Raw genomic sequence first — 112,768 nt, 5'->3', positions numbered from 1 at the left:
TCCGCGACCCGCGGGCGACGCTGCAGTGGATGCTCGTCACCGCCAAGCGCGCGGCGTGGCGTGCGGTGCGCCGCACGCGGGAGGACCTGGTGCGGCACGAGCAGGACGAGCACGTGACGGACTGGCTGTCGGCGCCCGCGGAGGACCGTCCGGACACGGTCGCGGTGCGCTCGGAGCGCGACCGGGTGCTCTGGGAGCACGTGGGAACGCTGCCGGACCGCTGCCGCCGGCTCCTGGGCCTGGTCGCGCTGGTCGACCGGCCGGACTACACGGTGGTGTCCCGGGCGCTCGGGATGCCGGTCGGGAGCATCGGCCCGACCCGCGGCCGCTGTCTCGCGAAGCTCCGCCTCGCCCTCTCCAACGACCCCGCCTGGAGCATGTCATGAGCACCGACGAGAGCACCCTCGCCCTGGTCGCCGCGGGTTCGCTGGACGTGGCGGACGTGGAGATCCTCCAGCAGCTCGCGTCGCTGGTCGGCGCGTCGGACCCGGTCCCCGACGGGCTGGTCGACCGCATCGGCATGGCGCTGACGATCGAGGCGCTGCACGCCGAGCTCGCGGAGCTGCACCTGGTCGGTGAGCCGGCGCTCGCGGTCCGTGCGGACGAGACGAGCATCGAGGCCGGCACGATCACGTTCACGACGGACGTGCTCACGGTGATGATCTCGGTGCACCCGGAGGCGGACCGCGTGCGGGTCGACGGCTGGGCCGCACCGGCGAGCGAGCTGTCGGTCGAGCTGCACCAGTCCGGCGACGTGACGACGGTGACGTCGGACGCGGACGGCCGCTTCTCGTTCTCCGACGTCGAGCGGGGACCGGCGCGGCTCGTCCTGCGGCGACCGGAGGAGCCGCAGGTGCCCATCGTGACCCCGCAGATCGAGCTCTAAGTCACCGATGTCGGACCCGGGCGGCCCGGCGGCCGCCGGGCCGCTCACCGTCGACGTGCTCGCCGAGGCGCTGGTGCGCGCCGAGACCGAGAACGCCGAGGGTCGTCCGACGCGTGCCCGCCGACGCCTGCGCCCGCTGCTGCGCGACCTGGAGTCCCTGCCGGGGACGCCGGACGTCGTGCGGCTGCGGGCGCGCGCGCTGGTCGAGCTCGCGAAGGCGGACTTCGAGACGCGTGGCGCCCCGGGTCCGGCGCTCGACGAGCTCGACGCGATGCTCGTCGAGCACGAGCGTGACCCGTCGCGCGGCTGGGCGGGGCTGGTCCCGGCGGTCGCGGGTCTGCGGGGGCTGCTCGCGCTGCGGGCGGGCCGTCAGCACGAGGCGCTGCACTGGCTCGACGAGGCGGTCGCGTCGATCGACGACGCCGACCCGATCGACGCGTGCCGCGTGCTGCTCAACCGCGGGGTCCTGCACTCGGACATGCACCACGTGTCGCTGTCGCGCGCGGACTACGCGGAGTGCGCGCGCCGCTCGCGGCGGGCGGGCTTCGAGCTGCTGACGTTCAAGGCCGAGCACAACCTCGGGTACCTGGACTTCGTCGCCGGGAACCTCCCGGACGCGCTCGCGCGCATGGAGGCGGCGGCGCGGATCCTGCCGGGTCCGCCGCGGCCGACGGCCCTGCTCGACCGGGCGCGCGTGCTGCTGGAGGCGGGCCTGGTCGGCGTCGCGGACCAGACGCTCGCGGAGGCGGCGGCGTCGTTCGAGCAGCACCGTCGGGTCCGTGACGTCGCGGAGTGCGAGCTGGGCCGCGCGGAGTGCGCGCTGCTGCGGGGCGACGTCGCGGCGGCCCGCCGGTTCGCGGCGTCGGCGGAGCGCCGGTTCCGTCGTCGTCGTGAGGACGCGTGGGTCGTGCGGGCGGCGCTGCTCGGGCTGCAGGTGGACGCGGTCGCGTACGCGCAGGCACCGCCCGACGCGGCGACGCGGACCCTGTGGGCGGGGTTGTCGCGCCGCGCGGGCCGGCTCGAGGCGATGTGCCGGGCGTCGGGACGCACGGCGTGGGAGGTCGGGGCGGCGTACGTGCGGATCGAGGCGGACCTGGCGCGCGGCGCCCTCGACGACCCGGAGGCGCTGCTCGAGCAGCTCGGCACGGTCCGGGGGAGCGACCCGATCGCGGTGCGGCTGCACGGGCGCTGGATCCGCGCGAAGCTCGCGCAGGCGGCGGGGGACCGCGCCCGGGCGGCGCGGTTCGTGCACGCGGGCCAGCGCGACCTCGCGCTGCACCGTTCGCGGTTCGGCTCGCTGGACCTGCGCACGGCGGGCGCGGTGCACGGCAGGGCGCTCGCGTCGCTCGACGTCGAGCTCGCGCTGTCGACGGGCCGCGCGACGGCGCTGCTGGACGCGGCGGAGCGGATCCGCGCGGTGATCGGCGGGACGCCGCGCGTCAACCCGCCGAGCGACCCCGAGTCGGCCGCGCTGCTGTCGCAGCTCCGGCGGCTCATCGACGACAGCCGCGGCATCGTCGGCCGCGCGAGCGCCGACCCGCAGCGCACTCGTGCGTTCCGCGAGGCGCAGCGCCTCAAGCACGAGATCCTCGCGCGCTCGTGGCACGAGCGGGGCGAGGCGGGCGACGAGCGCCCGGGGCGCGCGTCGGAGGTGCGGCGGCTGCTCGCGGACCGTCCGGGCAGCGCGCTCGTGGACATCGGCGTGCACCGGGGCGAGCTGCTCGCCGTCGCGGTGACGGCGCACCGCACCGAGCTCCACCGGCTCGGCCCCGCGGCCGACCTGTCGGAGCTGGTGCGCCGCGTGCACGCCGACCTGGAGGTCACGGCGAACCCCCTGGTGCCGGCGGAGCTGCGGGAGGTCGCGCAGCGCGCCCTGCGGCACGGGCTGGCGGCGATCGAGGCACGGCTCGCGCCGCTCCTGGGGGCTCCCGACGAGCTCGTGGTGGTCGCGACGGGCTGGCTCGGCGCACTGCCGTGGTCGATGCTCGCGGCGCGCTCGGGCCGCCCGACGGTCGTCGCGCCGTCGGTGCACCACTGGATCCGCTACACCGGGACGGTCGGCGCGATGCCGGGCCGGGTCACGGCCGCCGCGGGGCCGGGCCTTCGCCACGCCGACGACGAGGTGCGCGAGGTCGCGGCGCTGTGGCCCGACGGCGAGGCCGTGGTCGGGGCCGACGCCACGGTGGCGCGCATGATCGCGCTGCTCGGCTCGCCTGGCGTGGTGCACCTCGCCGCGCACGGCCGGCACGAGCCCGACAACCCGCTGTTCTCGTCGGTCCGGCTGGCCGACGGTCCGCTGTTCGCGCACGAGCTCGACGCCGGTGCGCAGACGCCGGACCTGGTCGTCCTGTCGAGCTGCGAGGTCGGCCGGGCCTCGGTGCGCGCGGGTGGGGAGGCCCTCGGCATGGCGAGCGTCCTGCTGCGGCGCGGGGTCGGATGCGTGGTGGCGGCGATCGCGCCCCTGCCCGACGAGACGGCTCGGCGCGTGATGACCCGGACGCACGTGCTGCTGCGCGAGGGCGCCCCGGTCGCGCGCGCGGTGGCGACCGCGATGGCCGAGGACGCCGAGCGGACGGGCACCGTCGCACCGCTCATGTGCTTCGGCGCGCCGGTCTGACACACGCACCGCGGCGCGCCGTTCCGACGCGCGGACCGGGCCGCACCGCGACGGCCGGGAGGGGTGCGGCGACGCGATTTGGGCGACGCGGCGCGCGTGCCGTACGCTTGTCGGGCCCAAGACCGCCGGTCGTCGGCGTCACGTTCCGTGACCTCGACCGAAGTCCCGCAGCAGCGGAGGCCAGCGCAGGTGAGAGTTCCCCGACGGACCGGCCAACGCTGCGTCCTGACGCCGAGCCCCGCGCCTGCGCGGGGCTCTTTTGTTTGTCGGGGCGCAGACCGGTGGCACCACCATCGGAAGGATTGCCATGGCGAGGCCGGACAAGGCAGCCGCTGTCGCAGAGCTCACGGACCGGTTCCGTGAGTCCAACGCGGCCGTGCTGACCGAGTACCGCGGGCTCACCGTCGCGCAGCTCAAGCGGCTGCGCAAGGCGCTCGGCGGTAACGCAACCTACGCCGTGGTGAAGAACACGCTGACCGCGATCGCGGCCAAGGAAGCCGGTCTGACTGGCCTCGACGACGCGCTCGCGGGCCCGTCGGCGATCGCCTTCGTCACCGGTGACCCGGTCGAGGCCGCGAAGGGTCTGCGTGACTTCGCCAAGGCGAACCCCGCGCTGGTCATCAAGGGCGGTGTCCTCGACGGACGCGCCCTGACCGCCGCGGAGGTCACCAAGCTCGCGGACCTCGAGTCCCGCGAGGTGCTCCTGGCCAAGGCGGCCGGTGCGATGAAGGCCAAGCTCTACCAGGCTGCCTACGTCTTCACCGCGAACACCGCCCAGGCCGCCCGTGTCATCGATGCCCTGCGCCAGAAGCAGGAGTCGGAAGGCGCTGCCGCCTGACCGTCCCGGTCCTCCGGGCGGCGACGCGTCGCGCACACCCCCACATCTGCTTCGGCAGCCGCAGCGGCTGACCGGGCACCAGACGAAAGGAACGCCATCATGGCGAAGCTCAGCACCGAGGAGCTCATCGAGCAGTTCAAGGGCCTCACCCTGATCGAGCTCTCCGAGTTCGTGAAGGCCTTCGAGGAGGTCTTCGAGGTCACCGCCGCCGCTCCCGTCGCCGTCGCCGCGGCCCCCGCCGCCGGTGGCGCGGGCGCCGAGGCCGAGGCCGAGGAGGAGAAGGACTCGTTCGACGTCGTCCTCGAGGCGGCCGGCGACAAGAAGATCCAGGTCATCAAGGAGGTGCGCGCCCTCACGTCGCTCGGCCTCAAGGAGGCCAAGGACCTGGTGGACGAGGCCCCCAAGGCCGTCCTCGAGGGTGTCAACAAGGAGACCGCCGAGAAGGCGAAGGCGCAGCTCGAGGGCGCCGGCGCCACGGTCACCCTCAAGTGATCTGACTCCGGCCCGGTCCTGCGACCGGCACCCGGAGGCGCACTGCACGACAAAGGCCGCACCCCGTCAGGGGGTGCGGCCTTCGTCTTCCCGCGGCGCGGTGCGACGCGGGTGCGGCGTCAGGGGTGACCCGCGTGCCCGCCGAGGCCCGGGAGGCCGGGGAGCCCGTGCGAGCCGTGCGGCTGCGCGTGGGCACCGGCGTCGGTCGCGGCGAGCGCCGGGACCGTCACCACCGCGACGAGCCCCGCGCCCACGACGAGCGCGACGAGCTGCGCCAGCGGACCCGCAGGGGCCCGGCGCCCCGCGCCGTCGTCGCGTCCGAGTCGCAGCCCGCCCGCGACGAGGAGGGCGGCCGCGACCTGGAGGCCGGCGACGGCGACGTCGGCGTGCCCGAGCGGCTCGCCCGTCGCCGGCTGGACGACGAGCCAGCCCGCCCCGCCGACGAGCAGCACCGCGAGCGCCGCACGCGGCAGCGGCACCGGGCCGCGCAGGGCCGCGCACGCCCAGACGAGCTCCGCCACGCCGAGCGCGACGGCGGCGACCGCGACGACGGGCGCGTGGCGCAGGTGCTCGGCCCCGAGCGCGACCAGCACGAGCCCCACGCCGAGCGTCGCGTCGGCGGCGCCGACGCGCAGCGCGACCGCGGCGGGGGACCTTGCGACCGTCCGGTCCGAGGTCGGCGCGCCCGCGACGGGCTCCCGTCGCCCGGCGGCGGGCCGGACGACGGGAGCAGCGGACGCGGTGGTCACGCGGTCGCCCGCGCCGAGGCGGTGCGGTCGGCGCCGAGCCCGACGCCGAGCAGCAGGACCGCGCTCGCGAAGTGCAGGACGTTGTCGGCGCCGTTGAGCGCGAGGATGTTCGCGCCGCTGCCCACGAGGAACAGGCCGAGGACGCCGACGAGCAGGTAGACGGCGCCGACGCCGGTGTTCGCGGCGCGCGACGCGGCGACCGAGGACCGTGCGGCGAGGAACAGCGCCGCGCCGATGAGCAGGTGGACGACGTTGTGGAGGGGGTTGACCTCGAAGAGGATCAGCGGCTCGCCCTCGGTCGACGCGAAGCCGACGCCCGACGTCACGAAGAAGCCGGCGAGGCCGACGAGCAGGTAGACGGCTCCGAAGACCGTGCCGACGATGCGGTTGGGGGACTGCGACATGGCTGCCTCGTTCCCGGGGCGCGTGGCCCCGCCCGGGCGGTCCGCAGGGACCGCGTGCGTGTGGTGCGACGAGGGTTCGCAGCCGGGCGGCGGGCGGATGGGTCGAGACCCGGGCCGGTGGGGGAGGAGGGCGGCGCGTCGCGGCGGCGCGCGGGTCGGAGGGACCCTCTCACCTGCTCCGCTTTCGCGGTCAGGGTGACGTGTGCCACCATGTGCCGCGACGACAGCGTGGTCGTCGGCGCGGGCGAGTCGCCCGCGTGAGCGTGGAGCCGGACGGCGTCGACGAGGACGCGGTGACCGGCCGACGCCGGGTGGACTTTCCCATGCCGGTTGAGTATGCTAGCGCTTTGCGCTGGCCTGTGCCCGCGATCCCGTATAACCCGAGCAGTGGACGTCGTACGTGCGCGACGGTTCCGCAGCTCGCACGGCCGGGGGATCGCGCTCCGCCTGACCTGCGCAGCGTGCACACGATCCGCAGGGAAGGACCCCTCTTGGCTGCCTCGCGCACCCCTTCTGCACCGACCGCTGACGCCATCGCGAACCGCACCGCATCCCGTCGTATCTCCTTCGCCAAGATCCACGAGCCGCTCGAGGTCCCCGACCTGCTCGGCCTGCAGACCGAGAGCTTCGACTGGCTGCTGGGCAACGAGCGCTGGCAGGCCCGCGTGGCCGCCGCCCTCGAGGCCGGCCGCCAGGACGTCCCCGAGACCGCCGGTCTCGAGGAGATCTTCGAGGAGATCTCGCCGATCGAGGACTTCGGCGGCTCCATGTCGCTCTCCTTCCGCGAGCACCGCTTCGAGCCGCCGAAGTACACGGCCGAGGAGTGCAAGGAGAAGGACTTCACGTACGCCGCGCCTCTGTTCGTCACCGCGGAGTTCGTCAACTACACGACCGGTGAGATCAAGAGCCAGACGGTCTTCATGGGCGACTTCCCGCTCATGACCGAGCGCGGCACGTTCATCATCAACGGCACCGAGCGCGTCGTCGTCTCGCAGCTCGTCCGCTCGCCGGGCGTCTACTTCGAGCGCCAGGCGGACAAGACGTCCGACAAGGACATCCTCACCGCCAAGGTCATCCCGAGCCGCGGCGCGTGGCTCGAGTTCGAGATCGACAAGCGCGACAACGTCGGCGTCCGCGTCGACCGCAAGCGCAAGCAGAACGCGACCGTCCTGCTCAAGGCGCTCGGCATGACCGAGGCGGAGATCCGCGAGGAGTTCGCCGCGTACCCGGCCGTCATCGAGACGCTCGAGAAGGACCACGTCCAGACGCAGGACGAGGCGCTGCTCGACCTCTACCGCAAGATCCGCCCGGGCGAGCCGCCGACCGTCGAGGCCGGCCGCGCGCTCATCGAGAACTTCTACTTCAACCCGAAGCGCTACGACCTCGCGAAGGTCGGCCGCTACAAGCTGAACAAGAAGCTCGGCCAGGACGCGCCCCTCGCGGACTCGGTCCTCTCGCTCGCGGACGTCGTCGCGACGATCAAGTACCTCGCGTCGCTGCACATCGACCTGCAGACGCTGCCCGGCACGCGGGCGGGCGAGGCGATCGAGGTGCGCGTCGAGACCGACGACATCGACCACTTCGGCAACCGTCGCATCCGTGCGGTCGGCGAGCTCATCCAGAACCAGGTCCGCACGGGCCTGTCCCGGATGGAGCGCGTCGTGCGCGAGCGCATGACGACGCAGGACGTCGAGGCGATCACGCCGCAGACGCTCATCAACATCCGTCCTGTCGTGGCCTCCATCAAGGAGTTCTTCGGGACGAGCCAGCTGTCGCAGTTCATGGACCAGAACAACCCGCTCGCGGGCCTGACGCACAAGCGTCGTCTGTCGGCCCTCGGCCCGGGTGGTCTGTCGCGCGACCGCGCCGGCATGGAGGTCCGTGACGTCCACCCGTCGCACTACGGCCGCATGTGCCCGATCGAGACCCCTGAGGGTCCGAACATCGGTCTGATCGGCTCGCTCGCGTCGTTCGGGCGGATCAACCCGTTCGGCTTCGTCGAGACGCCGTACCGCAAGGTCGTCGACGGCCGCGTCACGGACGAGGTGCACTACCTCACCGCCGACGACGAGGACCGCCACGTCATCGCGCAGGCCAACGCGCCGCTCGAGGCCGACGGCTCGTTCGAGGAGGACCGCGTCCTCGTCCGCGTCAAGGGCGGCGAGATCGAGTACGTCACGGGCGAGAACATCGACTACATGGACGTCTCGCCGCGCCAGATGGTGTCGGTCGCGACGGCCCTCATCCCGTTCCTCGAGCACGACGACGCGAACCGCGCCCTCATGGGTGCGAACATGCAGCGCCAGGCCGTGCCGCTGGTCCGCTCCGAGGCGCCGCTCGTCGGCACCGGCATGGAGCGTCGTGCGGCGGTCGACGCGGGCGACGTCATCGTCGCGACGAAGCCGGGTGTCGTCACCGAGGTGTCGGCGGACCTGATCGTCGTCGCCAACGACGACGCGACCACGTCGACCTACCGCGTGGCGAAGTTCCGCCGCTCGAACCAGGGCACGTCCTACAACCAGCGCGTGCTGGTCGAGCAGGGCGCGCGCGTCGAGGTCAACTCGGTGCTCGCCGACGGCCCGGCGACGGACGAGGGCGAGCTCGCGCTCGGCCGCAACCTGCTCGTCGCGTTCATGTCGTGGGAGGGCCACAACTACGAGGACGCGATCATCCTGTCGCAGCGCCTCGTGCAGGACGACGTCCTGTCCTCGATCCACATCGAGGAGCACGAGGTCGACGCCCGCGACACGAAGCTCGGCCCCGAGGAGATCACGCGGGACATCCCGAACGTCTCCGAGGAGGTCCTCGCGGACCTCGACGAGCGCGGCATCATCCGCATCGGTGCCGAGGTCGCGGCGGGCGACATCCTCGTCGGCAAGGTCACCCCGAAGGGCGAGACCGAGCTGACCCCCGAGGAGCGCCTGCTCCGCGCGATCTTCGGCGAGAAGGCGCGCGAGGTCCGCGACACGTCGCTCAAGGTGCCCCACGGCGAGTCCGGCACGGTCATCGAGGTGCGCACGTTCAGCCGTGAGGACGGCGACGAGCTGCCCGCCGGCGTGAACGAGCTGGTCCGCGTGTACATCGCGCAGCGCCGCAAGATCACGGACGGCGACAAGCTCGCCGGCCGTCACGGCAACAAGGGCGTCATCTCGAAGATCCTCCCCGTCGAGGACATGCCGTTCCTCGCGGACGGCACGCCGGTCGACGTCGTGCTCAACCCGCTGGGTGTGCCCGGTCGCATGAACGTCGGGCAGGTCCTCGAGACGCACCTCGGGTGGGTCGCGAAGCAGGGCTGGGACATCGAGCTCGCCGAGGGCGACGTGCAGTGGAAGGAGGGCGTGCCCGCGGTCGCGGCCTCGTCCCCGGCCGGCAACCCGGTCGCCACGCCCGTCTTCGACGGCGTGCCGGAGGAGACCCTCACGGGTCTGCTCGGGTCGACGCTGCCCAACCGTGACGGCGACCGGATGGTCCAGCCCGACGGCAAGGCCCGGCTCTTCGACGGCCGCTCCGGCGAGCCGTTCCCGGACCCGGTCGCGGTCGGCTACATGTACATCCTCAAGCTGCACCACCTGGTCGACGACAAGATCCACGCGCGCTCGACCGGTCCGTACTCGATGATCACGCAGCAGCCGCTGGGTGGTAAGGCGCAGTTCGGTGGTCAGCGGTTCGGCGAGATGGAGGTGTGGGCCCTCGAGGCGTACGGCGCTGCCTACACGCTGCAGGAGCTCCTCACCATCAAGTCGGACGACGTGCCCGGCCGCGTCAAGGTGTACGAGGCGATCGTCAAGGGCGAGAACATCCCCGACTCGGGCATCCCGGAGTCCTTCAAGGTCCTCCTCAAGGAGATGCAGTCGCTCTGCCTGAACGTCGAGGTGCTGTCGTCCGACGGCGTCTCGATCGACATGAAGGAGAACGACGACGAGGTCTACCGCGCCGCGGAGGAGCTCGGCATCGACCTGTCGCGCCGCCCCAACGCCAGCAGCATCGAAGAGATCTGACGCCGAGCCTGTCGTGGGCGGCCCCGCCGCCCGCGACAGCGCCCGCACCCCCTTGCACCATTCCGTCCGCCGGGCCTCCTGAAGGACCCGGCAAGCGAAGGAAGTAGGACCCCTTGCTCGACGTCAACGTCTTCGACGAGCTGCGTATCGGCCTGGCCACGGCCGACGACATCCGTGCGTGGTCGCACGGCGAGGTGAAGAAGCCCGAGACCATCAACTACCGGACCCTGAAGCCGGAGAAGGATGGCCTGTTCTGCGAGAAGATCTTCGGTCCCACCCGGGACTGGGAGTGCTACTGCGGCAAGTACAAGCGCGTCCGCTTCAAGGGCATCATCTGCGAGCGCTGCGGTGTCGAGGTCACGCGCTCCAAGGTGCGCCGTGAGCGCATGGGTCACATCGAGCTCGCCGCCCCGGTGACGCACATCTGGTTCTTCAAGGGTGTGCCGTCGCGTCTGGGCTACCTGCTCGACCTGGCGCCCAAGGACCTCGAGAAGGTCATCTACTTCGCGGCCTACATGATCACGTGGGTCGACGAGGAGGGCCGTCACGAGGACCTCCCGAACCTCCAGAACGAGATCGACCTGGAGAAGAAGGAGATCGCGGACCGCCGCGACAACGACATCAACGCCCGCGCGCTCAAGCTCGAGCAGGACCTCGCCGAGCTCGAGGCCGAGGGCGGCAAGGCCGACGCGCGCCGCAAGGTCCGCGACTCGGCCGAGCGTGAGATGGCCCAGATCCGCAAGCGCGCGGACGCGGACCTCGAGCGCCTCGAGAACGTGTGGGACCGGTTCAAGAACCTCAAGGTCGCCGACCTGGAGGGCGACGAGCTGCTCTACCGCCAGCTGCAGGACCGCTACGGCAACTACTTCGAGGGCTCGATGGGCGCCGCGGCGATCCAGAAGCGTCTCGAGGCGTTCGACCTGGAGGCGGAGTCCGACAACCTGCGCGAGATCATCAAGACGGGCAAGGGCCAGCGCAAGACGCGTGCCCTCAAGCGTCTGAAGGTCGTCAACGCGTTCCTCACGACGAACAACTCGCCGACGGGCATGGTCCTCGACGCGGTCCCGGTCATCCCGCCGGACCTGCGCCCGATGGTCCAGCTCGACGGTGGCCGCTTCGCCACGTCTGACCTGAACGACCTGTACCGCCGCGTCATCAACCGGAACAACCGCCTCAAGCGGCTCCTGGACCTGGGCGCGCCGGAGATCATCGTCAACAACGAGAAGCGGATGCTCCAGGAGGCCGTGGACTCGCTGTTCGACAACGGCCGTCGTGGTCGCCCGGTCACGGGCCCCGGCAACCGTCCGCTGAAGTCGATCTCCGACATGCTCAAGGGCAAGCAGGGCCGGTTCCGCCAGAACCTGCTCGGCAAGCGCGTCGACTACTCGGGCCGTTCGGTCATCGTCGTCGGCCCGCAGCTCAAGCTGCACCAGTGCGGCCTGCCCAAGCAGATGGCGCTCGAGCTCTTCAAGCCGTTCGTCATGAAGCGGCTCGTGGACCTCAACCACGCGCAGAACATCAAGTCGGCCAAGCGCATGGTCGAGCGCGCCCGCCCGGTCGTGTGGGACGTGCTCGAGGAGGTCATCACCGAGCACCCGGTGCTGCTAAACCGTGCGCCCACGCTGCACCGTCTGGGCATCCAGGCGTTCGAGCCGCAGCTCGTCGAGGGCAAGGCGATCCACCTGCACCCGCTCGTGTGCGCCGCGTTCAACGCGGACTTCGACGGTGACCAGATGGCCGTCCACCTGCCCCTGAGCGCGGAGGCGCAGGCCGAGGCCCGCATCCTCATGCTCTCGAGCAACAACATCCTGAAGCCGTCGGACGGTCGCCCCGTGACCATGCCGTCGCAGGACATGATCATCGGCCTCTTCCACCTGACCTCCGACAAGGAGGACGCGGAGGGTGCCGGCCGGGCGTTCAGCTCGGTGTCCGAGGCGATCATGGCGTTCGACCAGGGGACGCTCGACCTCAACGCGGTCGTGAAGATCCGGTTCGACGACCTGGTGCTGTCCGAGGAGGACGCCCCCGAGGGCTGGTCCGAGGGCGACACGCTGCTGTTCGAGACGACGCTCGGCCGTGCGCTCTTCAACGAGCTGCTGCCGGTCGACTACCCGTACGAGAACGGCGTCGTCGACAAGAAGCGCCTCTCGGCGATCGTCAACGACCTCGCCGAGCGCTACCCGAAGGTCGCCGTCGCGGCGTCCCTCGACGCGCTCAAGGAGGCCGGCTTCCGCTGGGCGACGCGCTCCGGCGTGACGATCTCGATCTCCGACGTCGCGACCCCGGCCGCGAAGAAGGACATCCTCGAGGAGCACGAGGCGCGGGCCGCCAAGGTCCAGGGCCAGTACGACAAGGGTCTGATCACCGACGACGAGCGCCGTCAGGAGCTCATCGAGATCTGGACCCAGGCCACGGACAAGGTCGCCAAGGCGATGCAGGAGAACTTCCCTGCGCGCAACACGGTGTACCGCATGGTCGGCTCGGGCGCGCGAGGCAACTGGATGCAGGTCCGGCAGATCGCCGGCATGCGTGGTCTGGTGGCCAACCCGAAGGGCGAGATCATCCCGCGCCCGATCAAGGCGAACTACCGCGAGGGCCTGTCCGTCCTCGAGTACTTCATCGCGACGCACGGTGCCCGCAAGGGTCTGGCGGACACCGCGCTGCGGACCGCCGACTCGGGCTACCTGACGCGTCGTCTGGTGGACGTCTCGCAGGACGTCATCGTCCGCGAGGAGGACTGCGGCACCGAGCGCGGCCTGACGATGCCGATCGGCGTCCCGGGCACCGAGGGGCTGCGTCGTCACGACAAGGTCGAGACCTCCGTCTACTCGCGCACGCTGGCGACGGACATCGAGGTCGACGGCGAGCTCATCGGCCACGCCGGTGACGACGTCGGTGACGTGCTCCTGGACCGCCTGCTCGAGTCGGGCGTCGACACGCTCAAGGTGCGCTCCGTGCTCACCTGCGAGTCGCGTGTCGGCACGTGCGCGAAGTGCTACGGCCGTTCGCTCGCGACCGGCAAGCTCGTCGACATCGGCGAGGCCGTCGGCATCATCGCGGCCCAGTCGATCGGTGAGCCCGGCACCCAGCTGACGATGCGGACGTTCCACACCGGTGGTGTGGCCTCGGCCGACGACATCACGCAGGGTCTGCCGCGTGTCCAGGAGCTCTTCGAGGCCCGCACCCCCAAGGGTGAGGCGCCCATCGCGGAGTTCTCGGGCCGCATCGCGATCGAGGAGGGTGACCGCTCGCGGCGCATCGTCCTCACGCCGGACGACGGCTCGGAGGAGATCGCCTACCCGATCACGAAGCGCTCGCGCCTGCTGGTGAACGACGGCGACCACGTCGCGGTCGGCACCCAGCTGGTCCAGGGCGCCGTCGACCCCAAGAAGGTGCTGCGCATCCTCGGCCCGCGTGCCACGCAGAAGCACCTGGTCGACGAGGTGCAGGAGGTCTACCGCTCGCAGGGCGTGGACATCCACGACAAGCACATCGAGGTCATCGTGCGGCAGATGCTGCGGCGCGTGACGGTCCTCGACTCCGGCACCACGGACCTGCTGCCCGGCGAGCTCGCCGAGCGTGCGCGGTTCGAGGACGCGAACCGCAAGGCCGTGTCCGAGGGTGGCCAGCCGGCGTCGGGTCGTCCCGAGCTCATGGGCATCACGAAGGCGTCGCTCGCGACGGACTCGTGGCTGTCCGCGGCCTCCTTCCAGGAGACGACGCGCGTCCTCACCGAGGCCGCGATGTCGGGTCGGTCCGACCCGCTCCTGGGCCTCAAGGAGAACGTCATCCTCGGCAAGCTCATCCCCGCCGGCACGGGCCTGCCCCGCTACCGGAACATCACGGTGGAGCCGACCGAGGAGGCGAAGGCCGAGCTGTACCCGACCTTCGGCTACGACGAGATCGACTTCCCCGCCCTGGGCCTCGGCTCGGGCGAGGCGATCCCGCTCGAGGACATCGACTTCGGCGACTTCCGCTGAGGTCACTGCCTCTCCGACCCGAGGGGGTCCGCCGTCCGCGGCGGGCCCCCTCGGGCGTCCTCGGCCCCGGCCGCCGTCGTGCGGCGGGAGAGCGCTCGGGATGAGCGTGCGCCGGTCCACGGGTAGCGTGGGCAGGTGAGCGCCGTCTCTTTGACGCTCCCGTGGGGGCCCAGGTAACGTAGGACACCGTGCCCGCGCCGTCGGGCCCTCATGCGTGCACTCGGACGTGCCCCCGCTGACGCGGGGGAGCGGGTCGGGAGCACCGGGTGGTTCCCCCTCCACCGCGTCACCTCCGTCACGGAACACCGGACGGGAAGCGCCGCGGAAGGCCGGGGCGACACGCCCGGGCGCGGGGGTCGGTGCGGGACTCGAGACCAGGGACGTAGTCGCGCGACGGGCGACGACCCCCGCACTTGCCGGCCGTCCAGGGTGACGGGTCCGGTCGACCAGAGCTCATCCAACAGACGGAGACGTAGTGCCTACGATCCAGCAGCTGGTCCGCAAGGGCCGGCAGGCGAAGACGAACAAGTCGAAGACGCCCGCCCTCAAGGGCTCCCCCCAGCGACGCGGTGTGTGCACCCGCGTCTACACCACGACCCCGAAGAAGCCGAACTCGGCCCTCCGCAAGGTGGCCCGTGTCCGTCTCTCGAGCCAGGTCGAGGTCACCGCGTACATCCCCGGCGTCGGCCACAACCTGCAGGAGCACTCGATCGTGCTCGTCCGCGGCGGCCGTGTGAAGGACCTCCCGGGTGTCCGGTACAAGATCGTCCGTGGTGCCCTCGACACGCAGGGCGTCAAGAACCGCAAGCAGGCGCGTAGCCGCTACGGCGCGAAGAAGGTGGGCTGATGCCTCGTAAGGGTCCGGCCCCGAAGCGGCCGCTGATCTCCGACCCGGTCTACGGGTCGCCGGTCGTCACGCAGCTGATCAACAAGGTCCTCCTCGACGGCAAGAAGTCCGTCGCGGAGTCGATCGTCTACGGCGCCCTCGAGGGCGTGCGCGAGAAGACGCAGGGCGACCCGGTCGTCGTGCTCAAGCGCGCGCTCGACAACGTGCGTCCCTCGCTCGAGGTCCGCTCGCGCCGCGTCGGCGGTGCCACGTACCAGGTCCCGGTCGAGGTGCGCCCCGTGCGCCAGACGACCCTGGCCCTGCGCTGGCTCACCGACTACTCGCGCGCCCGCCGCGAGAAGACGATGACCGAGCGCCTCATGAACGAGATCCTCGACGCCTCGAACGGCCTCGGTGCCGCGGTCAAGCGCCGCGAGGACATGCACAAGATGGCCGAGTCGAACAAGGCCTTCGCGCACTACCGCTGGTAATCCCAGCCGGTCGCCGCGCCCCGTCCGTGCTGCTCAGCATGCGCGGGCGGGGCGGCGGCACCACCACAAGCCAACCGACAAGGGGCAACTCACGTGGCACTGGACGTGCTCACGGACCTGACGAAGGTCCGCAACATCGGCATCATGGCGCACATCGATGCCGGCAAGACCACCACCACCGAGCGGATCCTGTTCTACACCGGGGTCAACTACAAGATCGGTGAGACGCACGACGGTGCGTCGACGATGGACTGGATGGAGCAGGAGCAGGAGCGCGGCATCACGATCACGTCGGCCGCGACGACCTGCTACTGGAAGAACAACCAGATCAACATCATCGACACGCCCGGCCACGTGGACTTCACGGTCGAGGTCGAGCGCTCGCTGCGCGTCCTCGACGGTGCGGTCGCCGTGTTCGACGGCAAGGAGGGCGTCGAGCCCCAGTCGGAGACGGTCTGGCGCCAGGCGGACAAGTACGACGTCCCCCGCATCTGCTTCGTCAACAAGATGGACAAGCTGGGCGCGGACTTCTACTTCACGGTCAAGACGATCGTCGACCGCCTCAAGGCGAAGCCGCTCGTCATCCAGCTGCCCATCGGCTCCGAGAACGACTTCATCGGCGTCGTGGACCTCGTCGAGCAGCGCGCCCTGGTGTGGCGCGGCGAGACGGCCCTCGGCGAGAAGTACGAGATCGAGGAGATCCCGGCCGACCTCGTCGAGAAGGCGGAGCAGTACCGCGCCGAGCTCATCGAGGCCGTCGCGGAGACCGACGAGGAGCTGCTCGAGAAGTACCTCGGCGGCGAGGAGCTGACGGTCGCCGAGATCAAGGCGGGCATCCGCAAGCTCACGGTCGCCTCCGAGGCGTACCCGGTGCTGTGCGGCTCGGCGTTCAAGAACAAGGGCGTGCAGCCCATGCTCGACGCCGTCATCGACTACCTGCCGACGCCGCTCGACGTGCCGGCCGTCCAGGGCCACGACGCCAAGGACGCCGAGCTCGTCATCGAGCGTCACCCCGACGCCACGGAGCCGTTCTCGGCCCTCGCGTTCAAGGTCGCCGCGCACCCGTTCTTCGGCAAGCTGACCTACGTCCGCGTGTACTCCGGCAAGGTCGAGCAGGGCGCCCAGGTGCTCAACTCGACCAAGGGCAAGAAGGAGCGCATCGGGAAGCTCTTCCAGATGCACTCCAACAAGGAGAACCCGGTCCAGGAGGCGACGGCCGGCCACATCTACGCGTTCATCGGCCTGAAGGACGTCACCACCGGTGACACCCTGACGGACCCGTCGGCGCCGGTGGTCCTCGAGTCGATGACCTTCCCGGAGCCCGTCATCGACGTGGCCATCGAGCCGAAGACGAAGGGCGACCAGGAGAAGCTCTCCGTCGCGATCCAGAAGCTCGCCGAGGAGGACCCGACGTTCCGGGTCAAGCTCGACGAGGAGACCGGCCAGACCGTCATCGGCGGCATGGGCGAGCTCCACCTCGACATCCTGGTCGACCGCATGCGTCGCGAGTTCAAGGTCGAGGCGAACGTCGGCAAGCCGCAGGTCGCGTACCGCGAGACGATCCGTCGTGCCGTCGAGAAGATGGACTACACGCACAAGAAGCAGACCGGTGGCTCGGGCCAGTACGCGAAGGTCCAGATGACCTTCGAGCCGCTGGACCCCGCCGAGGGCGAGCTGTACGAGTTCGAGAACAAGGTCACCGGTGGCCGCATCCCGCGCGAGTACATCCCGTCGGTCGACGCCGGTATCCAGAGCGCGATGCAGCTCGGTGTCCTCGCGGGCTTCCCGCTCGTGGGCGTCAAGGCGATCCTGCTCGACGGTGCGTCGCACGACGTCGACTCCTCGGAGATGGCGTTCAAGATCGCCGGTTCGATGATCCTCAAGGAGGCGGTCCGCAAGGCCGACCCGGCTCTCCTCGAGCCGATCATGGCCGTCGAGGTCCGCACCCCCGAGGACTACATGGGTGACGTCATCGGCGACCTCAACAGCCGCCGCGGCATGATCCAGTCCATGGAGGACGCGACGGGCGTGAAGGTGATCCGCGCCCAGGTTCCTCTCTCCGAGATGTTCGGGTACGTCGGTGACCTGCGGTCGAAGACCCAGGGTCGCGCGGTGTACTCGATGCAGTTCGACAGCTACGCCGAGGTTCCTCGGAACGTTGCCGACGAGATCATCAAGAAGACCCGGGGCGAGTAGTCCCACAGGTCGACACCTGTAGTTCCATCACACAAACCGACCCGTAGGACCGCACGCCTCGCGTCTACCCTCCCGGTAGCCGCAGACGGGCACTCTCTACCAAGTCCTGAGGAGGACACCCAGTGGGCAAGGCGAAGTTCGAGCGGACCAAGCCGCACGTCAACATCGGGACCATCGGTCACGTCGACCACGGCAAGACGACGCTGACCGCCGCGATCTCGAAGGTGCTGCACGACAAGTACCCGGACCTGAACCCCTTCACGCCGTTCGACGAGATCGACAAGGCGCCGGAGGAGAAGCAGCGCGGTATCACGATCAACATCGCGCACGTCGAGTACCAGACGGAGAAGCGCCACTACGCGCACGTCGACGCTCCGGGTCACGCCGACTACATCAAGAACATGATCACGGGTGCGGCGCAGATGGACGGCGCCATCCTCGTGGTCGCCGCGACGGACGGCCCGATGGCCCAGACGCGTGAGCACGTCCTGCTCGCCCGTCAGGTCGGCGTGCCCTACCTGCTCGTGGCGCTGAACAAGTCCGACGTCGTCGACGACGAGGAGATCCTCGAGCTCGTCGAGGTCGAGGTGCGCGAGCTCCTCTCCTCGCAGGGCTTCGCGGGCGACGACGTCCCGGTCGTGCGCGTCTCCGGCCTCAAGGCGCTCGAGGGCGACCCGGTCTGGGTCAAGTCCGTCGAGGACCTGCTGGACGCGGTCGACGAGAACGTCCCGGACCCGGTCCGTGACATCGACAAGCCGTTCCTCATGCCGATCGAGGACGTCTTCACGATCACCGGTCGTGGCACGGTCGTCACCGGCCGTGTCGAGCGCGGTCAGCTCAAGGTGAACGAGGAGGTGGAGATCGTCGGTATCAAGGAGAAGGCGATCAAGACCACGGTCACCGGCGTCGAGATGTTCCGCAAGCTGCTCGACTACGCCGAGGCCGGCGAGAACGTCGGTCTGCTCCTGCGCGGCACGAAGCGCGAGGAGGTCGAGCGCGGCCAGGTCGTCGTGAAGCCGGGTTCGATCACCCCGCACACCGAGTTCGAGGGCCAGGTCTACATCCTGGCCAAGGACGAGGGCGGCCGTCACAACCCGTTCTACGGCAACTACCGTCCGCAGTTCTACTTCCGGACGACGGACGTCACCGGTGTCATCACGCTGCCCGAGGGCACCGAGATGGTCATGCCCGGCGACAACACCGAGATCCACGTGAACCTCATCCAGCCCATCGCCATGGAGGAGGGCCTCGGCTTCGCCATCCGTGAGGGTGGCCGCACCGTCGGCTCGGGCCGGGTCACGAAGATCATCAAGTGATCACCGCCCTTCGGGGCTAGATCGCTCGCACGCAGGGCCCGGGAGCTTCGGCTCCCGGGCCCTGCGTCGTCCCCCGGGGCCGGTGCCGCGGCCGCCGCGCGGCCAGGACGACGTGTCGGGCGGCTCCCGCGCGCGGAGCGGGGGCCGCGTCGGTACGGTCGCCGCCATGGCCTCGAGCAGCGACGGACCGGACCTGCATGCGACGCCCGGGCGCGCGCCCGTCGAGCCCGGGACCGGGGCGGGTCGGACGACGGACGAGCGCGAGCCCGCATCGGCTCCCGCGGTCCCCGCCCGCACGTGGTGGGCCGTCGGCCTGGTCCTGCTGGTCGCCGTCCTCGTGCTGGTCGTGACGCAGGGACCGCTGCGCTCCGACGAGTGGCCGTGGGGTGCGGGCGGCGGCTCCGACCCGGATCGCGCCGTCGCCCTCCCTCGGGGCGGAGTCGACGCCGCCCGGCTCGTCGTGACGGGTGACGTCGGGACCCTGGACCTGCGCGCCGACGCGCCCACGGGGGACCTCGTCCTCGTCGAGCCGTCGCGCGCGGACCGGCCGGCGTCGGTCGACGGCCCGGCCGACGCCCGTGTCGTCGGTCTCGGCGGGGGAGCCGTGACCGTGCGGCTCGCCGCGGACGTCCGGTGGGCGATCGAGGTGCGGTCGGGCGCGTCGCGCGTCACCGCCGACCTGACCGACGCGGAGGTCGGCGGTGTCGTCCTCGCGGCCGGGGCGGACGCGGTCGAGCTCGACCTGCCCGCGCCCGACGGCGTCGTCGTGGTGGACCAGCGCGCGGGTGCGGGCATCCTCACGGTGCGCGTGCCGCAGGACGTCGGGGTCCGTGCGCTCGTCACGTCGGGCGCCGGCTCGGCGACCGTCGACGGGCTGACGACCGACGGTCTCGGCGCGGGCGCCGAGGTCAGCACCGCCGACCTCGACCCGTCCGCACCGCACTACGAGGTGCGGGTCGGCGGCGGCGTGGGCACCCTGACGATCGAGCGGCGCTGACGCGGCGCCCCGGAGCGCCCTGCGCCGAGCGGGTGGTGTCGGGCCGGTGGTCGCCGCACCCGTCGGCGTGGCGCCTACGCTCCCGGCATGACCCGCCTCCCGTCGTCGGTGCGCCGGCTCACCGACGTCGCGACCGACGCGGCGCGGTCCGTCGTCGCGGACCGGTTCGCGCCGTCGTTCCCGGTCGGGCACCCGTGGCGGACGTGGTCCGGCCTCGACACCGCGGGGCCTCGTCCGTGGCCGACCGGCATGACCGCGCCGGCGTGCGTCGTGTCGGTCGCCGCCCCGGTCGCGGCGGCGATGGACGTGCTCGCGGGACTCGCCGCGGCGGACGGCCTGCGGGTCGAGCGCCTCGTCGGTGCCGGCGGGGTCCCCGTGTGCACGCTCCGCGGGCCGCGGGCCACGGCGAGCGGGCTCCTCGGGGAGGCCGCGCTGGCCGCCGCGATCGGCGGCGAGATGAGCGTGCCGCTCGTGGCGACCGCCGTGCACGTGCGGGGTCACGCCGCGGGACGGTCGGCGGCCGTCCTGCGCGTCGAGGTGGAGGACCACGACGCGGAGCGCGACGGCTTCCGGCGCGCGTTCGCCGGCGTGCTCGAGCGCTTCGTCGAGGTGTCCGGGGCGCACGGGGTCGACGTGGCGGTGGCGCCGTGGCAGGACCGGCGGCCGCCGACGGTCGTGCACGTGGGCCGACGCCGCCAGGTCCCGCCCTCGGCCTGACGGCCGGCGGTCGACCGCCCGGCGCCGGGTGCCCCGGCGCCGCCCCGACGGACCGACGCCAGGGATGGTCGTCGGCGGTCGGTCGTGGGGGTTGTGGGCGAGCGCACAGGGGAGCGGGATTGGAGTATCCGCGGTCCGTCTGGCAGACTAGTCAAGTTGCCCGCTGGGGGTGGTGTGCCTACGTGCGCCCGACCGGCTGGGCAGGCAGACGTGGAGAGCGTCCGGACCCCGGGGTCACCCGGCGGTGGAGGCTCGACTACAACCACCGACCTCGTGCCGGAGACGGTACGCAGCGCAGAGGCATGTCGCCTGAAGCGACACGCCCGAGTGCGGGGGTCGGACGGACCGGTTCGAAGAGAGAGAAGTAGACGACGCCATGGCGGGACAGAAGATCCGCATCCGGCTCAAGTCCTACGACCACGAGGTCATCGACAGCTCGGCGCGCAAGATCGTCGACACGGTGACTCGCGCTGGTGCGTCGGTCGTGGGTCCGGTGCCGCTGCCGACGGAGAAGAACGTCTTCTGCGTCATCCGGTCGCCCCACAAGTACAAGGACAGCCGTGAGCACTTCGAGATGCGCACGCACAAGCGGCTGATCGACATCATCGACCCCACGCCGAAGGCCGTCGACTCGCTCATGCGTCTCGACCTGCCTGCGGACGTGAACATCGAGATCAAGCTCTGACGCTGGGAAGGAACTGATCTTCATGGTTACCCAGCAGAACGCGCGCCCCGTCACGGCGCTGCTCGGCACCAAGCTCGGCATGACGCAGCTCTGGGACGACAACGGTCGTCTCGTGCCCGTCACCGTGGTCGCCGTCGGCACGAACGTCGTGACGCAGGTCCGCTCCGCTGAGACCGACGGCTACGCCGCTGTGCAGCTCGCCTTCGGCGAGGTCAAGCCGACCAAGGTCACCAAGCCGCTCAAGGGCCACTTCGAGAAGGCCGGCGTGACGCCGCGCCGGCACGTGGCCGAGATCCGCACGTCGGACGCCGCCGAGTTCACGCTCGGCCAGGAGCTCACCGCCGCCCTCTTCGAGGCCGGCCAGCTCGTCGACGTCGTCGGGACGACCAAGGGCAAGGGCACCGCCGGTGTCATGAAGCGCCACGGCTTCGCCGGCGTGAGCGCGTCCCACGGTTCGCACCGCAACCACCGCAAGCCCGGCTCGATCGGTGGCGCGTCGACGCCGTCGCGTGTCTTCAAGGGCCTGCGCATGGCCGGTCGGATGGGCAACGCCCGTCAGACCACCCAGAACCTGACCGTGCACGCGGTCGACGCCGAGCGGGGTCTCCTGCTCGTCAAGGGTGCCGTCCCCGGCCCCAAGGGTGGCGTCGTCGTCGTGCGTTCCGCTGTGAAGGGTGCGTGACCTCCATGAGCGACACGCTGACGGTCGACGTCCTCGACCCGCAGGGCCAGAAGGCCGGCACCGCCGACCTGCCCGCGGACGTCTTCGACGTGCAGACCAACGTCCCGCTGATCCACCAGGTCGTCGTCGCGCAGCTCGCGGCGGCTCGCCAGGGCACGCACGACACCAAGTCGCGCGGCGAGGTCCGCGGTGGCGGCAAGAAGCCGTACAAGCAGAAGGGCACCGGTCGCGCCCGCCAGGGTTCGACGCGTGCTCCGCAGTTCGCCGGCGGTGGCGTCGTCCACGGCCCGACCCCGCGTGACTACACGCAGCGCACCCCCAAGAAGATGAAGGCCGCGGCGCTCCGCGGTGCTCTCTCGGACCGCGCCCGTGCCGGCCGCGTGCACGTCGTCTCGGGCTTCGCCCCGGGCACCGCGCCGTCGACCAAGTCCGCTCTCGCCGTCCTCGACAACCTGTCCGGCCGCAAGAACGTGCTGGTCGTCGTCGAGCGCCAGGACGAGATCACGTGGAAGTCGCTGCGGAACGTCGAGCGGGTGCACCTGCTGGTCGCCGACCAGCTCAACACCTACGACGTGCTGATCTCTGACGACGTCGTGTTCACGCAGGGCGCTCTCGACGCGTTCCTGGCCGGCCCCGCCAAGGGTGCCAAGGCCGTGGCGAGCGAGTCCGAGGTCGCCGAGGAGGAGACGAAGTGACCACCGTCGGCAAGGACCCCCGCGACATCCTGATCGCGCCGGTCGTGTCCGAGAAGAGCTACGGCCTTCTGGACGAGGGGAAGTACACCTTCCTCGTCGACCCGCGCGCCAACAAGACCGAGATCAAGATCGCCGTCGAGCAGGTGTTCGGCGTGAAGGTCGACTCGGTCAACACCGCGAACCGTCAGGGCAAGGCCCGTCGGACCCGGTTCGGCATCGGCCGCCGCAAGGACACGAAGCGTGCGATCGTCACCCTCCGCGAGGGCACGATCGACATCTTCGGCGGACCGGTCGGCTGAGCGGCCCGGAAGGATCTGAGGACTCATGGGAATCCGTAAGTACAAGCCGACGACGCCGGGCCGCCGTGGCTCGTCGGTCGCCGACTTCGTCGAGATCACGCGCTCCACGCCGGAGAAGTCGCTGGTCCGCCCGCTGCACAAGACGGGTGGCCGCAACTCGACCGGTCGTGTGACCACGCGCCACCAGGGCGGCGGTCACAAGCGTGCGTACCGCGTCATCGACTTCCGTCGCCACGACAAGGACGGCGTGCCGGCCAAGGTCGCTCACATCGAGTACGACCCCAACCGCACCGCCCGCATCGCGCTCCTGCACTACGCGGACGGCGAGAAGCGCTACATCATCGCGCCGAACAAGCTGTCGCAGGGCGACGTCATCGAGAACGGCCCCGGCGCCGACATCAAGCCCGGCAACAACCTGCCGCTGCGCAACATCCCGACCGGTACGGTCATCCACGCCATCGAGCTGCGGCCCGGCGGCGGTGCGAAGATCGCGCGCTCGGCCGGTGCGTCCGTGCAGCTCGTCGCGAAGGACGGCCCGTACGCGCAGCTGCGCATGCCGTCCGGCGAGATCCGCAACGTCGACCTGCGCTGCCGCGCCACGGTCGGCGAGGTCGGCAACGCCGAGCAGTCGAACATCAACTGGGGCAAGGCCGGCCGCATGCGGTGGAAGGGCAAGCGCCCCACCGTCCGCGGTGTCGCGATGAACCCGATCGACCACCCGCACGGTGGTGGTGAGGGCAAGACCTCCGGTGGTCGCCACCCGGTCAGCCCGTGGGGTCAGCCCGAGGGCCGTACCCGTCGTCCGAACAAGCCGAGCGACAAGCTCATCGTGCGCCGTCGGCGCACCGGCAAGAAGCGCTGATAGGAGCCCGAGATGCCTCGCAGCCTCAAGAAGGGCCCGTTCGTCGACGGCCACCTCCAGAAGAAGGTCGACGCTCAGAACGAGGCCGGTACGAAGAACGTCATCAAGACGTGGTCCCGCCGTTCGGTCATCACCCCGGACTTCCTGGGCCACACGTTCGCGGTGCACGACGGGCGCAAGCACGCGCCGGTGTTCGTCACGGAGTCGATGGTCGGGCACAAGCTCGGCGAGTTTGCTCCGACGCGGACGTTCCGCGGCCACGAGAAGGACGACCGGAAGGGCCGTCGCCGCTGACCTCGGTCAGCCGGTGACGCCCTGACGGCAGAGACAAGAAGGCAGGACAGCAATGGAAGCCAAGGCGAAGGCGCGGTTCGTCCGCGTCACGCCCCAGAAGGCCCGGCGCGTCGTGGACCTCATCCGTGGCAAGCAGGCCGGCGAGGCCGTGGCGGTGCTGAAGTTCGCGCCGCAGGCCGCCGCCGAGCCCGTCCTCAAGACGGTGCAGTCCGCGATCGCGAACGCGGTCGAGGGGGCGAAGCGCAACAGCGAGCGCCTCGACGAGCAGAACCTCTACATCACCGAGGTGTTCGTCGACGAGGGCCCGACGCTCAAGCGGTTCCGTCCGCGGGCGCAGGGTCGCGCGGCCCGCATCAACAAGCGCACGAGCCACATCACCGTGGTCGTCGCGGAGCGTGAGACGAAGGGACGGACCCGATAGTGGGACAGAAGGTCAACCCGCTCGGGTACCGCCTGGGCATCACCACGGACCACCGGTCGCGCTGGTTCGCCGACTCGACGAAGCCGGGTCAGCGCTACCGCGACTACGTCCGCGAGGACGTGCAGATCCGCAAGCTCATGAGCACGGGTCTCGAGCGCGCCGGCATCGCGAAGGTCGAGATCGAGCGCACGCGTGACCGCGTCCGCGTCGACATCCACACCGCCCGCCCGGGCATCGTCATCGGGCGTCGTGGCGCGGAGGCCGACCGCATCCGCGGCGAGCTCGAGAAGCTCACGGGCAAGCAGGTCCAGCTCAACATCCTCGAGGTCAAGAACGCCGAGATCGAGGCCCAGCTGGTCGCCCAGGGCATCGCCGAGCAGCTCGCGAGCCGTGTCTCGTTCCGCCGCGCGATGCGCAAGGGCATCCAGTCGGCGCAGCGCGCCGGTGCCAAGGGCATCCGCGTGCAGGTCTCCGGCCGCCTCGGTGGCGCGGAGATGAGCCGCACGGAGTTCTACCGCGAGGGTCGTGTGCCGCTGCACACGCTCCGCGCGAACATCGACTTCGGCTTCTTCGAGGCCCGCACGACCTTCGGCCGCATCGGCGTGAAGGTCTGGGTCTACAAGGGCGACGTCACCGAGAAGGAGTTCGCCCGCGAGCAGGCGACCCAGGCCCCGCGCCCGGCCCGTGGCCCGCGCGGTGACCGTGGCGACCGCGGCGACCGTGGCCCCCGTGGCGGCGGCCGTCGCGAGCGCACCTCGGACGCCCCTGTCGAGGCCCCCGCGACCGAGGCCGCTCCCGCGGCGGACACCTCGGCTGAGACCGGAACGGAGGCCTGAGCCGTGCTCATCCCGCGCCGACTCAAGCACCGCAAGCAGCACCACCCCGGCCGCTCCGGCGCGTCGACCGGTGGCACCAAGATCTCGTTCGGCGAGTACGGCATCCAGGCTCTCGAGCCCGCCTACGTCACGAACCGGCAGATCGAGGCTGCGCGTATCGCCATGACCCGCCACATCAAGCGTGGTGGGAAGGTCTGGATCAACATCTACCCGGACCGTCCCCTCACGAAGAAGCCCGCCGAGACCCGCATGGGTTCCGGCAAGGGCTCGCCCGAGTGGTGGATCGCCAACGTCAAGCCCGGCCGAGTGATGTTCGAGCTCGCCGGCGTCCCGGAGCCGCTGGCTCGCGAGGCCATGCGCCGCGCCCAGCACAAGCTCCCGATGAAGACCCGTTTCGTGGTTCGCGAGGGTGGTAACTGATGGCTATCGGAACCAAGGACCTGGCTCCCACGGAGCTGGACGCCTTCGACGACGAGAAGCTGGTCGCCGAGCTGAAGAAGGCCAAGGAGGAGCTCTTCAACCTCCGCTTCCAGTCCGCGACCGGTCAGCTCGAGAGCCACGGCCGTCTGAAGGCCGTCCGTCGCGACATCGCCCGGATCTACACGATCCTGCGCGAGCGCGAGCTCGGCATCCGTACCGCTCCGACCGCGAGCGAGTGAGGGCAGCATGAACGAGAAGAGCACCACCGCCACGGCGGAGCACCGCGCGTACCGCAAGACGCGCCGCGGCTACGTCGTGAGCGACAAGATGGACAAGACCGTCGTGGTCGAGGTCGAGGACCGGGTCAAGCACCCGCTCTACGGCAAGGTCATCCGGCGGACCAGCAAGGTCAAGGCGCACGACGAGCAGGGCTCGGCGGGCATCGGCGACCTCGTCCTCATCATGGAGACCCGCCCGCTGTCCGCGACCAAGCGGTGGCGCCTGGTGGAGATCCTCGAGAAGGCGAAGTAAGCCTTCAGCAAGGCGAGCAGCACCACCCCAAGTTGCCCACGGGCGGCGGGGGTGACCCCGCGAGGGAGCACCCCCGCCGCGACGTGTGCATCACGGCAACTACGTCAGGCCAGGCTCGGCGACCAGCTCGACCGAGAACCCGCCGGACGACAGGAGTAGGCAATGATCCAGCAGGAGTCGCGACTGCGTGTCGCCGACAACACGGGTGCCAAGGAGATCCTCTGCATCCGCGTTCTCGGTGGTTCCGGCCGTCGCTACGCAGGCATCGGTGACGTCATCGTCGCCACCGTCAAGGACGCGATCCCCGGCGGCAACGTCAAGAAGGGCGACGTCGTCAAGGCCGTCGTCGTGCGCACCCGCAAGGAGCGCCGCCGTCCGGACGGCTCGTACATCAAGTTCGACGAGAACGCCGCCGTGATCCTCAAGAACGACGGGGAGCCCCGTGGGACTCGCATCTTCGGCCCCGTGGGCCGCGAGCTGCGCGACAAGAAGTTCATGAAGATCATCTCGCTGGCGCCGGAGGTGCTCTGACCATGGCGAAGATCAAGAAGGGCGACCTCGTCCTCGTCATCTCGGGGCGCGACAAGGGCAAGCAGGGCCGCGTGCTCGAGGTCCTCACCGAGACGCAGCGTGTCGTCGTCGAGGGCGTCCAGCGCGTGCAGAAGCACATCAAGGCCGGCCAGACGCAGCGCGGCACCCGCACGGGTGGCATCGAGACCGTCGAGGCCCCCATCCACATCAGCAACGTGATGCTCGTCGACCCGGAGACCAAGAAGGGCACCCGGGTCGGCTACCGCACCGAGCAGGTCGAGCGTGACGGCCGCACGCGGAACGTCCGTGTCCGCGTCGCCAAGCGTTCCGGTAAGGACATCTGATGACCGAGATCACCGCTCCGGCCCAGCCGCGTCTGAAGACCCGCTACGCCGAGGAGATCAAGCCGGCGCTCAACACGCAGTTCGCCTACGAGAACATCAACCAGGTCCCGCGCCTGGTGAAGGTCGTCGTGAACATGGGTGTCGGCGAGGCCGCCAAGGACTCCAAGCTCATCGAGGGCGCGATCCGCGACCTGACCCAGATCACGGGTCAGAAGCCGCAGGTCACCAAGGCCCGCAAGTCCATCGCGCAGTTCAAGCTGCGCGAGGGCATGCCGATCGGCGCGCACGTCACGCTGCGCGGCGACCGCGCGTGGGAGTTCCTGGACCGCCTGCTCTCGACGGCGCTGCCGCGCATCCGTGACTTCCGCGGCCTGTCGGCGAACCAGTTCGACGGCAACGGCAACTACACCTTCGGCCTCACGGAGCAGTCGATGTTCCACGAGATCGACCAGGACAAGATCGACCGTGTCCGCGGCATGGACATCACGATCGTCACGACGGCGAACAACGACGACGAGGGTCGAGCCTTCCTCAAGCTCCTCGGCTTCCCGTTCAAGGAGAACTGACCATGGCGAAGACCGCTCTGATCAACAAGGCTGCCGCCAAGCCGAAGTTCGCGGTGCGTGCCTACACGCGCTGCCAGCGCTGCGGCCGTCCGCACTCGGTGTACCGCAAGTTCGGCCTCTGCCGGATCTGCGTGCGGGAGATGGCCCACCGCGGCGAGCTCCCCGGCGTCACCAAGAGCAGCTGGTAAGACCCCCTCAGTAGGAACGATCGTCGGTAGGTCCCGGGCCCGCTCGCGCGGGTCCGGGATACCCCGGCGAGAAAGGGCTGAAGCCCGATGACCATGACCGACCCGATCGCAGACTTCCTCACGCGTCTGCGCAACGCGAACTCGGCGCACCACGACACGGTGACGATCCCGTTCTCGAAGCTCAAGTCGCACATCGCGGAGATCCTGCAGGCCGAGGGCTACATCCAGGGCTGGACCGTCGAGGACGCCCTCGTGGGCAAGAACCTCGTCGTCACCCTGAAGTACGGCCCCAACCGCGAGCGTGCGCTCGCCGGCCTCAAGCGCGTGTCGAAGCCCGGCCTGCGCGTGTACGCCAAGTCGACCAACCTGCCCAAGGTCCTCGGGGGCCTCGGCGTGGCGATCCTGTCCACGTCGTCCGGTCTCCTGACCGACAAGCAGGCCGCCAAGAAGGGCGTGGGTGGGGAAGTCCTCGCCTACGTCTGGTAATCGAGACCCGGAAGGAGAACGCCAATGTCTCGTATCGGCAGGATCCCCGTCCCGGTCCCGACCGGCGTGGACGTCAACATCGACGGTGCCCTCGTGACGGTGAAGGGCCCCAAGGGCACCCTCACGCACACGGTCGCCGCCCCCATCGAGGTCGCGCGTGACGAGGCCGGTGCCCTGGTGGTCACCCGCCCGAACGACGAGCGCCTCTCGCGCTCGCTGCACGGCCTGACCCGCACGCTCCTCGCGAACCTGGTCACGGGCGTCACCGAGGGCTACGTCAAGAAGCTCGAGATCGTCGGCACCGGTTACCGCGTGACCGCGAAGGGCTCGGACCTCGAGTTCGCGCTCGGCTTCAGCCACCCGGTCGTCGTCACGCCGCCGGAGGGCATCACCTTCGTCGTCGAGGCCCCGACCCGCTTCTCGGTGCAGGGCATCGACAAGCAGCAGGTCGGCGAGGTCGCCGCGAACATCCGCAAGATCCGCAAGCCCGAGCCGTACAAGGGCAAGGGTGTGCGGTACGCGGGCGAGAACGTGCGCCGCAAGGTCGGAAAGGCTGGGAAGTAAGCCATGGCGATCAGCATCAAGGGCAAGGGCAAGTCGATCGCCCGCCAGCGCCGGCACCTCCGCCTGCGCAAGAAGGTCGTGGGCACGGCTGCTCGGCCGCGCCTCGTCGTCACCCGCTCCGCGCGTCACATCACGGCCCAGGTCGTGGACGACGGCATCGGCCAGACCATCGCGTCGGCGTCGACCCTCGAGGTCGACCTGCGCGGTGCCGAGGGCGACAAGTCCGCCAAGGCCCGCAAGGTCGGCGAGCTCGTCGCCGAGCGCGCGAAGGCCAAGGGCATCGACGCGGTCGTCTTCGACCGCGGCGGCAACAAGTACCACGGCCGCGTGGCCGCGGTGGCCGACGGTGCCCGCGAGGGTGGTCTGGCGCTGTGACGACGTACACCGGGAAGAAGAGGACTCACTGATGGCTGCTCCTGCACGCAGCAACACCGGTGCCCAGGGCGGCACCGGCGGCGACCGCCGCGACGGCGGCCGTCGTGACGGTGGGCGTCGTCAGGACGCCGCCGAGAAGAGCGCTTTCGTCGAGCGCGTCGTGACGATCAACCGTGTGGCCAAGGTCGTCAAGGGTGGTCGCCGCTTCAGCTTCACCGCGCTCGTCGTGGTGGGCGACGGTGACGGCACCGTCGGCGTCGGCTACGGCAAGGCCAAGGAGGTGCCCGCGGCGATCGCCAAGGGTGTCGAGGAGGCGAAGAAGAACTTCTTCCGCGTCCCCCGCATCCAGGGCACCATCCCCCACCCCATCCAGGGTGAGGCCGCTGCCGGTGTCGTGTTCCTGCGTCCGGCGTCGCCGGGTACCGGTGTGATCGCCGGTGGTCCCGTCCGCGCCGTCCTGGAGTGCGCCGGGATCCACGACGTCCTGAGCAAGTCGCTCGGCTCGTCGAACGCGATCAACATCGTCCACGCGACCGTCGCGGCCCTCCGTGGCCTCGAGCAGCCGGAGGCCGTGGCCGCGCGCCGCGGTCTGCCGGTCGAGCACGTCGTCCCGGCCGCCCTCCTGCGGGCCCAGGCCGAGGGCCGTGCGGCCGCCGCGGAGAAGGTGGGTGCGTGATGGCTCGTCTCAAGGTGACCCAGAAGAAGTCGGGCATCGGTGGCAAGCAGAACCAGCGCGACACGCTGCGCACCCTGGGCCTCAAGCGGATCGGCGACGTCGTCGTCAAGGAGGACCGCCCTGAGATCCGCGGCATGGTCCAGACCGTGCGGCACCTCGTCGCGGTCGAAGAGGTGGAGTGAGCATGGCTGACGAGAAGAAGGAGACCGAGGAGGTGACGGCCCCCAAGGCCGCCGCCAAGAAGGCTCCCGCCAAGAAGGCCGCCGACGCGGCTGCCGAGGCTCCGAAGAAGACGACGAAGGCGAAGGCCGACAAGGCCGAGACCGCCTCCGCCGCCGCGGAGAAGCCGGCTGCCGACAAGAAGGCGCCCGCGAAGAAGGCCGCCGCTCCGGCGAAGGCCACCACGGCGAAGTCCGAGGCAGCCGTCAAGGCGGCCGAGGCCGCCGCCCAGCCCGGCGCCGGTGGCACCCTCAAGGTGCACCACCTGCGTCCGGCCCCGGGCGCCAAGACCGCCAAGACCCGCGTGGGTCGTGGTGAGGCGTCCAAGGGCAAGACGGCCGGTCGTGGTACCAAGGGCACCAAGGCCCGCTACCAGGTTCCGGCCGCCTTCGAGGGCGGGCAGATGCCGATGCACATGCGTCTGCCGAAGCTCCGTGGCTTCAAGAACCCGTTCCGCACCGAGTACCAGGTCGTCAACCTGGACAAGCTCTCGGCGCTCTACCCGGACGGTGGCGACGTGACGGTCGCCGACCTGGTCGCGAAGGGCGCGGTCCGCAAGGGCCAGCCCGTCAAGGTGCTCGGCACCGGCGAGCTCACGGTCAAGGTCTCCGTGGCCGTGGACGCCTACTCGGCGTCCGCGAAGGAGAAGATCGTGGCTGCCGGCGGCTCCGTCGCGCAGGACTGAACGCCGGACGAGGCCGGTGGGATCTCACTTCCCACCGGCCTCGTTCCGTTTGTCGTCGGGCATCCGTTAGGGTGCCTCGTTGCCCCGCGTCGTGGCGGGGTTCGCGGCCCGGGACAGTCCGGTCGCACGAGACGCCGCCGCTAGGCGGCCCAGGAGGACCAGGTGCTCAGCGCATTCGTCCGGGCGTTCAGGACGCCCGACCTGCGGCGCAAGCTGCTCTTCACGATCGGGATCATGGTCGTCTTCCGGATCGGCTCGTTCCTGCCGACCCCGGGCGTGAGCTATCCCAACGTGCAGGTCTGCATCGACCAGACGCAGGGCGCGAACGACCTGATCGGGATCGTGAACCTGTTCAGCGGGGGAGCGCTCCTGCAGCTCTCCGTCTTCGCGCTGGGGATCATGCCGTACATCACGGCGAGCATCATCATCCAGCTGCTGCGCGTGGTGATCCCCAAGTTCGAGGAGCTGCACCGCGAGGGCCAGTCCGGCACGGCGAAGCTCACGCAGTACACCCGGTACCTCACGATCGCGCTGGCGGTCCTCCAGTCGACGACGATCATCACGATCGCGCGCAGCGGCCAGCTGTTCCAGGGCTGCACCGTCGACGTCATCCCCGACGACAGCTGGATCACGCTGCTCATCATGGTCATCACGATGACCGCGGGCACCGGCCTCATCATGTGGCTCGGCGAGCTCATCACCGAGCGCGGCGTCGGCAACGGCATGTCGCTCCTCATCTTCACGTCGATCGCCGCGAGCTTCCCCGGTGCGATGTGGTCGATCGCCGGTGGCGCCGGCGGTGGCGCGAAGTTCGTCGCGGTCCTCGCCGTGGTCGTCCTCGTCATCGCGCTCGTCGTCTTCGTCGAGCAGTCGCAGCGCCGCATCCCGGTCCAGTACGCCAAGCGCATGGTCGGCCGCCGCATGTATGGCGGGTCGAGCACCTACATCCCGATCAAGATCAACATGGCCGGTGTCATCCCGGTGATCTTCGCGTCGTCCCTGCTCGCGGTCCCGGGCCTCATCGCCCAGTTCGGCGACCCGACCGCCGGGTGGGTCCAGTGGGTGTCGCGCTACATCGCGGACCCGGCGTCGCCGTGGCACATCGCGATCTACGTCCTCCTCATCATCTTCTTCTGCTACTTCTACACGGCGATCACGTTCAACCCGGACGAGGTCGCGGACAACATGAAGAAGTACGGCGGCTTCATCCCCGGCATCCGGGCGGGTCGTCCGACGGCCGAGTACCTCGACTACGTCATCACGCGGATCACGGCGCCGGGCTCGATCTACCTGGCCCTCGTCGCGCTGATCCCGACCATCGTCTTCATCGCCCTCGACGTGAGCACGAACATCCCGTTCGGCGGCTCGTCGATCCTCATCGTCGTCGGTGTCGGCCTGGAGACCGTCAAGCAGATCGAGTCGCAGCTCCAGCAGCGGCACTACGAAGGGTTCCTGCGGTGAGCGCACGTCTCGTCCTCCTCGGCCCGCCCGGAGCGGGCAAGGGCACCCAGGCGGCCCGGCTCGCGGAGCGCCTCGGGGTCCCCGCGATCTCGACCGGCGACATCTTCCGCGCCAACATCAAGAACGGCACCGAGCTCGGCCAGAAGGTCCAGGCGATCACCGCGTCCGGCGCCCTCGTGCCGGACGAGCTGACGAACGACCTCGTGCGCGACCGGCTCGCGCAGGACGACGTCGCCGAGGGCTTCCTGCTCGACGGCTACCCGCGCAACGTCGCCCAGGTCGCGGCGCTCGACGAGATCCTCGGCGACCGCGCCGTCGACCTCGCGGTCGAGATCACCGCGGACCCCGACGTCGTCGTGGGCCGTCTGCTCAAGCGCGCCGAGATCGAGGGCCGCGCGGACGACACCGAGGACGTCATCCGCCACCGTCTCGACGTGTACGCCCAGCAGACCGCACCCATCTCGGCCGTCTACGCCGAGCGGGGTCTGCTGGTCCAGGTCGACGGCATCGGCGAGGTCGACGAGGTCACCGAGCGGCTGCTCGCCGCGATCGGTCAGCTCGCCCGCTGACGCGGGTCCTGGCAGGTGGTGCCCGTGTTCGGCCGTGAGCGCATCGAGTACAAGACCCCCGACCAGGTCCGCGTCATGCGTCGCGCCGGCCTCGTCGTCGCGGACGCCCTCGCGGCGGTCCGGCAGCGCGTCGCCCCCGGTGTGACGACGGCCGACCTCGACGAGGTCGCCGCCGCGGTCATCTCGGACGCCGGGGCGACGCCGTCGTTCCTGGGCTACCACGGGTACCCCGCGACGCTGTGCGTGTCCGTGAACGACGAGGTCGTGCACGGCATCCCCGGGGCGCGTGTCCTCGAGCCCGGTGACGTCGTGTCCGTCGACTGCGGCGCGGTCGTCGACGGGTGGCACGGTGACTCCGCGATCACGGTCGTGCTCGACGGCGGGGAGCAGGCCGACGCGGACCTCGCGGAGACGACCCGGAAGGCCATGTGGGCGGGCATCGCCGCGCTGGCGTCGGCCGAACGGCTGGGTGCCGTCGGCGAGGCCGTCGAGGACGTCGTGGACGCGGCGCTCGAGTCCGGCCTGAACGACGGCCGGCGCTACGGCGTGGTCGAGGAGTACGTGGGCCACGGCATCGGCACGGCCATGCACCAGCCGCCGGACGTCCTGAACTACCGCGCGCGCGACCGCGGTCCCCGCGTGAAGGCCGGCATGTGCGTCGCGATCGAGCCGATGGTCGTGCGCGGCCAGCGGTTCACGCAGGTGCTCGACGACGACTGGACCGTGGTGACGGTCGACGGCTCGCGCGCGGCGCACTGGGAGCACACCGTCGCCGTGCTGGAGGGCGGCATCTGGGTGCTGACGGCGCACGACGGGGGAGCGGCCGAGCTCGCCGCGCTCGGCGTCGAGGTGGCCGCGCTCGCCTGACCGCTCGGCGGAGCGCGCTTCTCACGGCGATGCCGTGCCGAGCCCGTGCGGTGCTGCGCCGCGCTCGGCCAGGCTGTGCTGCGCACGCGCGGCGCGCCCGGGCGTCGACGCCCGCGGGGGCGTCCGGCGGATCGAGGCGGCCTCCGCGCGGGAAGCGCTACCACACGATCGGGTGAACACGCGTCCAGATTCGCGCCCGAATGCGCCCGACCTGGGCAAACGGCCCCACGACGTCCGGTTTGTCGGATAGTGTGCCGCGCGGCGGGATCGTCCTCCCGCCAGGACCGCCACCGCACCTCGTCGCACGCCTGCGGCGAGGTGCTCGCGTGCGGTCCGTCGGACACGCAGGCGTGTGCCCCCTCGTCATGCCTGCCGCACACGATGGGTTGGTCCCTATGCAGCGCAGCAGTCGTCCGTCCCTCCGGTCCCACGCGCGACGGGCTGCCGTCGTCGGGACGTCCGTCCTCGCGGCCGGCCTGCTCGCGGCCTCACCTGCCGCGGCGCACGGCGGCTCCGGCCACGGGGGACCGCACGGCGGCTCGCAGGGCGGCGGCTCGCACGGTGGAGGGTCGTGGAGCAAGCCGAAGCCCCCCAGCTCGACGGGGGCCGTGACGCCGACGCCGATGCAGTCGGCGCAGCCGAAGCCCACGCGCGGCGGGCAGACGACCACGGCCGCGTACGTGTACCTCAAGAAGGACGCCAAGGCCCCCGCGTCGTGGGAGAACTCGACGCAGCAGTACCTCGTCGCCACGTGGGACGGCGCGCAGTGGCGCAACATCACCTGGGACCAGATCCGCGACGCCGTGCCGTTCGAGGTCTGCGGCCCGGGCTGGGGCGTGCAGCAGGACGCCGCGTACGGCGGGTCGCAGGTCTTCACCGACTCCGACGCGCCGCACTACCCCGACGGCGTGCTGAAGTGGGTCAACCAGGGCGGGCCGCTGTTCGCCGCGGACCACTGGGACCTCGAGGAGCAGGTCGGCGCCGTCCCCGCGTGCGCCCCCACCTACCCGACGCCGACGCAGTCCGCGACGCCCACGCCGAGCGCGACCCCGACGCCCTCGGTGACGCCCGTGCCGACCGTGACGCCCGAGGCCCCGTCGCCGGCGCCCGCGCCGACCGACGTCGTGGACGACGACGCGACGCCGACGCCGACCGCGACCTCCACCCCGGTCGCGACGCCGGCACCGACGCCCAGCGCGACGTCCGAGGTGCTGGCGGCCGGCCCCGCGTCGACGCCGACGCCGACGGTCCGCTCCGAGGTGCTCGCGGCCGGGGCGCTCGCGACGACCGGCTCCACGGCGCTGCCGCTCGCGATCGGCGCGGGCGTGCTGGTCGCGGCCGGCGGTGTCCTGCTGGCGCTGCGCAACCGCCGCCGTCCGAGCGCCGGCTCCGACGCCTGACCCTGCATGACCCGGGCCGCTGACGGCCCGTGACGCGACCGCCGGACCTGGCGACCGTCCCCGTGGCAGCACGTGGGCGCAGGTCCGGCGGTTTCGTCCTGTGCGGCGGATGCCGTAACATAGTCCGTTGGGTGTGTGCGCCCAGTTGGCTGACAGTCGTCGCGCGATCGGATGTCTCGAGATCGCGGGTCTCCCTGCCGGCCGTCGCGCCACGGCCGTCCCGTCGTCCTCGACGCGGGAGGGCCTCGGTGCGGTCCGGGCCCTCGCACTCTCCACGAACGCCGGTCCCGTTCCCGCACGCGCGGGGGCACGGCTGACGTGGGCTGACAGGACCAGGACCGACAGTTAGCGGAGGACATGGCGAAGAAGGACGGTGTCATCGAGATCGAGGGCAGCGTCGTGGAGGCTCTGCCGAACGCGATGTTCCGCGTGGAGCTCACGAACGGCCACAAGGTGCTCGCCCACATCTCGGGCAAGATGCGTCAGCACTACATCCGGATCCTCCCCGAGGACCGGGTGGTCGTCGAGCTGAGCCCGTACGACCTGTCCCGCGGTCGGATCGTCTACCGCTACAAGTAACCACCACTCGAACACGCCGTCACGCCCCGGGGGAGCCCGCGGGTCAGCGGCGGCGGAGGAATCAACGCGATGAAGGTCAAGCCCAGCGTCAAGAAGATCTGCGACAAGTGCAAGGTGATCCGCCGGCACGGTCGCGTCCAGGTGATCTGCGAGAACCTGCGCCACAAGCAGCGCCAGGGCTGACGCCCTGACGGTGCGTCACGGGTCCGCCCGGGCGCACGTCGAGCAGCACCACCGGTCCCGTACGGGGCCATCGGCCCCGGGCTCGGGGCCGGCAAGCGCACCACCACTCCGGTCGGTGCCGGGCAGCAGCCCGGTCCGGACCGGCGAACCCTCGGTCGGAGGCCGGGGCCCGCAGCACGCGGGAAGGTGGCGCGGAAGACCTCCGACGCAGTTCAGGAGCCACCAGGCACATGGCACGTCTCATCGGCGTCGACCTCCCCCGCGAGAAGCGGCTGGAGATCGCGCTCACCTACATCTACGGGGTCGGCCGCACGCGCGCCCAGCAGACCCTCGCCGCCACGGGCATCAGCCCCGACGTCCGCGTCAAGGACCTCGGGGACACCGAGCTCGTCGCGCTGCGTGACTACCTCGAGGGCAACTTCAAGCTCGAGGGTGACCTCCGCCGTGAGGTCGCCGCGGACATCCGCCGCAAGGTCGAGATCGGCTGCTACGAGGGCCTCCGCCACCGCCGTGGCCTTCCCGTGCGCGGTCAGCGCACGAAGACCAACGCGCGCACCCGCAAGGGCCCGAAGCGCACCGTCGCCGGCAAGAAGAAGGCCGGGCGCAAGTAACCCGCACGTCCCGCGAGGACCGCGCCCACGGCGCGAGGTCCCGGGACGTCGGCACACGCAGCCTGACGACCACGAGAGAAGAAGCAGATGCCTCCCAAGACCCGCAGTTCCGTGCGCAAGCCGCGCCGCAAGGAGAAGAAGAACGTCTCCCACGGCCAGGCGCACATCAAGAGCACGTTCAACAACACGATCGTCTCCATCACGGACCCGTCCGGCGCCGTGATCGCGTGGGCGTCCTCCGGCCAGGTCGGCTTCAAGGGCTCGCGCAAGTCGACGCCGTTCGCCGCGCAGCTCGCCGCCGAGGCCGCCGCCCGTCGTGCCCAGGAGCACGGCATGCGCAAGGTCGACGTCTTCGTCAAGGGCCCGGGCTCGGGCCGTGAGACCGCGATCCGCTCGCTGCAGGCGACCGGCCTCGAGGTCGGCTCGATCCAGGACGTGACGCCCCAGGCGCACAACGGCTGCCGTCCGCCCAAGCGCCGCCGCGTCTGACCCTCGGCTCGGCCGTGGCCGGTGCTCGCGTCGTCGACGCACCGGCCACGGCTCCGCTCGTCAACCCGGTCATGCGGACCGAGGCATGGCCGTCACGCAGTACTGCGGAGCGTCATATGGCGGACGCCCGCTGAGAGGAAACCCACCGTGCTCATCGCACAGCGCCCCACCCTGACCGAAGAGGTCATCTCGGAGAACCGCTCGCGGTTCTCCATCGAGCCGCTCGAGCCGGGCTTCGGCTACACGCTCGGCAACTCGCTGCGCCGGACGCTGCTGTCCTCCATCCCCGGTGCCGCCGTCACCTCCATCCGGATCGACGGCGTGCTGCACGAGTTCTCCACCGTGCCGGGTGTCAAGGAGGACGTCACCGAGATCATCCTCAACATCAAGAACCTCGTCGTCTCCTCGGAGAACGACGAGCCGGTCGTGATGTACCTGCGCAAGCAGGGGTCGGGTGTCGTCACCGCCGCGGACATCGTGCCGCCGGCCGGGGTCGAGGTGCACAACCCCGACCTGCACCTGGCGACGCTGAACGACAAGGGCAAGCTGGAGATCGAGCTCACGGTCGAGCGCGGCCGCGGCTACGTCTCCGCCGCCCAGAACAAGTCGTTCGACGCCGAGATCGGCCGCATCCCGGTCGACTCGATCTACTCGCCGGTCCTCAAGGTGACCTACAAGGTCGAGGCGACGCGTGTCGAGCAGCGGACCGACTTCGACAAGCTCGTCGTCGACGTCGAGACCAAGGCCGCGATCAGCCCGCGCGACGCGCTCGCGTCCGCCGGCAAGACGCTCGTCGAGCTGTTCGGCCTCGCGCGTGAGCTCAACGTCGAGGCGGAGGGCATCGAGATCGGCCCGTCGCCGACCGACGCCGCGCTCGCCGCGGACCTCGCGCTGCCGATCGAGGACCTGCAGCTGACGATCCGCTCGTACAACTGCCTCAAGCGTGAGGGCATCCACACCGTGGGTGAGCTCGTGGCGCGCAGCGAGGCCGACCTCCTGGACATCCGCAACTTCGGCGCGAAGTCCATCACCGAGGTCAAGGAGAAGCTGGCCGAGCTCGGCCTGACGCTCAAGGACAGCCCGCTCGACTTCGACCCGTCCGCGTCCGCCTTCTACGGCGACGACGAGGGCGACTTCGTCGAGGACGAGCAGTACTGACGCCGGGGGACGCGCGCCGGGCCTGAACGGTCCGGTGCGCGTCGCCGATCACTGGAACTCAAGGAGTAGAGACCATGCCCACGCCCACCAAGGGTCCCCGGCTCGGTGGCGGACCGGCGCACGAGCGTCTGATCCTCGCGAACCTCGCGACGCAGCTGTTCGAGCACAAGCGGATCACGACGACCGAGGCCAAGGCCAAGCGCCTGCGCCCGCTCGCCGAGCGCCTCATCACGTTCGCGAAGCGCGGCGACCTGCACGCCCGCCGCCGTGTCCTGACGGTCGTCAAGGACAAGGGTGTCGTGCACAGCCTGTTCACCGAGATCGCGCCGGCCGTCGCCGAGCGTCAGGGTGGCTACACGCGCATCACGAAGATCGGTCCGCGCAAGGGCGACAACGCGCCCATGGCCGTGATCGAGCTCGTGCTCGAGCCGCTGTCGCCGAAGCAGGCCGTCGTCAAGGAGGCCACCAAGGCCACCGCGAAGGCCGCGCCGAAGACGGAGACGAAGGCCGAGGAGGCTCCCGCCGCCGAGGTCGAGGAGACCACCGACGCCGAGGCGACCGAGGCTCCGGCCGAGGACGCCGCCGCGACCGAGGGCGACGCCGACAAGGCCTGACCCTCCCGCAGCATCACGACGGGCCCGGAACCGCGCAGGTTCCGGGCCCTTCGTGCGTCCCGAGCGCCCGACGTCGGTCGTAGGGTCGAGGCATGGGGCTGCCGGTCGTCCTGGTGCACGGGTTGCGGACGTCGCGCACGATGTGGCGCGCCCAGGTCGAGGCGCTCGAGCGCGCCGGCCGCACGGCGCTGGCCGTCGACCTGCCCGGGCACGGCGAGCGGGTCGACGAGCCGTTCACCTTCGACGGCGCGGTCGCGACGGTGCGCCGTGCGGTCGACGACGTCGGCGGGCGGGCGCTCGTCGTCGGCCTCTCGCTCGGCGGCTACGTCGGCATCGCGCACGCCGCCCGCCATCCCGAGCAGGTGGCGGGGCTCGTCGCGGCGTCCTGCTCGACGCGTCCGCTGCGGCTGCTCGTCGAGGGGTGGTCGCTCGCGGCGCGCGGCATCGTGCGGCTCCCGGACCACGGCGAGCGGCTCAACGCGTTCATGGTGCGCCGGTTCCTGCCCGCGCAGGGCGCCCTCGACGTGGGCGCGGGCGGGTTCGCGCTGCTCGTCACCGAGGACGTGCTGCACGAGGTGGCGACGGCGACGCCGCTCGACGACCTCGCGCGCATCGACGCTCCGGTGTGGCTGGTCAACGGCCGGTTCGACCACTTCCGTGGTGACGAGCGCGCGTTCCTGCGGGCGTGCCGGCGGGGCAGGCTCGTCGTCGTGCCGGGGGCGACGCACCTGGTGAGCCTCGTCGCGCCCGAGCGGTTCACCCGGGTGGTGCTCGAGGCGCTCGACGAGGTCGACCGGGTGGAAGCCGGCGCGGACGATCCCGCGACCGCGACGCTGCTCCAGGGCGGCCGGGGCGCGACTCCTGGTGGCGGCACCGACCGCGCGACGTCCGCGCGGTGACGCGAGCGGTCGGTGCGCGGCGTCGGCTCGGTGACGCGAGCGGTCGGTGCGCGGCGTCGGCGCGGTGACGCGAGCGGCTGGGCCTGGCGTCCGTGACTGCGCGGGGTCAGGCGTGCAGCGTCCAGGCGCGGACGCCGCCGACGATGCCGGCCTGGTTGGGCACGACGACGACGTCGTCGCCGAGGCGTTCGAGCACCTGCGGGGTGACCTGCCGCGCGTTGCCGCCGCCGAGGTAGAGGCGGTCCCACAGGAACACGGGGCGCAGGCCCTCGACGACGCGGCGCACGCGCCGTGACCAGAGTCCGTCGCCGAGCCGCGCACGCTCGACCTGCCCGACGTACGCGTCGTACGTCGTCCCCCAGCGGACCGGCGCGTGCGACAGCTCGAGGTGCGGTGCGAGGACCCCGCCGTCGAACAGCGCGGAGCCGAGGCCGGTGCCGAGCGTGAGGACGAGCTCGACGCCCGTCCCGGACACCACGCCGGCGCCGTGGACCTCGGCGTCGTTGAGCACGAGCGTCGGGACGCCCAGGCGCTCCTGGAGGGCGGCACGGATGTCGCAGCCCGCCCAGGCCTCGACGAGCGCGGGGTCGACGGCGGTGCGCGGGCCGGAGCGCGTCACGTAGTGCGGGGTCGCGACGACGACGCCGTGGCGGATCATGCCGGGCATCCCGACGGTCGCCCGGTCCGCGGCGGGGAGGTCGGCGCCGATCGCGGCGATCGTGTCGACGAGGCGTGCCGGCGGCAGCGGGTACGGCGTGGGCACGCGGACCGCGGGCGCGTGGAGCGTGCCGGCGGCGTCGAGCACGGACGCCTTGATGCCCCCGCCGCCGCAGTCGACGGCGAGCGTGAACGGGTGGGCGGGCGGCGTCGGCACGCTGCCACGCTAGCCCGCTGCCGGGCGGGCGGCGTGCTCCGCCGGACGCCGCGCTCGGAGCGGGACGGAGGCGGGCATCGGGCTGGTGGCGGACGGACCCGCGCAGGAGACGCACCGCCGTGCTGCCTCGACAGGCGGCGACGGCTGTCGCGACACGCGCGCTGCCGCGACGCTGCGCCACGCGGCGAACCGCGTGCGAGCGGGTCTCGAGCCGCCGACTACCGTGGTGCCCCGTGACCGAGCCGCCCACCCGCCCGAGGACCGGGCCGTCGACCGATCCGACGACCGAGGCGGCGACGGAGTCGACGACCGAGCCGACCACCGAGCCGTCCGTCGACCTGCTCGCCGACGCGGCAGACGGTGATGCGCGCGTGACGCGCCTGCGACTCGACCTCGCCTACGACGGGACGGCGTTCAGCGGGTGGGCACGTCAGCCGACGCTGCGGACGGTCCAGGGAGTGCTCGAGGACGCGCTCGCGGTGGTGCTCCGGACGGCGGCCCACGGAGTGCCGGCGCCGCACGTGACGGTCGCGGGGCGGACCGACGCGGGCGTGCACGCCCGTGGGCAGGTCGCGCACGTCGATGTCGCGCCCGCGGTGCTCGAGGCGGCGCGCGGCCGCTCGGCCCCCACGGCGGAGGCGGCCCTGGTGTCGAGGCTCGCGGGGGTGCTGCCCGCGGACCTCGTCGTGCACCGCGTGACGGCGGCCGCGCCGGGGTTCGACGCGCGCTTCTCGGCGCTGCGGCGCCGCTACGCCTACCGGATCTGCGACGACAGCGCGGCGCGCGACCCGCTCAGCCGCGCGCACGTGCTGTGGCGCCGGCGCTCGCTCGACGTGGCGGCGATGGACGCGGCGGCGGGGGCCCTGGTCGGGCGGCACGACTTCGCGGCGTACTGCAAGCCACGCGAGGGCGCGACGACGATCCGCACGCTCGAGCGGTTCTCGTGGTCGCGGCCGACCGAGGGGGCCGACGCGGGTCTCGTCGTCGCGACGGTGCAGGCGGACGCGTTCTGCCACTCGATGGTGCGCGCGCTGGTCGGTGCGTGCGTCGCCGTGGGGGAGGGGCGGCGCCCGGTGGCGTGGACGGCGGAGCTGCTCGCGGGCCGGCGTCGGGACGCGGGTGCGCACGTGGTCGCGGCGCACGGGCTCACGCTCGAGGAGGTCGGCTACCCGGCCGACGACGCGCTCGCGGCGCGCGCGGTGCAGACCCGCGCGCGCCGCGAGGCGCACGACGTCGACGCGACACCGGGGTGCTGCTGAGGCACCGCCACGCCGCCGCGCCCGACGGCGTCAGAGACGGTCGTCGTCCTCGTCCTGGTAGAACCGCTCGTCGACGTACTCCTCCTCGATGACGTGCACGGCCGCCTCCTCGGCGGTCGCGGCGCCGCCGGAGACCCCTGCGTCGACGGCGAAGGTGTCGTTCACGCCGGACTCGACGGCGTCGTCGTCGGCGACCAGGCGCCCCGCGCGGAACTCCTCGCGGTCCCCGGTGACGCGCGGGCGCGCCTCCCAGACCTCGGGCTCCTCCTGCTCGATGCGCTGGTCGATCGTCTCCCGGTGCTCCTCCTCCCAGTGCGTCTCCCCGTAGTGGGTGGAGCGGGGGCGGTCGCGCTCGGGCGGGGTGTAGCCCTCGTCGAGGTGGTCGTCGACGCCCCGCTCGACGAGGGTGTCCTCGCCGGGGAGCTGGTCGGAGTCGCCCTCGCTGCCGAGCGCGGCATCGGTCCGGGTGGCAGGTGTCTCGTCGCTCATGCACCGACCCTCGCACCGGCGGCGACGCTCCGCCAGGGGACGGCCGGGCAATGAGGTTCGGCCGTGTCGCGCGCGCCGGTCACACTGTGCGGCATGGGTCATCTCGACATCGGCGGCATCGGCTACGTGCTGCCCGACGGCCGCCCGCTGCTCGACGACGTGACGTTCCGCGTCGGGGAGGGCGCGCGCGTCGCGCTCGTCGGACCGAACGGGGTGGGCAAGTCGACGCTGCTGCGGATCGTCGCGGGCGACGAGCAGCCGCACGCGGGGTCGGTGCAACGCAGTGGCGGCCTGGGCGTCATGCGTCAGGACGTCGGGCGGATCGACGACGACCGGTCGGTGCGGGACCTGCTCGCGTCGCTCGCTCCCGCCGCGGTGCGGGACGCGGCCGTCGAGCTCGCCGCCGCAGAGCTCGGGATCATGGAGGTCGACGACGAGCCCGCGCAGATGCGGTACGCGCAGGCGCTCGTCGACTGGGCGGACGTCGGCGGCTACGAGGCCGAGGCGGGCTGGGACCGCGTGACGGACGCGGTCCTGTCGGTCCCGTTCGAGCGTGCGCAGCACCGTGAGGTGCGGACGCTGTCGGGCGGTGAGCAGAAGCGCCTGGTCCTGGAGGCGCTGCTGCGCGGACCGGACGAGGTGCTGCTGCTCGACGAGCCGGACAACGCGCTCGACGTCCCGACCAAGAGGTGGCTCGAGGAACGGCTGGTCGCGTCGGCGAAGTCGGTGCTCCTCGTGAGCCACGACCGCGAGCTCCTGTCGCGCGTGGCGACGCACGTCGCGACGCTCGAGCCGACCGCGGTCGGGGCGTCGGTGTGGGTGCACGGCGGGAGCTTCGCGACCTACCACCAGGCGCGCGAGGACCGGCGCTCGCGGCTCGAGGAGCTCATGCGCCGCTGGGAGGAGGAGCACGCGAAGCTCCGCGAGCTCGTGCTCACGCTCAAGACGAAGGCGGCGTTCAACGACGGGCTCGCGTCGCGGTACCAGGCGGCGCAGACGCGGCTGCGCAAGTTCGAGGAGGCCGGTCCGCCGATGGTGAAGGTGCGCGAGCAGTCGGTGCGCGTGCGCCTGCGCGGCGGGCGGACCGCCAAGCGCGCGGTGGTCGCGACGGGCCTCGAGCTCACGGGGCTGATGAAGCCGTTCGACCTCGAGGTGTGGTTCGGCGAGCGCGTCGCGGTGCTCGGGTCGAACGGGTCGGGGAAGTCGCACTTCCTGCGGCTGCTCGCGGCCGGCGGCTCGGACCCCGGCCCGGAGCACGAGCCCGCGGGGGAGACGGCGGTCGCGCCCGTGCGGCACACGGGTTCCGTCGTCCTCGGCTCGCGCGTGCGGCCGGGGTGGTTCGCGCAGAACCACGCTCACCCCGAGCTCGTCGGGCGGACGCTCCTCGAGATCCTGCACCGGGGTGACGCGCACCGGTCCGGCCTCGGGCGCGAGCAGGCGAGCCGCGCGCTCGACCGGTACGAGCTGGTCGACCAGGCCGAGCAGGTGTACGAGACGCTCTCGGGCGGGCAGCAGGCCCGGCTGCAGATCCTCCTGCTCGAGCTCGGCGGGGCGACGCTGCTGCTCCTCGACGAGCCGACGGACAACCTCGACCTGCACTCGGCGGAGGCGCTCGAGGCGGGGCTCGCGGCGTTCGAGGGCACGGTGCTCGCCGTCACGCACGACCGCTGGTTCACGCGGACCTTCGACCGGTTCCTCGTGTTAGCGGCCGACGGGTCGGTCGTCGAGACGCCGGAGCCGGTCTGGGACACGGCGCGGGTCGAGCGGGCGCGCTGAGCACGGGCGGGCGGCGCACCGACCCCGAGGGGCGCCGGCCGCCGGCTCGGCGGGGGGGCCGCGCGGCATGAGCGAGGCGTCGCCGCGCGAGTGTCCACCGGACGGCCCAGCGGCCGTCACCCGGTTGCCGTACGACCTGGGACTCCCGTCCTGCATGTCGACGTTTCTCACCCGCGCGGCCGGTCGCGCGCGGCGCACAATGACGCCATGTCGAACACGAGCGTGCCGTGGGTCCACCGCCCTGCGCGGGTCGACGACGCGGCGGCGCTCGGCACCCTCGCCGAGTGGCTGTCGCACGTCCAGCTGACCGACACCGACGACCAGGAGGAGCTCGAGCGCTGCGCGGAGGCGCTGCAGCGCATCGCGCTCGCGTCGGGCGTCCTCATGCGTCAGCTCGGCGACCTGTCGCTCGACCGGTGCGACTTCAGCGACCACCTGCTGGCCGACGAGCGGCACCGCGTCGCCGAGGCGCAGCGTGCCGCGCTGCAGGAGGCGCTCGGGACGCTCGTCGACCGGGCGCGTGCACGTCGCGGCCGGCACGCGGGCGTCGTGCCCGTCGCCGACCTGCAGGCGCTGCTGCCGAGCCACCGCCAGGCACCGCGCGCCGGCGCGTAGCCCTCGTCGGCGGCGGGCACCGGGCCCGGACGGCGCCCGCGACGCCGCGTCAGCCGCCCGCGACCAGCAGCACCGCCAGCGTCGCCATGACCGCGGCGACGACGCCGTCGAGCACCTGCCACGCCCGCGGCCGCGCGAACAGCGGCTGCAGCCGCCCGGCGCCGAAGCCGAGCGCGGTGAACCACACGAAGCTCGCGGCGACGGCGCCCGCGCCGAACGCCCAGCCGCCCGCCGCGGGGTGCTGCTGCGCGAGCCCGCCGAGCAGCACCACGGTGTCGAGGTAGACGTGCGGGTTGAGGAACGTCAGCGCGAGGCACGTGAGCAGCACGGCCGAGCGGCGGGCCGGTCCGTCGTCGGCGGGGTCGAGGTGCTGCGGCCGCGCGACCCGTCGGGCCGCCCCGACCGCGAGGACCACGAGGAACGCGGCTCCGGCGTACCGGATCACGCGCAGCACGACGGGGTGGTCCCCGACGAGCGCGCCGAGCCCCGCGATGCCCGCGGCGACGAGCAGCGCGTCCGCGCCCGCGCACACGGCCACGACGGGCAGGACGTGCTCCCGACGCAGCCCCTGGCGCAGCACGAACGCGTTCTGCGCACCGATGGCGACGATGAGCGAGAGCGCGCTGAGGAAGCCGGTGAGGACCGCGGGGAGCATGTGGTCGACGGTAGGTCGGACCGTCCGGTGAAGACCAGTTCAGGTTTCTGGACGACCGTTAGTATTGCTTCATGTCGTTCGACGCCGAGCACCTGCGCACGCTCGCCACCGTGGTCGACGAGGGCAGCTTCGACGCCGCGGCCCGCGCGCTGCACGTGACCCCGTCCGCCGTGAGCCAGCGGATCAGGGCGCTCGAGCAGCAGGTCGGTGGCGTCGTCGTGCAGCGCACGCGCCCGTGCCGGCCCACGGCGGCGGGCGAGGTGCTCGTGCGGCTCGCCGGTCAGGTCGACGTCCTGGCGCGCGACGCGCTCGCCGAGCTCGGGGCGGTCGCCGGTGCGCAGCCCGGGGGGCGGCGACGGCTCGCGGTCGCCGTCAACGCCGACTCGCTCTCCACCTGGTTCCCCGCGGCGCTCGCCGGGCTGCCCGACGACGTGCTCGTCGACCTGCGCCGCGAGGACCAGGACCTGTCGGCGCAGCTGCTCCGGGACGGCACGGTCGCCGCCGCGGTCACCGCGGAGCGGCACGCGGTGCAGGGCTGCCGCGTCCGGGCCCTCGGGTCGATGCGGTACGTGGCGCTCGCGGCCCCGGCCGTCCGGGACCGCTGGTTCGCGGACCCGGACCCGTCGCCGCGGGCGCTCGCGGACGCGCTCGGGCACGTGCCGGCGGTGGCGTTCAACCGTGCCGACGGCCTCCAGCACGCCTTCGCCCACCAGATGACGCGTGAGCGGCCCGCGCTCCCGCTGCACTACGCGCCCGAGCAGGGGGCGTTCGTCGCGCTGCTGCGCGCCGGACTCGGCTGGGGGATGGTGCCCGAGCAGGCGGCGGCCGCGGAGCGGGACGCCGGTGCGCTCGTCGACGTCGCGCCCGGCCGGTGGCTCGACGTGCCGCTGTTCTGGCAGCACTGGGCGCTGCGCACCCCGACCCTGGACGACCTGACGGCGCGCGTGCTCGCGGCGGCACGGGCGCTCCACCGGGCGTGACGCGCTCACGGCGGTACGGCCCGGCGGTGCGGCGCGGCGGTGCGGCCTGGCGCGGCGTCCCGGCGCGGCGTCTCGGCACGGTGTGGCGCAGCCGACGCCACCTGTTTTGACCGCCCCTCCGGGCCGCAGGTACTCTTGTGCGTTGTTGTGCGTCCCCTGTCGCGCGCCCGGACTTCTCACCTGAGCGCTGCGGTGGCGTCCCGGTGCGGTTCCCACTCGCCGGAGGGATGCTCCGACAGCCCTCCACGGCGCCGCTCGCGCGACGACCGTGACATGCAGACACAACGAACGAAGGCTTACGACCCGTGCGTACGTACACCCCGAAGCCCGGCGACGTCGAGCGGACCTGGTACGTCATCGACGCGACCGATGTCGTCCTCGGCCGCCTGGCCACCCACGTGGCCACGCTGCTGCGCGGCAAGCACAAGGCCACCTTTGCTCCGCACGTCGACGGCGGCGACTTCGTCATCGTCATCAACGCGGACAAGGTCGCCCTCACCGGCAACAAGCGCGAGACCAAGCTCGCCTACCGCCACTCCGGCTACCCGGGTGGTCTGCGGGCGACGCGCTACACCGAGCTGCTCGAGAAGCACCCCGAGCGCGCGATCGAGAAGGCCGTCCGCGGCATGCTCCCCAAGAGCTCGCTCGCTGCGAAGCAGCTCGGCAAGCTCAAGGTCTACGCCGGCGCCGAGCACCCTCACGCCGCGCAGCAGCCGAAGCCGTTCGAGATCACCCAGGTCGCGCAGCAGGCCTGACGGCCGCCGCGCGTAGAGAAGACAGGAACCGAGGACACCAGTGGCAGAGACCACGGTCGACATCGACCTCGAGGGCGACGAGACGCCCACCAGCTACACCAGCGAGACGGCGGCCCCCCAGGGTCGCGGTCAGTCCATCACGGCCCCCGGCCAGGCCCTCGGCCGCCGCAAGGAGGCCATCGCCCGCGTGCGCCTGGTGCCCGGCACCGGCCAGTGGAAGATCAACGGGCGCACGCTCGAGGACTACTTCCCGAACAAGGTGCACCAGCAGCTCGTCAACTCGCCGCTGAAGCTCGTGGACGTCGAGGGTCGCTTCGACGTCGTCGCGCGCATCACCGGCGGCGGCGTCTCCGGCCAGGCCGGCGCGCTGCGCCTGGGCATCGCCCGCGCGCTCAACGCGATCGACGCCGAGCACAACCGCCCGGCCCTCAAGAAGGCCGGCTTCCTCACGCGCGACGCCCGTGTGGTCGAGCGCAAGAAGGCCGGTCTCAAGAAGGCCCGCAAGGCTCCGCAGTACTCGAAGCGCTGATCCCAGCGCCTCACCCGATGGCCCCGTCGGTCGGAAGACCTGCGGGGCCATCGGTGTCTGCGGGATCGTGGGCACAGCAGGACAGACGGCGGGGACGCGCAGGGCGCGCCGACGACGTCGCGCGACAAGGGAGTGCAGAGATGGCCCGACTGTTCGGCACCGACGGGGTGCGAGGACTCGCGAACCGGGACGTGACGGCCGAGCTCGCGCTCGACCTGTCCGTCGCCGCGGCGCACGTGCTCGGCGCGAGCGGCGCGTTCGAGGGGCACCGGCCACGCGCGGTCGTCGGCCGCGACTCCCGCGCGTCGGGCGAGTTCCTCGCCGCCGCCGTCGCCGCCGGCCTGGCCTCCGCGGGCGTCGACGTCATCAACGTCGGCGTGCTGCCGACGCCGGCCGTCGCCTACCTCACCGCGGACCGCGGCGTCGACCTCGGCGTCGTCCTCTCCGCGTCGCACAACCCCATGCCCGACAACGGGATCAAGTTCCTCGCGCGCGGCGGCCACAAGCTCGACGACGAGCTCGAGCTCGCGATCGAGGCGCGCATGGGCGAGGCGTGGGACCGCCCCACGGGCGCCGACGTCGGCCGGATCCGCCTCGACACGGGTCGCGCGGGCGACGACTACGTCGACCACCTGGTCTCCACGATCCGCCCGTCCCTCGGCCAGCTCCGCATCGCCGTCGACTGCGCGAACGGTGCGGCCAGCGAGGTCGGGCCCGCCGCGCTCCGGCAGGCCGGCGCGGACGTCGTCGTCATCAACGCGTCGCCCGACGGTCGCAACATCAACGAGAAGTGCGGATCGACGCACCCCGAGCAGCTGCTCGCCGCGGTCGTCGCGTCCGAGGCCGACCTCGGGGTCGCGTTCGACGGTGACGCCGACCGGTGCCTCGCGGTCGACGCCGACGGCAACCTTGTCGACGGCGACCAGATCATGGGCGTCCTCGCGCTCGCGATGCGGGACGCGGGCACCCTCACCGACGACACGCTCGTCACCACCGTCATGAGCAACCTCGGCCTGCGGCTCGCGATGCGCGAGCGCGGCGTCCGGACCGTCGAGACCGCGGTGGGCGACCGCTACGTCCTCGAGGCGATGCGCGCCGGCGGGTACGCGCTCGGCGGCGAGCAGTCGGGCCACATCATCATGGCCGCGCACGCGACGACGGGCGACGGCGTCCTCACGGCGCTCCAGCTCGCCGCGCGCGTCGCCGAGACCGGCGAGCCGCTCGCCAAGCTCGCGGGCGTCGTGCAGCGGCTCCCGCAGACGCTCGTCAACGTCTCGGGCGTCGACAAGGCGCGCGCCGACACGGACGAGGCGCTGCTCGACGCCGTGCGGGCCGCCGAGGAGCGCCTCGGCGACACGGGACGCGTCCTGCTGCGGCCGTCCGGCACCGAGCCGCTCGTCCGTGTCATGGTCGAGGCGGCGACCCAGGCCGAGGCCGACGGCGTCGCGCGCGAGCTCGCCGACGTCGTCTCCGCGCGGCTCGCCCTGTGAGCACGACGGACTCGGCGCGACAGCGGGACGTCGCACTGCGCGACCTCGTCCTGCGGCTGCTCGACGCGGCCCACGGCACCGGCACGGTGCCGATCGTGCAGGCCGGTCACCCGGTGCTGCGCGCGCAGGCGCTGCCGTACGACGGGCAGCTCGCCGACGACGAGCTCGAGTCGCTCGTGCACGTCATGCGCGCGACCATGCACGCCGCGCCCGGCGTCGGGCTCGCCGCACCGCAGATCGGCCTGCCGCTGGCCGTCGCCGTCATCGAGGACTCCGGCCCGCCCGACGGCGACGTGGGTCAGGTCCGTGAGCGGTCGCCGCTCGCGTTCCGCGTGCTCGTGAACCCCCGCTACGCGCCGGTGGACGACGAGCGCGTCGCGTTCTACGAGGGCTGCCTCAGCGTCGTCGGCTACCAGGCGGTGGTCGCGCGCGCTCGGCACGTGCACCTGGTGGGTGCCGACGAGCGCGGTCGGCCGCTCGACGAGGTCGTGTCGGGTTGGCCCGCGCGCATCGTCCAGCACGAGACGGACCACCTCGGCGGCGTGCTCTACCTCGACCGTGCCGAGCTGCGGTCCCTCGCGGCCGCCGACGCGCTGGGGCTGCGGTGGGCGAGCGAGCCGCGCCCGACGACCGCCGCGCGGGCGCTGGGCTTCGACCTCGGCGCGGTCCCCGAGGACGGCGACCCGACCGACGGTGGCCCGCTCGACGGCAGCCGGGGCGACGGCGGCCGGGGCGACGGCAGCAGGGACGACGGCTCCAGCGACGACGACGGACCGGACGACGAGGGCCGACGCGACGGCGGCGAGCGCGATGGCGGCGGGCACCACGGTGACCACGTCGGCGCCGTCCGGGACCGCACCGACGCTCACGTCGGGGCCCACGCGGCACCGTCCACCCCGACGGACGGCGCACCGGAGCACCCCGACGCGCCGTCTGCGGACGGCGGGCTCGTCGCGTCGACGGACACGCCCGCGGCGGACCCCGACGAGGTGGACGCCGATGCCGCCGTGGACGCCCCCGACGGCGACCCGGTCGGAGGACCTCGCGCCGCGTCCTGACGCGGTCCCCGGCGGCGCCCCGACGGTGCCGCCCGACGGTTCCGCCCGACGGTTCCGCCCGACCACGGGAGGTCCCTCGGGCGTGTGCTGCGGCCGGGCGGCACCTGCCTCGTCGCGTCGCCTCCACGTCGGGTCGTGCGCGGCCGGAGGTCGCCTGCCACGTCGCGTCCGTCGGGACCTCCCCCCGGAGGAGGAGGCGGGTCGTCCGCGGCCTGCACCCGACGGCTCGTTCGGGGTGACCTCAGGGATGATCCGGGGGTGTCCCCTATACCGGCGGCGTGGCCCCGGTCCTACCGTGGGAGTCACGACGCCGGCCCGCAGGTCGGCGCCCGACGACCTGGAGGACGCGTGGAGGCATGGGTGCTGGCCCTGGTGGGCTCACCGTGGGTCTTCGTCGTGCTGTACCTCTTCGCGACGATCGACGGGTTCTTCCCGCCGATCCCCAGCGAGTCGGTCGTCATCGCGCTCGCGACGCTCGCGATGGCGCAGGGCGAGCCGAACCTGCTGCTCGTGATCCTCGTCGCCGCGGCCGGTGCGTTCACCGGCGACCAGATCGCGTACCAGATCGGTACCAGGGTGAAGGTGCGCGAGGTGCGCTTCCTGCGGTCGCCGCGCGCGCAGGCCACGATCGACTGGGCGGAGCGCGCGCTCGAGCACCGCGGGGCGTCCTTCATCATCGCGGCGCGCTACATCCCCGTCGGCCGGGTGGCGGTCAACATGACGGCGGGTGCGCTCGGCTACAGCCGGCGGCGGTTCAGCGCGCTCGCCGCGCTCGCCGCGCTGACGTGGGGCGTGTACTCGACGGCGATCGGCGTCGGGGCGGCGGCGTGGCTGGGCCACAACCCGATCCTCGCGGTGGTCGTCGGGGTCGTCGGCGGCGTGCTGCTCGGCGTGGTCATCGACTGGCTGCTGCGCCGCTACCAGACGCTCGTGGCCCGGCGCCGGGCGCGGGCACACGCCGCTCCCGCGGTGCCCTTGCGCACCGTCGAGGCGTCCGCGACGCGTCGTGCGGTGGCCGAGGACGACGCGGTCGCCTGACCCCTCCGGTCACGGTCTGCTCACGATCGGCCCGTCGCTGCTAACGATCCGGTTGCGACCGCGCCGCGGGTGCCTCGCCGTGCCTACGCTCGTCTCGGGTCGACAGGGGAGTCGGCACTCCTCGCGACCCGTGTGGCCTCCCGGCCTGCTGCCGCGGGGGTCACGCGACAGGGGGCACACATGGCAGGGGCGACGCACGAGAGACCCATGGCCCGGGAACCGGGCCGCCGCTCGACCCGCGCGCGCGTGCTCGCGGCGGCGCTGCTCGTCGCGGGGATCGCGGCGGTCGGCGGCTGCGCGGGCGCTCCGACGGTGACACGGCAGGCGGAGGCGCGTGTCGCGGTCCAGGCGGACTGCCTCGACCCGGAGGTGGTCCACGAGCTCGGGCTCGTGCTCGAGGACCGGACGGCGTCGGCCGACGAGCCCGCGCCGGTGGCGACGCCGGGCGCGGTCCCTGAGGACTTCGTCCCGTCCAGCGTGCTCGTGTGCTCGGCCTCCGGGACGCTCAAGTCCGCGTCGGGCACGTGGGCCGCCGTCACGGAGAGCCGGCGCGAGGGCGACCTCGGCCCGCTGCTCGCGGCGCTCGAGCGCCCGTCGCAGGAGCCGTCCGGTGCGTGCGAGACGTCGGGCGCGGTGCCGACGGTGCTGTGGCTGGTCGACGCGCTGGGGCGCGCGGTGCGCCCGGTGTGGCCGACCGATGCGTGCGGCGCACCCGTCGCGGACGTGCTCGCGGCGCTCGACGCGCTCGACGAGACGGACACGACCGACTTCCCCGTGGAGCGCGTGACCCCGACGGGACCGCCGTCGGGCCGCTGAGGCTCGGGGCTCGCGCGGCTCAGAGCTTGCGCAGCCGCACCCGCTCGACGGAGTGGTCGGAGCCCTTGGTGAGCACGAGCGTCGCGCGGCTGCGCGTCGGCAGGATGTTCTGCTGCAGGTTGGGCGCGTTGATCGTGTCCCAGATGTGCTCCGCGCGCTCGACGGCCTCGTCGTCGGACAACGACGCGTACCGGTGGAAGTACGACTCGGGCTGGGCGAACGCGGTCTCGCGCAGGCGGAGGAACCGGTCGACGTACCACTGGCGGATGTCGGTCGTGCGCGCGTCGACGTAGATCGAGAAGTCGAAGAAGTCGCTCACCGCCAGGTTCGACGTGCCCTCGCTGGTGGGGCGCGCGGGCTGCAGCACGTTGAGGCCCTCGACGACCAGCACGTCGGGACGGTTCACGACGATCTCCCGGCCGGGGACGATGTCGTACGTGAGGTGGTCGTAGACGGGGGCCCGGACCTCGGGGCGGCCGGCCTTGACCTTCGACACGAACCGCAGGAGCGCGCGCCGGTCGTACGACTCGGGGAAGCCCTTGCGGTCCATCAGGCCGCGGCGCTCGAGCTCGGCGTTCGGGTAGAGGAACCCGTCGGTCGTGACGAGCTGCACGCGCGGCGTCGCGGGCCAGCGCGCCAGGAGCTCGCGCAGCAGGCGGGCCGTCGTCGACTTGCCGACGGCGACCGAGCCGGCGACGCCGATGACGAAGGGTGTGCCACCCACGTCCTCGCGCAGGAACGTGCTCGACGCGGCGTGCAGTCCGCGGGTCGCCTCGATGTGGAGGTCGAGCAGGCGGGAGATCGGCCGGTAGATCGCGTCGACCTCCGCGAGGTCGATCGGGTCCCCGAGGCCGGCGAGGCGGTCCACGTCGGCGTCGGTGAGGGGGAGCGGGGTCGAGGCCGAGAGCCGACGCCACGCGTCGCGGTCCAGGTCGACGTACGGCGTGGCCGGGGTGAGCGACGGTGGCACGGGACGATTGTGCCGGACGGCGACGGCGCTGGTCGTCGGCCACGCGAGCGCGCCCCGCCGCAGGCCGTGACGGCAGTCACCTCCCGGCGGGTGCCGACCGCACGCCCGATAGACTCGCGGGCATGTGTGGAATCGTGGGCTACGTCGGGTCCCAGACCGCGAGCGACCGTCCGCTGGACGTCGTGCTCGAGGGTCTGCGGCGGCTGGAGTACCGCGGGTACGACTCGGCGGGGGTGGCGCTCGTCAGCCCCGAGGGCGAGCTCGAGACCGCGAAGAAGGCCGGCAAGCTCGCGAACCTCGTCGAGGAGCTCGACGCGCACCCGCTCGCCGCGGCGACCGCCGCGATCGGCCACACGCGCTGGGCGACGCACGGCGGCCCCACCGACGTCAACGCGCACCCGCACGTGTCGGGTCGTCTCGCGCTGATCCACAACGGCATCGTCGAGAACTTCGCGGCCCTCAAGGCGCAGCTGATCGCGGACGGCGTCGAGTTCACGTCGGAGACGGACACCGAGGTCGCCGCCCACCTGGTCGCGCGCGCGTACGACCGCACGGGCGACCTGACGACGGCCGTCACCGAGGTCGCGCGCACGCTGCACGGCACGTTCACGCTGCTCGCGGTGCACGCCGACGCGCCCGACGTCGTCGTCGGCGCGCGTCACGACTCCCCGCTCGTCGTCGGCCTCGGCGCGGGGGAGAACTTCCTCGGCTCCGACGTGGCCGCGTTCATCGCGCACACGCGCGAGGCGCTCGAGCTCGGGCAGGACCAGGTCGTGACGATCACGCCGACCGAGGTCACCGTCACCGGGTTCGACGGCGAGCCCGCCGAGGCGCGCCGCTACACGGTCGACTGGGACGCCGCCGCGGCCGAGAAGGGCGGCTTCGCGTCCTTCATGGACAAGGAGATCCACGACCAGCCGCACGCCGTCGCCGACACGCTCCTGGGCCGCACGGACGTCCACGGCCGGCTCGTGCTCGACGAGATCCGCATCGACGAGTCGGTGCTGCGGTCCGTCGACAAGATCGTCGTCATCGCGTGCGGCACGGCCGCGTACGCGGGCCACGTCGCCAAGTACGCGGTCGAGCACTGGTGCCGCATCCCCGTCGAGGTCGAGCTCGCGCACGAGTTCCGCTACCGCGACCCGGTCGTCAACGAGCAGACGCTCGTCGTCGCGGTGTCGCAGTCGGGCGAGACGATGGACACGCTCATGGCGGTCCGGCACGCGCGCGAGCAGGGCGCCAAGGTCCTCGCCATCGTGAACACGCACGGCTCGACCATCCCGCGCGAGTCCGACGCGGTGCTCTACACGCACGCCGGCCCGGAGATCGCGGTCGCGTCGACCAAGGCGTTCCTCGCGCAGATCACCGCGGCCTACCTGCTCGGGCTGTACCTCGCGCAGCTGCGCGGCAACAAGTTCGCCGACGAGGTCGCCGCGATCCTCGACGAGCTGCGCGCGATGCCCGACAAGATCCAGCAGGTCATCGACCGCTCGGGCCGCGTCCGCGAGATCGCGCGGTGGATGGCCGACACGCAGTCCGTGCTGTTCCTCGGCCGGCACGTCGGCTTCCCGGTCGCGATGGAGGGTGCGCTCAAGCTCAAGGAGCTCGCGTACATCCACGCCGAGGGCTTCGCCGCGGGCGAGCTCAAGCACGGTCCGATCGCGCTCATCGAGCCCGGCCAGCCCGTGTTCGTCGTCGTCCCGTCGCCGCGCGGTCGCGACTCGCTGCACTCCAAGGTCGTGTCGAACATCCAGGAGATCCGCGCGCGCGGCGCCCGCACGCTCGTGATCGCCGAGGACGGCGACGAGGCCGTGCGCCCGTACGCCGACGAGGTGTTCTACGTGCCGCAGGCGCCCACGCTCCTCGCGCCGCTGCTGGCGGTCGTCCCGCTGCAGGTGTTCGCGTGCGAGCTCGCGACGGCCAAGGGCCTCGACGTGGACCAGCCGCGCAACCTCGCGAAGTCCGTCACCGTCGAGTGACCGGCCGGGTGCTCGAGCGCGGGGAGCGCGCGTGATCGTCGGCGTCGGCATCGACGTCGTCGACATCGCGCGGTTCGTCGACACCCTGCACCGCGTGCCCGCGCTGCGCACGAAGCTGTTCACGCCGGCCGAGCGCGCGATGCCCGAGACGTCGCTCGCCGCCCGGTTCGCCGTCAAGGAGGCGCTCGCCAAGGCCCTCGGCGCCCCTCCGGGCCTGCACTGGCACGACGCGCAGGTGCCGCGCACGGCCGGGGCGCAGCCGGTGCTCGAGGTGACCGGGACGGTCGCGGCGCGCGCCGCGGAGCTGGGCGTCGCACGGTTCCACCTGTCGATCTCGCACGACGCGGGCATCGCGTCGGCCGTGGTGATCGCCGAGCGCGACTGACGTGTGCCGTCGCGACGTGCCGGCCTGACGCGCCACGCAGGGCGTCAGCCGCGCAGGGCGAGGTGACCGTCCCAGGAGCCGACGGGGCCGGTGAGCCACCACGCACCCGTGCGCGGGCACCGGCGGACAGATGTCCCCGGCAAGGGCGAGGCGAAGCCGACGGGTGCGAGGTGGTGGGCCGCGTAGCCCGCCGCCGCCCGCCCGGCGAGCAGTCGCTCGTCATAGCAGCGGCACGTGGCGTCGAGCTGCTCCTCGAGCAGCCGGGCGCGGGCCGCGCGACGGTCGTGACGGCGTCGGACGAGGCGGCGCGCGACGGACCGGGTCAGCACCGCACCGAGCGTCGCGCCCAGCACGACCGCCGCGAGGTGGAGGAAGAACGCGTCGTCCGAGCCCTGCCAGGTGGCGTCGCCGGTGCGCTCGACCACGCGCGGGACGACCACGCCGGCGCCGAGCACCAGCCCGAGCCCGGCCCCGAGCATCGCGGCGAGCGCGTACCAGCCCGACCGGCGTCCCTGCACCTGCCCGGGCCCGTCGAGCTCAGGGTCGTAGGTCTGCTCGCTCAGCCGGCGCCAGACGCGTGTCTCGGCGGCCGTGAATCCGGGCTCGCGGACCGACTGCAGGACGAGCGGCAGCGCCACGTGCGCGAGCACCACCGTGAGCTTGGAGACCGCGGGTGCGGGCGTCCCGGCCGTGACCGCGAACGCCACCCAGGCCACGCCCGCCAGCACGACGGCGGCGACCGCGGCGAGCGGCCAGAGCCGGATCCACCCGGGGGTCACCGCGCGCAGCGCCGCGTGCAACGAGGTGGCGTCAGGGGTGCGCACCGCGGCGGCGCGTAGGAGGAGCCGCGCCCCTGCTCGGTCGTCCCGCTGCGCGAGCCGCTCGGCGACGTCCCGGACGGCCGCCGTGCCGCCGACGTGGAGCAGCCGCTCGGCTCCCCTCCCCACGAGCCCGTCGAGGCCGCGTGCACGTCGCCCTCGTCCGGCGACGGAGGCCTCGACGGCGCGCGCCGTCAGCACACCGACGGCGGGCGTCGTCGCGGCGGCCAGCCACGCCTGGTCGCCGGCCGCCCGGTCGCCGCGCGCGTCCGCCACGGCGGCGACGAGCGGGGCGTCGCGCGCAGTCTCGCGCAGCCACGACCACGCGCGGTCGTCGCCGAGGGCCGCGTGAGCGGCCGCCCGCACGACCTCCGGTGCCGCGAGCCCGCCCGCCCCGGGCCCGGCCGGCGGCGTCGCGCCACCCAGGACGCGGACGGCCTCGGCCGCGCGGCCGACGAGCACCAGGTCGCGTGCGTGCGCGACGGCGGCGCCGCGCAGGTCGGGCCTGCGGCGAGGGTGCCGCTCGACGAGCGCGACGGCGACCGACGGCTCGCCCGCCGCGCGGGCCGCGTCGACCCAGCCCGACCACGCGTCCTCGACGTCCCGCGCCGGCAGGTCGCCGGTCGCCTGGCGCACAGCGTCCTGGGTGCTCACACCGCCTCATCGGCCGCGCGGCGTCCCGGCTTGACCGGGCGGGCGCACGACGGGCGTCAGCGCAGGGCGGGGACGACCTCGCGCTCGAAGAGCTCGATGCCCGAGCGGTCGTAGGCGGCCTCGGCGAAGTACGTGATCGCGTAGGTCATGCCCAGCGTCTCGAGGTGCTGCAGCTTCTCGACGAGCTGCTCCGGGGTGCCGACGAGCACGCCCTTGCGGAACTCCTCGGCGACGCTCGGCGCCTTGTCGGGCACGGTCAGCGAGTAGTGCTCCTCGACCCACGCCATGCGGTCGTCCACGTCGGCCTCGGTCTCGCCGATGACGACGTTGAAGTTCGACGAGCGCGTGATCTCGTCGAACGGGCGACCGATGGCCTCGCAGTGGCCGCGCAGCACCTCGGACTTGTGCGTGAAGACGTCGGGGTGGCCGTCGAAGTTGGTGAACTGCGCGTGCTCGGCCGCGATGCGCAGCGTCTTCTGCTCGCCGCCACCTGCGATCCACAGCGGCGGGCCGTCGACCTGCAGGGGGAGCGGCGCGAGCTGCGCGCCGTCGACCTGGTAGTGCTTCCCGTCGAACGTGGCGACGCCGTTGGTCCACAGCTGCTTGAAGATCTGCACGCCCTCGTCGAGCATCGCGAGACGCTCGCCCGCGCGCGGGAAGCCGTAGCCGTAGGCACGCCACTCGTGCTCGTACCAGCCGGCGCCGATGCCCATCTGCACGCGGCCGCCCGAGATGACGTCGGCGGTCGCGGCGACCTTCGCGAGGTAGGCGGGGTTGCGGTAGGCCATGCACGTGCACATCTGGCCGAGCTTCACGCGCGACGTCGTCGCCGCGTACGCGTTGATGAGGCTCCAGGCCTCGTGCGTCGCCTCGCCGTTGGGCTCCGGCACCGCGTGGAAGTGGTCGTACACCCAGATCGAGTCGAAGGTGTCGCCCTGGTCGGCGTGCTGGGCGAGCCCGTTCATGACGGACCAGTGGTCGCGGGGCTCGATGCCCGTGAGGTCCTGCCGCCAGCCCTGAGGGATGAAGAGTCCGAAGCGCATGCTCGGCACGTTACCTGCGCGCACGCCAGGATGAGACTCGTGCTGCTGTCGTGGAACGCCGCCTCCGTCCGTGCCGCCGAGGAACCCCTGCTCGACGCGGGCGTGCCGCTGATGGAGCGGGCCGCGTTCGCGCTGCACGTCGCGGTGGTGCGCGAGGTCGTGGCGCGGCGCGGGCGCTTCCGCGGTGCGCGCGTCGTGGTCCTGGCGGGGGCCGGCAACAACGGCGGTGACGCCCTGCACGCCGGGGCGCTGCTCGCGCGGCGCGGCGCACGCGTGCTCGCGCTCGCGACCGCCGACCGGCTGCACGACGGCGGCCTGGTGGCCTTGCGGGCGGCAGGCGGGCAGGTGCGGGCACTCGTCGCGGACGCGCCCGGTACGTCGCCCGGCGCGTGGCCCGCCGTGACGGTGGCGGGCGCCGTCGACGAGGTCGTCGCCGCCGACGCGCTGCTGGACGGCGTGCTGGGCATCGGGGCGCGCGGCTGCCTGCGTGAGCCGGTCGCGTCGCTGGTCGAGGGGGTGCTGGCCGCGACCGCGGAGGCGGACGGGCCGGTCGTCGTCGCGGTCGACGTGCCGTCGGGCGTCGGCGTCGACGACGGGACGCGCACGGGACCCGTGCTCGACGCGGACGTCACGGTGACGTTCGGCGGTGCCAAGCCCGGGCTGCTGCTGCCGCCCGCCGCGGCGGCCGCCGGACGTGTCGAGGTCGTCGGGCTCGGGCTCGACCTGCCGGAGCGGCCCGACGTCGCGTCGCTCGACCCCGACGACGCGGCCGCGCTGTGGCCCGTCCCGGCCCGCGACGCGCACAAGTACTCGCGCGGCGTCGTGGGGGTCGTCGCGGGCACCCGCACGTACCCCGGCGCCGCGGTGCTCACCGCGTCGGCCGCCGCGCTCGCGGGCGTCGGGATGGTGCGGTACGTCGGCGACGCGGGCGACGCCGTGCTGGCCGCCCGGCCCGAGGTCGTCGTGGGTCCCGGGCGGGTCCAGGCGTGGGTGCTCGGCCCGGGCGTCTCGCCCGACGACGCGGCCCAGCGGCGACGCGTGCAGCGCGCGCTCGAGGGCGTCCTGCACCGCGGCGAGGCGGCGGTCGTCGACGCCGGTGCCCTCGACCTGCTGCCCGAGCGCGTCGGCGCGCACGTCGTCCTGACGCCGCACGCGGGCGAGGCCGCCCGGCTCCTCGCGCAGCGGGGCGTCGACGTCGAGCGGGCCGACGTCGAGGCCGAGCCGCTGCGGTGGGCGCGCGAGGCGCACGACCGCACGGGGGCGACCGTGCTGCTCAAGGGGGCGACGACGGTGGTCGTCGGCTCGCACGGCGTCGTGTACGCACAGTCCGACGCGCCGCCGTGGCTCGCGACCGCCGGGGCCGGTGACGTGCTCGCAGGGCTGCTCGGCGCGCTGCTCGCGGGTCGCGTCGAGGACGTGCACGCCGACCCGACGCTCGCCCCGGCGCTCGCGGCGACCGCCGCGCTCGTGCACGGGCAGGCGGCCGAGCGGGCCAACCCCGGCGGCCCCGTCGCGGCGCTCGCGGTCGCGCACGCGCTGCCCGCGACGGTCGCGCACCTGCTGGGGCGTGCCGCGTGACGAGCGTCGCCGTCGTCGCGCGTGACGTCGAGGCGCGGACGGAGGGGGCGGCGTGACCGCGGCCGCCACGGCGCTCGACCACGACCTCGCGGCGCGCGTCGAGCGGCTGCTCGCCACGGGCCGGCGCTCGCTGCTCGGGATCGCCGGGGCGCCGGGTGCGGGCAAGTCGACGCTCGCCGCGCAGGTCGCCTCCGCGTATCCCGACGTCGCGGTCGTCGTGCCGATGGACGGCTTCCACCTCGCCCAGACGGAGCTCGAGCGCCTCGGCCTCGCCGACCGCAAGGGTGCGCCCGACACGTTCGACGCGGCGGGATTCGTCGCGCTGCTGCGCCGACTGCGCGACCCGCACCCCGACGAGGTCGTCTACGCGCCCGAGTACCGCCGCGACCTGCGCAACGGTGTCGCGGGCGCGATCCGGGTCGCACCCGACGTGCCGCTCGTCGTCACCGAGGGGAACTACCTGCTGCTCGACACGCACGGGTTCGCGTCCGTGGCGGGACTGCTCGACGAGGCGTGGTTCGTCGCACCCGACGACGGTCTGCGGCTCGCGCGGCTCGTCGCGCGGCACGAGGCGTTCGGCAAGCCCGCCGATGCCGCGCACGCGTGGGTGCACGGGCCCGACGAGCGCAACGCGCGCCTGGTCGCAGCGACGGCGTCACGTGCGGACGTGGTGGTCCACCCGGCGTGAGCGGGGCGACGACCGGCGCGGGTGCGACACTGGGCGCCGTGAGCCAGTTCCCCGGGCGTGCCGTCGTCGACCTCGCCGCGATCCGCGGCAACGTGCGCAGCCTCGCGGCGCACGCACCGACCGCGCAGGTCATGGCGGTCGTCAAGGCCGACGCCTACGGTCACGGGCTCGTCCCCAGCGCGCAGGCCGCGGTCGAGGGCGGCGCGACGTGGCTGGGTGCGGCGCAGGTCGCGGAGGCCGTCGCGCTGCGTCGCGCGGGGATCGTCGGCGCGCGCGTGCTCACGTGGCTGTACGCGCCCGGCGCGCCGCTGCGGGAGGCCGTCGAGGCCGACGTCGACGTGTCCGTCGCCGCGGCGTGGGCGCTCGACGAGGTCGTCGCCGCGGCGCGTGCCGCCGGCCGGACCGCGCGCGTGCACCTCAAGGTCGACACCGGGCTCGGCCGCAACGGGCTGACGCCCGCGGACCTCGACGCGCTCCTCCCCGACGCCCTGCGCGCGCAGGCGGAGGGCGCCGTCGAGGTCGTCGGCGTCTGGTCGCACCTCGCGTTCGCCGACGAGCCGTCGCACCCCACCGTCCGCGCGCAGGCCGTCGTGTTCGCCGACGCCGTGCGGGCGGTCGAGGCCGCGGGCGCGCACGTCGAGGTGCGGCACCTCGCCAACTCGGCCGCGACGCTCACCGACCCGGCGGTCCACCACGACCTCGTGCGCCCCGGCATCGCGGTGTACGGGCTGTCGCCCGTGCCGCAGCTCGGTGGTCCCGAGGAGTTCGGGCTCGTGCCCGCGATGACGTTCGAGGCCGAGCTCGCGACGGTCAAGGCCGTCCCCGCGGGCCACGGCATCTCCTACGCGCACCAGTACGTGACCCCGCACGACACGGTCGTCGGCGTCGTGCCCGTCGGGTACGCCGACGGGGTGCCGCGGCACGCGTCGGGCACGCAGGACCGGCCCGGCGGGCCGCTGCGGGTCGGCGGGCGCACCCTGGGCGTCGCGGGTCGCGTGTGCATGGACCAGGTCGTCGTCGACCTCGGTCCGGGCGCCCGCGAGGTCGCCGGGGACCGCGTCGAGCTGTTCGGCACCGGCCGCGACGGCGGCCCGACCGCCGAGGACTGGGCGCGCGCGGCGGGCACCATCTCCTACGAGATCGTCACGCGCGTCGGCGCCCGCGTCCCGCGCGTGCACGTCGACAGCGACGCCGACCGCACCGCGACCGCCGCGACGTCCGGCAGCAGCACGTCCGACGCCGGGGCAGCCGGCACGACCGCGGGCGACGCGCCCGCCCTCACCTCGGAGGTGGCCCGATGACCGACGCCGTGACGACCGGAGCCACGGCCACGGTGCACCTGCCCGACAGCGACGCGACGCGGGCCTACGGGCGGGCGCTCGCGGAGGTGCTGCGCGCGGGCGACCTCGTCGTCCTGACCGGCGACCTCGGCGCGGGCAAGACGACGCTCACGCAGGGGATCGGCGTCGGGCTCGGCGTCCGCGGGCAGGTGGCGTCGCCGACGTTCATCATCGCGCGCGAGCACCCGCCCCTCCCGCGGCAGGACGGCACGCGCGGCCCGGGCCTCGTGCACGTCGACGCGTACCGGCTGTCGTCGCTCGACGAGGTCGACGCGCTCGACCTCGACTCGAGCCTCGACGAGGCCGTGACGGTCGTCGAGTGGGGCGAGGGCTGGGTCGAGGGCCTCGCGGCCGACCGGCTCGAGGTCACGGTCGTCCGGCCCCGCGGTGGGGTCGACCCGGCCGACGACGAGGACGCCGCCGCGGGCGAGCGGGTCGTCACGGTGCGGGCGGTCGGCGACCGCTGGGCGGGCGTCGCGCTCCCCGGCGCGGACGCGGTGGCAGGCTGACGCCGTGCCCGTCCTCGCGCTCGACACCTCGGCGGCCGTCGCGGTCGCCCTCCTCGACGACTCCGGTGCGGTCCTGGCCGCCCGCAGCGACGACCAGCCGCGCCACCACGCCGAGCTGCTCGCGCCCATGGTCGCCGCCGTGCTGACGGACGCGCGCGTCGACCGGACGGCGCTCACGTCGGTCGTCGTCGGCACCGGACCCGCGCCCTTCACCGGCCTGCGGGTCGGGCTCGTGACGGCCCGCACGCTGGGCCTCGCGCTCGGGGTGCCCGTGCACGGCGTGCCGAGCCTCGACGCCGTCGCCGTCGCCGCCGCGCGCGTCCTCGACCCCGGCGCGACCGTGCTGGTGGCGACCGACGCACGCCGTCGCGAGGTCTACTGGTCGCTGTACCGCACGGACGGCGCGGGCGGGATCGAGGTGCTCGTCGCACCCGAGGTCGGTGCCGCCGACGACGTGGCCGCCGACGAGCGGGCCGCGGGTGCCGTCGTCGTCGGGCGCGGGGCGCTGCTGTACCCCGTGCTCGGCGCGGACGACGACCTCGAGGACCGCGGCCTGGTCGACCCGGACCCGGCGGCCCTCGCGACGCTCGCCGCGCAGCGCTCCGCGCGCGGCGAGGACCTGCCCACCACGCCGCTGTACCTGCGCCGCCCCGACGTGACCCCCGCCGCGAGCCGCAAGCGCGTGCTCGGATGACCGCGGGAGCGCCGGGCGTCGAGCTCCGCGCGCTGACGACGCAGGACGTGCCGGCGCTGGTCCGGATGGAGGACGAGCTGTTCGGCGCGGGCGCGTGGTCGGCGCAGTCGCTGCTGGAGGAGATCGTCGGCCCCGGCCGCTGGTACGTCGGCGCGCAGGACGCCGCGGGCGACCTCGTCGGCTACGCGGGCCTGTGGTTCGACGGTGAGGACGTCCAGGTCATGACGATCGGCACGGACGTCGCCCACCAGGGCCGGGGCGTCGGGCGGCTCCTGCTGACCGCGCTGCTGACGCGCGGGCGCGAGCTGCGCGCCCGTGCGGCGCTCCTCGAGGTCCGCGTCGACAACGAGCCGGCGCTCCGGCTGTACGAGAGCGCGGGGTTCGAACGGCTCGGCCTGCGGCGCGGGTACTACCAGCCGGAGAATGCCGACGCATGGACCATGCGGCTCGACCTGCGCCGCGACGACGGGGAGGCACCATGACGGAGCAGCGGACGGCACGTGCGACGACCCGCGAGGCGGTGCTCGTCGACCCGGTGGAGCTGTCCGCGCGCCTCGCCGGCGACGAGCCGCCCGTGCTGCTGGACGTCCGGTGGGCGCTGGGGCGCGACGACGGCCACGAGCAGTACCTCGCGGGGCACCTGCCGGGCGCCGTCTACGTCGACCTCGACACCGAGCTCGCGTCCATGCCGAGCCCGGAGGAGGGGCGTCACCCGCTGCCGGCGGTCGCGGACCTCGAGGAGGCCGCGCGGCGCTGGGGCGTCCGCGACGACCGCCCGGTCGTGGTCTACGACGACGCGGGCGGCACGTCGGCGGCGCGCGCGTGGTGGCTGCTGCGGTGGGCCGGCCTGACGGAGGTCCGGCTGCTCGACGGCGGGCTCGCGGGCTGGCAGTCGGCGGGGCTCCCGCTGGAGGCCGGTCCGGTCGCGGCGGAGCCCGGCGACGTGGTGCTGTCCACGGGCGCGCTGCCGACCATCGACGCCGACGACGCCGCGTCCTGGGACGGACCGCTGCTCGACGCGCGCGCGCGTCCGCGGTTCCTGGGCGAGTTCGAGCCGGTCGACCCGCGGGCGGGGCACATCCCCGGTGCGGTGAGCGCACCGACGGCGGAGAACCTCACGGACGGCGGCGTGTTCCTCCCGGACGAGGCGCTCCGGGAACGCTTCCGCGCGCTCGGCGTCGAGGCGGGCCGACGCGTGGCCGTCTACTGCGGCTCGGGCGTCACCGCCGCGCACCAGGTGGCCGCGCTCGCCGCGGTCGGCATCGACGCCGCGCTGTACCCGGGGTCGTGGTCGCAGTGGTCGAACGACCCGGCTCGCCCGGTCGCCACGGGGGCGTGACGGCAGCGGCGCCGACGGTCGGAGGACCGTCGACGCCGCGCGGGCCCGGGTGGCGGGCGTCGCAGGACGCCCGCCGGGCCCGGTGGGTCAGACCGTGCGCGAGGTCTGCGCGTAGGTGAGGCGCGGCGCGCGCGGGTAGTGCGTGCCCTCGCCCTCGCGGTGGCCGACGTTGACGACGAACAGCGAGCGCCAGCCGGTGCCGGCGAGCAGGTCGGCGTCGATCGCGTCGGCGTCCATGCCGCCCATGGGGCCGGCGTCGAGGCCGGCGGCGCGCAGGCCGACGATGAAGTACCCGGCCTGCAGGAGTGCGTTCGTGCGGGCCATCTGCTCGCGCTGCTCGACCTGCGGCTCGAGCGCGTCGGCGAGTGCGGCCATGTGCGGCGCGAGGACGGGCAGGTGCGCGTGGAAGCCGGGGTCCGCGGCGAGCACGATCGAGACGGGCGCGGCGAGGACGCGCTCGCGGTTGCCCTCGGCCATGTGCGCGGCGAGCCGGGCGCGGGCCTCGGGGCTGCGGACCACGAGCAGGCGCAGCGGCGTGGTGTTGAGGGCGGTCGGGCCCCACTTGACCAGGTCGTACACGGCGGCGATCTGCTCGTCGGTGACCTCGTCGGAGGTGAAGGCGCCGATGGTGCGCGCCTCGCGGAAGAGGAGGTCGGCCACGTCGTCGGAGACGGCGAGGTCGGGCGTCGGGAAGTCGAGGCCGTCCAGGACGGTCGTGTCGGTGGTCATGTGTCGTTGAATCATCAACTAGCGCGCGGGATTCCATGGCGCGGCCGTGAGCCTGCTCACACCGTCGGCCCACCTATCCTGGAGCACATGTCTGCGACCGGCGCCCAGCCCCTCGTCCTCGGGATCGAGACGTCCTGCGACGAGACCGGCGTGGCCCTCGTCCGCGGCCACGACCTGCTGGTCGACGCCGTCGCGAGCTCGGTCGACGAGCACGCGCGGTTCGGCGGGATCATCCCCGAGATCGCCTCGCGCGCCCACCTCGAGGCCATGGTCCCGACGATCGAGCGCGCGCTCGCGACCGCCGACGTGTCGCTCGGCGAGGTCGACGCGATCGCCGTCACCGCCGGCCCCGGCCTCGTCGGGCCGCTGACGGTCGGCGCGTCCGCCGCGAAGGCGCTCGCGCTCGCGCTCGACAAGCCGCTGTACGGGGTCAACCACGTGATCGGTCACGCGGTCGTCGACGAGCTCGTCGACGGCCCGTTCCCCGAGCGTGTCATGGCCCTCGTCGTGTCGGGCGGCCACTCGTCGCTGCTGCTGATCGACGACACCGTGCACGTGTCCGAGCTCGGCTCGACGCTCGACGACGCCGCCGGCGAGGCCTTCGACAAGGTCGGCCGCCTGCTGGGCCTGCCGTACCCCGGCGGCCCGCACATCGACCGCCTCGCGCGCGAGGGCGACCCGCACGCGATCCGGTTCCCGCGCGGCCTGACGGCCCCCAAGGACCAGGCGAAGCACGCGACGGACTTCTCGTTCTCCGGGCTGAAGACGGCCGTGGCCCGCTGGGTCGAGGCGCGGCAGGACGCGGGGGAGGAGATCCCGCTGCCCGACGTCGCCGCGTCGTTCGCGGAGGCCGTCGCTGACGTGCTCACCGCCAAGACGATCGCCGCGTGCCGCGCGCACGGCGTCTCGACGCTCGTCGTCGGCGGCGGGTTCTCGGCGAACTCGCAGCTGCGCGACATGGCCGCGAAGCGCTGCGCGGAGGCGGGCATCGACCTGCGGATCCCGCCGATCCGGTACTGCACCGACAACGGCGCGATGATCGCGGCGCTCGGGTCGGCCGTCGTCCGCCGCGGGATGCCGCCGTCGTCGCTCGACCTGCCCGTCGACTCGTCGATGCCGCTCACGCAGGTCCTCGTCTGACCGGACCCCTCAGGCGGGCGTCCACACGCGCCACGCGCGCGAGCCGAGGGCGAACGCCACGGCGGACACGCCGGCCCCCAGCAGGAGCCACTGCCAGGACAGCGAGGTCTCGACCCCGAGCGCGTCGGCCGTCGCCGTGTACTGGGTGGTGGCGCCCAGCGTCGTGCGCGTGAGCGTGCCGCCGCCGAGGTCGAGCAGCGTGTCGAGCGTGCCGAGCGTGTAGGCCAGCGCGAGGTAGACCAGCGCGCCGACCGCGAGCCCGGCCCAGACGCCGCCCGTGGCCCAGCGCGGCGTGCGCCGCCCGAGCTCGGCCAGGTAGCCCTCGGCGAGCACGCGCGGGTGGCCGAGGCCGGCGACCGCGGCCCGCATGCCGATCTGGTCGGCGGTCGCGGTGACCTCGCGGCGGACGTCGCGGACCAGCGCATGGTCGTGCGGGTGGTCCTGGACGGCCCAGGAGAAGCGCGTGAGGTACGCCTCGCGGACGAGGCGGTCGCGGAGCGAGAGGCTGGTCATGGGGTCCTCCGGTGGTCGTCGGTGGGCGGCGCGGGAGCGGCGTCGGGATCGGTCGGGGTGGCGGTGTCGAGCACGCGCGCGACGGTGGCGGCGAGGCGCAGCCACGAGCGCTGGGCGCGCGCGAGCTCGGTCGTCCCCGCCTCGGTCGGCAGGTAGTACTTGCGCGCCGGGCCCGACGGCGAGGCGACGAGCCGGGACGACACGCGACCCTCGCGCTCGAGCCGGTTGAGAACGGGGTAGAGCGTCCCCGCGGCGAGCTCGGTGAGCCCGGCGTCCTGGAGACGCGTGACGAGCTCGTACCCGTAGGACTCGCCCTGCCGCAGGGCGGCGAGCACGAGCATGGGCAGCACGCCCTTGAGGAGCTGGGGATCGCGGTCGTCGTCCACGTGGGAAGGCTATGCCTACTAGTAGGCAATGACAAGTAGCAGGCGATGACATCACCCGCGCGACCCTTTTCCGGGTGATTGACACGGTTTGCCCCGACCGATCCACTGGACGGGAGCCCAGGAGTCGCCATGCCCCCGCACGACCGCCCCGCCGACCACCCCTCCGCCCGCAGCGCCCGGCACGCGCGCCCGGCCCGTCCGCACGCCCCGGCGCACGTGCCTGCGGTCGTCCATCGCGAGGCACGACGCCGACGCCGCGCGGCCGTCGTCCTGCTGCTCGTCGCGGGCCTCGTCGGCGGGGGTCTTGCCGCCGCCCCCGCGAGCGCCGCCGAGCCGGCTCCCTTCACGCTCGTGGTGCTGCCCGACACGCAGAACTACGTGAGCACGTCCGCGAACCAGGCGACGATGGGCGTCCAGACGCGGTGGATCGCCGACCACGCCGACGACCTCGACATCGCCTTCGTGTCCCAGGTGGGCGACCTCGTGGGCGTCGACACCGCCGACGTGCAGTGGCAGCGCGCGTCGCAGCACATGGCCGTGCTCGACGCGGCGGGCGTGCCGAACGCCGTGCTGCCGGGAAACCACGACATGGACCTCACGACCGGCGAGGCGCCGCTCTACCGGCAGTACTTCCCGCCGAGCCGGTACGCGAACGCGTCCTGGAACGGCGCCACGGCGTCGTACGGCGGGTACCTCGGCCAGGGGCTGTTCGGACCCGATCCCGTCGACCGGCAGAACATGGACTCGTTCGCGCTGTTCACCGCGGGCGGCATGGACTTCCTGCTGCTCAGCCTCGAGATGAACGCGCCGGACTACGCGCTCGACTGGGGGCGTCGGGTGCTCGCCGCCTACCCCGAGCGCCGCGCGATCGTCGCGACGCACTCCTACGTCGACACCGCGGGCGGGCTCACGACGCAGGTCGCGCGCGCCGACGGCGGCAACAGCGGCCGCGCGATCTGGGAGGAGCTCGTCCGCCCGTCGTGCTCGGTCTTCCTCGTCGTGTCGGGGCACTTCAGCGAGGGCGACCTCGGCGAGGCGCGCCGCACCGACACCAACGCGTGCGGGCAGCCCGTGCACGCGGTGCTCACCGACTACCAGGACCGCGCCAACGGCGGCGACGGCTGGCTGCGCTACTACACGTTCGACCCGGCGGCCGACGAGATCCGCGCGACGACGTACTCACCGACGCTCGACCGCTACGAGACCGACGCCGACAGCCAGTTCACGCTGCCCTACGCGATGACGGGCACCCCGCCCGACCCGCAGCCCGGACCGCTCGCCGCCGACGCGTTCGGGCGGACCCTGACGGGCGGCTGGGGCAGCGCCGACACGGGTGGACCCTGGTCGGTCGGCGGCGGGGCCGCACGGTTCGCCGTGGGCGGCGGGACGGGCCAGCAGTCGCCGCTCCCGGGCGGCACGGTGACCGCGACGCTCGGCGGGGTGTCGTCGACGGCGACCGACGTGACGACGACCGTCGCGCTCGACCGGATCCCGAGCAACGCCCTGTACGCGACGGTGTCGGGACGCGTCGTCGGGTCGGGCGACTACGGCGCACGCGTCAAGGTGCTCGCGGGCGGCGCTGTGCAGCTGCACACCGAGCGCTCCGGCACGGTCCTGACGGGCGGCACGCTGCCCGGCGTCGCGCTCACCGCGGGCGAGCGGCTGCGGGTCCGCACGCAGGTCGAGGGCACGTCACCGACCGTCGTGCGGGTGCGTGCGTGGGAGGACGGGCAGTCGGAGCCGACGGCGTGGCAGTTCACCGCGACCGACGCGACCGCGGCGCTCCAGGGCGCGGGGGGCGTGCGGCTCATGACGTACGTGAGCTCCACGACGACCGGCGGCGCGCTCACGACCCGCTGGGACGACCTCGTGGTGACGTCGATCGGCACGACCCCGCCGCCCCCGCCGCCGAACCAGGCGCCCGTCGCGGCGTTCACGGCGGCGACCACCGACCTCACGGTCGCCGTGGACTCGGCGGGCTCGACCGACGCCGACGGGACGGTCGTGTCCCGCACCTGGTCGTTCGGCGACGGCAGCACGGCGACCGGCACGACCGCGTCGCGCACGTACGCCGCGGCGGGCACGTACACCGTCACGCTGACCGTCACGGACGACGACGGTGCGACCGCGTCGACGACGCGCGCGGTCACCGTCACGGCCCCACCGCCACCGCCACCCGCGACGACGCTCGCCGCCGACGCCTTCGGGCGCGCCGTGGCCGGGGGGTGGGGGAACGCCGACACGGGCGGCGCGTGGACCGTGGGCGGCGGCTCGACCCGGTTCTCCGTCGGTGCCGGGACGGGCGCGATGCAGGTGCCGGCGGGCGCCACCCTCACCGCGACGCTCGGCTCCGCGGCGGTCGCGGCGACGGCGACGGACGTGCACACGACGCTCGCGCTCGACACCGTGCCGAACGGCCCGCTCTACGCCACGGTGTCCGGCCGCGTGGTCGGCTCGGCCGACTACGGCGCGCGGGTCAAGGTGCTCGCGGGCGGCGGCGTGCAGCTGCACACCGAGCGGTCGGGGACGGTCCTCACGGGCAACACGCTGCCCGGTGTCGTGCTGACGCCGGGGGCGCGGCTCCACGTGCGCGTGCAGGTCCAGGGCACCGCGCCGACGACGGTCCGTACGCGCGCCTGGCTCGACGGCACCCCCGAGCCGACGACGTGGCAGTACACCGCGACCGACGCGACGGCGGGCCTGCAGACCGCGGGCGGCGTGCGTCTCATGGCCTACCTCAGCTCGTCGACGACGAACGGCCCGACGACGGTCCGCTGGGACGACCTCGCCGCGACCCGCCTGCCCTGACCGGCGACGACACCCCGCGTCAGCCCCACGGCCCTAGAGCGGGCGGCCCGCCCTGAGCTCGGCGACGAGCGAGCGGACGACCGCGTCGAGCTCGCCCGCGTTCCTGCGCGCGACGGCGCGCTGCCGCTGGTACGACGCGCCGCGGCGCAGGATGACGCGCACCTGGTCGAGCTCCTCGCTGCACCCGAGCCGCTCGGCGACGGGCGCGAGCTCGACGAGCCAGCGGCCGACGGCGTCGGTGACGAGCTCCTCGTCCCCGGCGGCGTTCGTGATGATGATCGCGTCCATCCCGTACCGGGCCGAGCGCCACTTGTTCTCCTGCGCGAACCACGGCGGCAGCGCGGGCAGCGTCTCGCCGCGGTCGAGCATGGACGAGAAGTGCTCGACGAAGCAGTGCGTGAGGGCCGAGATCGCGGTGACCTCGAGCAGGTTGGTCGCGCCGTCGGCGACGCGCATCTCGAGCGTCCCGAACCGCGGCGACGGCCGGACGTCCCACCGGACCTCGTCGAACTGGTCGATGACGCCCGTGTGCATCATGTCGCCGACGTACTGCTCGAGCTGCTCCCACCGCTCGAACCCGAACGGCAGCCCGGCAGTCGGCAGCTGCTGGAACAGCAGCGCGCGGTTGGACGCGTAGCCGGTGTCCTTCCCGCCCCAGAACGGCGACGACGCGGACAGCGACTGCAGGTGCGGGAAGACGGTGAGCATCGCCCGGGACAACGGCAGGACCTTGTCGCGGTCCTCGATGCCGACGTGCACGTGCACGCCGTAGATGAGCATCTGCCGGCCCCACCACTGCGTGCGGTCGATGAGCGTCGCGTACCGCTGCTTGTCGGTGACCTTCTGCTGCGCCCAGTTCGCGAAGGGGTGCGTGCCGCCACCCATGAGCTCGATGCGCAGCGGCTCGGCGGCGGCCCCGACCTCGTCGAGCGCGCGGCGCAGGTCGGCCCCGGCCTCGCCCACGGTGCGGCACACGCCCGACGCGATCTCGACGGTGTTGAGCAGCAGCTCCTGCTTGATGTGGGGGTGCTCGGACCCGTCGTTGGGCCGGACCGTGTCGAAGATGGCCTGCGCGGCCTGCCGCAGGTCGCCCGAGTCGGCGTCGACGAGCGCGACCTCCCACTCGAGCCCGACGCTCGACCGCGCGGACCGCGCGAACGGAAGCGTGACGGGCGCGGCCATCAGACGCGCTCCACGACGAGCACCTGCTGGTGCCCGGCGACGCGGGTGAGCACGACGGTCGCCTCGGCGTCGCCGCGCAGGTCGAGCTGCTTGCGCAGCTGCTCGGGGACGACGGCCGTGCCGCGCTTCTTGATGGTCAGCCGCCCGACGCCACGCTCGCGCAGGTACGTGCGCAGCCGCTTGAGGCCGAACGGCATCGTGTCGAGCACGCGGTACGCGGTGGCGACGGGTTCGTCGTGCAGCTCGTCGGACGTCACGTAGGCGATCGTCGGGTCCACGAGCGTCCCGCGCACCCGCTGGGCGACGTCGCCCACGAGCCCGGCCCGGATGACGGCACCGTCGGGCTCGTAGAGGTACGCGCCGACGGGTCCGGCGGACGCGTGCGCGGGGCCGTCGGGACCGGTGCCGATGGTGTGCGCCGTCGTCCCCGACAGCACGAGCGCCGAGCGTCCGGGCCCCTCGGGCGCGAGCGGGCCGAACCAGAGCCCGACCTCGACGACGTCGCCGTCGACGGACACCCACTGCGCCTGCGCGTCGGCCGGGAGCGCGGAGTGCGGGACGCCGGGCCCGAGCTTGAGCCCGAGCGCGGGGACGCGGTCGCGCAGCGCGAGCACCGCGTCGAGCGGCGGGGCGTAGGCGCCGGGGTCGAACACGCGGCTGCCCGACGACGTGCGGCGCGCCGGGTCGGCGTACACGCCGTCGACGCCCTCGGCCGCGAGGTCGAGCGTGAGCCCGTCGGCGTGCCGCACCTCGGTGTCGGGGAAGTGCCGCAGGTTGACGGTCGCGATCGCGGCCGTGGCCTCGTCGACGTCGGTCGCGAGCACCGCGAGCCCCATGCCCGCGAACGCCATCGCGTCGGCGCCGATGCCGCACGTGAGGTCGGCGACGCGGGTCGTGCCGGCGTCGCGGTAGCGCCGCGCGTGGTGGGCCGCGACGGTGAGCCGCGTCGCCTGCTCGAGGCCCGCGGCGGTGAACAGCATCCCGTCGGCGAAGTCGCCGAGCTTCGCGCGGGCGCGGGCCCGCAGCCGGGACTGCGTGAGCGCGGCGGCGACGAGCGCGGGGTCGAGCCCCTCGGCGTGCAGGCGCGCGGACAGGGCCATCGCCCGCTGCTCGTCGTACGGCGGGAGCGCCGAGAGCAGCGCCCATCCCTGAGGGCTGAGCAGCGCGGTGAGGCCGGCGGCGTCCATGCGGGCGATCCTTCCACGGCCTGCCGGGCCGCGCGGCGGCCGCCGGACGGCGGGGCCAGGGTCGTCGGTGTCCGCGCCACGCCGTGACGTTGGCACTCGCCTTGACCGAGTGCTAACCCGTTCCTAGAGTGAGGAGCTGGCACTCTCGGTATGAGTGTGCCAGTTGCGCACCTGGTCACGGCACCCGCGACGACGTGAGTCGGTGCGCTCGGACAGCTCGAATACGACTCACATGCGAAGGGGAGGTCCGCTGTGTCGGTCTCCATCAAGCCCCTCGAGGACCGGATCGTCGTCAAGACGCTCGACGCGGAGACGACGACGGCCTCGGGTCTCGTCATCCCGGACAGCGCCAAGGAGAAGCCCCAGGAGGGCGAGGTCCTGGCGGTGGGTCCGGGTCGTGTCGACGACAACGGCAACCGGATCCCGCTCGACGTGGCCGTCGGCGACAAGGTGATCTACTCGAAGTACGGCGGCACCGAGGTCAAGTACGCCGGCGAGGAGTACCTGATCCTCTCGGCCCGCGACATCCTCGCGGTCGTCGTCAAGTGATCTGACGGTGCCCGGCGCGCGTCCCTGACGGCGCCGGGCACCACGAAGGCCCCCGACCTGCTGGTCGGGGGCCTTCGTCGTACCGGTGGGTCGGCGGTCAGACGACCGCGCGGCGACCGTTGCGCTGCGCCAGGATCGCGGCCCGCTCGTCCTCGGACAGGCCGCCCCACACGCCGTAGGGCTCGCGCACCGCGAGCGACTGCTCACGGCACTCCTTGAGCACGGGGCACGTCGCGCAGATGGCCTTCGCGGCCTCCGCACGGCGCCGACGTGCCGACCCACGCTCGCCCTCGGGGTGGAAGAACAGGTCCTGGTCGGCGTCGCGGCACGCGCCTTCGAACTGCCACTCCCACAGGTCCATCACCGGTCCGGGCAACCGCGAGATCTCCGCCATGCGTCCTCCTCAGTCAATCCGAGTCGGCGGGCCGTGGGCTCCAGCGCGCTCGGTAGCTCGGGTCGTGCGGCACTCCGCAGGGTGTGCGGGTGGTGCGATGGCCTGAACGCTACAACCGCGCCAGAAGTTGTTCAAGACTGCTTCGCACGATCGTGTGATGACGCGCTTCTGAGCGGACGCCCAGGTCGGCTGGCGCGGTCCGGTCCGCGCGTCGCCGTCGTCACCGCACGGCGACCCCGGCAGCACTGGCACAATCGCGTCATGCCCGCCGACGAGGACGTCTCGACGCCCACGACCACGGCGCCCGACGCGGGAGCCCCCGCGCTCGCCGTCGCGGCCGTCGCGCGCCGGCTCGGCGTCGCGCCGGCGACCCTGCGGACCTGGGACCGCCGCTACGGGCTCGGGCCCTCCGAGCACTCCGCGGGCGCGCACCGCCGGTACAGCGCCCACGACGTCGAACGGCTGCTCGTCATGCGGCGCCTCACGCTCGAGGGGGTCGCGCCCGGCGAGGCCGCGCGTCTCGCGCTCGCGACCGACGTGACCGCCGAGCACGGCCACCGCGTCCGCCCCGTCGCCCCGCACCCCGACGCGAGCCCCACGGCCGTCGTCGACGCCGCGCTCGCGGACGACGCCGACCGCTGCGCGCGGCTCCTCGCGCTCGCGACCGGCACGCCTGGCGCCGTCGCACGCTGGTGGACCGACCTCGTCGAGCCCGCGCTCACCCAGCTCGCGCGCCGGACCGTGGTCGACCGGCCCGGGGTCGACGCCGCGCTCACCGTGCGCGCCGCAGCGTCCGCCGCGCTGCGCGACGCGACCGTCGACCCGCCGGCCGCGGGCAGCCCGGTCGTCCTGGTGCTCGTGCCGCCCGGCGAGGAGCGACCGCTCGTCGCGCACGCGCTCGCCGGCGCGCTCGTCGAGAGGGGTGTCGACGGGCGGCTGGTCGGCGGGCCCGTCACCGCGCACCACGCGTCCGAGCTCGTCGCGATGACGCGCGCGCGGGCCGTCGTCACCGTGGGGCGCCGCGCCGAGCCCGACCTCGAGGTCGTCGTGCGGCTCGCGCACGACCGGCCCGACCTGCCGCAGTTCGTCATGCTGCCCGACAGCGCGCACCGGCACGTGCCCGTCGAGCGGCACGTGCACCGCGCCCGCACGTTCACCGGCCTCCTGCACGAGGTGCTCGCGGTCGCGGCCCCCGCCGACGGCGTCTGACGGCGTGCCCGGGCGGGCGGGCGCGACGGCGCTCGGACGGCGTGCACCGGGTCCGGACGACGGCCCTCACCCGGCCGGGCGAGGCCCGTCGACCCCCCGGGTGTCCCCCGTCCGGCCCAGTGGACATTCCCCTCCAGGAGCCCCCGCGGCGGGAGGAACCGGGGCAGGGGGAGGCGCAGGAGTGCCCTGGCGGGCTAACGTCTGCGTGCGCGCCGACCGATATCCGTGTTGAACAACCGTTCGGATGACGGACCGGTCGGCAGGGGCCGCGCCGCCCGTCGGAGCTGACGGGCGTACGAGACGGTCTGGGCAACAGGAGGAACGATGGCGGGAGTCGTGGTCTGTCACGGCTCAGCGGTGATCCGCGAGCGCCTGGTGGTGACCTCCATCGGTGTGCCTGCTCTCACTCCGGTGCGAGCGGCGGCGTCGGTGGACGAGCTGATCACGCTGGCACGCAGGGTCCCGCCGACGGTCGTCCTGCTGGACGCGCACCTGCCGGCACCCGGCGCCACCGAGGCGATCCGACGGCTGCGTGCCGTCTCGCCGTCGGCCGCGGTGGTGCTGCTGGCCAACCCCGACGACTCGGTCGCGCTCGACCGGGCGCTGCAGCTCGGTGCGCGTGGCTTCCTCGCGCCCGACGTGGGCCGCGCGGAGCTGTCGGCGGTGGCCGCGCACGTGCTCGCGAGCGCGGTGCTGCCGGTGCAGGGTCCGCGGGCGACGGTCGAGGTGCCGACGCCGATCGGCGGGTCCGGGATGGACGGGTCGCGCCCCGTCGGTGGCACGGTCGACGGCAACGACGGCGCTCCGGCGTCGTCCGAGCCCGGGCCGGCGCCGCTGACGAAGCGCGAGGTCGAGGTGCTGGTCGGCATGAGCAACGGCCGGTCGAACGCGCAGATCGGTGCCGAGCTGTTCCTCTCCGAGGACACGGTCAAGACGCACGCGCGCCGGCTGTTCCGCAAGCTCGGGGCGAAGGACCGCGCGCAGGCGGTCGCGATCGGCCTGCGTCGGGGGCTCATCCGCTGACGAGCGGTCGCGGTCCCGACGTCCCTGCGGGCGTCGGGGCGGCGTCCGGGGGGCGGACCGGGGGGCCGGTGCTGCCCGTCGCGGGACGTATCCTGGACCGATGACGGGCACCCCCTCGCCGACCGACCCCTTCGCGCGGATCGGGCTCACGTACGACGACGTCCTGCTCCTCCCGGGGGAGACGGACGTGATCCCGAGCGAGGTCGACACGACCTCCCGGCTCACGCGCGAGATCTCGGTGCGCGTCCCGCTGCTGTCGGCGGCGATGGACACCGTCACCGAGTCGCGCATGGCGATCGCGATGGCCCGCCAGGGCGGCATCGGGATCCTGCACCGCAACCTGTCGATCGAGGACCAGGCGCACCAGGTCGACCGCGTCAAGCGCTCCGAGTCCGGCATGGTGACCGACCCCGTGACCGTCTCGCCCGACGCGACGCTCGCCGAGCTCGACCGCCTGTGCGGCACCTACCGCGTGTCGGGCCTCCCGGTCGTGGACGCGCAGGACCGGCTCGTCGGCATCATCACGAACCGCGACCTGCGGTTCGTCCCCGCCGCCGACTTCGAGCACCGCCGCGTGCACGAGGTCATGACGCCCATGCCGCTCGTCACCGCACCCGTCGGGATCGCGCGCGACGACGCGGCGGCGCTGCTCGCGAAGCACAAGATCGAGAAGCTGCCGCTCGTCGACGACGCGGGCGTCCTGCGCGGGCTCATCACCGTCAAGGACTTCGTGAAGTCCGAGCAGTACCCCGACGCGACCAAGGACGGCGAGGGCCGCCTCGTCGTCGGTGCGGCGATCGGGTTCTTCGGCGACGCGTGGGAGCGCGCGACGGCCCTCGTCGACGCGGGCGTCGACGTGCTCGTCGTCGACACCGCGAACGGGCACGCGCGGCTCATGCTCGACATGGTGCGGCGCCTCAAGACCGACCCGTCGACGCGCGCGGTCCAGGTCATCGGCGGCAACGTCGCGACGACCGCGGGCGCGCAGGCGCTCGTCGACGCTGGCGTGGACGCCGTGAAGGTCGGCGTCGGCCCGGGCTCGATCTGCACGACGCGCGTCGTCGCGGGCGTCGGCGTCCCGCAGGTCACGGCGATCTACGACGCGGCGCAGGCGTGCAGGCCCGCCGGGGTGCCGGTCATCGGCGACGGCGGCCTGCAGTACTCGGGCGACATCGCGAAGGCGCTCGTCGCGGGGGCCGACACGGTGATGCTCGGCTCGCTGCTGGCGGGCTGCGACGAGTCGCCGGGCGAGCTCGTCTTCGTCAACGGCAAGCAGTTCAAGCACTACCGCGGCATGGGCTCGCTCGGGGCGATGGCGTCCCGCGGGCGCGTGTCGTACTCGAAGGACCGGTACTTCCAGGCCGACGTCACGACCGACGAGAAGATCGTCCCCGAGGGCATCGAGGGGCAGGTGCCGTACCGCGGCCCGCTCGCGGCGGTCGCGCACCAGCTCATCGGCGGGCTGCACCAGTCGATGTTCTACGTCGGCGCGCACACCATCCCCGAGCTGCAGACCAAGGGCCAGTTCGTGCGGATCACCGCGGCCGGGCTCAAGGAGTCCCACCCGCACGACATCCAGATGACGGTCGAGGCGCCCAACTACAGCTCGCACCGCTGACGCCCGACGACGCCCGGGTCCCGCACGTGGGGGCCCGGGCGTCGTCGTGCCCGCCTGGCTACCAGAGGGTGCCGACAGGCTCGCGCGCGGGCCACGTCGGCTCGGCGCCCGGGCCGACGAGGCCCTTCTCGGTGCGCCACGCGTTGAAGCTCTCCGCCCACGCGCGGTGCGCGGTCACCTGGTACTCGTGGAGCGTGTCGAGGTCCAGGTCGGCGAGGTGCGGGAAGCGCCCGACGATCCGCTCGAGCACGTCGAGCGTCGCGACGACGTCCACGTCGGCGTTGTGCAGGTCGCCCGACTCGACGACCTCGTAGACGCCGCACAGGTCGACGAGCTTGCGCTTGCCCTCGCGCTCGCGGTCCTCGGCGCGGTCGAGCACGAGCGGGTCGATGACCGGGCGGGCGGCGCCGAGCAGCCGGTCGGGGAGCGTCGGGAGCCGGTGGCGGCGCAGCTCGGCGTCGAGCAGGCACAGGTCGAACGCGGCGTTGTAGGCCACGACCGGGACGCCCGCGCGGAAGGCCTCGGCGAGCTCGGCGGCGATCTCGTCGAGCGCGACCTTGGGCGGCATGCCGTGCGCCTTCGCGTGCTCGGTGCTGACGCCGTGGATCGCCGCCGCGGGCTCCGGGATGTCGACGCCGGGGTTCAGCAGCCACGTGCGGACGTGCGTTCCGGAGGTGTCGCGGCGGACCAGGGCGGCGGTGACGATGCGGTCGCGGTCGACGTCGAGCCCCGTGGTCTCCGTGTCGAAGCCCAGCAGGGGTCCGTCGTTCCAGCCCATCGTGCGTCCTTCGTCCGTCCGGCGTGCTCACCGCGCGGCGCGAGCGCCTGGCGGTGGCGGGCTCGTGGTGCCGCCCGCTTCGCCAGGATCGCACCGACCACCGACAGCACCGCGCACCGACACGGCGCGCGCCGGAGCCCCACGTGGCGCCGGTAACCTGGTCCGGTGAGCAACGAGATCGAGATCGGGCGCGGGAAGCGCGGGCGGCGGGCCTTCTCCTTCGACGACGTGGCGGTCGTCCCGTCGCGGCGGACGCGGGACCCGGAGGAGGTCTCGGTCGGCTGGCAGATCGACGCCTACCACTTCGACCTGCCGGTGCTCGCGGCGCCGATGGACTCGGTGATGAGCCCCGCCACCGCGGTCGCGCTCGGCCAGGCCGGCGGTCTGGGTGTGCTGGACCTCGAGGGTCTCTGGACGCGGTACGAGGACCCGGCGCCGCTGCTCGCGGAGATCGCGACGCTCGACGCGGCGCGCGCGACGGCCCGCATGCAGGAGATCTACTCCGCGCCGATCCAGCCCGAGCTCGTGAGCCAGCGGCTCAAGGAGGTCCGGGCGGCCGGCGTGACGGTCGCGGGCGCGCTGTCGCCGCAGCGCACGCAGGAACTGTGGCGGACCGTGGTCGACGCGGGCGTCGACCTGTTCGTCATCCGCGGCACGACGGTGTCGGCCGAGCACGTGTCGGGCCGTGCGGAGCCGCTCAACCTCAAGCGCTTCATCTACGAGCTCGACGTCCCGGTGATCGTCGGCGGCGCGTCGACCTACACGGCGGCGCTGCACCTCATGCGCACGGGTGCCGCGGGCGTGCTCGTCGGCTTCGGCGGGGGAGCGGCGCACACGACGCGGGTCTCGCTCGGCATCCACGCGCCGATGGCGACGGCCGTCGCGGACGTGGCGGCGGCGCGTCGCGACTACCTCGACGAGTCGGGCGGCCGGTACGTGCACGTCATCGCCGACGGCGGCGTGGGCCGCTCGGGCGACCTCGTGAAGGCGATCGCGTGCGGCGCGGACGCCGTGATGCTCGGGGCGGCGCTCGCGCGCGCGACCGAGGCGCCGGGTCGGGGCTGGCACTGGGGTCCCGAGGCGCACCACCCGCACCTGCCGCGCGGCGAGCGCGTCGAGGTCGGCACGGCCGGTTCGCTCGAGCAGATCCTGTTCGGCCCGGGGCACACCGCGGACGGCACGCTCAACCTCGTCGGGGCGCTCAAGCGGGCGATGGCGACGACCGGCTACTCGGACCTCAAGGAGTTCCAGCGGGTCGAGGTCGTGGTCTCGCCGTACCAGCCGCACTGACCTCCGTCACCTCTCGACGACGCCCGTCCCGGTCCGCCGGGGCGGGCGTCCGTCGTCTCCGTCGTCGCCCGCGTCGTGCGTCGTCCGGCCGCCCTGTCCGATCATGTCCGTTTCCCGGCGCGCGACTCCCAGTCGGAGTCGGACATGCGCGGCAGGTCCGCATCGCGGGCAGGACGATGCCCGGATCTGCCCAGGTAGGCGTCTGTTTAAGTCCGAATGGGCCCGAATCTCTTGACATGGCAGGGTGAGAGGCGGACTCTGGACGCATCAGACATCGCGACGGACGCGGTGTCCGGCACACGGAGGCAGCGTGTACGCACCGGAGCGGCACCAGCAGATCCTGGCTCGCGCCCGCGCCGAGGGTCGGGTCGACGTCACCGCCCTCGCCGACGAGCTCGACGTCACGCCCGAGACGATCCGCCGAGACCTCACCGCGCTCGAGCGGCACGGCCTCCTGCGGCGCGTGCACGGCGGCGCGATCCCCGTCGAGCGCCTCGGCTTCGAGCCCGGCATCGCGGACCGTGAGGGCGTCCTGGCGGGGGAGAAGGAGCGCATCGCGAAGGCCGCGCTCGACGAGCTGCCCGACGGCGGCGCCGTCATCTTCGACGCGGGCACCACGACCGTCCGCCTCGCGGAGCTCCTGCCGACCGACCGTGAGCTCACCGTCGTGACGCACGCGCTGCCCGTCGCCACCGTCCTCGCGACGCGCCCGGGCATCACGCTGCACCTCGTCGGCGGCACGGTCCGCGGCCGCACGCTCGCCGCGGTGGGCACGTGGGCCGTCCGGGCGCTCGCGGACATCCACGCCGACGTCGCGTTCGTCGGCACCAACGGGCTGTCCGTCGAGCACGGCCTGACCACGCCGGACCTCGCCGAGGCGGCGGTCAAGCGCGCCCTGGTCACCAACGCGCGCCGGACCGTCGTGCTCGCGGACCACACCAAGCTGGGGCGGGTCGACTTCGCGCACGTCGTGCCGCTCTCGGCCGTCGACACGCTCGTGACCGACACCGGTGCGGAGCCCGAGCTCGTCGACGAGATCGAGGCCGCCGGGACGCGGGTGGTGCGCGCATGATCCTCACGCTCACGCCCAACCCGAGCCTCGACCGCGCGCTGCAGGTCGACCGGCTCGCCGTCGGCGAGGTCAACCGTGCCGACGGCGCGTGGGTGCACCCCGGCGGCAAGGGCATCAACGTGTCCCGGGTGCTCATGGCGCACGGCGTCCCGACGCTCGCGGTCCTCCCCGTCGGCGGCGCCGACGGGGCGCGGCTCGTCGAGCTGCTGGGCGAGCAGGGCGTCCCCGCGCTGCCCGTCCCGATCGCCGAGGACACCCGCACGAACCTCACGCTCGTCGAGGCCGGCGGCGCGACCACGAAGGTCAACGCGCCCGGTCCGCGGCTCACCGACGACGAGGGCGACGCGCTGCTGCGGGCCGTCGAGCAGCAGCTGACGACCCAGCCCGCCGCGCTCGTGAGTGCCGGGTCGCTGCCGCGGGGGGCCTCCGAGTGCTTCTTCGTCCAGGTCGCCGGGCTCGCCGCCCGGCACGGCGTGCCGTTCGCGCTCGACACCTCGGGCGTGCCGCTGACGCGGGCCGTCCGCTCGGGCGGGCTCACGCTCGTCAAGCCCAACGACGAGGAGCTCGCGGAGCTCGTCGGCCACGAGCTCGTCACGGTCGGCGACGTCGTCGACGCGGCGCGCGAGGTCATCGACGCGGGCACCCGCGCCGTGCTCGTGAGCCTCGGTGCGCACGGCGCGCTGCTCGTGACCGCCCGGCACCACTGGTGGGCCGGTGGCCCGCCGCTCGTCCCGCTGTCCACCGTCGGCGCGGGCGACACCACGCTCGCGGGCTTCATCGCAGGCGAGGGCGACGCCCCCACGCGTCTGCGTCGCGCCGTCGCGTTCGGCAGGGCCGCGGTCCTGCTTCCCGGGACCGCGGTCCCCACCCCCGACCAGATCGACGTCGACGCCGTCCAGGTCGTCGAGAACCCTGACCCCCGTACCGCGCTGAAGGAGCTGTGACGTGACCACCCCCCTCATCACCGCCGACCTGGTCGCCGTCGACCTCGTCGCGACGGACCGCGACGACGCGACCCGCCAGCTGATCGACCTGCTCGCCGCCGCCGGTCGCGTGACCGACGCCGACGGGTTCCACGCCGACGTGCGTGCCCGCGAGGAGCAGATGGCGACCGGCATGCCCGGCGGCATCGGCCTGCCGCACGCCCGCTCGGCGCACGTGACCGCGCCCAGCCTCGCCGTCGGCAAGGTGCCCGGCGGCGTCGACTTCGGCGCGCCTGACGGGCCCGCGACGCTCGTCTTCCTCATCGCCGCCCCCGACTCCGGGGACAGCGCCCACCTGCAGATCCTCGCCGCGCTCGCCCGGCGGCTCGTGCACGAGTCGTTCCGGACGTCGCTCAAGGAGGCGCCGGACGCCGCCACCGTCGCCGAGATCGTCACCCGAGAGGTGGTGCCCGCATGAAGCTGGTCGCCGTCACCTCGTGCCCCACGGGGATCGCGCACACCTACATGGCCGCGGAGGCCCTCGAGCAGGCCGGCCGCGCCGCCGGCCACGAGGTCGCCGTCGAGACGCAGGGTGCCGCCGGCTCGATGCCGCTCGACCCGCGCGTCATCGCCGACGCCGACGGCGTGATCTACGCCGCCGACCTCGAGGTCAAGGACAAGGACCGGTTCGCCGGCAAGCCGTTCGTCGACGTCGGCGTCAAGAAGGCCGTGCACGACGCCCCGGGCGTCATCGCCGCCGCGATCGCGGCCGTCGAGTCCGGCGTGCCCGCACCCGCCGCGACCGGCCACGCGCCCGGCACCGGACCTGTCGGCCCCACGACCAAGGTGGACGCCAACGCGGGCGTCGGCACGCGGATCCGGCAGTGGCTCATGACGGGCGTGTCGTACATGATCCCGTTCGTCGCCGCGGGCGGGATCCTCATCGCCCTGTCGTTCATGCTCGCGCAGCTCGCGTGGGGCGACGAGGGCGTCGTGCGCGTCACCGAGGTCCCGCTCGACGACCTCATGACCTCGTTCAACGTCGTGTCGCTGCAGGACTGGGCGGTGCTGCTGTTCCGCACCGGCGGCGTCGCGTTCGGGTTCCTCGTCCCGGTGCTGTCCGGGTTCATCGCGTACGCGATCGCCGACCGGCCCGGCCTCGTGCCCGGGTTCGTCGGCGGGTCGATCTCCGTGCTCGTCGGCGCCGGGTTCCTCGGCGGCCTCGTCACCGGCTTCCTCGCGGGCTTCGTCGCCCTGTGGATCGCGCGCTGGAAGGTCCCGAAGGGCGTGCGCGGCGTGATGCCCGTCGTGGTGATCCCGCTGCTCTCGTCGTTCGTCGTCGGCCTCGTGATGTTCGTGATCATCGGTCGCCCGATCGCGTCGCTCATGGACGGGCTGAGCTCGTGGCTCAACGGCCTGTCCGGTTCCAACCTCGTGCTCCTCGGCCTGCTGCTCGGCGCGATGATGGGCTTCGACCTCGGTGGCCCGATCAACAAGGTCGCGTACACGTTCGCCGTGACCGGCCTGGCGACCGAGGGCCTCGACGCCGACGCCACGCAGTACAAGGTCATGGCCGCCGTGATGGCCGCGGGCATGGTCGCGCCGCTCGCGATGGCGCTCGCGACCGTCGTCCGCAAGAAGCTGTTCACGCACGCCGAGCAGGAGAACGGCAAGGCCGCGTGGCTGCTCGGGGCGTCGTTCATCTCCGAGGGGGCGATCCCGTTCGCCGCCGCCGACCCGTGGCGCGTGATCGTGTCGTCGATCGCCGGCTCCGCCACGACCGGTGCGCTCGTCATGGCGTTCGGCTGCACGCTGCGCGCCCCGCACGGCGGGATCTGGGTGCTGCCGCTCATCGGCAACCCGCTCGGGTTCCTCGCCGCCGTCGCGATCGGCATGGTCGTCATGGCCGTGATCGTCATCGCCCTCAAGAGCGCCAAGCCCAACCCGCTCGTCCAGGCCGAGCAGGCCGCCGACGAGCAGGCGGCCCTCGTGGCGCAGGCCGCCTGACCGCGGCACCCCTGCAGGAACGATCCCGGAGGACCAGCACCATGGCTCAGCGCACCGCCGTCGTCGCGTCCCGCGTCGGGCTGCACGCCCGCCCCGCGATGATCTTCACCAACGCCGTCGCCGCGACCGGCGTCCCGGTGACCATCGCCCGGCCGGGCGGCGACCCCGTCGACGCGAGCAGCATCCTGTTCGTCATGTCGCTCGGTGTCCCGCACGGCGAGGAGGTCACGCTCAGCACCGACGACGGCGCCGAGCGCGTGCTCGACGACCTCGTCACGCTGCTCGAGACCGACCTCGACGCGGAGGACGCCCCGGCGGCCTCCGGCACGGGCTCGTGAGCACGCCGACCACGCCGGCGACGGCCACCGAGCCGACCGCGCGCGACGCCGACCGCGTGCTGCGCGGCGTCGGCGTGGGCCGGCGGGGCGTCGTCGGCCCGGTCGCCCAGGTGCAGCCGCCGCCGCACGTCGACGACGACGCCCCGCTCCTCGTGGACGGCGTCCCGGCCGACCCGGCGACCGCCCACCGGATCGTCGACGAGGCGTTCACGCGGGTCGTCGAGGACCTGCGCGAGCAGTCGTCGCGCGCGACGGGCACGGTCCGCGACGTGCTGGCCGCGACCGCGCAGATGGCCGACGACAAGGCGCTGCGCAGCCAGGTCCTCACGCGCGTCTCGGCGGGAGACCACGTCGTGCACGCGGTCGACGGGGTCGTCGCGATGTTCGCGACGATGTTCCAGCAGGCCGGCGGCTACCTCGCCGAGCGGGTCACCGACCTGCACTCGGTGCGCGACCGCGTCGTGGCGCAGGCGCTCGGCCTGCCCGCGCCGGGTGTCCCGCACCTCGACCGGCCGTCCGTCGTCGTCGCGCGGGACCTCGCGCCCGCCGACACCGCGGCGCTCGACCTCGACAAGGTGCTCGCGATCGTCACCGAGCTCGGCGGCCCGACGGGCCACACCGCGATCATCGCCGGACAGCTCGGCCTGCCGTGCCTCGTCCAGGTGCCCTTCGCGACCACGATCGAGGACGGCACCGAGGTCGCGGTCGACGCCGCGGCGGGCACGCTCACGCTCGACCCCGACGACGCGCTGCGCACCGAGCTCGCCCGCCGCGCGCAGGTCGAGGACGCGCTCGCGGCCGACACCGCGGCGGGCGGGACGGCCGACGGGCGACCCGTGCAGCTGCTCGCGAACATCGGCACGGCCGAGGACGCGGAGCGGATCTCCGGTGCGGCCGTCGAGGGCGTCGGGCTGTTCCGCACCGAGGTCCTGTTCCTCGAGCGCACGACGGCGCCGACGCGCGAGGAGCAGTCCGCGGTGTACGTGCGGACGCTCGCGGCGCTCGGCGAGCGCAAGGTCGTCGTCCGCACGCTCGACGCGGGTGCCGACAAGCCGCTCGCGTTCGCGACGCAGGCCGACGAGGAGAACCCGGCGCTCGGCGTGCGCGGGTACCGGCTGGTCCGGAACGACCCCGACCTGCTGGAGGTCCAGCTCGCCGCGCTCGGCGCCGCGCAGTCCGAGACGGGAGCCGCCCCCTGGGTCATGGCGCCGATGATCGCGACCGCCGCCGAGGCGCGCGACTTCGCGACCCGCGCCCGCGCGCACGGCCTGTCGACGGTCGGCGTGATGGTCGAGATCCCGGCGGCAGCCCTCCGCGCCCGGGAGATCCTCGCGGAGGTCGACTTCGTGTCGCTCGGCACCAACGACCTCGCGCAGTACACGATGGCGACCGACCGCCTGCGCGGCGAGCTCGCCGACCTGCTCGACCCGTGGCAGCCCGCGGTGCTCGACCTCGTCGACGCGACCGCCCGCGCCGGGCACGAGCTGCACAAGCCCGTCGGGGTGTGCGGCGAGTCGGCGTCCGACCCGGTGCTCGCGCTCGTCCTCGTCGGGCTCGGCGTCACGAGCCTGTCGATGTCCGCCGGTGCCGTGCCCGCCGTCCGGTACGCGCTGCGCCACCACACGGGCGCGCAGTGCGCCACCATGGCGGCCGCCGCGCTCGCGGCCGAGTCGGCGGAGGCCGCCCGGGCGGCCGTCGTCGCGATGCTCGTGCCGGAGGTGCGCGACACGCTCGGCGTCTGACCGCCGACCGCGGCGGGCGCCACGATCGGCGCCATGACGGGCGCCCCGACCGGCGTCCGCCCCGACCGGCGTCCGCCCCGACCGGCGTCCGCCGCGGCCGGCGTCACCCGGCGAGGCGACGCCCGCCGACACCCGTGCCGCGCAGGCCCGGGTGACAGGTGCCGCGCGTACCCTGACGCGCATGGCGCACGACGGACACACCGAGCTCCACGACCCCGAGACGGACCCGCTCGCGACGTACGTGCTCGAGCCCGAGGACGTCCGCACGCTCCTCGCCCGCGTGGTCGCCGCGCCGGGCGCCGCGACGCACACGCCGCACGCGCCCTACACGGGCGGTCCGATCGCCGCGGTCCCGCTGTCGACACCCGCCGACGTGGCCCGGGCCGCGCGCGCGGCCCGCGCCGCCCAGCGGCTGTGGGCGGCGACGCCCCTGCGCGCCCGCACCGCGGTGCTGTCCCGCGTGCACGACCTGGTGCTCGCGCGGCAGAGCGACGTGCTCGACCTCATCCAGCTCGAGACCGGCAAGGCGCGCGTCGCGGCGTTCGAGGAGGTCTGCGACATCGCGCTCGTGTCGAGGCACTACGCCGCGCGCGCCGGCCGGTACCTGCGCACCCGCCGCGTGCCCGGCCTCATCCCGGGACTGACGTCCGTCCGCGTGCTGCGGCACCCGGTCGGCGTCGTCGGCATCGTCGCGCCGTGGAACTTCCCGCTCACGCTCACGCTCGGCGACGTCCTGCCGGCGCTCGTCGCGGGCAACGCCGTGATCCTGCGCCCCGACCCGCAGACCGCGCTCACGGCGCTGTGGGCCGCGGAGCTCCTCGAGGAGGCCGGGCTGCCCGACGGGCTGCTGCAGGTCGTCGTCGGCGACGGGCCGACCGTCGGTGCGGCCGTCGTCGAGCACGTCGACCACGTGAGCTTCACCGGCTCGACCGCCACCGGCCGCGTCGTCGCCGCGAGCGCGGGGGAGCGGCTCGTGCCCGTGACCCTCGAGCTCGGCGGCAAGAACCCGATGTACGTCGCGGAGGACGCCGACGTCGAGATCGCGGCCGAGGGTGCGGTCCGCGCCTGCTTCGTCGGCACCGGCCAGGTGTGCGTGAGCGTCGAGCGGATCTACGTGCGCGAGGAGGTGTTCGACGCGTTCGCCGACGCGTTCGCCCGCCGCACGCGTGCGCTGCGCCTCGGCTCGGGGCTGGACTACCGGTCCGACGTCGGGTCGCTCACGTCCGCCGCGCAGCTCGCGACCGTCGTCGAGCACGTGGAGGACGCCATCGGCCACGGCGCGACCGTCCTCGCCGGCGCCGTGCACCGCACCGACGTCGGCCCGTACTTCTACGAGCCGACGATCCTCGTCGACGTCCCGCCCGAGGCGCGGCTGCACCGCGAGGAGACGTTCGGCCCGGTCGTCGCGCTCTACCCGGTCGCGTCGGACGACGAGGCCGTCGCCGCGATGAACGACAGCGACCTCGGCCTCAACGCGAGCATCTGGACCGCCGACACGCGCCGCGGTGCCGCGCTGGCCCGGCGGGTGCGGGCGGGCACGGTCAACGTGAACGAGGGCTACGTCGCGACGTGGGGCTCGGTCGGCGCGCCGCAGGGTGGCGTCGGCGACTCCGGGCACGGGCACCGGCACGGGCGCGAGGGCCTGTGGGAGACGACGCGCGTCCAGACGGTCGCCGTGCAGCACGGCGTCCACGCCGGGCTCGGCCTGCACCGCCTGTTCGACCTCGGCACCGAGACGTGGCCGCGGGTCTACACCGAGCTGCTGCGCGCGATGAAGGCCGCCCGCCTGCCCTGACCGGCGGCGTCGCGCGCCTCGCTCCGGGTCAGGCGTGCCCCGTCGCCGCGGGGGCCGGGTCCGTCTCGTCCGACGTGCCCTCCAGGCCGGCCTTCTCGATCGTCGCGATCGCCTGACGCGCGATCGCGAGCTCCTCGTTGGTCGGCACGACCATGACGCGCGTGCTCGTCCAGTCGGGCGAGATCGTCGTCGGCTCCTTCTTGCGGCCCGCGTTGCGCTCGGGGTCGACCGCGATGCCGAACGGCTCCAGCCCGGCCAGCGCGAGGGCACGCACGACGTCGTCGTTCTCGCCGACGCCCGCGGTGAACGTGATGACGTCGACGCGACCGAGGATCGCCAGGTACGCACCCACGTACTTGCGCAGGCGGTGGATGTACACGTCGAGGGCGCGCTGCGCGCTGGGGTCGCCCTCCTCGACGAGCCGGTGGATCTCGCGGAAGTCGTTCTCGCCTGCGAGCCCCTTGAGCCCCGAGCGGCGGTTGAGCAGGTCGTCGATGTCGTCGACGGACATCCCGGCGTTGCGCTGCAGGTGGATCAGGACGGCCGGGTCGACGTCCCCCGAGCGCGTGCCCATGACGAGCCCTTCGAGCGGCGTCAGGCCCATCGACGTCTCGACCGCCACGCCGCCTCGGACCGCCGACGCCGACGCGCCGTTGCCGAGGTGCAGGACGATCTGGTTGAGCTCCTCGATCCGGCGGCCCAGCACGCGCGCGACCTTGCCGGACACGTACTCGTGCGACGTGCCGTGGAAGCCGTACCGGCGCACGCCGTAGGTCGTGGCGACACCCTGGTCGATCGCGTACGTCGCGGCCGCGTCGGGCAGCGTGTGGAAGAACGCGGTGTCGAACACGACGACGTGCGGCACGTCGGGCAGCAGCTCGCGCGCGACCTGGATGCCCGTGAGGTTGGCCGGGTTGTGCAGCGGGGCGAGCGGCGCGAGCGCGTCGATGCGGGCGATGACGTCGTCGTCGACGAGCGCCGGTCCCGTGAAGTCGGACCCGCCGTGCACCACGCGGTGCCCGACCGCGACGACGTGCGCGGCCGCGAGGTCGGGGCCGATCTCCTCGAACAGTCCGAGGACGACCCGCAGCCCCGCGCCGTGGTCCGCGATCGCCTCGTCGCGCTGCGTCGTGCTTCCGGCGAACGTGTGCTTGACGGTCCCGACGTCCTCGCCGATGCGCTCGACGATCCCCGAGGCGATCGCCTCGCCGCCGACCGGGTTGACGAGCTGGTACTTGATCGACGACGACCCGGAGTTCACGACGAGGACGCTGCCGTGCGCGCCGAGCGCGCTGTGCGGGCGGGGCTGGGTGATGGTCATCGGGCGACGGCCTCCGGGCTCGTGGTCGCGCCGGCCGGTGCGTCGGCCTGCGCCTGGATCGCGGTGATCGCGACGGTGTTGACGATGTCCTGGACGAGCGCGCCGCGCGACAGGTCGTTGACGGGCTTGTTGAGGCCCTGCAGGACGGGTCCGACGGCGATCGCGCCCGCGGACCGCTGCACGGCCTTGTACGTGTTGTTCCCGGTGTTGAGGTCGGGGAAGACGAAGACGGTGGCGCGGCCGGCGACGGCCGAGTCGGGCAGCTTGGTCTGCGCGACGGAGGCGTCGACCGCGGCGTCGTACTGGATCGGCCCCTCGACGGACAGGTCGGGGCGGCGCTCGCGGACCAGGGCGGTCGCGGCGCGCACCTTGTCGACGTCCGCGCCCGTGCCGGACGCGCCGGTCGAGTAGGACAGCATCGCGATGCGCGGCTCGATGCCGAACTGCACCGCGGTCGCCGCGGACGAGATCGCGATGTCGGCGAGCTGCTCGGCCGTCGGGTCCGGGATCACCGCGCAGTCTGCGTAGACCAGCACGCGGTCCTCGAGGCACATGAGGAAGCAGCTCGACACGCTGCTCGTCCCGGGGGCCGTCTTGATGATCTCGAACGACGGCTTGATGGTGTGCGCGGTGGTGTGGGCGGCGCCCGACACCATGCCGTCCGCGAGCCCGAGGTGGACCATCATCGTGCCGAAGTACGACACCGACGGGACGATCTCCCGCGCGCGCTCGAGCGTCATGCCCTTGTGCGCGCGGATCTGCGTGTACTCCGCGGCGAACCGCTCGACCCACGCGGGGTCGTGCGGGTCGATGAGGTCGGCGTCCGCGAGGTCGAGGCCGAGCTCGGTCGCGCGGCTGCGGATCGCGGCTGGCTCGCCGAGGATCGTCAGGCGCGCGACGCCGCGGCGCAGCAGCGTGGACGCGGCGCGCAGGATCCGGTCGTCGGTGCCCTCGGGCAGCACGATGTGCTTGCGGTCGGCGCGCGCCCGGTCGAGCAGCTCGTACTCGAACATGAGCGGCGTGACGACCTCGGGCCGCGCGACGTCGAGCGCACCGAGCAGTGCGGTGCCGTCGACGTGCTCCTCGAACAGCGCGAGTGCGGTGTCGACCTTGAGCTGGCTGTCCGCCGACAGGTGCCCGCGGGTCGCGGCGGCGGCGCTCGCCGAGCGGAACGAGCCGAGTGACGTCTTGATGATGGGCAGGCGCGTGCCGAGGCCGTCGATGAGCCGCATGACGACGGGCGACGGCTCGAAGCCGCCGTTGAGGATGATGCCGGCGAGCGACGGGAACCCCTCGGCGGCGTGCGCCATGAGCAGGCCCAGCAGCACGTCGGACCGGTCGCCGGGGGTGATGACGACCGCGCCGTCGGCGATCCGGTCGAGCAGGTGCTCGACGGACATGGCGCCGACGAGCACGTCGAGGACCTCGCGCGAGAGCAGCTCGTCGTCGCCCGCCATGAGCGAGCCGCCGACGGCCTCCATGAGCTGCCGGACGGTCGGCGCGGTCAGCAGCGGGCTCTCGGGCAGGGCGAACGTCGGCAGGCCCGTGCCGCCCTCGACCTCGCTCGTGACGGCGTCGAGCGACGCGGGTCCGCACCGGTTGACCGTCACGGCGAGCACCTGGGCGTGCTCGTCGCGCATCGCCCCGACCACGATGTCGACGACCTGGTGGATCGCCTCAGGCGTTCGGCCCGACCCGTTGACGACGAGCACGACGGGCGCGCCCAGGTTGGCGGCGATCCGGCCGTTGTACGCGAGCTCCGTCGGCCCGGCGACGTCCGTGTAGTCCGAGCCGACGACCACGACTGCGTCGCAGCGCCGCGCGACCTCGTGGTACCGCTGCACGATCTTGCCGAGCGCGGCGTCCTGGTCCGCCAGCAGCTCCTCGTACGTGACGCCGACGCACTCGTCGTACGTGAGGTCGACGCCGTCGTGCGCGAGCAGCAGCTCGAGGACGTAGTCGCGCGTCTTGGTCGAGCGGGCGACCGGCCGGAACACCCCCACCCGCTGCACCGTGCGCGAGAGCAGGTCCACGAGGCCGAGCGCCACGACGGACTTGCCGGAGTCCCCCTCGGGGGAGGTGAGGTAGATGCTGCGGGCCACGGGGGCTGCTCCTGGTGCGTGATCCCCGGGGTGCCGGGGGTGGTGCTGGTGCGGTGCGGTGCGGGACCTGCGGGCGGGTCGCGGCGGTTCGCGGTGGCGTCGGCGCGACCCGCCCGGGTCCGGGGTCGGGCACCTCGCTCACGAGGGCCCGAGGGGGCGGTTACTCGTTGTCACCGCCGGTCGAGATGGTGGCGTTCTGCTGCGGGCCGCCCTGCTCGGTGCCGGTCTCGCCCGCGTCCGGCCACACCCAGTCGCGCACCTCGGGCAGGTCGTCGCCGTGCTCGCGGGTGTACTCGCGCGCCTCGATGCGCTTGTCGACCATGCGCTGACGCAGGCCGGCGTACGCGGTGCCCAGGTGCGGGACGCGGTCGATGACGTCGATGACGAGGTGGAACCGGTCGAGGTCGTTGAGCATGACCATGTCGAACGGCGTGGTCGTCGTGCCCTCCTCCTTGTACCCGCGCACGTGGATGTTCGCGTGCCCGTTGCGGCGGTACGTGAGGCGGTGGATCAGCCACGGGTAGCCGTGGTACGCGAAGATCACCGGCCGGTCCGGGGTGAACAGGCCGTCGAACTGCGTGTCGGAGAGCCCGTGCGGGTGCTCCTTCTCATCCTGCAGACGCATGAGGTCGACGACGTTGATGACGCGGACCTTGAGGTCCGGCAGCTCGCGCTTGAGGATGTCGGCCGCCGCCAGCACCTCGAGCGTCGGCACGTCACCCGCCGCGGCGAGCACGACGTCCGGCTTCTCGCCCGGCACCTCCGTGCCGGCCCACTCCCAGATGCCCAGGCCGCGCGTGCAGTGCGCGACCGCCTGGTCCATCGTGAGGAAGTTCGGCGCGGGCTGCTTGCCGGACACCACGACGTTGACGTACTGCCGGCTGCGCAGGCAGTGGTCGTACGTCGACAGCAGGGTGTTCGCGTCCGGCGGCAGGTACACCCGGACGACCTCGGCCTTCTTGTTGACCACGTGGTCGATGAAGCCGGGGTCCTGGTGGCTGAAGCCGTTGTGGTCCTGCCGCCACACGTGGCTCGACAGCAGGTAGTTGAGCGACGCGATGGGCCGGCGCCACGGGATGTGGTTCGTGACCTTGAGCCACTTCGCGTGCTGGTTGAACATCGAGTCGATGATGTGGATGAACGCCTCGTAGCAGTTGAACAGCCCGTGGCGGCCCGTGAGCAGGTACCCCTCGAGCCAGCCCTGGCACTGGTGCTCCGACAGCATCTCCAGCACGCGGCCCGCGCGGGACAGGTGCTCGTCGACCTCCTCGCCGTAGAAGTCCGCGTTCCACTGCTTGTCGGTGGTCTCGAACACCGCCTGCAGACGGTTCGACGCGGTCTCGTCCGGGCCGAAGATCCGGAAGTTGTCCGGGTTCTGCCGGATCACGTCCGTGAGCCACTGGCCGAGCACGCGCGGCGCCTCGCTGATCGACCCGCCCGGTGTCGGGACGTCGACCGCGTAGTCGCGGAAGTCCGGCAGGCGCAGGTCCTTGAGCAGCAGACCGCCGTTGGCGTGCGGGTTGTCGCTCATCCGCAGGCCCGCGGGCGGCGTGAGCTCGCGGATGTCGTCGTGCAGCCGGCCCGCCTCGTCGAAGAGCTCGTCGGCCCGGTACGACTCGAGCCACTGCCGCAGCACGTCGAGGTGCTCCGGGGTGTCCCGCGCGCTCGCGAGCGGCACCTGGTGCGCGCGCCACGAGCCCGTCGTCTTCTTGCCGTCGATGTAGTCCGGGCCGGTCCAGCCCTTGGGCGTCCGGAAGACGATCATCGGCCACTGCGGGCGGTCGTCCTTGCCGTCGTGCGCGAGCCGCTTGATCTCGGCGATCTCGTCGAGCACCTCGTCGAGCAGCGTCGCGAAGCGGCGGTGGATCGACTCGTGCGACTCGTCGTCGAAGCCGGCGACGAACACGTGCGGCTTGTGGCCGTAGCCGACCATGAGCGCCTCGAGCTCGTCGTCGCTGATGCGCGCGAGCACCGTCGGGTTGGCGATCTTGTAGCCGTTGAGGTGCAGGATCGGCAGGACGACGCCGTCCTTCACCGGGTTGACGAACTTGTTCGAGTGCCAGCTCGTCGCGAGCGGGCCCGTCTCGGCCTCGCCGTCGCCGACGACGGTCGCGACCAGCAGGTCGGGGTTGTCGAACGCCGCGCCGTACGCGTGCGACAGCGCGTAGCCGAGCTCGCCGCCCTCGTGGATCGACCCGGGCGTCTCCGGCGCGACGTGGCTGGGGATGCCGCCCGGGAACGAGAACTGCCGGAACAGGCGCTTGACGCCCTCGGCGTCCTCGGTGATGTCCGAGTACACCTGCGAGTACGTGCCGTCGAGGTACGCCGCGGCCACCAGACCCGGACCGCCGTGGCCGGGACCGGTGACGTAGATCGTCGACTGCTGCCGCTCGGCGATGACGCGGTTGAGGTGCGCGTACAGGAAGGTCAGGCCCGGCGTCGTGCCCCAGTGGCCCAGGAGGCGCGGCTTCACGTGGTCGCGGTCCAGCGGCTCGCGCAGCAGCGGGTTGTCCAGCAGGTAGATCTGCCCGACGGACAGGTAGTTGGCCGCGCGCCACCACTGGTCGATGCGTGCCAGGGTGTCCGCGGACACGGGTTCGCCGGACCCTGTGCGCCAGGTGGTCGCGGCGGACGTCGCAGTGCTCATGCTCAGCTCCCCATCGTCGTCCGGCGCCTCTCGCCGGAGCCCCCGTTGCCAGCGTTCCCTCAGATCGCACCGCCGTGCGGGACTTCCGGCCTACACCGGCGGACGACGGCACGTCCACGTGTCATACAACCGCAGAAAGGGGCCCTGCGCAGCGGGTGACGTTCGTCTCGTCCGGGTCGTCGCCAGGTGTTCGCGCGCAGGTCAGCCCGTGTGGGGGTGGACGGCGCGAGGACGTGCCCGGTCCCTCGCGGAGCTGCCGGCGGGTGCCGGACGCGGCCCGGGTTACCGTGACCCGGTGACCGAGCCCGACGCGCCCACGACGACGTGGTGGCAGGCCGCCCGGCGGCCGCGGATGCTGCTGCTGCTCGTCGTGCTGCTCGGTGCCGCCGCGGTGTGCGGGCGGCTCGGCGCGTGGCAGCTCGACCGTGCCGAGGTCCGCGGTGCGCGCGCCGAGGCCCGCCACGTCGCGGAGCAGGTCGCCGCCGACCCGGTGCCGCTCGAGGGCGTCCTCGCGCCGCAGACCGCGTTCCACGGCGACATGGTCGGGCAGAAGGTCGCGGTGACCGGGACGTACGACGCGTCGGGACAGCTGCTCGTCCCGGGGCGTGCGCACGACGACGTCACCGGCTACCTGCTGCTCACGCCCCTGCACGTCCCGCAGGCGGCGGCCGACGGCGACGACGCGGTGCTGCCCGTCGTCCGCGGGTGGGTCGCGTCGCCCGCCGACGCCGACGTGCCGCCGTCCGGGCAGGTCGACGTCGTCGGCTACCTCCAGGTGTCCGAGTCCGCGGGCAGCGGTGTGCGCGACGGGCAGACCGACGCGATCAGCTCGCCCGAGCTGCTCAACGTGTGGGGCGGGCCGATCTGGACCGGGTACCTCGTGGTGGCGTCGTCGGACCCGGCGCAGTCGCCGGACGTCCTGCTGCTGGACCCGCCGCGGTCGCCGGGGTCAGGCCTCAACATCCAGAACCTCGCCTACGCCGCGCAGTGGTGGATCTTCGGCGGGTTCGCGGTCGCGCTGTGGTGGCGGCTCGTGCGCGACGAGGCGGCGGGGGACCGTCGGCCGCCGGAGCACGACGGCGAGCCCGCCCCCGAGCCCGATCCCGACGGTGGGCGGTCGCCCGTCGCGTGACCTAGCGTCGGTCGCATGACCGTCCTGGACCTCAGCGGCCGGACCGCGCTCGTGACCGGCTCGACGCAGGGCATCGGCGCCGCGATCGCCACCGGCCTCGCGAGAGCCGGCGCCCGCGTGGGCGTCAACGGTCGTTCGCAGGCGTCCGTCGACGCGGCGATCGCCCGCATCGGCGAGGACGTGCCCGGTGCGGACCTGGTCGCGGCGCCCGGCGACGTGGCGACCGACGACGGCACCGCCGCCGTGCTGGAGCGGCTCCCCGACGTCGACGTGCTCGTCAACAACCTCGGCATCTTCGGGTCGCGCCCGGCGCTCGAGATCACGGACGACGAGTGGCGCCGCTACTTCGAGGTCAACGTGCTCACCGCGGTCCGGCTGACGCGGGCGTACCTGCCCGGCATGACGTCGCGCGGCTGGGGACGCGTGCTCATGATCGCGAGCGACTCCGCCGTCGTGATCCCCGCCGAGATGATCCACTACGGCGTCTCCAAGACGGCCCTGCTGGGCGTCGCGCGCGGCTTCGCGAAGGAGGCTGCCGGCACGGGGGTCACCGTCAACTCGGTCATCGCCGGCCCGACGCACACCGGCGGCGTCGAGGACTTCGTCTACCAGCTCGTCGACCGCTCGCTGCCGTGGGACGAGGCGCAGCGCGAGTTCATGCGCCTGCACCGGCCGCAGTCGCTGCTCCAGCGGCTCATCGAGCCCGAGGAGATCGCGAACCTCGTCGTCTACCTGTCCTCGCCGCTCGCCTCGGCGACCACGGGTGGCGCCGTCCGCGTCGACGGCGGGTACGTGGACTCGATCCTCCCCTGACGCCCGCCCAGCGACGCCGAGCCGTCAAGGCTCGTGCGCCCACCGTCAAGGAACCGTCAGGACGGCCGGAACGGGCCGCAGCGCGGCGTAGACCTGCGGGTGCGGTCCCTCCCGAGGACCGTCGGGCGCTCCGGCGTGAGCGTCCGCACGCCGTCCTGAAGGTGGCATCCCGTGGCCGACATGGCCCTCGTCGCGCTGACCGTGGTGTTCTTCGCCGCCGTCGCGCTCGTCGCCCGACGCGCGGACCGGCCGTCCGCGCTCCCCGCCGACCTGCCGTCCGCCCCCTCCGCCGAGCGGCCCGCCGCACCGGGCGGCGCTCCGGCCGCCGCACGACCGGGGGAGCGGTCGTGAGCGGCCTCGACGTCGCGGCGCTCGTCGTCGCGGCCGCGCTGCTCGTCTACCTCGTCGTACAGCTGCTGCGCGCCGACAAGGTGCGGTGAGCGCGATGGCTGCACTTCTCCAGGTCGGCCTCGTCGTCGCCGTCCTCGCCGCCGCGCACCGCCCGCTCGGGGCGTACCTCGCGCGCGTCTTCACCTCGCGCCGCCACCTCGCGGTCGAGCGTGCCGGGTACCGCGTCATGCGCGTCGACCCCGACGCCGAGCAGCGGTGGAGCACCTACCTGCTGTCGCTGCTCGGCTTCTCGCTCGCGTCGGTGCTCGTCCTCTTCGGGCTCGCGCGGCTCCAGGACCGGCTGCCGCTGGCGGTCGGCGCACCGCCGATGGACCCTGCGGGTGCGTGGAACACCGCCGTCTCGTTCGTGACGAACACGAACTGGCAGTGGTACTCGGGCGAGACCGCCGCAGGTCACCTGCTGCAGATGAGCGGGCTCGCGGTGCAGAACTTCGTGTCCGCCGCCGTCGGGCTGGCTGTCGCCGTCGCGCTGATCCGCGGGTTCGCGCGGTCCGGGACCGACGCGCGCGTCGGCAACTTCTGGGCGGACCTCGTGCGCGGCTCGGTCCGCGTGCTGCTGCCGCTCGCGTTCGTCGCGGCGCTCGCGCTCGTCGCGGGCGGCGTGATCCAGAACCTGCACGCGCCGACGGAGGTCACGACGCTCGCGGGTGGCACGCAGCACGTGCTCGGCGGGCCCGTCGCGTCGCAGGAGGCGATCAAGCAGCTCGGCACCAACGGCGGCGGCTTCTTCAACGCCAACTCGGCGCACCCGTACGAGAACCCGACGCCGTGGACGAGCGCGCTGCAGGTCGTCCTCATGCTGCTCGTGCCGTTCTCGCTGCCCCGCGCGTTCGGGCTCATGGTCGGCGACCGTCGGCAGGGCTGGGCGGTGCTCGCCACGATGGGCGTGCTGTGGGCCGGCTCGGTCGCGCTGTTGACCTGGGCGGAGACCGCCGGACCCGGGCTCGCGCCCGCTGCGGCCGGTGCCGCGCTGGAGGGCAAGGAGACGCGGTTCGGCGCGGCGGCGTCCGCGCTGTTCGCCGCGTCGACGACCGGCACGTCGACCGGCGCCGTCAATGCGATGCACGACTCGCTCACCGCACCCGGCGGCGGCGTCACGCTCGTGAACATGCTGCTCGGCGAGGTCGCACCCGGCGGCGTCGGCAGCGGGCTCTACGGCCTGCTCGTCCTCGCGATCGTCGCCGTCTTCCTCGCCGGGCTCATGGTCGGGCGCACACCCGAGTACCTCGGCAAGAAGATCGGGCGGCAGGAGATCACGCTCGTCGCGCTCGTCGTCCTCACCATGCCCGCGGTCGTCCTGGTCGGCACCGCGCTCGCGGTCGCGCTGCCCGCCGGGCAGGCCGGCATCCAGGAGGCCGGACCGCACGGGCTGTCCGAGGTGCTGTACGCCTTCGCGTCCGCCGGCAACAACAACGGGTCCGCGTTCGGCGGGCTCACGAGCGGCACGCCCTTCTACGACGTCCTGCTGGGCGTCGCGATGCTCGTCGGCCGGTTCGTGCCCATCGCGCTCGTCCTCGCGCTCGCCGGGCGGCTCGCCTCGCAGCGGACCGTGCCCGCCGGGTCCGGGACGCTCCCGACGCACGGCCCGCTGTTCGTCGGGCTGCTGGTCAGCGTGACCCTCGTCGTCGTCGCGCTCACCTTCGTCCCCGTCCTGTCCCTCGGTCCCGTCGTGGAGTCCCTGTCATGAGCACCACCCTGAGCCCGGCCCGCCCGACCGGGCCGTCGGCCGGCGCCGGCCCGCACCGCGTCGCTCCCGCCTCCGCCCTCTCCGGACGCCAGCTGCTCGCCGCCGTGCCCGCCGCGCTGCGCGGCCTCGACCCGCGGCGGCTGTGGGACGCGCCGGTGCTGCTCGTCGTCGAGGTCGGCGCCGCGTTCACGACCGTGCTCGCCGCGCTGGACCCGTCCGTGTTCGCGTGGGCCGTCGCGCTGTGGCTGTGGGCCACCGTGCTGTTCGCGACGCTCGCCGAGGCCGTCGCCGAGGGGCGCGGCAAGGCGCAGGCGGCGAGCCTGCGGGCGACGCAGCGGCAGACGACCGCGCGGCGGGTCGTCGGGGCCGCCGGTGCGGGGGTGCTCGGGGAAGCGGACGTGCCGACCGAGGACGTGCCGTCGTCGGTGCTGCGGGTCGGGGACGTCGTCGTGGTCGCGGCGGGGGAGACGATCCCGTCCGACGGCGACGTCGTCGAGGGCGTCGCGTCCGTCGACGAGTCGGCGATCACCGGCGAGTCGGCGCCCGTGATCCGCGAGTCGGGCGGCGACCGGTCCGCCGTCACGGGTGGGACCGTCGTGCTGTCGGACCGGATCGTCGTGCGCATCACCGCGCAACCGGGGCAGACGTTCGTCGACCGGATGATCGCGCTCGTCGAGGGCTCGGCGCGGCAGAAGACCCCGAACGAGGTCGCGCTCAACGTGCTCCTGACGACGCTGACCATCGTCTTCCTGCTGGCCGTCGTGACGCTCCAGCCGTTCGCGACGTACAGCGGCGCGACGCAGGACCTCGTCGTGCTCGTCGCGCTGCTCGTCTGCCTCATCCCCACGACGATCGGCGCGCTGCTGTCGGCCATCGGCATCGCGGGCATGGACCGGCTCGTGCGACGCAACGTGCTCGCGATGTCGGGGCGGGCGGTGGAGGCCGCGGGGGACGTGGACGTGCTGCTGCTCGACAAGACCGGGACGATCACGCTCGGCAACCGCCAGGCCGCCGACCTGCTGCCCGCGCCGGGGGTCGCGGCGGAGGAGCTGGCCGACGCGGCACAGCTGTCGTCGATGGCCGACGAGACGCCCGAGGGCCGGTCCGTGCTGGTGCTGGTCAAGGAACGGTTCGGCCTGCGCGCCCGGGCCGAGGGCGACCTCGCGGGCGCGGTCCTCGTGCCCTTCTCGGCACGGACGCGCATGAGCGGCGTCGACCTGCCCGGCGCCGAGCGACGGGTCCGCAAGGGGGCCGCCGCGGCCGTCACGCACTGGGTGCGGTCGACCGGCGGCGACGCGGGTCCCGACGTCGCGGCCACGGTCGACGCGAGCTCCGCGTCCGGCGGCACGCCGCTCGTCGTCGCCGAGCAGGTCGGGTCGGCGCCCGCGCGCGTGCTCGGCGTGATCCACCTCAAGGACGTCGTGAAGGAGGGCATGCGCGAGCGGTTCGACGCGCTGCGCGCCATGGGGATCCGCACCGTGATGGTGACGGGCGACAACCCGCTGACCGCACGCGCGATCGCCGCCGAGGCCGGGGTCGACGACGTGCTCGCCGAGGCGACACCCGAGGACAAGCTCGCGCTCATCCGGCGCGAGCAGCAGGGCGGGCGGCTCGTCGCGATGGCCGGCGACGGCACCAACGACGCACCCGCGCTCGCGCAGGCCGACGTCGGCGTCGCCATGAACACGGGGACGACCGCCGCCAAGGAGGCGGGGAACATGGTCGACCTCGACTCCAACCCGACGAAGCTCATCGAGATCGTCGAGATCGGCAAGCAGCTGCTCATCACGCGCGGCGCTCTCACCACGTTCTCGATCGCGAACGACGTCGCGAAGTACTTCGCGATCCTGCCCGCGATGTTCGTCGGCGCGTTCCCGCAGCTCGGCGTGCTCGACGTCATGCGGCTGCACTCGCCCGAGTCGGCGATCCTCTCCGCCGTCGTGTTCAACGCGCTCGTCATCGTCGCGCTGCTGCCGCTCGCGCTGCGCGGCGTCGGGTACCGGCCCGCGTCCGCGTCCGCGATGCTCCGCCGCAACCTGCTCGTCTACGGCGTCGGCGGGCTCGTCGCGCCGTTCGTCGGGATCAAGCTGGTCGACCTCGTCCTCTCCCTCCTCCCCGGGATCGCCTGATGTCCACGCTCACCTCGTCCGTCCCCGTCGCTGCCGCCGCCGCGCCCGTCGCGTCGGGGCGGCCCGCCACTCTCGTCCCGTTCGTGCGGCAGACCCTCGCCGGCCTGCGCGTGCTGCTCGTCCTCGCGGTCCTGCTCGGCGTCGTCTACCCGCTCGCCGTCACCGGCGTCGCGCAGGTCGCGCTCGGCTGGCGGGCCGACGGGTCGCTCGTCGCGGCCGACGGGTCGCACGTGCGCTCCCGGTCGGACGCCGTCGGGTCCGCCCTCGTCGGGCAGTCCTTCGACGGGCCGCGGTGGTTCCAGCCGCGCCCCTCCGTCGCAGGCGACGGGTACGACACGCTCGCGTCGGGCGGGTCGAACCTCGGGCCGAACAACCCCGACCTCGTCGCGACGATCGAGCAGCGCCGGGCCGCCGTCGCCGAGCGCGAGGGCGTCGACCCGGCGTCCGTCCCGCCCGACGCCGTCACGGCGTCCGCGTCCGGGCTCGACCCCGACATCTCGCCCGCGTACGCGCGCCTGCAGGTCGCGCGCGTCGCGCGGGAGAACGGGCTCCCCGTCGCGGACGTCGCGGCACTCGTCGAGCGCAGCATCGTCGGACGCGACCTCGGCTTCCTCGGCGAGCCGCGCGTCAGCGTGCTGCGCCTCAACCTGGCGCTGCGGACAATGGGCTCGTGACCAGCCCGGACGGCGCCGCACGTCGCGGACGCCTCACCGTCTACCTCGGCGCCGCACCGGGCGTCGGCAAGACGTACGCGATGCTCGACGAGGCGCACCGCCGGCTCTCGCGCGGCACGGACGTCGTCGTCGGGCTCGTCGAGACGCACGGCCGGGCGGGGACTGCCGCGCTGCTCGAGGGGCTCGAGGTCGTCCCGCGCCGCACGATCGCCTACCGCGGGCAGGACCTCACCGAGCTCGACGTCGACGCGGTCGTCGCGCGCCGGCCGGAGGTCGCGATGGTCGACGAGCTCGCGCACACCAACGTCCCCGGCTCCCGGCACGCCAAGCGCTGGCAGGACGTGCACGACCTCCTCGACGCCGGGATCGACGTCGTCACCACCGTCAACGTGCAGCACCTCGAGTCGCTCAACGACGACGTCGAGGCCATCACCGGCATCCGCCAGCGCGAGACCGTCCCCGACGAGGTCGTGCGCGCCGCCGACCAGATCCAGCTCGTCGACCTGCCGCCCCAGGCGCTGCGCCGCCGGCTCGCACACGGGAACGTCTACCGGGCCGAGCAGGTCGACGCGTCGCTGTCGTCGTACTTCCGCGTCGGCAACCTCACCGCGCTGCGCGAGCTCGCGCTCCTGTGGCTCGCCGACCGCGTCGACGACGCGCTCACCGACTACCGGCGCGACCACCGCATCGACGCGCCGTGGCCCGCGCGGGAGCGCATCGTCGTCGCCGTCACCGGAGGCTCCGAGAGCGACACCCTCATCCGCCGCGGGGCTCGCATCGCACAGCGGGCCGCAGGCTCCGAGCTGCTCGCCGTTCACGTCCTCGCGACCGACGGCCTGCCGAGCGCCGGTCCTGCGCGCATCGCCGAGCAGCGGCGACTCGTCGAGTCCCTGGGCGGCACGTTCCACACCGTCGTGGGCGAGGACGTCGCGACCGCCGTCGTCGACTTCGCGCGCGGGGTCAACGCGACGATGGTCGTCGTCGGGGTGTCCCGACGCCCACGCTGGCGCGAGGCGCTGTCCGACAGCGCGGGGACGTCGATCGCGCGCATGGCGGGGGCCGTCGACGTGCACCTCGTCACGCACGAGCGCGCCCGCTCCGGGCGCCTGTCGATGCGGCGGCGGTCGCCCCTGTCCCGGACCCGGCAGGTCGCCGGGTGGCTGCTCGCCGTCGTCGGGCCGATCGCCTTGACGGCCGTGCTCTCGGCGCTCGACGGGGGAGTGACCCTCGCGACGGACCTCATGCTCTTCCTCGCGCTGACGGTCGGTGTCGCGCTCGTCGGAGGCCTCTGGCCGGCCGTCGTCAGTGCCGTCGCCGGGTTCCTCCTGCTCAACTGGTTCTTCACCGTGCCGACCGGCCGGCTCACGATCGCGCAGCCCGAGAACGCGCTCGCCCTCGCCGTGTTCGTGCTGGTCGCCGCCGGTGTGGCGTCCGTCGTCGACCTGGCCGCCCGCCGCAGCGCCGAGGCGTTCCGCGCGCGCGCCGAGGCCTCGACCCTGGCGTCGGTCTCGCGCGCCGTGCTCACCGGCGAGGACACCGCCGACGCCCTCGTCGCCCGCCTCCGCGAGACGTTCACCCTCCGCGCGGTCTCCCTGCTGGAACGATCCCCGGACGGTCCGGCCCACGGCCCGACTCCCACGAGTGACGCAGGCGACGTCGACGCGCCCGACGGCGGGCCTCGTCGTGCCGGGCGACCGCGATGGGTCGTGCTCGCGTCCGACGGTCCGGAGCCACCGACGACACCCGACGACGCGTCAGCGGTCGTCACGGTCGACGACATGCGCGTCCTCGCGCTCGACGGCCGCGTGCTGCCCGCGTCCGACCGCCGCGTGCTCGACGCGTTCGCCTCGCAGGTCGGTGCCGTCCTGGAGCAGACGCGCCTGCGCCGGGCCGCCGAGCAGGCCCGCGTCCTCGAGCAGGCCGACGCGACCCGCACCGCGCTGCTCGCGGCGGTCTCGCACGACCTGCGCACCCCGCTCGCCACGATCCGCGCGTCCGTCGACGCCCTCACCGCGACCGACCTGCACCTCGCCACGGTGGATCGTGCGGCGCTGGTCGACACTCTCGGCGACGCGACCGGCCGCCTCGAACGCCTCATCGACAACCTGCTCGACCTGTCGCGCCTCGCGACCGGCTCCGTCGCCCCGGTCCTCCGTGACGCCTCGCTCGACGAGATCGTGCCGCTCGCCGTCGAGGGCTACCCGCACGACGCCGTCCGCCTCGACCTCCCCGAGACCCTGCCGCTCGTCCGCACCGACTCCGGCCTGCTCGAACGCGTCGTCGCCAATCTCGTCTCCAACGCCGTCCGCCACGCCCCGGCCGGTGCCCCCGTCGTCGTGAGCGCGTCCCCGGTCGGGACAGGGCTCGTGCTGCGCGTCGTCGACACCGGACCAGGGCTCCCCGACGACTCGAAGGAGCGCATGTTCGAGCCGTTCCAGCGCCTCGGCGACGCGAGCGGCACGGGCCTGGGCCTCGGCCTCGCCGTCGCGTCGGGCCTCGCCACGGCCGTCGGCGCCGATCTCCATGCCGAGGACACCCCGGGCGGAGGCCTCACGATGGTCCTCGTGCTGCCTGTCGCCGACACCCCCGACCGCGTCGGCGTGCCGTCGGAGGTGACGTCGTGAGCGAGGAACGTCCGGGCGCCCACGTGCTCGTCGTCGACGACGAGCCCGGCCTCGCGCACGCCCTCGCGATCACGCTCCGCGCGTCCGGCTGGCAGGTGACGACGGCGGCCGACGGCGCCCACGCCCTGTCAGCCGCCGCGCACCACCGCCCCGACGTCGTGCTCCTCGACCTCGGCCTGCCCGACATGAGCGGCCTCGACGTCATCACGGCCCTGCGCGCGTGGACGCGCGTACCCATCGTCGTCCTGTCCGCGCGCCAGCACGGCGAGGACAAGGTCGACGCCCTCGACGCCGGCGCCGACGACTACGTGACCAAGCCCTTCGCGATGAACGAGCTTCTCGCGCGCCTGCGCGCCGCCGTCCGCCGCGCCGCCGTCCCCGACGACCCCGGCGAGGCGGTGGTCACCGCCGGCGACCTCACGATCGACCTCGCCCGCGCCCGCGTGCTGCGCGGCGGCTCCGAGGTCCGTCTGACCCCGACCGAGTGGGCGATGCTCGAGGTTCTCGTCCGCAACCGCGGCCGCCTGGTCTCCCGCCGCCAGCTCCTCCAGGACGTGTGGGGTCCCGGCTACTCCGACGAGACGCACTACCTGCGCGTCTACTCCGCCCAGCTCCGCCGCAAGCTCGAGGACGACCCGTCCCACCCCCGCCACCTCATCACCCACCCGGGCCTGGGCTACACCTTCGAACCCTGACACGCACGACCCGAGCCGGCTTGTCCGCGCTGGTCACACCTAGCGCGACCTGCCGTGGACATTCGCGTCCCGCTAACCTGTCGGCGTGATCGAGGTCGACGAGCGTCTGCGCACTGCGCTGGCCGACTTGTGCGCTCGGTACGGCTTCGCCAGGCTCGAGGTGTTCGGGTCGGTGGCCCGCGGCGAGGATGACGACCGGTCGGACGTCGACGTGATGTACGACCTCCTCCCGGGACGTCATCTGACCTGGGAGGTCGTCGATGCGGCGGACGACCTCGCCGCCATCATCGGGAGGCCGGTCGACCTCGTCTCCCGACGAGCCGTCCACCCTCTGCTCCGTGAGCACGTCGAGGCCGAGGCCCGGATGCTCTATGCGGCGTGACGTGAGCACGGTGAAGTTCCACAGCAGCGCATCGCGGACCGTGGGGTTGTCGTCGACCGCGGCGTCGAGCGACTGATCGCCTTTGCGGCGCGGGTCGACCTCGTGCGCCCACGGGTGACCGTCCGTCCCGCGCGCCGGTGACCCGGTCATGGGTACCGCTGGTGGTACCACAGCGGTACTCATCGCCGCGTCGTGAGTCGGAGAACTGACAAGCGTCAGCCGAGGCGGGGGCGGCGACGGAGCTCCTTGACCGCGCGGCGCTGGCGCTCTCCCGCGGCTCGGCGTTCGCGGGATGCCCGGCTCGGCCGGGTCGCGCGGCGGGGCGGGCCCGGGGGAGCGAGGGCCTCGTCGAGGAGCGCGACGACGCGCGTGAGCGCCGCCTCGCGGTTGCGGAGCTGCGACCGGTGCTCGGACGCCGCGACGGTGAGCACGTCACCGCGCAGTCGTGACGCGAGACGCGAGCGGACGCGCTCCTCCTGCTCGGGCACGGCCCACAGCACGGCGGAGACGTCGACCGACAGCTCGACGCGCGAGTCGGCGGTGTTGACGCCCTGACCGCCGGGTCCGCTCGACCGCGAGAAACGCCACGAGAGGGCGTCGTCGGGAAGGACGACACCCCCTCGCAGCGCGATCGGCGCACCCATGTCAGATCACTCGTGCTGCCACGAGTGCCACAGGGCGGCGTAGTCGCCACCCGCGGCGACGAGCTCGTCGTGCGGGCCGATCTCGGTGATCCGCCCGGCGTCGACGACGGCGACGCGGTCGGCGTCGTGCGCGGTGTGCAGCCGGTGCGCGATCGCGACGACGGTCCGGCCTTCGAGCACCGCGGACAGCGACCGCTCGAGGTGCCGCGCGGCACGCGGGTCCAGCAGCGACGTCGCCTCGTCGAGGACGAGGGTGTGCGGGTCGAGCAGCACGAGCCGTGCGAGCGCGATCTGCTGCGCCTGGGCGGGCGTCAGCGGGGTGCCGCCGGATCCGACCTCGGTCGTGAGCCCGTCGGGCAGCGCGGACACCCACTCCCACGCGTCGACGGCCCGCAGCGCGTGCTCGAGCTCGGCGTCGGTCGCGTCCTCCTTCGCCAGGCGCAGGTTGTCGGCGAGCTCGCCGACGAACACGTGGTGCTCCTGCGTGACGAGCGCGACGTGCCCGCGCAGGTCCTCGAGCGGCAGCTCGACGAGCGGCACGCCCCCGACGGTGACGGACCCGCCCGTCGGCGGGTGGATGCCGGCCAGCATGCGCCCGAGCGTCGACTTGCCCGCGCCGGACGGCCCGACGACGGCGAGCCGCTCACCGGAGCGCAGGTCGAGGTCGATGCCGTGCAGCACGTCGTGCCCCTCGCGGTACGCGTACCGCAGGTCACGCGCCGACACGTCCTCGTCGACGGGCTCCGCCGTCCCCGGCTCACGGTCCGGCGCGACGAGCTGCACGCCGACGATCCGCGCGAGCGACGTGGCCGCGACCTGGATCTCGTCGACCCAGAAGATCAGCTCCCAGACCGGCCCGGTGACCTGGTACGTGTACATGACGATCGTCGTGACCGCGCCGAGCGACGCGTACCCCTCGGAGACCAGGTACCCGCCCCAGACCAGCACCGCGACGGGCGCGAGCACGAACGCGAGGTCGATGCCGGGGAACAGGACCGTGCGCAGGTCGAGCGTGACCTTCTCGGCGGCGAACGCCTCGCGCAGGTCGTCGCGGACGCGGGCCTCGCGGCGCGGGCCGAGGCGCAGCGCGTCGACGGTCCGGGCGCCCTCGACGGACTCGGTGATCGTGCCGTTGAGCGCCGCGTACGACGCCGACTCGCGCTGGTAGGCGGGGGTCGCGCGCTTGAGGTACCAGCGGACGACCACGAGCATGCCGGGCACCCCGACGAACATCGCGATCGCCACGAGCGGCGACAGCAGCACGCTCGCGACGACGGTGAGTGTGATCGTCACGACCGCGACGATGACGCGCGGCACGCCGAACCGGACCGCGTGCTGCAGCCGGTTGACGTCGTTCGTCGTGCGCGCGACCAGGTCGCCCGTGCCGGCGCGCTCGACGGTCGACAGCGGGAGCGACGTGACGGTCGCGATGAACTCCTCGCGGAGCTCGGCGAACACCTTCTCGCCGAACACCATCGACGTCCGCTGCGCGAACCGGATGAGGACGGTCTGCGCGAGCACCGCCAGCACGCCCAGCCCGATGAGCGTGTTGACGTACGAGACGGTCGTGCCGTCGGTGACCGCGTCGACGAGCCGCCCGAGGATGAACGGGCCCGAGAGGCCGGCGACCGCGGCGAGCGTGTGCAGCGTCGCGATGCGCGAGAGGTCGCCGCGGTGCGTGCGGAACAGGCGGCCGGTGTACGCGCGCACCGCCGCCGAGTCGGCGATGGGGAGCTTCACGGTCGTCCTCCTGCGGGCGAGACGTCGGCGAGGTCGTCGGTGACGGCCACGCCGTGGGGCGGGGTGTCGGCGTCGTCGAGCACGCGGCCGACGACGCGGCGGTAGGCGGCGGCGACGGCCGGTCCGGCGGCGCCGTCGAGCAGCTCGGCGTGCGCGCCGCGGGCGACGAGCCGGCCGTCCTGCACGAGCTGCACCTCGTCGACGTGGTCGAGCACGAGCGGCGACGCGGTGACGACGAGCGTCGTGCGCCCGCGCCGGTGGTCGGCGAGCCGGGCGGCGATGCGCGCCTCGGTGTGCGCGTCGACGGCGCTGGTGGGCTCGACGAGCACGAGGATCTCCGGGTCCATGAGCAGTGCCCGCGCGAGCGCGACCCGCTGCCGCTGGCCGCCGGACAGCGAACGGCCCTTCTCGGGCAGCTCGCCGGCGAGGCCGTCGGGCACGGAGTCGAGCACGTCGTGGGCGTCGGCGAGCGTGATCGCGTCGAGCAGCCGCTGCTCCTCGCGCGACCCGTGCACGTCGAGCTCCTCGCCGAGCGCGCCGGAGAACAGGTGCGGCGTGGCCTCGGCGACGACGACGCGCGTGCGCACGTCCTCCTTGTGCAGGTCGGCGAGCAGCACGCCGCCGAGCCGCACGGGCGTGTCCTTCTCGGTCTCGTCGTCGAACCGGCCCATGCGGGTGGCGATGCGGGCGGACTCGTCGGGGTCGGCGCTGACGAGGGCGACCACACGCCCGTGCTCCAGCACGACGCCGCTCGTCTCGTCGACCAGCGTCGACCCGGTGGGCGGCGCCTCCGCGGTGCCCGGGCGCGCGCCCGTCGCGGGCACGACCTGCAGCACCTTGACGACCTTGCCCGCGCCGACGTGGGCGCGCGTGGCCGACTGGAGGAACATCGTGGCGTTCTGCACGGGCCACGCGAGGAAGGCCGCGTACCCGTAGGTCGCCACGAGCTGCCCGGGGGTGATGGTCCCGTCGAGCGCCATGTGCGCGCCGAGCCAGATGAGCACGGCGACGAACATGCCGGGCAGCAGCACCTGCAGCGCGTCGAGCCAGGACTGCGTGACCGCGACCTCCTCGCCGCGGCGGCGCACGCGCTGCGACTGCTCGCGGTAGCGCGCGTTGAAGACGCCCTCGCCGCCGATGCCGCGCAGGATGCGCAGGCCGGAGACGGTGTCGGCGCCGAGCGTCGTCAGACGTCCCGACGCCTCACGCTGGGCGATCTGACGCTTCTGCAGGGGCTTGACGAGCAGGCCGAGCGCGGCGGCGACGGTCGGCAGGCCGAGCAGCACGACGAGGCCGAGGGTGACGGACACGCGCAGCATGAGGACGGCGGCGACGCCGTAGGCGACGAGGCTGCCGATGAACCGGGCGGCGATCGCGTAGACCTCGCCGACGCGCAGCGCGTCGTTCGCGACGGCCGACACGACCTCGCCCGTCGGGAGCTCGGCGGTGATCGCGTGGCCCGAGCGCGCCACGGTCCGACCGACGAGCTGGGACGACGTGAACGCGGCGCGCAGCCAGTTCTGGACGTCGAAGCGGTGGCCGATCGCGCCCGCCCCGGCGCTGACGACGCCGAGCGCCCCGAGCGCACCCGCGGCGCGCCACAGGTCGGGTCCGAAGCCGTGCTCCAGACCACCGTCGATCGCGCGGCCGGTGAGATAGGGGAGCAGCGCCTGGCAGGCGAACAGCACGATCCCCAGCAGCACGGCGACCGTGAGGATGCCCCACTGCCGACGGGCGAGCCACCAGAGGTAGGCGACGGGACCGGTCAGCGGCGGGGTGCCGGGGTCGGGGAGGGGGAGCGAGCGCACGAGCGTCAACGTTACGACCGGGTACCGACACGGCTCGAACCCTTATCGGCGCTCGTCGGGCCGGCTCGTCGAGGCAGCGCTGCGAGGCGCCGCGTGACGTCCGCCACCGCGCGGACGACCGGGCCGAGGACGGCCGTGCGACGACTACCCTGGGGGCGTGACCCAGACGCCTGAGCCGCTGTCGCCTGCGCACCCTCCGGTGCCCCCCGCGCACCGTCCGGTCCTCGTCGTCGACTTCGGCGCCCAGTACGCGCAGCTCATCGCGCGCCGGGTCCGTGAGGCGAACGTGTACTCCGAGATCGTCCCGCACACGGCCTCCGTCGCGGACCTCCTCGCGAAGGACCCGGCCGCGATCATCCTGTCCGGGGGCCCGTCGTCGGTGTATGCCGCCGGTGCCCCGTTCGTCGACCCGACGCTGTTCGAGGCCGGCGTCCCGGTGCTCGGCATCTGCTACGGGTTCCAGGCGATGGCGCAGGCGCTCGGCGGGACCGTCGCGCAGACGGGGCAGCGCGAGTACGGCGGCACCGCGGTCGAGGTGACCGACACCGGCACGGTCCTCGCGGGCAGCCCCGAGCAGCAGACGGTCTGGATGAGCCACGGCGACGCGGTGCACGCCGCGCCCGAGGGCTTCGAGGTGCTCGCGACGAGCGCCGGCAGCCCGGTCGCCGCGTTCGAGGACCGGGAGCGCCGCCTGTTCGGCGTGCAGTGGCACCCGGAGGTCAAGCACTCGCCGCTCGGCCAGAAGGCGCTCGAGAACTTCCTCTACGAGGGCGCGGGCCTGCGGCCCGACTGGAACCCCGGCAACGTCATCGCCGAGCAGGTCGAGCGCATCCGCGCACAGGTCGGCGACGCGCGCGTCATCTGCGGGCTCTCCGGCGGCGTCGACTCGTCGGTCGCCGCCGCGCTCGTGCAGAAGGCGGTCGGGGATCAGCTGACCTGCGTGTTCGTCGACCACGGGCTGCTGCGGTCGGGCGAGGCCGAGCAGGTCGAGAAGGACTTCGTCGCCGCGACGGGCGTGCAGCTCAAGATCGTCGACGCGCGCGAGCGGTTCCTGCACGCGCTCGCGGGCCACACCGACCCCGAGACCAAGCGCAAGATCATCGGCCGCGAGTTCATCCGCGTCTTCGAGGACGCCGCGCGGGAGGTCGTCGAGGACGCGGGCGCGCACGGCGAGGCCGTGAAGTTCCTCGTCCAGGGCACGCTCTACCCCGACGTCGTCGAGTCCGGTGGCGGCGAGGGTGCGGCGAACATCAAGTCGCACCACAACGTCGGCGGGCTGCCGGACGACCTGCAGTTCGAGCTCGTCGAGCCGCTGCGGACCCTGTTCAAGGACGAGGTGCGCGCCGTCGGCCTCGAGCTCGGCGTGCCCGAGGCCATCGTCTGGCGTCAGCCGTTCCCCGGCCCGGGCCTCGGCATCCGCATCATCGGCGAGGTCACCGCGGAGCGCCTCGACGTCCTGCGTGCGGCCGACGCGATCGCGCGCGAGGAGCTCACGAAGGCCGGGCTCGACCGCGAGATCTGGCAGTGCCCCGTCGTGCTGCTCGCCGACGTCCGCTCGGTCGGCGTCCAGGGCGACGGCCGCACCTACGGCCACCCCGTGGTGCTGCGGCCCGTCTCGTCCGAGGACGCGATGACGGCCGACTGGACGCGCCTGCCGTACGACGTGCTCGCCACGATCAGCACGCGCATCACGAACGAGGTGCCCGAGGTCAACCGGGTCGTCCTCGACGTGACGAGCAAGCCGCCGGGCACGATCGAGTGGGAGTGACCGGTGGGACGACGGAAGGACCAGCAGCGGTGAGCGACGGCACGACGGCGACGAGCACGGACCCCTGGGTCAAGCGTGCCCGCGGGGCGGCGCAGCGGTACCGGGCACTCGCGTGGATCACGGGCACGATGCTGCTCCTGCTGTGCGTCGAGCTCGTCCTCAAGTACGTCTTCCAGGTCAACGGGTACGACGCCGAGGGCCACCCGAAGGCCGTCATCGGCGCGTGGGTCGCGTTCGCGCACGGCTGGATCTACGTCGTCTACCTCGTCACCGTGGTCGACCTGTGGTCGACGATGCGGTGGCGGCTCGGCCGGCTCGCGACGATGGCCGCGGCCGGTGTCGTGCCCGTGATGTCGTTCGTGCTCGAGCGGAAGGTGCACCGCGAGGCGCTCGCCGCGATCGACGCGCGCGCCTGACCGGAGGGCCCGTGCGGATCGTCCACGTCTCCGACTGCTTCGCGCCGCGTACGGGCGGCATCGAGTCGCAGGTCGGCGACCTCGCCGCCCGGCAGGCGGAGCAGGGTCACGACGTGCACGTCCTCACCGCGACGCTGGGCACCGCGGGGGAGCGCGGCGGTGTGGTCGACGTCGAGCACGGGGTACACGTGCACCGGCTCGGCGCGCGGTTGCCCTTCGACCTCCCGATCAACCCCGCGGCCGGCCCGCGCCTGCTGCGCACCGCGTTCGACGACCTCCGCCCCGACGTCGTCCACGTGCACGCGGGCGTGCTGTCGCCGTTCGCGTTCGACGGCGCGCGGCTCGCGCTCGACGCCGGCCTGCCGACGGCGGTGACCTGGCACTGCATGCTCGACGGCACGGTGCCGGCGCTGCGCGGCGCGGTCCGGCGCACGCGCTGGGCGGACGCCCCGCTCGCGCTGTCGGCGGTGAGCTCCGCCGCGGCGGCGCGCGTCGAGGCGGTCTTCGAGACGAAGGTCGCGGTCGTGCCGAACGGGCTGGACCTCGACGCGTGGGCACCCGCGGACGACGCGACGACGCCCGCCGCCGAGGACGAGTCCGCACCGGTCCGGCTCGTGTCGACGATGCGGCTGGCGCCTCGCAAGCGCGCGGTGCCCCTCGTCGAGCTCGTCGGCGCCGCCGCCCGACGGCTGCCACGCGGTCGGCTGCACCTGTCCGTGATCGGGTCGGGACCGGCGATGGGCCGCGTCCGGACTGCGGTGTCGGCGCACGGGCTCGACGGCGCGGTCGACCTCCGCGGGCGGCTCACGCGTCCCCAGGTGCGCGCCGCGTACGCGCACGCCGACGTGTTCCTCGCTCCGGCCGAGCTCGAGGCGTTCGGGATCGCGGCCCTCGAGGCTCGGACCGCGGGGCTCGCCGTCGTGGCGCGCCGGGGCACCGGCATCGCCGAGTTCGTCGCCGACGGCGTGGACGGGCTGCTGGTCGCGGACGACGCCGAGATGACGGAGGCCGTCGTGCACCTGGCCAAGGACGGTCGCCTCCTGGCGGGGATCCGTGCGCACAACCGCTCCGTACGGCCCGCGTTCGGCTGGGACGACGTGCTCGGTGCGGCGCTCGCGGAGTACGACCGCGCTCGCGCGATGCGCTGACCTCGACTTTCGATACGTCTTTGTTGCGAACGCACTGAACCGTTTCGTCGCGCGTCCCGTCGTCACATCGTGGACAACTACGCGCACGCGGCGTGTGACAGCGGCTAGCGTCACGACTCCGCGCGGTGCATGCCACAGCCGGGGCGGTCGCCGACCCCCCGGCCTCACCATCACACCGGAACGACAGGGGGACCACCATGTCCGCACGTGCACGTCGCCGTCCCGCCCGGCTCCTCGGCACCCTCGTCCTCGCGCTCGGAGCGCTGCTGGCCGTCGCCGGCGTCGCCACCTGGTTCGGTGTCGGCGCGAGCCTCGGCCAGGAGGAGATCCGCGTCTCCGACGACGCCCCGGCCTTCGCCGGCCAGCTCGTCGACACCCCGTGGGAGGCGTGGGCGCAGGCCGAGGCGATCCGCGGTCACGCGCTCGCCGAGTCCGACGGCCGCACCTACGCCGAGCTCGACCAGGACGACGCCGCACGACCGATGGTCCAGACGGCCTCGTTCCTGCGCGCGTCGCTCATGACGTCGGTCATCGCGTTCGGCGTCGCGCTGCTCGTCGTCGGCGTCGGGGTCGGGTTCCTGCTCGTCGGCGGGGCGCTGCGCTCGCTCGCCGCACCGCCGACCGGGACCCGTGACGACGCCACCGACGGCGCGCGGCCCGTCGCCGTCCCCGCCTGACCACGGCCCGGTCGACACGCCCGCGTGCAGGCGCGGGCGTGTCGACCGATTCCTCCCGCTGCCACCTGGGGATACGCTCGAAGCGCACGGTGCTGTCTCGTGAGCTCGGCCTGTCGGGCCCGGGTGTCCGGGCCCGTTCTGTCAGTGGTGCAGAAGGGATCGGGAAATGTCGAGTGCTGCAGTGGGGGAGCGGTCGGGCGCGGTGCGCGTCGTCGGCCTCATCACCTTGATCCTGGGCGTCGTCTTCATCGTCGCCGGGGGAGTCACGTGGGGAGCGGTGTCGAGCAACCTCGCCGCCGAGAAGATCACGGTGTCCGACGACGCGTCGGCCTTCCAGGGCCAGCTCGTCGACACGCCCTGGGAGGCGTGGGTCCAGGCGGACGTCATCAACACGCACGCGCTCGAGGCGTCGGACGGCAAGACGTACGCCGAGCTCGACCAGGACGACCCGACGCGCTCGACGGTCATGACCGCGTCGTTCCTCCGGGCGTCGCTGTTCACCTCGGTCGTGGCGTTCGGCGTCGCGCTCCTCGTGTTCGGCGTCGGCGTGACGTTCGTGCTCGTCGGCTGGGCGCTGCGCAAGCTCGGGACCGTCCCGCGCGCCGTCGTGGCCGACACGACCCAGACGGCGCCGCCGGCGACCGCCAACGCCTGACCGACCGGGCCGCGTCGAGGCGGCCCGCTCGGTGGAGCGACGAAGGTCCGGTCCCCCGGGGGTGGGGACCGGACCTTCGTGCGTGCGGGCGGCCACGGCGGGGTGCGGCCGCCCGACGTCAGCGCCGCGCGGCGGCCGCTGCCTGGCGCGAGCTGCGGGCGGCCGACAGCAGCGACCCGACCAGCAGCGCCGCTCCCGCGACCGCGAGCAGCACGATCAGCGCGAGCTGGACGTCGATCGCGAGGCCCGACGCCCACGCGAGGATCCCCACGCCGATCGCTGCGAGGACCAGCCCCCACACGACCGTGCCGACGCGCAGCCGGGCGCGCGGCGCCGTCTCCGGCTCGACGGCCGGCGGGGTGGTCGTCGCCGCGGCGGACGACGCAGCCGGGGCGGGGATCGGCGCCGAGGCCGGTGCCGGGGCCGGTCGGGCGGCCGTCGCCGGGGTCGACAGGCCCGCGAGCTCGTCGATCAGCGCCGCGCGCCCGGCTGCGCGGCGGCACGGTCGTGTGGGGGCTGGTCCTCGCAGCGATCGGCGTGGGGATCCTCGCGTGGGCGTCGGGCCTCGCGGTCTGCGGCCAGCTC

The 112,768-nt window shown here is 73.4% G+C and carries 115 protein-coding genes (1 of these 115 cut by a window edge); 93 read left to right on the top strand and 22 right to left on the bottom strand.

The window, feature by feature from the left end; genetic code table 11:
• The 5 genes from OMK64_RS04250 to rplL all read left to right on the top strand — a co-directional run.
• Window positions 1-386 carry the 3' portion of an RNA polymerase sigma factor gene (locus OMK64_RS04250; protein WP_225915920.1) on the top strand. Its footprint begins 241 nt before the window's first position, so 386 of the gene's 627 nt are visible here — the last part of the coding sequence; its start codon lies beyond the left edge, outside the window; it ends in the stop codon at window positions 384-386.
• A complete protein-coding gene (locus tag OMK64_RS04245; protein WP_272726729.1) occupies window positions 383-886 on the top strand; it encodes a carboxypeptidase regulatory-like domain-containing protein in 504 nt (167 codons plus the stop codon). The genes OMK64_RS04250 and OMK64_RS04245 overlap by 4 nt, the downstream gene beginning before the upstream one ends.
• Before the next feature lie 7 nt (window positions 887-893).
• The gene (locus tag OMK64_RS04240) at window positions 894-3,503 is read left to right on the top strand and encodes a CHAT domain-containing protein (RefSeq protein WP_272726727.1); all 2,610 of its coding nucleotides are present in this window, start codon (window positions 894-896) and stop codon (window positions 3,501-3,503) included.
• A 307-nt stretch (window positions 3,504-3,810) separates the two neighbouring features.
• Window positions 3,811-4,341: a 50S ribosomal protein L10 gene (gene rplJ / locus OMK64_RS04235; RefSeq protein ID WP_272726726.1), complete on the top strand. Its 531-nt coding sequence runs from the start codon at window positions 3,811-3,813 to the stop codon at window positions 4,339-4,341.
• 99 nt (window positions 4,342-4,440) lie between these two features.
• The gene (gene rplL / locus OMK64_RS04230) at window positions 4,441-4,833 is read left to right on the top strand and encodes a 50S ribosomal protein L7/L12 (protein WP_272726725.1); all 393 of its coding nucleotides are present in this window, start codon (window positions 4,441-4,443) and stop codon (window positions 4,831-4,833) included.
• A gap of 119 nt (window positions 4,834-4,952) precedes the next feature.
• On the opposite strand, the gene OMK64_RS04225 is transcribed toward rplL, so the two are convergent.
• A complete protein-coding gene (locus OMK64_RS04225; protein ID WP_272726724.1) occupies window positions 4,953-5,582 on the bottom strand; it encodes a hypothetical protein in 630 nt (209 codons plus the stop codon).
• Window positions 5,579-5,986, bottom strand: a complete 408-nt coding sequence (locus OMK64_RS04220; RefSeq protein WP_272726723.1) for a DUF4383 domain-containing protein — start codon at window positions 5,984-5,986, stop codon at window positions 5,579-5,581. Before OMK64_RS04220 ends, OMK64_RS04225 begins: the two co-directional genes overlap by 4 nt.
• A gap of 491 nt (window positions 5,987-6,477) precedes the next feature.
• Between OMK64_RS04220 and rpoB the strand changes: the two genes are divergently transcribed.
• The 40 genes from rpoB (at window position 6,478) to OMK64_RS04020 (ending at window position 39,696) form a co-directional block, all read left to right on the top strand.
• Window positions 6,478-9,984, top strand: a complete 3,507-nt coding sequence (gene rpoB, locus OMK64_RS04215) for a DNA-directed RNA polymerase subunit beta (RefSeq protein WP_272726722.1) — start codon at window positions 6,478-6,480, stop codon at window positions 9,982-9,984.
• Between the two features lie 113 nt (window positions 9,985-10,097).
• Window positions 10,098-13,964, top strand: a complete 3,867-nt coding sequence (locus OMK64_RS04210) for a DNA-directed RNA polymerase subunit beta' (protein ID WP_272726721.1) — start codon at window positions 10,098-10,100, stop codon at window positions 13,962-13,964.
• 475 nt (window positions 13,965-14,439) lie between these two features.
• The gene (rpsL, locus tag OMK64_RS04205; RefSeq protein ID WP_013770160.1) at window positions 14,440-14,811 is read left to right on the top strand and encodes a 30S ribosomal protein S12; all 372 of its coding nucleotides are present in this window, start codon (window positions 14,440-14,442) and stop codon (window positions 14,809-14,811) included.
• Window positions 14,811-15,281, top strand: coding sequence for a 30S ribosomal protein S7 (gene rpsG, locus OMK64_RS04200; RefSeq protein ID WP_013770161.1), 471 nt, complete (start codon window positions 14,811-14,813; stop codon window positions 15,279-15,281). Before rpsL ends, rpsG begins: the two co-directional genes overlap by 1 nt.
• 93 nt (window positions 15,282-15,374) lie before the next feature.
• Window positions 15,375-17,477: an elongation factor G gene (fusA, locus tag OMK64_RS04195; protein ID WP_272726719.1), complete on the top strand. Its 2,103-nt coding sequence runs from the start codon at window positions 15,375-15,377 to the stop codon at window positions 17,475-17,477.
• Between the two features lie 122 nt (window positions 17,478-17,599).
• On the top strand, window positions 17,600-18,793 hold the full coding sequence (tuf, locus tag OMK64_RS04190) for an elongation factor Tu (RefSeq protein ID WP_272726718.1): 1,194 nt from the start codon (window positions 17,600-17,602) through the stop codon (window positions 18,791-18,793).
• Between the two features lie 166 nt (window positions 18,794-18,959).
• Window positions 18,960-19,790 (top strand): hypothetical protein, encoded by an 831-nt coding sequence (locus tag OMK64_RS04185; protein WP_272726717.1) that lies wholly within the window; start codon window positions 18,960-18,962, stop codon window positions 19,788-19,790.
• Between the two features lie 87 nt (window positions 19,791-19,877).
• Window positions 19,878-20,507, top strand: a complete 630-nt coding sequence (locus OMK64_RS04180) for a hypothetical protein (protein ID WP_272726715.1) — start codon at window positions 19,878-19,880, stop codon at window positions 20,505-20,507.
• A gap of 376 nt (window positions 20,508-20,883) precedes the next feature.
• Entirely contained in the window at window positions 20,884-21,192 is a 309-nt protein-coding gene (rpsJ, locus tag OMK64_RS04175; protein WP_013117879.1) for a 30S ribosomal protein S10, read from the top strand.
• A gap of 22 nt (window positions 21,193-21,214) precedes the next feature.
• On the top strand, window positions 21,215-21,874 hold the full coding sequence (gene rplC, locus OMK64_RS04170) for a 50S ribosomal protein L3 (RefSeq protein WP_124342367.1): 660 nt from the start codon (window positions 21,215-21,217) through the stop codon (window positions 21,872-21,874).
• A gap of 5 nt (window positions 21,875-21,879) precedes the next feature.
• Entirely contained in the window at window positions 21,880-22,569 is a 690-nt protein-coding gene (gene rplD, locus OMK64_RS04165) for a 50S ribosomal protein L4 (protein WP_272726712.1), read from the top strand.
• Window positions 22,566-22,868 (top strand): 50S ribosomal protein L23, encoded by a 303-nt coding sequence (rplW, locus tag OMK64_RS04160; RefSeq protein ID WP_124342369.1) that lies wholly within the window; start codon window positions 22,566-22,568, stop codon window positions 22,866-22,868. The genes rplD and rplW overlap by 4 nt, the downstream gene beginning before the upstream one ends.
• A 25-nt stretch (window positions 22,869-22,893) precedes the next feature.
• Window positions 22,894-23,730 carry a 50S ribosomal protein L2 gene (gene rplB, locus OMK64_RS04155; protein ID WP_013770168.1) on the top strand — a complete coding sequence of 279 codons (837 nt, stop codon included), beginning with the start codon at window positions 22,894-22,896 and terminating at the stop codon, window positions 23,728-23,730.
• A 12-nt stretch (window positions 23,731-23,742) separates the two neighbouring features.
• Window positions 23,743-24,024, top strand: a complete 282-nt coding sequence (rpsS, locus tag OMK64_RS04150) for a 30S ribosomal protein S19 (RefSeq protein WP_013770169.1) — start codon at window positions 23,743-23,745, stop codon at window positions 24,022-24,024.
• A gap of 52 nt (window positions 24,025-24,076) precedes the next feature.
• The gene (gene rplV / locus OMK64_RS04145; protein ID WP_272726710.1) at window positions 24,077-24,445 is read left to right on the top strand and encodes a 50S ribosomal protein L22; all 369 of its coding nucleotides are present in this window, start codon (window positions 24,077-24,079) and stop codon (window positions 24,443-24,445) included.
• Window positions 24,445-25,281, top strand: coding sequence for a 30S ribosomal protein S3 (rpsC, locus tag OMK64_RS04140; protein WP_272726709.1), 837 nt, complete (start codon window positions 24,445-24,447; stop codon window positions 25,279-25,281). The genes rplV and rpsC overlap by 1 nt, the downstream gene beginning before the upstream one ends.
• A gap of 3 nt (window positions 25,282-25,284) precedes the next feature.
• Entirely contained in the window at window positions 25,285-25,701 is a 417-nt protein-coding gene (gene rplP / locus OMK64_RS04135; RefSeq protein ID WP_124342374.1) for a 50S ribosomal protein L16, read from the top strand.
• Window positions 25,701-25,940, top strand: coding sequence for a 50S ribosomal protein L29 (rpmC, locus tag OMK64_RS04130; RefSeq protein WP_013882864.1), 240 nt, complete (start codon window positions 25,701-25,703; stop codon window positions 25,938-25,940). The genes rplP and rpmC overlap by 1 nt, the downstream gene beginning before the upstream one ends.
• Window positions 25,941-25,947: 7 nt before the next feature.
• Entirely contained in the window at window positions 25,948-26,232 is a 285-nt protein-coding gene (gene rpsQ / locus OMK64_RS04125; protein ID WP_013770174.1) for a 30S ribosomal protein S17, read from the top strand.
• Between the two features lie 162 nt (window positions 26,233-26,394).
• A complete protein-coding gene (rplN, locus tag OMK64_RS04120; RefSeq protein ID WP_013770175.1) occupies window positions 26,395-26,763 on the top strand; it encodes a 50S ribosomal protein L14 in 369 nt (122 codons plus the stop codon).
• A gap of 2 nt (window positions 26,764-26,765) precedes the next feature.
• A complete protein-coding gene (gene rplX / locus OMK64_RS04115; RefSeq protein WP_272726706.1) occupies window positions 26,766-27,107 on the top strand; it encodes a 50S ribosomal protein L24 in 342 nt (113 codons plus the stop codon).
• Window positions 27,107-27,673: a 50S ribosomal protein L5 gene (rplE, locus tag OMK64_RS04110; RefSeq protein ID WP_272726705.1), complete on the top strand. Its 567-nt coding sequence runs from the start codon at window positions 27,107-27,109 to the stop codon at window positions 27,671-27,673. The genes rplX and rplE overlap by 1 nt, the downstream gene beginning before the upstream one ends.
• A gap of 2 nt (window positions 27,674-27,675) precedes the next feature.
• Complete coding sequence (locus tag OMK64_RS04105) at window positions 27,676-27,861, top strand: type Z 30S ribosomal protein S14 (protein WP_013770178.1); 186 nt, start codon at window positions 27,676-27,678, stop codon at window positions 27,859-27,861.
• An 87-nt stretch (window positions 27,862-27,948) separates the two neighbouring features.
• Complete coding sequence (gene rpsH, locus OMK64_RS04100) at window positions 27,949-28,347, top strand: 30S ribosomal protein S8 (protein ID WP_272726704.1); 399 nt, start codon at window positions 27,949-27,951, stop codon at window positions 28,345-28,347.
• A 24-nt stretch (window positions 28,348-28,371) separates the two neighbouring features.
• Window positions 28,372-28,911, top strand: coding sequence for a 50S ribosomal protein L6 (gene rplF, locus OMK64_RS04095; RefSeq protein WP_272726703.1), 540 nt, complete (start codon window positions 28,372-28,374; stop codon window positions 28,909-28,911).
• A 3-nt stretch (window positions 28,912-28,914) separates the two neighbouring features.
• Complete coding sequence (rplR, locus tag OMK64_RS04090; RefSeq protein ID WP_272726702.1) at window positions 28,915-29,286, top strand: 50S ribosomal protein L18; 372 nt, start codon at window positions 28,915-28,917, stop codon at window positions 29,284-29,286.
• Between the two features lie 31 nt (window positions 29,287-29,317).
• The gene (gene rpsE / locus OMK64_RS04085; protein ID WP_272726701.1) at window positions 29,318-29,962 is read left to right on the top strand and encodes a 30S ribosomal protein S5; all 645 of its coding nucleotides are present in this window, start codon (window positions 29,318-29,320) and stop codon (window positions 29,960-29,962) included.
• Entirely contained in the window at window positions 29,962-30,144 is a 183-nt protein-coding gene (gene rpmD / locus OMK64_RS04080) for a 50S ribosomal protein L30 (RefSeq protein WP_124342380.1), read from the top strand. The genes rpsE and rpmD overlap by 1 nt, the downstream gene beginning before the upstream one ends.
• 2 nt (window positions 30,145-30,146) lie before the next feature.
• Window positions 30,147-30,866 (top strand): 50S ribosomal protein L15, encoded by a 720-nt coding sequence (gene rplO / locus OMK64_RS04075; RefSeq protein WP_272726700.1) that lies wholly within the window; start codon window positions 30,147-30,149, stop codon window positions 30,864-30,866.
• Window positions 30,867-31,028: 162 nt separating this feature from the next.
• The gene (gene secY / locus OMK64_RS04070) at window positions 31,029-32,327 is read left to right on the top strand and encodes a preprotein translocase subunit SecY (RefSeq protein ID WP_272726699.1); all 1,299 of its coding nucleotides are present in this window, start codon (window positions 31,029-31,031) and stop codon (window positions 32,325-32,327) included.
• Window positions 32,324-32,896 carry an adenylate kinase gene (locus OMK64_RS04065; RefSeq protein WP_272726698.1) on the top strand — a complete coding sequence of 191 codons (573 nt, stop codon included), beginning with the start codon at window positions 32,324-32,326 and terminating at the stop codon, window positions 32,894-32,896. The genes secY and OMK64_RS04065 overlap by 4 nt, the downstream gene beginning before the upstream one ends.
• 24 nt (window positions 32,897-32,920) lie before the next feature.
• On the top strand, window positions 32,921-33,763 hold the full coding sequence (gene map, locus OMK64_RS04060) for a type I methionyl aminopeptidase (protein WP_272726697.1): 843 nt from the start codon (window positions 32,921-32,923) through the stop codon (window positions 33,761-33,763).
• Between the two features lie 623 nt (window positions 33,764-34,386).
• A complete protein-coding gene (locus OMK64_RS04055) occupies window positions 34,387-35,163 on the top strand; it encodes an LPXTG cell wall anchor domain-containing protein (RefSeq protein ID WP_272726696.1) in 777 nt (258 codons plus the stop codon).
• 357 nt (window positions 35,164-35,520) lie between these two features.
• Window positions 35,521-35,742 (top strand): translation initiation factor IF-1, encoded by a 222-nt coding sequence (infA, locus tag OMK64_RS04050; RefSeq protein WP_013770189.1) that lies wholly within the window; start codon window positions 35,521-35,523, stop codon window positions 35,740-35,742.
• 69 nt (window positions 35,743-35,811) lie between these two features.
• Entirely contained in the window at window positions 35,812-35,925 is a 114-nt protein-coding gene (gene rpmJ / locus OMK64_RS04045; protein WP_013117849.1) for a 50S ribosomal protein L36, read from the top strand.
• Window positions 35,926-36,155: 230 nt separating this feature from the next.
• Complete coding sequence (rpsM, locus tag OMK64_RS04040) at window positions 36,156-36,536, top strand: 30S ribosomal protein S13 (protein WP_013770190.1); 381 nt, start codon at window positions 36,156-36,158, stop codon at window positions 36,534-36,536.
• An 87-nt stretch (window positions 36,537-36,623) separates the two neighbouring features.
• Entirely contained in the window at window positions 36,624-37,025 is a 402-nt protein-coding gene (gene rpsK / locus OMK64_RS04035) for a 30S ribosomal protein S11 (RefSeq protein WP_013770191.1), read from the top strand.
• A gap of 147 nt (window positions 37,026-37,172) precedes the next feature.
• The gene (locus OMK64_RS04030; RefSeq protein ID WP_272726690.1) at window positions 37,173-38,183 is read left to right on the top strand and encodes a DNA-directed RNA polymerase subunit alpha; all 1,011 of its coding nucleotides are present in this window, start codon (window positions 37,173-37,175) and stop codon (window positions 38,181-38,183) included.
• A 74-nt stretch (window positions 38,184-38,257) separates the two neighbouring features.
• Window positions 38,258-38,797, top strand: coding sequence for a 50S ribosomal protein L17 (gene rplQ, locus OMK64_RS04025; protein ID WP_272726688.1), 540 nt, complete (start codon window positions 38,258-38,260; stop codon window positions 38,795-38,797).
• A gap of 92 nt (window positions 38,798-38,889) precedes the next feature.
• Complete coding sequence (locus OMK64_RS04020; RefSeq protein ID WP_272726687.1) at window positions 38,890-39,696, top strand: alpha/beta fold hydrolase; 807 nt, start codon at window positions 38,890-38,892, stop codon at window positions 39,694-39,696.
• Window positions 39,697-39,802: 106 nt separating this feature from the next.
• On the opposite strand, the gene OMK64_RS04015 is transcribed toward OMK64_RS04020, so the two are convergent.
• Window positions 39,803-40,570, bottom strand: a complete 768-nt coding sequence (locus OMK64_RS04015; RefSeq protein WP_272726685.1) for an ROK family protein — start codon at window positions 40,568-40,570, stop codon at window positions 39,803-39,805.
• A gap of 338 nt (window positions 40,571-40,908) precedes the next feature.
• Between OMK64_RS04015 and truA the strand changes: the two genes are divergently transcribed.
• Window positions 40,909-41,829: a tRNA pseudouridine(38-40) synthase TruA gene (gene truA / locus OMK64_RS04010; protein ID WP_276595551.1), complete on the top strand. Its 921-nt coding sequence runs from the start codon at window positions 40,909-40,911 to the stop codon at window positions 41,827-41,829.
• A gap of 30 nt (window positions 41,830-41,859) precedes the next feature.
• Here truA and OMK64_RS04005 read toward each other — a convergent pair whose 3' ends face one another.
• Window positions 41,860-42,318: a DUF5709 domain-containing protein gene (locus tag OMK64_RS04005; RefSeq protein ID WP_272726684.1), complete on the bottom strand. Its 459-nt coding sequence runs from the start codon at window positions 42,316-42,318 to the stop codon at window positions 41,860-41,862.
• A 93-nt stretch (window positions 42,319-42,411) separates the two neighbouring features.
• Here OMK64_RS04005 and OMK64_RS04000 point away from each other — a divergent pair, with 93 nt between their 5' ends.
• Window positions 42,412-44,094, top strand: coding sequence for an ABC-F family ATP-binding cassette domain-containing protein (locus OMK64_RS04000; RefSeq protein WP_272726683.1), 1,683 nt, complete (start codon window positions 42,412-42,414; stop codon window positions 44,092-44,094).
• A 207-nt stretch (window positions 44,095-44,301) separates the two neighbouring features.
• Window positions 44,302-44,709 (top strand): hypothetical protein, encoded by a 408-nt coding sequence (locus OMK64_RS03995; protein ID WP_272726682.1) that lies wholly within the window; start codon window positions 44,302-44,304, stop codon window positions 44,707-44,709.
• Between the two features lie 49 nt (window positions 44,710-44,758).
• Here OMK64_RS03995 and OMK64_RS03990 read toward each other — a convergent pair whose 3' ends face one another.
• Complete coding sequence (locus OMK64_RS03990) at window positions 44,759-45,364, bottom strand: LysE/ArgO family amino acid transporter (protein ID WP_272726681.1); 606 nt, start codon at window positions 45,362-45,364, stop codon at window positions 44,759-44,761.
• A gap of 71 nt (window positions 45,365-45,435) precedes the next feature.
• On the opposite strand from OMK64_RS03990, the gene OMK64_RS03985 reads away from it, so the two are divergent.
• The 7 genes from OMK64_RS03985 (at window position 45,436) to OMK64_RS03955 (ending at window position 52,030) form a co-directional block, all read left to right on the top strand.
• Window positions 45,436-46,344, top strand: coding sequence for a LysR family transcriptional regulator ArgP (locus OMK64_RS03985; RefSeq protein WP_272726680.1), 909 nt, complete (start codon window positions 45,436-45,438; stop codon window positions 46,342-46,344).
• Window positions 46,345-46,649: 305 nt separating this feature from the next.
• The gene (gene rplM, locus OMK64_RS03980) at window positions 46,650-47,099 is read left to right on the top strand and encodes a 50S ribosomal protein L13 (protein ID WP_272726679.1); all 450 of its coding nucleotides are present in this window, start codon (window positions 46,650-46,652) and stop codon (window positions 47,097-47,099) included.
• 40 nt (window positions 47,100-47,139) lie between these two features.
• On the top strand, window positions 47,140-47,628 hold the full coding sequence (gene rpsI / locus OMK64_RS03975) for a 30S ribosomal protein S9 (RefSeq protein ID WP_162352728.1): 489 nt from the start codon (window positions 47,140-47,142) through the stop codon (window positions 47,626-47,628).
• 140 nt (window positions 47,629-47,768) lie between these two features.
• On the top strand, window positions 47,769-49,118 hold the full coding sequence (gene glmM, locus OMK64_RS03970) for a phosphoglucosamine mutase (RefSeq protein WP_272726678.1): 1,350 nt from the start codon (window positions 47,769-47,771) through the stop codon (window positions 49,116-49,118).
• Window positions 49,115-50,176 carry a peptide deformylase gene (locus tag OMK64_RS20860; protein WP_308201774.1) on the top strand — a complete coding sequence of 354 codons (1,062 nt, stop codon included), beginning with the start codon at window positions 49,115-49,117 and terminating at the stop codon, window positions 50,174-50,176. The genes glmM and OMK64_RS20860 overlap by 4 nt, the downstream gene beginning before the upstream one ends.
• Window positions 50,177-50,524: 348 nt before the next feature.
• On the top strand, window positions 50,525-51,214 hold the full coding sequence (locus OMK64_RS03960) for a DedA family protein (protein WP_272726677.1): 690 nt from the start codon (window positions 50,525-50,527) through the stop codon (window positions 51,212-51,214).
• A 207-nt stretch (window positions 51,215-51,421) separates the two neighbouring features.
• The gene (locus tag OMK64_RS03955) at window positions 51,422-52,030 is read left to right on the top strand and encodes a hypothetical protein (protein WP_272726675.1); all 609 of its coding nucleotides are present in this window, start codon (window positions 51,422-51,424) and stop codon (window positions 52,028-52,030) included.
• Window positions 52,031-52,049: 19 nt separating this feature from the next.
• On the opposite strand, the gene coaA is transcribed toward OMK64_RS03955, so the two are convergent.
• Window positions 52,050-53,000, bottom strand: coding sequence for a type I pantothenate kinase (coaA, locus tag OMK64_RS03950; protein ID WP_272726674.1), 951 nt, complete (start codon window positions 52,998-53,000; stop codon window positions 52,050-52,052).
• 122 nt (window positions 53,001-53,122) lie between these two features.
• Between coaA and glmS the strand changes: the two genes are divergently transcribed.
• Both glmS and OMK64_RS03940 read left to right on the top strand, forming a co-directional pair.
• On the top strand, window positions 53,123-54,979 hold the full coding sequence (gene glmS, locus OMK64_RS03945) for a glutamine--fructose-6-phosphate transaminase (isomerizing) (RefSeq protein ID WP_272726673.1): 1,857 nt from the start codon (window positions 53,123-53,125) through the stop codon (window positions 54,977-54,979).
• Between the two features lie 31 nt (window positions 54,980-55,010).
• Entirely contained in the window at window positions 55,011-55,364 is a 354-nt protein-coding gene (locus OMK64_RS03940; RefSeq protein WP_272726672.1) for a holo-ACP synthase, read from the top strand.
• 44 nt (window positions 55,365-55,408) lie between these two features.
• Here the strand turns inward: OMK64_RS03940 and OMK64_RS03935 are convergent, their stop codons facing one another.
• Both OMK64_RS03935 and OMK64_RS03930 read right to left on the bottom strand, forming a co-directional pair.
• Complete coding sequence (locus OMK64_RS03935) at window positions 55,409-56,836, bottom strand: serine/threonine-protein kinase (protein ID WP_272726671.1); 1,428 nt, start codon at window positions 56,834-56,836, stop codon at window positions 55,409-55,411.
• Between the two features lie 56 nt (window positions 56,837-56,892).
• Window positions 56,893-57,879, bottom strand: coding sequence for an LLM class F420-dependent oxidoreductase (locus tag OMK64_RS03930; RefSeq protein ID WP_272726670.1), 987 nt, complete (start codon window positions 57,877-57,879; stop codon window positions 56,893-56,895).
• A gap of 30 nt (window positions 57,880-57,909) precedes the next feature.
• Between OMK64_RS03930 and OMK64_RS03925 the strand changes: the two genes are divergently transcribed.
• From OMK64_RS03925 to OMK64_RS03895, 7 genes are read left to right on the top strand one after another with little or no spacing between them, the layout of a single operon-like run.
• Window positions 57,910-59,457, top strand: coding sequence for an NAD(P)H-hydrate epimerase (locus OMK64_RS03925; RefSeq protein ID WP_272726667.1), 1,548 nt, complete (start codon window positions 57,910-57,912; stop codon window positions 59,455-59,457).
• 52 nt (window positions 59,458-59,509) lie between these two features.
• Window positions 59,510-60,145: a nucleoside/nucleotide kinase family protein gene (locus tag OMK64_RS03920; RefSeq protein ID WP_272726666.1), complete on the top strand. Its 636-nt coding sequence runs from the start codon at window positions 59,510-59,512 to the stop codon at window positions 60,143-60,145.
• Between the two features lie 38 nt (window positions 60,146-60,183).
• Window positions 60,184-61,446, top strand: a complete 1,263-nt coding sequence (gene alr / locus OMK64_RS03915; RefSeq protein ID WP_374694055.1) for an alanine racemase — start codon at window positions 60,184-60,186, stop codon at window positions 61,444-61,446.
• Window positions 61,443-61,994 carry a tRNA (adenosine(37)-N6)-threonylcarbamoyltransferase complex ATPase subunit type 1 TsaE gene (tsaE, locus tag OMK64_RS03910; RefSeq protein ID WP_272726665.1) on the top strand — a complete coding sequence of 184 codons (552 nt, stop codon included), beginning with the start codon at window positions 61,443-61,445 and terminating at the stop codon, window positions 61,992-61,994. Before alr ends, tsaE begins: the two co-directional genes overlap by 4 nt.
• Window positions 61,995-61,998: 4 nt before the next feature.
• Window positions 61,999-62,688, top strand: coding sequence for a tRNA (adenosine(37)-N6)-threonylcarbamoyltransferase complex dimerization subunit type 1 TsaB (tsaB, locus tag OMK64_RS03905; protein ID WP_272726664.1), 690 nt, complete (start codon window positions 61,999-62,001; stop codon window positions 62,686-62,688).
• Window positions 62,685-63,170, top strand: a complete 486-nt coding sequence (rimI, locus tag OMK64_RS03900) for a ribosomal protein S18-alanine N-acetyltransferase (RefSeq protein WP_272726663.1) — start codon at window positions 62,685-62,687, stop codon at window positions 63,168-63,170. The genes tsaB and rimI overlap by 4 nt, the downstream gene beginning before the upstream one ends.
• The gene (locus OMK64_RS03895) at window positions 63,167-64,027 is read left to right on the top strand and encodes a sulfurtransferase (protein WP_272726662.1); all 861 of its coding nucleotides are present in this window, start codon (window positions 63,167-63,169) and stop codon (window positions 64,025-64,027) included. Before rimI ends, OMK64_RS03895 begins: the two co-directional genes overlap by 4 nt.
• An 87-nt stretch (window positions 64,028-64,114) precedes the next feature.
• Here the strand turns inward: OMK64_RS03895 and OMK64_RS03890 are convergent, their stop codons facing one another.
• Window positions 64,115-64,756 carry a malonic semialdehyde reductase gene (locus OMK64_RS03890; protein ID WP_272726661.1) on the bottom strand — a complete coding sequence of 214 codons (642 nt, stop codon included), beginning with the start codon at window positions 64,754-64,756 and terminating at the stop codon, window positions 64,115-64,117.
• Window positions 64,757-64,843: 87 nt separating this feature from the next.
• Between OMK64_RS03890 and tsaD the strand changes: the two genes are divergently transcribed.
• Window positions 64,844-65,896 (top strand): tRNA (adenosine(37)-N6)-threonylcarbamoyltransferase complex transferase subunit TsaD, encoded by a 1,053-nt coding sequence (gene tsaD, locus OMK64_RS03885; RefSeq protein ID WP_272726660.1) that lies wholly within the window; start codon window positions 64,844-64,846, stop codon window positions 65,894-65,896.
• 9 nt (window positions 65,897-65,905) lie between these two features.
• On the opposite strand, the gene OMK64_RS03880 is transcribed toward tsaD, so the two are convergent.
• Complete coding sequence (locus OMK64_RS03880) at window positions 65,906-66,409, bottom strand: hypothetical protein (protein WP_272726659.1); 504 nt, start codon at window positions 66,407-66,409, stop codon at window positions 65,906-65,908.
• Complete coding sequence (locus OMK64_RS03875) at window positions 66,406-66,795, bottom strand: PadR family transcriptional regulator (RefSeq protein ID WP_272726658.1); 390 nt, start codon at window positions 66,793-66,795, stop codon at window positions 66,406-66,408. The genes OMK64_RS03880 and OMK64_RS03875 overlap by 4 nt, the downstream gene beginning before the upstream one ends.
• 129 nt (window positions 66,796-66,924) lie before the next feature.
• Here OMK64_RS03875 and OMK64_RS03870 point away from each other — a divergent pair, with 129 nt between their 5' ends.
• The gene (locus tag OMK64_RS03870) at window positions 66,925-69,603 is read left to right on the top strand and encodes a PKD domain-containing protein (RefSeq protein ID WP_272726657.1); all 2,679 of its coding nucleotides are present in this window, start codon (window positions 66,925-66,927) and stop codon (window positions 69,601-69,603) included.
• 33 nt (window positions 69,604-69,636) lie between these two features.
• Here OMK64_RS03870 and OMK64_RS03865 read toward each other — a convergent pair whose 3' ends face one another.
• Window positions 69,637-70,785: a glutamate--cysteine ligase gene (locus OMK64_RS03865; RefSeq protein ID WP_272726656.1), complete on the bottom strand. Its 1,149-nt coding sequence runs from the start codon at window positions 70,783-70,785 to the stop codon at window positions 69,637-69,639.
• A complete protein-coding gene (locus OMK64_RS03860) occupies window positions 70,785-71,972 on the bottom strand; it encodes a class I SAM-dependent methyltransferase (protein ID WP_272726655.1) in 1,188 nt (395 codons plus the stop codon). The genes OMK64_RS03865 and OMK64_RS03860 overlap by 1 nt, the downstream gene beginning before the upstream one ends.
• Before the next feature lie 252 nt (window positions 71,973-72,224).
• On the opposite strand from OMK64_RS03860, the gene groES reads away from it, so the two are divergent.
• A complete protein-coding gene (gene groES / locus OMK64_RS03855) occupies window positions 72,225-72,521 on the top strand; it encodes a co-chaperone GroES (protein ID WP_124343398.1) in 297 nt (98 codons plus the stop codon).
• A gap of 97 nt (window positions 72,522-72,618) precedes the next feature.
• Here the strand turns inward: groES and OMK64_RS03850 are convergent, their stop codons facing one another.
• Complete coding sequence (locus OMK64_RS03850) at window positions 72,619-72,915, bottom strand: WhiB family transcriptional regulator (protein ID WP_013770232.1); 297 nt, start codon at window positions 72,913-72,915, stop codon at window positions 72,619-72,621.
• A 261-nt stretch (window positions 72,916-73,176) separates the two neighbouring features.
• Here OMK64_RS03850 and OMK64_RS03845 point away from each other — a divergent pair, with 261 nt between their 5' ends.
• From OMK64_RS03845 to guaB, 3 genes are all read left to right on the top strand, one after another.
• Window positions 73,177-74,124: a MerR family transcriptional regulator gene (locus tag OMK64_RS03845; RefSeq protein WP_272726654.1), complete on the top strand. Its 948-nt coding sequence runs from the start codon at window positions 73,177-73,179 to the stop codon at window positions 74,122-74,124.
• Window positions 74,125-74,553: 429 nt separating this feature from the next.
• On the top strand, window positions 74,554-75,147 hold the full coding sequence (locus OMK64_RS03840; protein WP_445292845.1) for a response regulator transcription factor: 594 nt from the start codon (window positions 74,554-74,556) through the stop codon (window positions 75,145-75,147).
• 100 nt (window positions 75,148-75,247) lie between these two features.
• Window positions 75,248-76,765 carry an IMP dehydrogenase gene (gene guaB, locus OMK64_RS03835; RefSeq protein WP_272726652.1) on the top strand — a complete coding sequence of 506 codons (1,518 nt, stop codon included), beginning with the start codon at window positions 75,248-75,250 and terminating at the stop codon, window positions 76,763-76,765.
• A 58-nt stretch (window positions 76,766-76,823) separates the two neighbouring features.
• On the opposite strand, the gene OMK64_RS03830 is transcribed toward guaB, so the two are convergent.
• Window positions 76,824-77,543 carry an exonuclease domain-containing protein gene (locus OMK64_RS03830; protein ID WP_272726651.1) on the bottom strand — a complete coding sequence of 240 codons (720 nt, stop codon included), beginning with the start codon at window positions 77,541-77,543 and terminating at the stop codon, window positions 76,824-76,826.
• Between the two features lie 165 nt (window positions 77,544-77,708).
• Here OMK64_RS03830 and OMK64_RS03825 point away from each other — a divergent pair, with 165 nt between their 5' ends.
• The 8 genes from OMK64_RS03825 to OMK64_RS03790 all read left to right on the top strand — a co-directional run bounded on the left by OMK64_RS03825 (window position 77,709) and on the right by OMK64_RS03790 (window position 86,710).
• Window positions 77,709-78,833, top strand: a complete 1,125-nt coding sequence (locus OMK64_RS03825) for a GuaB3 family IMP dehydrogenase-related protein (protein WP_272726650.1) — start codon at window positions 77,709-77,711, stop codon at window positions 78,831-78,833.
• Window positions 78,834-79,143: 310 nt separating this feature from the next.
• A complete protein-coding gene (locus OMK64_RS03820; RefSeq protein ID WP_272726649.1) occupies window positions 79,144-79,905 on the top strand; it encodes a DeoR/GlpR family DNA-binding transcription regulator in 762 nt (253 codons plus the stop codon).
• Window positions 79,902-80,849: a 1-phosphofructokinase gene (gene pfkB, locus OMK64_RS03815; protein WP_272726648.1), complete on the top strand. Its 948-nt coding sequence runs from the start codon at window positions 79,902-79,904 to the stop codon at window positions 80,847-80,849. The genes OMK64_RS03820 and pfkB overlap by 4 nt, the downstream gene beginning before the upstream one ends.
• 1 nt (window position 80,850) lies before the next feature.
• A complete protein-coding gene (locus OMK64_RS03810) occupies window positions 80,851-81,306 on the top strand; it encodes a PTS sugar transporter subunit IIA (RefSeq protein ID WP_272726647.1) in 456 nt (151 codons plus the stop codon).
• Window positions 81,303-82,835, top strand: a complete 1,533-nt coding sequence (locus OMK64_RS03805; protein ID WP_272726646.1) for a PTS fructose transporter subunit IIC — start codon at window positions 81,303-81,305, stop codon at window positions 82,833-82,835. Before OMK64_RS03810 ends, OMK64_RS03805 begins: the two co-directional genes overlap by 4 nt.
• A 41-nt stretch (window positions 82,836-82,876) precedes the next feature.
• Entirely contained in the window at window positions 82,877-83,173 is a 297-nt protein-coding gene (locus OMK64_RS03800; protein ID WP_124343827.1) for an HPr family phosphocarrier protein, read from the top strand.
• Complete coding sequence (ptsP, locus tag OMK64_RS03795) at window positions 83,170-84,915, top strand: phosphoenolpyruvate--protein phosphotransferase (RefSeq protein ID WP_272726645.1); 1,746 nt, start codon at window positions 83,170-83,172, stop codon at window positions 84,913-84,915. The genes OMK64_RS03800 and ptsP overlap by 4 nt, the downstream gene beginning before the upstream one ends.
• A gap of 181 nt (window positions 84,916-85,096) precedes the next feature.
• Complete coding sequence (locus tag OMK64_RS03790) at window positions 85,097-86,710, top strand: succinic semialdehyde dehydrogenase (protein WP_272726644.1); 1,614 nt, start codon at window positions 85,097-85,099, stop codon at window positions 86,708-86,710.
• A 28-nt stretch (window positions 86,711-86,738) separates the two neighbouring features.
• Here the strand turns inward: OMK64_RS03790 and OMK64_RS03785 are convergent, their stop codons facing one another.
• The 3 genes from OMK64_RS03785 to OMK64_RS03775 form a co-directional block, all read right to left on the bottom strand.
• Window positions 86,739-88,031 carry an acetate/propionate family kinase gene (locus OMK64_RS03785; RefSeq protein ID WP_272726643.1) on the bottom strand — a complete coding sequence of 431 codons (1,293 nt, stop codon included), beginning with the start codon at window positions 88,029-88,031 and terminating at the stop codon, window positions 86,739-86,741.
• Window positions 88,028-90,133, bottom strand: a complete 2,106-nt coding sequence (gene pta / locus OMK64_RS03780) for a phosphate acetyltransferase (protein WP_272726642.1) — start codon at window positions 90,131-90,133, stop codon at window positions 88,028-88,030. Before pta ends, OMK64_RS03785 begins: the two co-directional genes overlap by 4 nt.
• Before the next feature lie 160 nt (window positions 90,134-90,293).
• Window positions 90,294-92,780 carry a phosphoketolase family protein gene (locus OMK64_RS03775; protein WP_272726641.1) on the bottom strand — a complete coding sequence of 829 codons (2,487 nt, stop codon included), beginning with the start codon at window positions 92,778-92,780 and terminating at the stop codon, window positions 90,294-90,296.
• Window positions 92,781-93,075: 295 nt separating this feature from the next.
• Here OMK64_RS03775 and OMK64_RS03770 point away from each other — a divergent pair, with 295 nt between their 5' ends.
• From OMK64_RS03770 to OMK64_RS03725, 10 genes are all read left to right on the top strand, one after another.
• Complete coding sequence (locus OMK64_RS03770; protein WP_272726640.1) at window positions 93,076-93,912, top strand: SURF1 family protein; 837 nt, start codon at window positions 93,076-93,078, stop codon at window positions 93,910-93,912.
• Between the two features lie 15 nt (window positions 93,913-93,927).
• Window positions 93,928-94,725 carry an SDR family NAD(P)-dependent oxidoreductase gene (locus OMK64_RS03765; protein WP_272726639.1) on the top strand — a complete coding sequence of 266 codons (798 nt, stop codon included), beginning with the start codon at window positions 93,928-93,930 and terminating at the stop codon, window positions 94,723-94,725.
• A 171-nt stretch (window positions 94,726-94,896) separates the two neighbouring features.
• The gene (locus OMK64_RS03760; RefSeq protein WP_272726638.1) at window positions 94,897-95,076 is read left to right on the top strand and encodes a hypothetical protein; all 180 of its coding nucleotides are present in this window, start codon (window positions 94,897-94,899) and stop codon (window positions 95,074-95,076) included.
• The gene (locus OMK64_RS03755) at window positions 95,073-95,165 is read left to right on the top strand and encodes a potassium-transporting ATPase subunit F (protein WP_272726637.1); all 93 of its coding nucleotides are present in this window, start codon (window positions 95,073-95,075) and stop codon (window positions 95,163-95,165) included. The genes OMK64_RS03760 and OMK64_RS03755 overlap by 4 nt, the downstream gene beginning before the upstream one ends.
• On the top strand, window positions 95,162-96,823 hold the full coding sequence (gene kdpA, locus OMK64_RS03750; protein WP_272726636.1) for a potassium-transporting ATPase subunit KdpA: 1,662 nt from the start codon (window positions 95,162-95,164) through the stop codon (window positions 96,821-96,823). Before OMK64_RS03755 ends, kdpA begins: the two co-directional genes overlap by 4 nt.
• A complete protein-coding gene (gene kdpB / locus OMK64_RS03745; RefSeq protein ID WP_272726635.1) occupies window positions 96,820-98,952 on the top strand; it encodes a potassium-transporting ATPase subunit KdpB in 2,133 nt (710 codons plus the stop codon). The genes kdpA and kdpB overlap by 4 nt, the downstream gene beginning before the upstream one ends.
• On the top strand, window positions 98,952-99,626 hold the full coding sequence (gene kdpC / locus OMK64_RS03740; RefSeq protein ID WP_272726634.1) for a potassium-transporting ATPase subunit KdpC: 675 nt from the start codon (window positions 98,952-98,954) through the stop codon (window positions 99,624-99,626). The genes kdpB and kdpC overlap by 1 nt, the downstream gene beginning before the upstream one ends.
• Complete coding sequence (locus OMK64_RS21010) at window positions 99,623-102,250, top strand: DUF4118 domain-containing protein (protein ID WP_272726633.1); 2,628 nt, start codon at window positions 99,623-99,625, stop codon at window positions 102,248-102,250. The genes kdpC and OMK64_RS21010 overlap by 4 nt, the downstream gene beginning before the upstream one ends.
• Window positions 102,247-102,945, top strand: coding sequence for a response regulator (locus OMK64_RS03730; RefSeq protein WP_272726632.1), 699 nt, complete (start codon window positions 102,247-102,249; stop codon window positions 102,943-102,945). Before OMK64_RS21010 ends, OMK64_RS03730 begins: the two co-directional genes overlap by 4 nt.
• Before the next feature lie 85 nt (window positions 102,946-103,030).
• Window positions 103,031-103,327 (top strand): nucleotidyltransferase family protein, encoded by a 297-nt coding sequence (locus OMK64_RS03725; protein WP_272726631.1) that lies wholly within the window; start codon window positions 103,031-103,033, stop codon window positions 103,325-103,327.
• Window positions 103,328-103,542: 215 nt separating this feature from the next.
• Here OMK64_RS03725 and arfB read toward each other — a convergent pair whose 3' ends face one another.
• The 3 genes from arfB to OMK64_RS03710 are packed head-to-tail and all read right to left on the bottom strand — an operon-like array spanning window position 103,543 to window position 107,519.
• Window positions 103,543-103,971, bottom strand: coding sequence for an alternative ribosome rescue aminoacyl-tRNA hydrolase ArfB (gene arfB / locus OMK64_RS03720; protein WP_272726630.1), 429 nt, complete (start codon window positions 103,969-103,971; stop codon window positions 103,543-103,545).
• A 6-nt stretch (window positions 103,972-103,977) separates the two neighbouring features.
• On the bottom strand, window positions 103,978-105,711 hold the full coding sequence (locus OMK64_RS03715; RefSeq protein WP_272726629.1) for an ABC transporter ATP-binding protein: 1,734 nt from the start codon (window positions 105,709-105,711) through the stop codon (window positions 103,978-103,980).
• A complete protein-coding gene (locus tag OMK64_RS03710) occupies window positions 105,708-107,519 on the bottom strand; it encodes an ABC transporter ATP-binding protein (RefSeq protein ID WP_272726628.1) in 1,812 nt (603 codons plus the stop codon). The genes OMK64_RS03715 and OMK64_RS03710 overlap by 4 nt, the downstream gene beginning before the upstream one ends.
• Window positions 107,520-107,676: 157 nt before the next feature.
• Here OMK64_RS03710 and guaA point away from each other — a divergent pair, with 157 nt between their 5' ends.
• The 5 genes from guaA to OMK64_RS03685 all read left to right on the top strand — a co-directional run bounded on the left by guaA (window position 107,677) and on the right by OMK64_RS03685 (window position 112,183).
• Window positions 107,677-109,287 (top strand): glutamine-hydrolyzing GMP synthase, encoded by a 1,611-nt coding sequence (gene guaA / locus OMK64_RS03705; RefSeq protein ID WP_272726627.1) that lies wholly within the window; start codon window positions 107,677-107,679, stop codon window positions 109,285-109,287.
• A 29-nt stretch (window positions 109,288-109,316) separates the two neighbouring features.
• Complete coding sequence (locus OMK64_RS03700) at window positions 109,317-109,703, top strand: DUF3817 domain-containing protein (protein ID WP_272726626.1); 387 nt, start codon at window positions 109,317-109,319, stop codon at window positions 109,701-109,703.
• A gap of 11 nt (window positions 109,704-109,714) precedes the next feature.
• On the top strand, window positions 109,715-110,851 hold the full coding sequence (locus tag OMK64_RS03695; RefSeq protein ID WP_272726625.1) for a glycosyltransferase family 4 protein: 1,137 nt from the start codon (window positions 109,715-109,717) through the stop codon (window positions 110,849-110,851).
• Window positions 110,852-111,048: 197 nt separating this feature from the next.
• On the top strand, window positions 111,049-111,528 hold the full coding sequence (locus tag OMK64_RS03690) for an aromatic ring-opening dioxygenase LigA (protein WP_272726624.1): 480 nt from the start codon (window positions 111,049-111,051) through the stop codon (window positions 111,526-111,528).
• A 166-nt stretch (window positions 111,529-111,694) separates the two neighbouring features.
• Window positions 111,695-112,183 carry an aromatic ring-opening dioxygenase LigA gene (locus OMK64_RS03685; protein WP_272726623.1) on the top strand — a complete coding sequence of 163 codons (489 nt, stop codon included), beginning with the start codon at window positions 111,695-111,697 and terminating at the stop codon, window positions 112,181-112,183.
• Between the two features lie 118 nt (window positions 112,184-112,301).
• Here OMK64_RS03685 and OMK64_RS03680 read toward each other — a convergent pair whose 3' ends face one another.
• A complete protein-coding gene (locus OMK64_RS03680; RefSeq protein WP_272726622.1) occupies window positions 112,302-112,484 on the bottom strand; it encodes a hypothetical protein in 183 nt (60 codons plus the stop codon).
• Window positions 112,485-112,768 lie beyond the last annotated feature (284 nt).

This window comes from Cellulomonas fimi (assembly GCF_028527925.1).
In the GTDB taxonomy this organism is placed as follows: Bacteria; Actinomycetota; Actinomycetes; order Actinomycetales; family Cellulomonadaceae; genus Cellulomonas; species Cellulomonas fimi_C.
Note: the sequence above shows the minus strand (reverse complement) of the source record. Positions and strands in the feature narration are given on the sequence as shown.

Coding starts and splice junctions, on each gene's coding strand:
- OMK64_RS04245 (WP_272726729.1), top strand. CDS start 383: ATGAGCACCGACGAGAGCACCCTCGCCCTGGTCGCCGCGGGTTCGCTG.
- OMK64_RS04240 (WP_272726727.1), top strand. CDS start 894: ATGTCGGACCCGGGCGGCCCGGCGGCCGCCGGGCCGCTCACCGTCGAC.
- rplJ (WP_272726726.1), top strand. CDS start 3,811: ATGGCGAGGCCGGACAAGGCAGCCGCTGTCGCAGAGCTCACGGACCGG.
- rplL (WP_272726725.1), top strand. CDS start 4,441: ATGGCGAAGCTCAGCACCGAGGAGCTCATCGAGCAGTTCAAGGGCCTC.
- OMK64_RS04220 (WP_272726723.1), bottom strand. CDS start 5,986: ATGTCGCAGTCCCCCAACCGCATCGTCGGCACGGTCTTCGGAGCCGTC.
- rpsG (WP_013770161.1), top strand. CDS start 14,811: ATGCCTCGTAAGGGTCCGGCCCCGAAGCGGCCGCTGATCTCCGACCCG.
- OMK64_RS04185 (WP_272726717.1), top strand. CDS start 18,960: ATGGCCTCGAGCAGCGACGGACCGGACCTGCATGCGACGCCCGGGCGC.
- OMK64_RS04180 (WP_272726715.1), top strand. CDS start 19,878: ATGACCCGCCTCCCGTCGTCGGTGCGCCGGCTCACCGACGTCGCGACC.
- rpsJ (WP_013117879.1), top strand. CDS start 20,884: ATGGCGGGACAGAAGATCCGCATCCGGCTCAAGTCCTACGACCACGAG.
- rplC (WP_124342367.1), top strand. CDS start 21,215: ATGGTTACCCAGCAGAACGCGCGCCCCGTCACGGCGCTGCTCGGCACC.
- rplD (WP_272726712.1), top strand. CDS start 21,880: ATGAGCGACACGCTGACGGTCGACGTCCTCGACCCGCAGGGCCAGAAG.
- rplB (WP_013770168.1), top strand. CDS start 22,894: ATGGGAATCCGTAAGTACAAGCCGACGACGCCGGGCCGCCGTGGCTCG.
- rpsS (WP_013770169.1), top strand. CDS start 23,743: ATGCCTCGCAGCCTCAAGAAGGGCCCGTTCGTCGACGGCCACCTCCAG.
- rplV (WP_272726710.1), top strand. CDS start 24,077: ATGGAAGCCAAGGCGAAGGCGCGGTTCGTCCGCGTCACGCCCCAGAAG.
- rpmC (WP_013882864.1), top strand. CDS start 25,701: ATGGCTATCGGAACCAAGGACCTGGCTCCCACGGAGCTGGACGCCTTC.
- rpsQ (WP_013770174.1), top strand. CDS start 25,948: ATGAACGAGAAGAGCACCACCGCCACGGCGGAGCACCGCGCGTACCGC.
- rplN (WP_013770175.1), top strand. CDS start 26,395: ATGATCCAGCAGGAGTCGCGACTGCGTGTCGCCGACAACACGGGTGCC.
- rplX (WP_272726706.1), top strand. CDS start 26,766: ATGGCGAAGATCAAGAAGGGCGACCTCGTCCTCGTCATCTCGGGGCGC.
- rplE (WP_272726705.1), top strand. CDS start 27,107: ATGACCGAGATCACCGCTCCGGCCCAGCCGCGTCTGAAGACCCGCTAC.
- OMK64_RS04105 (WP_013770178.1), top strand. CDS start 27,676: ATGGCGAAGACCGCTCTGATCAACAAGGCTGCCGCCAAGCCGAAGTTC.
- rpsH (WP_272726704.1), top strand. CDS start 27,949: ATGACCATGACCGACCCGATCGCAGACTTCCTCACGCGTCTGCGCAAC.
- rplF (WP_272726703.1), top strand. CDS start 28,372: ATGTCTCGTATCGGCAGGATCCCCGTCCCGGTCCCGACCGGCGTGGAC.
- rplR (WP_272726702.1), top strand. CDS start 28,915: ATGGCGATCAGCATCAAGGGCAAGGGCAAGTCGATCGCCCGCCAGCGC.
- rpsE (WP_272726701.1), top strand. CDS start 29,318: ATGGCTGCTCCTGCACGCAGCAACACCGGTGCCCAGGGCGGCACCGGC.
- rpmD (WP_124342380.1), top strand. CDS start 29,962: ATGGCTCGTCTCAAGGTGACCCAGAAGAAGTCGGGCATCGGTGGCAAG.
- rplO (WP_272726700.1), top strand. CDS start 30,147: ATGGCTGACGAGAAGAAGGAGACCGAGGAGGTGACGGCCCCCAAGGCC.
- OMK64_RS04055 (WP_272726696.1), top strand. CDS start 34,387: ATGCAGTCGGCGCAGCCGAAGCCCACGCGCGGCGGGCAGACGACCACG.
- infA (WP_013770189.1), top strand. CDS start 35,521: ATGGCGAAGAAGGACGGTGTCATCGAGATCGAGGGCAGCGTCGTGGAG.
- rpmJ (WP_013117849.1), top strand. CDS start 35,812: ATGAAGGTCAAGCCCAGCGTCAAGAAGATCTGCGACAAGTGCAAGGTG.
- rpsM (WP_013770190.1), top strand. CDS start 36,156: ATGGCACGTCTCATCGGCGTCGACCTCCCCCGCGAGAAGCGGCTGGAG.
- rpsK (WP_013770191.1), top strand. CDS start 36,624: ATGCCTCCCAAGACCCGCAGTTCCGTGCGCAAGCCGCGCCGCAAGGAG.
- rplQ (WP_272726688.1), top strand. CDS start 38,258: ATGCCCACGCCCACCAAGGGTCCCCGGCTCGGTGGCGGACCGGCGCAC.
- OMK64_RS04020 (WP_272726687.1), top strand. CDS start 38,890: ATGGGGCTGCCGGTCGTCCTGGTGCACGGGTTGCGGACGTCGCGCACG.
- OMK64_RS04005 (WP_272726684.1), bottom strand. CDS start 42,318: ATGAGCGACGAGACACCTGCCACCCGGACCGATGCCGCGCTCGGCAGC.
- OMK64_RS04000 (WP_272726683.1), top strand. CDS start 42,412: ATGGGTCATCTCGACATCGGCGGCATCGGCTACGTGCTGCCCGACGGC.
- OMK64_RS03995 (WP_272726682.1), top strand. CDS start 44,302: ATGTCGAACACGAGCGTGCCGTGGGTCCACCGCCCTGCGCGGGTCGAC.
- OMK64_RS03990 (WP_272726681.1), bottom strand. CDS start 45,364: ATGCTCCCCGCGGTCCTCACCGGCTTCCTCAGCGCGCTCTCGCTCATC.
- OMK64_RS03985 (WP_272726680.1), top strand. CDS start 45,436: ATGTCGTTCGACGCCGAGCACCTGCGCACGCTCGCCACCGTGGTCGAC.
- glmM (WP_272726678.1), top strand. CDS start 47,769: ATGGCCCGACTGTTCGGCACCGACGGGGTGCGAGGACTCGCGAACCGG.
- OMK64_RS03955 (WP_272726675.1), top strand. CDS start 51,422: ATGGCCCGGGAACCGGGCCGCCGCTCGACCCGCGCGCGCGTGCTCGCG.
- glmS (WP_272726673.1), top strand. CDS start 53,123: ATGTGTGGAATCGTGGGCTACGTCGGGTCCCAGACCGCGAGCGACCGT.
- OMK64_RS03930 (WP_272726670.1), bottom strand. CDS start 57,879: ATGCGCTTCGGACTCTTCATCCCTCAGGGCTGGCGGCAGGACCTCACG.
- OMK64_RS03925 (WP_272726667.1), top strand. CDS start 57,910: ATGAGACTCGTGCTGCTGTCGTGGAACGCCGCCTCCGTCCGTGCCGCC.
- tsaE (WP_272726665.1), top strand. CDS start 61,443: ATGACCGACGCCGTGACGACCGGAGCCACGGCCACGGTGCACCTGCCC.
- rimI (WP_272726663.1), top strand. CDS start 62,685: ATGACCGCGGGAGCGCCGGGCGTCGAGCTCCGCGCGCTGACGACGCAG.
- OMK64_RS03895 (WP_272726662.1), top strand. CDS start 63,167: ATGACGGAGCAGCGGACGGCACGTGCGACGACCCGCGAGGCGGTGCTC.
- OMK64_RS03890 (WP_272726661.1), bottom strand. CDS start 64,756: ATGACCACCGACACGACCGTCCTGGACGGCCTCGACTTCCCGACGCCC.
- tsaD (WP_272726660.1), top strand. CDS start 64,844: ATGTCTGCGACCGGCGCCCAGCCCCTCGTCCTCGGGATCGAGACGTCC.
- OMK64_RS03880 (WP_272726659.1), bottom strand. CDS start 66,409: ATGACCAGCCTCTCGCTCCGCGACCGCCTCGTCCGCGAGGCGTACCTC.
- OMK64_RS03870 (WP_272726657.1), top strand. CDS start 66,925: ATGCCCCCGCACGACCGCCCCGCCGACCACCCCTCCGCCCGCAGCGCC.
- OMK64_RS03865 (WP_272726656.1), bottom strand. CDS start 70,785: ATGGCCGCGCCCGTCACGCTTCCGTTCGCGCGGTCCGCGCGGTCGAGC.
- OMK64_RS03860 (WP_272726655.1), bottom strand. CDS start 71,972: ATGGACGCCGCCGGCCTCACCGCGCTGCTCAGCCCTCAGGGATGGGCG.
- OMK64_RS03850 (WP_013770232.1), bottom strand. CDS start 72,915: ATGGCGGAGATCTCGCGGTTGCCCGGACCGGTGATGGACCTGTGGGAG.
- OMK64_RS03845 (WP_272726654.1), top strand. CDS start 73,177: ATGCCCGCCGACGAGGACGTCTCGACGCCCACGACCACGGCGCCCGAC.
- guaB (WP_272726652.1), top strand. CDS start 75,248: ATGACGGGCACCCCCTCGCCGACCGACCCCTTCGCGCGGATCGGGCTC.
- OMK64_RS03830 (WP_272726651.1), bottom strand. CDS start 77,543: ATGGGCTGGAACGACGGACCCCTGCTGGGCTTCGACACGGAGACCACG.
- pfkB (WP_272726648.1), top strand. CDS start 79,902: ATGATCCTCACGCTCACGCCCAACCCGAGCCTCGACCGCGCGCTGCAG.
- OMK64_RS03805 (WP_272726646.1), top strand. CDS start 81,303: ATGAAGCTGGTCGCCGTCACCTCGTGCCCCACGGGGATCGCGCACACC.
- OMK64_RS03800 (WP_124343827.1), top strand. CDS start 82,877: ATGGCTCAGCGCACCGCCGTCGTCGCGTCCCGCGTCGGGCTGCACGCC.
- OMK64_RS03790 (WP_272726644.1), top strand. CDS start 85,097: ATGGCGCACGACGGACACACCGAGCTCCACGACCCCGAGACGGACCCG.
- OMK64_RS03785 (WP_272726643.1), bottom strand. CDS start 88,031: ATGACCATCACCCAGCCCCGCCCGCACAGCGCGCTCGGCGCGCACGGC.
- OMK64_RS03775 (WP_272726641.1), bottom strand. CDS start 92,780: ATGAGCACTGCGACGTCCGCCGCGACCACCTGGCGCACAGGGTCCGGC.
- OMK64_RS03765 (WP_272726639.1), top strand. CDS start 93,928: ATGACCGTCCTGGACCTCAGCGGCCGGACCGCGCTCGTGACCGGCTCG.
- kdpB (WP_272726635.1), top strand. CDS start 96,820: ATGAGCACCACCCTGAGCCCGGCCCGCCCGACCGGGCCGTCGGCCGGC.
- kdpC (WP_272726634.1), top strand. CDS start 98,952: ATGTCCACGCTCACCTCGTCCGTCCCCGTCGCTGCCGCCGCCGCGCCC.
- arfB (WP_272726630.1), bottom strand. CDS start 103,971: ATGGGTGCGCCGATCGCGCTGCGAGGGGGTGTCGTCCTTCCCGACGAC.
- OMK64_RS03690 (WP_272726624.1), top strand. CDS start 111,049: ATGTCCGCACGTGCACGTCGCCGTCCCGCCCGGCTCCTCGGCACCCTC.
- OMK64_RS03685 (WP_272726623.1), top strand. CDS start 111,695: ATGTCGAGTGCTGCAGTGGGGGAGCGGTCGGGCGCGGTGCGCGTCGTC.